Annotated in this window: 77 protein-coding genes, 5 tRNA genes and 3 pseudogenes; 65 read left to right on the top strand and 20 right to left on the bottom strand. The window is 72.2% G+C overall.

All coding sequences use genetic code 11. From position 1 onward, the window contains the following. A partial coding sequence (locus WA762_RS25515; protein WP_443080670.1) for a sensor histidine kinase occupies window positions 1–3,063 on the bottom strand: 3,063 nt, incomplete at its 3' end. Between the two features lie 581 nt (window positions 3,064–3,644). On the opposite strand from WA762_RS25515, the gene WA762_RS25510 reads away from it, so the two are divergent. The 13 genes from WA762_RS25510 to WA762_RS25450 all read left to right on the top strand — a co-directional run bounded on the left by WA762_RS25510 (window position 3,645) and on the right by WA762_RS25450 (window position 12,020). Beyond that, window positions 3,645–3,833, top strand: coding sequence for a hypothetical protein (locus WA762_RS25510; RefSeq protein ID WP_335938693.1), 189 nt, complete (start codon window positions 3,645–3,647; stop codon window positions 3,831–3,833). Between the two features lie 224 nt (window positions 3,834–4,057). After that, window positions 4,058–4,834, top strand: coding sequence for a fumarylacetoacetate hydrolase family protein (locus tag WA762_RS25505; RefSeq protein ID WP_335938692.1), 777 nt, complete (start codon window positions 4,058–4,060; stop codon window positions 4,832–4,834). Then, entirely contained in the window at window positions 4,827–6,302 is a 1,476-nt protein-coding gene (gltX, locus tag WA762_RS25500; RefSeq protein ID WP_335938690.1) for a glutamate--tRNA ligase, read from the top strand. Before WA762_RS25505 ends, gltX begins: the two co-directional genes overlap by 8 nt. A 355-nt stretch (window positions 6,303–6,657) precedes the next feature. Beyond that, window positions 6,658–7,671, top strand: coding sequence for a hypothetical protein (locus tag WA762_RS25495; RefSeq protein WP_335938689.1), 1,014 nt, complete (start codon window positions 6,658–6,660; stop codon window positions 7,669–7,671). Between the two features lie 493 nt (window positions 7,672–8,164). Next, window positions 8,165–8,464 carry a hypothetical protein gene (locus WA762_RS25490; protein ID WP_335938688.1) on the top strand — a complete coding sequence of 100 codons (300 nt, stop codon included), beginning with the start codon at window positions 8,165–8,167 and terminating at the stop codon, window positions 8,462–8,464. Window positions 8,465–8,472: 8 nt separating this feature from the next. Next, window positions 8,473–10,098 carry an alpha/beta hydrolase gene (locus tag WA762_RS25485; RefSeq protein WP_335938687.1) on the top strand — a complete coding sequence of 542 codons (1,626 nt, stop codon included), beginning with the start codon at window positions 8,473–8,475 and terminating at the stop codon, window positions 10,096–10,098. Continuing rightward, window positions 10,098–10,640 carry a hypothetical protein gene (locus WA762_RS25480; RefSeq protein WP_335938686.1) on the top strand — a complete coding sequence of 181 codons (543 nt, stop codon included), beginning with the start codon at window positions 10,098–10,100 and terminating at the stop codon, window positions 10,638–10,640. Before WA762_RS25485 ends, WA762_RS25480 begins: the two co-directional genes overlap by 1 nt. A 100-nt stretch (window positions 10,641–10,740) precedes the next feature. Continuing rightward, window positions 10,741–11,460 (top strand): HAD family hydrolase, encoded by a 720-nt coding sequence (locus WA762_RS25475; RefSeq protein ID WP_335938685.1) that lies wholly within the window; start codon window positions 10,741–10,743, stop codon window positions 11,458–11,460. Window positions 11,461–11,547: 87 nt separating this feature from the next. Next, window positions 11,548–11,619, top strand: a tRNA-Gln gene (locus WA762_RS25470). 19 nt (window positions 11,620–11,638) lie between these two features. Next, window positions 11,639–11,711 (top strand) — tRNA-Glu (locus WA762_RS25465). Window positions 11,712–11,771: 60 nt separating this feature from the next. Further along, a tRNA-Glu gene (locus tag WA762_RS25460) sits at window positions 11,772–11,844 on the top strand. Between the two features lie 12 nt (window positions 11,845–11,856). Beyond that, window positions 11,857–11,928: transfer RNA gene (locus WA762_RS25455), tRNA-Gln, on the top strand. A 19-nt stretch (window positions 11,929–11,947) separates the two neighbouring features. After that, window positions 11,948–12,020: transfer RNA gene (locus tag WA762_RS25450), tRNA-Glu, on the top strand. A 375-nt stretch (window positions 12,021–12,395) separates the two neighbouring features. Here the strand turns inward: WA762_RS25450 and ndgR are convergent. Continuing rightward, complete coding sequence (ndgR, locus tag WA762_RS25445; protein ID WP_073784801.1) at window positions 12,396–13,112, bottom strand: IclR family transcriptional regulator NdgR; 717 nt, start codon at window positions 13,110–13,112, stop codon at window positions 12,396–12,398. A 175-nt stretch (window positions 13,113–13,287) separates the two neighbouring features. On the opposite strand from ndgR, the gene leuC reads away from it, so the two are divergent. The 4 genes from leuC to WA762_RS25425 all read left to right on the top strand — a co-directional run bounded on the left by leuC (window position 13,288) and on the right by WA762_RS25425 (window position 16,407). After that, a complete protein-coding gene (leuC, locus tag WA762_RS25440; RefSeq protein WP_335938684.1) occupies window positions 13,288–14,712 on the top strand; it encodes a 3-isopropylmalate dehydratase large subunit in 1,425 nt (474 codons plus the stop codon). Window positions 14,713–14,717: 5 nt separating this feature from the next. Next, a complete protein-coding gene (leuD, locus tag WA762_RS25435) occupies window positions 14,718–15,311 on the top strand; it encodes a 3-isopropylmalate dehydratase small subunit (RefSeq protein WP_335938683.1) in 594 nt (197 codons plus the stop codon). A 104-nt stretch (window positions 15,312–15,415) separates the two neighbouring features. Beyond that, window positions 15,416–15,643, top strand: coding sequence for an SCO5555 family protein (locus tag WA762_RS25430; protein WP_335938682.1), 228 nt, complete (start codon window positions 15,416–15,418; stop codon window positions 15,641–15,643). Between the two features lie 143 nt (window positions 15,644–15,786). Continuing rightward, window positions 15,787–16,407, top strand: coding sequence for an HU family DNA-binding protein (locus WA762_RS25425; RefSeq protein ID WP_335938681.1), 621 nt, complete (start codon window positions 15,787–15,789; stop codon window positions 16,405–16,407). A gap of 269 nt (window positions 16,408–16,676) precedes the next feature. Here the strand turns inward: WA762_RS25425 and WA762_RS25420 are convergent, their stop codons facing one another. Then, window positions 16,677–16,880 (bottom strand): hypothetical protein, encoded by a 204-nt coding sequence (locus WA762_RS25420; protein ID WP_335938680.1) that lies wholly within the window; start codon window positions 16,878–16,880, stop codon window positions 16,677–16,679. Window positions 16,881–17,055: 175 nt separating this feature from the next. Next, entirely contained in the window at window positions 17,056–17,730 is a 675-nt protein-coding gene (cofC, locus tag WA762_RS25415) for a 2-phospho-L-lactate guanylyltransferase (protein WP_335938703.1), read from the bottom strand. A 180-nt stretch (window positions 17,731–17,910) separates the two neighbouring features. Here cofC and WA762_RS25410 point away from each other — a divergent pair, with 180 nt between their 5' ends. The 3 genes from WA762_RS25410 to WA762_RS25400 all read left to right on the top strand — a co-directional run bounded on the left by WA762_RS25410 (window position 17,911) and on the right by WA762_RS25400 (window position 21,019). Further along, window positions 17,911–18,663: a lysophospholipid acyltransferase family protein gene (locus tag WA762_RS25410; RefSeq protein WP_335938679.1), complete on the top strand. Its 753-nt coding sequence runs from the start codon at window positions 17,911–17,913 to the stop codon at window positions 18,661–18,663. After that, window positions 18,660–19,670: an NAD(P)H-dependent glycerol-3-phosphate dehydrogenase gene (locus WA762_RS25405; RefSeq protein ID WP_335938678.1), complete on the top strand. Its 1,011-nt coding sequence runs from the start codon at window positions 18,660–18,662 to the stop codon at window positions 19,668–19,670. The genes WA762_RS25410 and WA762_RS25405 overlap by 4 nt, the downstream gene beginning before the upstream one ends. A 191-nt stretch (window positions 19,671–19,861) precedes the next feature. Further along, window positions 19,862–21,019: a D-alanine--D-alanine ligase family protein gene (locus WA762_RS25400; protein ID WP_335938677.1), complete on the top strand. Its 1,158-nt coding sequence runs from the start codon at window positions 19,862–19,864 to the stop codon at window positions 21,017–21,019. A 199-nt stretch (window positions 21,020–21,218) separates the two neighbouring features. On the opposite strand, the gene WA762_RS25395 is transcribed toward WA762_RS25400, so the two are convergent. Together WA762_RS25395 and WA762_RS25390 are read right to left on the bottom strand one after the other, a co-directional pair. Further along, the gene (locus tag WA762_RS25395) at window positions 21,219–21,701 is read right to left on the bottom strand and encodes a DUF3515 domain-containing protein (protein ID WP_335938676.1); all 483 of its coding nucleotides are present in this window, start codon (window positions 21,699–21,701) and stop codon (window positions 21,219–21,221) included. A gap of 20 nt (window positions 21,702–21,721) precedes the next feature. Continuing rightward, window positions 21,722–21,955 carry an Lrp/AsnC family transcriptional regulator gene (locus WA762_RS25390; RefSeq protein ID WP_335938675.1) on the bottom strand — a complete coding sequence of 78 codons (234 nt, stop codon included), beginning with the start codon at window positions 21,953–21,955 and terminating at the stop codon, window positions 21,722–21,724. Between the two features lie 332 nt (window positions 21,956–22,287). On the opposite strand from WA762_RS25390, the gene WA762_RS25385 reads away from it, so the two are divergent. Continuing rightward, the gene (locus tag WA762_RS25385) at window positions 22,288–23,259 is read left to right on the top strand and encodes a thiamine-phosphate kinase (RefSeq protein WP_335938674.1); all 972 of its coding nucleotides are present in this window, start codon (window positions 22,288–22,290) and stop codon (window positions 23,257–23,259) included. A 184-nt stretch (window positions 23,260–23,443) separates the two neighbouring features. Further along, window positions 23,444–24,274: a bifunctional hydroxymethylpyrimidine kinase/phosphomethylpyrimidine kinase gene (gene thiD / locus WA762_RS25380; RefSeq protein WP_335938673.1), complete on the top strand. Its 831-nt coding sequence runs from the start codon at window positions 23,444–23,446 to the stop codon at window positions 24,272–24,274. Window positions 24,275–24,579: 305 nt separating this feature from the next. Here the strand turns inward: thiD and rpmB are convergent, their stop codons facing one another. Continuing rightward, a complete protein-coding gene (rpmB, locus tag WA762_RS25375) occupies window positions 24,580–24,765 on the bottom strand; it encodes a 50S ribosomal protein L28 (RefSeq protein ID WP_030928661.1) in 186 nt (61 codons plus the stop codon). Between the two features lie 257 nt (window positions 24,766–25,022). On the opposite strand from rpmB, the gene WA762_RS25370 reads away from it, so the two are divergent. From WA762_RS25370 to mutM, 9 genes are all read left to right on the top strand, one after another. After that, on the top strand, window positions 25,023–26,648 hold the full coding sequence (locus tag WA762_RS25370; RefSeq protein ID WP_335938672.1) for a DAK2 domain-containing protein: 1,626 nt from the start codon (window positions 25,023–25,025) through the stop codon (window positions 26,646–26,648). Between the two features lie 137 nt (window positions 26,649–26,785). Then, window positions 26,786–29,050 (top strand): ATP-dependent DNA helicase RecG, encoded by a 2,265-nt coding sequence (gene recG, locus WA762_RS25365; protein WP_335938671.1) that lies wholly within the window; start codon window positions 26,786–26,788, stop codon window positions 29,048–29,050. Between the two features lie 148 nt (window positions 29,051–29,198). Continuing rightward, window positions 29,199–29,786, top strand: a complete 588-nt coding sequence (rsmD, locus tag WA762_RS25360) for a 16S rRNA (guanine(966)-N(2))-methyltransferase RsmD (protein WP_335938670.1) — start codon at window positions 29,199–29,201, stop codon at window positions 29,784–29,786. A gap of 26 nt (window positions 29,787–29,812) precedes the next feature. Further along, a complete protein-coding gene (gene coaD, locus WA762_RS25355; protein ID WP_335938701.1) occupies window positions 29,813–30,295 on the top strand; it encodes a pantetheine-phosphate adenylyltransferase in 483 nt (160 codons plus the stop codon). 95 nt (window positions 30,296–30,390) lie between these two features. Continuing rightward, entirely contained in the window at window positions 30,391–31,476 is a 1,086-nt protein-coding gene (locus tag WA762_RS25350) for a cell division initiation protein (protein ID WP_335938669.1), read from the top strand. 255 nt (window positions 31,477–31,731) lie between these two features. Next, window positions 31,732–32,346: a YceD family protein gene (locus tag WA762_RS25345; RefSeq protein WP_335938668.1), complete on the top strand. Its 615-nt coding sequence runs from the start codon at window positions 31,732–31,734 to the stop codon at window positions 32,344–32,346. Between the two features lie 2 nt (window positions 32,347–32,348). Next, the gene (gene rpmF, locus WA762_RS25340) at window positions 32,349–32,522 is read left to right on the top strand and encodes a 50S ribosomal protein L32 (protein WP_003965982.1); all 174 of its coding nucleotides are present in this window, start codon (window positions 32,349–32,351) and stop codon (window positions 32,520–32,522) included. Window positions 32,523–32,541: 19 nt separating this feature from the next. Beyond that, a complete protein-coding gene (gene rnc, locus WA762_RS25335) occupies window positions 32,542–33,360 on the top strand; it encodes a ribonuclease III (RefSeq protein WP_335938625.1) in 819 nt (272 codons plus the stop codon). A 143-nt stretch (window positions 33,361–33,503) separates the two neighbouring features. Beyond that, window positions 33,504–34,361, top strand: a complete 858-nt coding sequence (gene mutM / locus WA762_RS25330) for a bifunctional DNA-formamidopyrimidine glycosylase/DNA-(apurinic or apyrimidinic site) lyase (RefSeq protein ID WP_335938624.1) — start codon at window positions 33,504–33,506, stop codon at window positions 34,359–34,361. Here the strand turns inward: mutM and WA762_RS25325 are convergent. Beyond that, window positions 34,355–34,643: pseudogene (locus tag WA762_RS25325) on the bottom strand (CAP domain-containing protein); the annotation flags it as partial. The gene mutM and the pseudogene WA762_RS25325 sit on opposite strands and share 7 nt — an antisense overlap. A 241-nt stretch (window positions 34,644–34,884) precedes the next feature. On the opposite strand from WA762_RS25325, the gene WA762_RS25320 reads away from it, so the two are divergent. The 4 genes from WA762_RS25320 to WA762_RS25305 all read left to right on the top strand — a co-directional run bounded on the left by WA762_RS25320 (window position 34,885) and on the right by WA762_RS25305 (window position 41,440). Next, a complete protein-coding gene (locus WA762_RS25320; protein ID WP_335938623.1) occupies window positions 34,885–35,166 on the top strand; it encodes an acylphosphatase in 282 nt (93 codons plus the stop codon). Between the two features lie 438 nt (window positions 35,167–35,604). Next, the gene (locus tag WA762_RS25315; RefSeq protein WP_073784849.1) at window positions 35,605–35,817 is read left to right on the top strand and encodes a hypothetical protein; all 213 of its coding nucleotides are present in this window, start codon (window positions 35,605–35,607) and stop codon (window positions 35,815–35,817) included. A gap of 353 nt (window positions 35,818–36,170) precedes the next feature. Next, the gene (smc, locus tag WA762_RS25310) at window positions 36,171–39,764 is read left to right on the top strand and encodes a chromosome segregation protein SMC (RefSeq protein WP_335938622.1); all 3,594 of its coding nucleotides are present in this window, start codon (window positions 36,171–36,173) and stop codon (window positions 39,762–39,764) included. Window positions 39,765–40,021: 257 nt separating this feature from the next. Next, the gene (locus WA762_RS25305; protein ID WP_335938621.1) at window positions 40,022–41,440 is read left to right on the top strand and encodes a sugar porter family MFS transporter; all 1,419 of its coding nucleotides are present in this window, start codon (window positions 40,022–40,024) and stop codon (window positions 41,438–41,440) included. A gap of 26 nt (window positions 41,441–41,466) precedes the next feature. Here the strand turns inward: WA762_RS25305 and WA762_RS25300 are convergent, their stop codons facing one another. Further along, window positions 41,467–42,432 (bottom strand): LLM class flavin-dependent oxidoreductase, encoded by a 966-nt coding sequence (locus WA762_RS25300; RefSeq protein ID WP_335938620.1) that lies wholly within the window; start codon window positions 42,430–42,432, stop codon window positions 41,467–41,469. 283 nt (window positions 42,433–42,715) lie between these two features. Here WA762_RS25300 and ftsY point away from each other — a divergent pair, with 283 nt between their 5' ends. Continuing rightward, the gene (gene ftsY, locus WA762_RS25295; RefSeq protein ID WP_335938619.1) at window positions 42,716–43,927 is read left to right on the top strand and encodes a signal recognition particle-docking protein FtsY; all 1,212 of its coding nucleotides are present in this window, start codon (window positions 42,716–42,718) and stop codon (window positions 43,925–43,927) included. 231 nt (window positions 43,928–44,158) lie between these two features. Here ftsY and WA762_RS25290 read toward each other — a convergent pair whose 3' ends face one another. Further along, window positions 44,159–44,818, bottom strand: coding sequence for a bifunctional DNA primase/polymerase (locus WA762_RS25290; RefSeq protein WP_335938618.1), 660 nt, complete (start codon window positions 44,816–44,818; stop codon window positions 44,159–44,161). 444 nt (window positions 44,819–45,262) lie between these two features. On the opposite strand from WA762_RS25290, the gene nsdA reads away from it, so the two are divergent. The 6 genes from nsdA to ftsH all read left to right on the top strand — a co-directional run bounded on the left by nsdA (window position 45,263) and on the right by ftsH (window position 55,485). After that, window positions 45,263–46,738 carry a transcriptional repressor NsdA gene (nsdA, locus tag WA762_RS25285; RefSeq protein ID WP_335938617.1) on the top strand — a complete coding sequence of 492 codons (1,476 nt, stop codon included), beginning with the start codon at window positions 45,263–45,265 and terminating at the stop codon, window positions 46,736–46,738. A gap of 413 nt (window positions 46,739–47,151) precedes the next feature. Continuing rightward, window positions 47,152–48,510: an ammonium transporter gene (locus WA762_RS25280; protein ID WP_335938616.1), complete on the top strand. Its 1,359-nt coding sequence runs from the start codon at window positions 47,152–47,154 to the stop codon at window positions 48,508–48,510. Then, a complete protein-coding gene (locus WA762_RS25275) occupies window positions 48,507–48,845 on the top strand; it encodes a P-II family nitrogen regulator (protein ID WP_335938615.1) in 339 nt (112 codons plus the stop codon). The genes WA762_RS25280 and WA762_RS25275 overlap by 4 nt, the downstream gene beginning before the upstream one ends. A gap of 294 nt (window positions 48,846–49,139) precedes the next feature. Beyond that, entirely contained in the window at window positions 49,140–51,629 is a 2,490-nt protein-coding gene (locus WA762_RS25270; RefSeq protein WP_335938614.1) for a [protein-PII] uridylyltransferase, read from the top strand. Window positions 51,630–51,829: 200 nt separating this feature from the next. Continuing rightward, window positions 51,830–53,377, top strand: a complete 1,548-nt coding sequence (gene ffh, locus WA762_RS25265) for a signal recognition particle protein (RefSeq protein ID WP_335938613.1) — start codon at window positions 51,830–51,832, stop codon at window positions 53,375–53,377. A 191-nt stretch (window positions 53,378–53,568) separates the two neighbouring features. Next, window positions 53,569–55,485, top strand: a complete 1,917-nt coding sequence (ftsH, locus tag WA762_RS25260) for an ATP-dependent zinc metalloprotease FtsH (protein WP_335938612.1) — start codon at window positions 53,569–53,571, stop codon at window positions 55,483–55,485. Window positions 55,486–55,796: 311 nt separating this feature from the next. On the opposite strand, the gene WA762_RS25255 is transcribed toward ftsH, so the two are convergent. Next, window positions 55,797–56,714, bottom strand: coding sequence for a class I SAM-dependent methyltransferase (locus tag WA762_RS25255; RefSeq protein ID WP_443080669.1), 918 nt, complete (start codon window positions 56,712–56,714; stop codon window positions 55,797–55,799). A gap of 588 nt (window positions 56,715–57,302) precedes the next feature. Here WA762_RS25255 and WA762_RS25250 point away from each other — a divergent pair. The 17 genes from WA762_RS25250 (at window position 57,303) to WA762_RS25170 (ending at window position 70,829) form a co-directional block, all read left to right on the top strand. Next, window positions 57,303–57,896 (top strand): hypothetical protein, encoded by a 594-nt coding sequence (locus WA762_RS25250; protein WP_030928573.1) that lies wholly within the window; start codon window positions 57,303–57,305, stop codon window positions 57,894–57,896. A gap of 157 nt (window positions 57,897–58,053) precedes the next feature. Beyond that, entirely contained in the window at window positions 58,054–58,491 is a 438-nt protein-coding gene (gene rpsP / locus WA762_RS25245; protein WP_335938610.1) for a 30S ribosomal protein S16, read from the top strand. A gap of 2 nt (window positions 58,492–58,493) precedes the next feature. Further along, window positions 58,494–58,733: an RNA-binding protein gene (locus WA762_RS25240; RefSeq protein ID WP_005311361.1), complete on the top strand. Its 240-nt coding sequence runs from the start codon at window positions 58,494–58,496 to the stop codon at window positions 58,731–58,733. A 101-nt stretch (window positions 58,734–58,834) separates the two neighbouring features. Then, window positions 58,835–59,437 carry a ribosome maturation factor RimM gene (gene rimM / locus WA762_RS25235; RefSeq protein ID WP_335938604.1) on the top strand — a complete coding sequence of 201 codons (603 nt, stop codon included), beginning with the start codon at window positions 58,835–58,837 and terminating at the stop codon, window positions 59,435–59,437. Continuing rightward, the gene (trmD, locus tag WA762_RS25230) at window positions 59,437–60,258 is read left to right on the top strand and encodes a tRNA (guanosine(37)-N1)-methyltransferase TrmD (RefSeq protein WP_335938602.1); all 822 of its coding nucleotides are present in this window, start codon (window positions 59,437–59,439) and stop codon (window positions 60,256–60,258) included. The genes rimM and trmD overlap by 1 nt, the downstream gene beginning before the upstream one ends. 156 nt (window positions 60,259–60,414) lie before the next feature. After that, the gene (gene rplS, locus WA762_RS25225) at window positions 60,415–60,765 is read left to right on the top strand and encodes a 50S ribosomal protein L19 (RefSeq protein ID WP_335938600.1); all 351 of its coding nucleotides are present in this window, start codon (window positions 60,415–60,417) and stop codon (window positions 60,763–60,765) included. A gap of 45 nt (window positions 60,766–60,810) precedes the next feature. Continuing rightward, window positions 60,811–61,581, top strand: coding sequence for a signal peptidase I (gene lepB, locus WA762_RS25220; protein ID WP_335938598.1), 771 nt, complete (start codon window positions 60,811–60,813; stop codon window positions 61,579–61,581). Beyond that, on the top strand, window positions 61,574–62,629 hold the full coding sequence (gene lepB / locus WA762_RS25215) for a signal peptidase I (RefSeq protein ID WP_335938596.1): 1,056 nt from the start codon (window positions 61,574–61,576) through the stop codon (window positions 62,627–62,629). Before lepB (WA762_RS25220) ends, lepB (WA762_RS25215) begins: the two co-directional genes overlap by 8 nt. Continuing rightward, the gene (lepB, locus tag WA762_RS25210; protein WP_335938699.1) at window positions 62,532–63,431 is read left to right on the top strand and encodes a signal peptidase I; all 900 of its coding nucleotides are present in this window, start codon (window positions 62,532–62,534) and stop codon (window positions 63,429–63,431) included. The genes lepB (WA762_RS25215) and lepB (WA762_RS25210) overlap by 98 nt, the downstream gene beginning before the upstream one ends. Before the next feature lie 51 nt (window positions 63,432–63,482). Further along, window positions 63,483–64,229, top strand: a complete 747-nt coding sequence (gene lepB / locus WA762_RS25205) for a signal peptidase I (RefSeq protein ID WP_335938594.1) — start codon at window positions 63,483–63,485, stop codon at window positions 64,227–64,229. After that, entirely contained in the window at window positions 64,219–64,707 is a 489-nt protein-coding gene (locus WA762_RS25200) for an NUDIX hydrolase (RefSeq protein ID WP_335938592.1), read from the top strand. Before lepB (WA762_RS25205) ends, WA762_RS25200 begins: the two co-directional genes overlap by 11 nt. A 64-nt stretch (window positions 64,708–64,771) precedes the next feature. Then, entirely contained in the window at window positions 64,772–65,080 is a 309-nt protein-coding gene (locus WA762_RS25195; RefSeq protein WP_004924843.1) for a DUF2469 domain-containing protein, read from the top strand. A 391-nt stretch (window positions 65,081–65,471) separates the two neighbouring features. Next, a complete protein-coding gene (locus WA762_RS25190) occupies window positions 65,472–65,828 on the top strand; it encodes a YraN family protein (RefSeq protein ID WP_335938591.1) in 357 nt (118 codons plus the stop codon). Then, entirely contained in the window at window positions 65,828–67,453 is a 1,626-nt protein-coding gene (locus tag WA762_RS25185; protein WP_335938590.1) for a YifB family Mg chelatase-like AAA ATPase, read from the top strand. The genes WA762_RS25190 and WA762_RS25185 overlap by 1 nt, the downstream gene beginning before the upstream one ends. A gap of 371 nt (window positions 67,454–67,824) precedes the next feature. Next, on the top strand, window positions 67,825–69,060 hold the full coding sequence (dprA, locus tag WA762_RS25180) for a DNA-processing protein DprA (protein WP_443080668.1): 1,236 nt from the start codon (window positions 67,825–67,827) through the stop codon (window positions 69,058–69,060). A 248-nt stretch (window positions 69,061–69,308) separates the two neighbouring features. Beyond that, a complete protein-coding gene (gene whiG, locus WA762_RS25175) occupies window positions 69,309–70,145 on the top strand; it encodes an RNA polymerase sigma factor WhiG (protein ID WP_335938588.1) in 837 nt (278 codons plus the stop codon). A gap of 117 nt (window positions 70,146–70,262) precedes the next feature. Further along, the gene (locus WA762_RS25170) at window positions 70,263–70,829 is read left to right on the top strand and encodes a TetR/AcrR family transcriptional regulator (protein ID WP_335938697.1); all 567 of its coding nucleotides are present in this window, start codon (window positions 70,263–70,265) and stop codon (window positions 70,827–70,829) included. Window positions 70,830–71,181: 352 nt separating this feature from the next. Here the strand turns inward: WA762_RS25170 and WA762_RS25165 are convergent. Beyond that, window positions 71,182–71,592: pseudogene (locus WA762_RS25165) on the bottom strand (peptidoglycan DD-metalloendopeptidase family protein); the annotation flags it as partial. A 763-nt stretch (window positions 71,593–72,355) separates the two neighbouring features. Between WA762_RS25165 and rpsB the strand changes: the two are divergent. From rpsB to WA762_RS25140, 5 genes are all read left to right on the top strand, one after another. Continuing rightward, window positions 72,356–73,231, top strand: a complete 876-nt coding sequence (gene rpsB / locus WA762_RS25160; protein ID WP_335938587.1) for a 30S ribosomal protein S2 — start codon at window positions 72,356–72,358, stop codon at window positions 73,229–73,231. Between the two features lie 97 nt (window positions 73,232–73,328). Further along, complete coding sequence (tsf, locus tag WA762_RS25155; RefSeq protein ID WP_335938586.1) at window positions 73,329–74,183, top strand: translation elongation factor Ts; 855 nt, start codon at window positions 73,329–73,331, stop codon at window positions 74,181–74,183. A gap of 160 nt (window positions 74,184–74,343) precedes the next feature. Then, the gene (gene pyrH / locus WA762_RS25150) at window positions 74,344–75,120 is read left to right on the top strand and encodes a UMP kinase (RefSeq protein ID WP_335938585.1); all 777 of its coding nucleotides are present in this window, start codon (window positions 74,344–74,346) and stop codon (window positions 75,118–75,120) included. A gap of 197 nt (window positions 75,121–75,317) precedes the next feature. Continuing rightward, window positions 75,318–75,875, top strand: coding sequence for a ribosome recycling factor (gene frr, locus WA762_RS25145; RefSeq protein WP_335938695.1), 558 nt, complete (start codon window positions 75,318–75,320; stop codon window positions 75,873–75,875). Beyond that, window positions 75,875–76,960 carry a phosphatidate cytidylyltransferase gene (locus WA762_RS25140; RefSeq protein ID WP_335938584.1) on the top strand — a complete coding sequence of 362 codons (1,086 nt, stop codon included), beginning with the start codon at window positions 75,875–75,877 and terminating at the stop codon, window positions 76,958–76,960. Before frr ends, WA762_RS25140 begins: the two co-directional genes overlap by 1 nt. Window positions 76,961–77,210: 250 nt before the next feature. Here the strand turns inward: WA762_RS25140 and WA762_RS25135 are convergent, their stop codons facing one another. The 8 genes and pseudogenes from WA762_RS25135 to WA762_RS25100 form a co-directional block, all read right to left on the bottom strand. Then, window positions 77,211–77,399, bottom strand: coding sequence for a hypothetical protein (locus WA762_RS25135; RefSeq protein WP_335938583.1), 189 nt, complete (start codon window positions 77,397–77,399; stop codon window positions 77,211–77,213). 279 nt (window positions 77,400–77,678) lie between these two features. Continuing rightward, window positions 77,679–78,920 (bottom strand): tyrosine-type recombinase/integrase, encoded by a 1,242-nt coding sequence (locus WA762_RS25130; protein WP_335938582.1) that lies wholly within the window; start codon window positions 78,918–78,920, stop codon window positions 77,679–77,681. 76 nt (window positions 78,921–78,996) lie between these two features. Next, the gene (locus WA762_RS25125; RefSeq protein ID WP_335938581.1) at window positions 78,997–79,230 is read right to left on the bottom strand and encodes a helix-turn-helix transcriptional regulator; all 234 of its coding nucleotides are present in this window, start codon (window positions 79,228–79,230) and stop codon (window positions 78,997–78,999) included. Between the two features lie 446 nt (window positions 79,231–79,676). Then, window positions 79,677–81,152, bottom strand: a complete 1,476-nt coding sequence (locus WA762_RS25120) for an ATP-binding protein (RefSeq protein WP_335938694.1) — start codon at window positions 81,150–81,152, stop codon at window positions 79,677–79,679. A 2-nt stretch (window positions 81,153–81,154) separates the two neighbouring features. Continuing rightward, window positions 81,155–82,014: pseudogene (locus tag WA762_RS25115) on the bottom strand (bifunctional DNA primase/polymerase). An 86-nt stretch (window positions 82,015–82,100) separates the two neighbouring features. Next, window positions 82,101–82,343, bottom strand: coding sequence for a hypothetical protein (locus tag WA762_RS25110; RefSeq protein WP_335938580.1), 243 nt, complete (start codon window positions 82,341–82,343; stop codon window positions 82,101–82,103). Further along, the gene (locus tag WA762_RS25105; RefSeq protein ID WP_335938579.1) at window positions 82,340–83,023 is read right to left on the bottom strand and encodes a hypothetical protein; all 684 of its coding nucleotides are present in this window, start codon (window positions 83,021–83,023) and stop codon (window positions 82,340–82,342) included. The genes WA762_RS25110 and WA762_RS25105 overlap by 4 nt, the downstream gene beginning before the upstream one ends. Window positions 83,024–83,100: 77 nt before the next feature. After that, complete coding sequence (locus WA762_RS25100) at window positions 83,101–83,253, bottom strand: hypothetical protein (RefSeq protein WP_335938578.1); 153 nt, start codon at window positions 83,251–83,253, stop codon at window positions 83,101–83,103. 119 nt (window positions 83,254–83,372) lie between these two features. On the opposite strand from WA762_RS25100, the gene WA762_RS25095 reads away from it, so the two are divergent. Then, on the top strand, window positions 83,373–83,633 hold a 261-nt coding region (locus WA762_RS25095; RefSeq protein WP_335938577.1), incomplete at its 3' end, for a hypothetical protein.

The raw sequence follows: 83,633 nt of genomic DNA, 5'->3' as shown, positions 1-83,633 counted from the left end.
CCCCGTGCCCGCCGGGTCCTGCGACGGTCCGTCCAGCGGCGACGGGAGCTGCGGGGCGGGGGCGGAGAAGTCGGGGCGGGCGAACTCGGCGGTGGCGCCGGGACCCTGCCGGTCGTCGTCCATGGCCGGCCGCGGCGCGAGCTGCGGACCGGTCGGCAGCTGGAACTGGCCGGTGGTCTCGTGCTCCTCGTGGCCGCGCGGGGCGTCCAGCGGAGTGTGCCCGGGACCGGACTGCCGGTCGGAGCCCCAGCCGGCCGCCTGCGGGCGCTGCGGCAGGGGGTTGCCGCCGGGCAGCTCGGCACGCGGACCGCCGATCGGGGGCAGCTGACGGCCGGGCGCCGGCGCGCCGCCGTCCTGGCCGCCCGGGGCCTGCTGCGGCCTCGGGGCCTGCGGCGGCTGCCACGCGGCGAGGTCGTTCGGCCCGCCCTGCGGGTTCTGCCGGCCCTGCGCGTCCCGGCGCGGACCCTGACGGTTCTGGCTGAACAGGTCGGAGCCGCCCGGCTCCGGATGCCCGGAGCCGCCGCCCTGGCCGCGTGCGCCGAGCCGGGCGCCGTTGCCGAAGGCGCCGGCCAGGCCGCCGCCCTTGCGCTGCGGCGGACGCGAGGCGTCCTGGGCGCCGCCCACCGGACCGGTCGCCGGGAACGCGGCGTTCTGCCCGTCGGACCGGCCCTGCTCGGGCGTCCGGGGAGCGCCGTTGTCCCGCGTGGGAAGGGCCGCCCGCGGACCGGAGCCCGCACCGCCCTGGCCCGCTTCGAGCCGTCCCGCCGGAGCCGCCGGGGCGCCGCCGGTGACGGGCCGGGGGCCTCCGGCCGGACCCGCGCCCGCGCCCAGCTGACCGCCGGGCGCCGCGGGCTGCTGCCCCGGTCCCTGACCGGGAGCCGGGCGGCTGCCGCCGTGCGCGACCTCGACCGGCAGCATGACCAGCGCGGTCGTGCCGCCGGAGTCGGACGGGCGCAGCTGGATCCGGATGCCGTGACGCAGCGACAGGCGGCCGACCACGAACAGACCCATGCGGCGGGAGACGGAGACGTCCACGGTGGGCGGCGAGGCCAGCCGCTCGTTGATCGCGGCGAGGTCCTCGGGGGAGAGGCCGATGCCGGTGTCGTGGATCTCGACCAGCACCCGGCCGTCGGGCAGCGCGTGACCGGTGACCCGCACCTTCGTCTGCGGGGAGGAGAACGACGTGGCGTTCTCCAGCAGCTCGGCGAGCAGGTGCACGAGGTCGTTGACGACCCGGCCCGCGACCTCGGTGGCGGGCACCGCCGCCAGCTCGATGCGCTCGTACTGCTCCACCTCGGAGGCGGCGGCACGGAGCACGTCGACCAGCGGGACCGGACGCGTCCACCGGCGGCCCGGCTCCTCGCCCGCGAGGACGAGGAGGTTCTCGCCGTTGCGGCGCATGCGGGTCGCGAGGTGGTCGAGCTTGAAGAGCGAGGAGAGCTGGTCCGGGTCGGCCTCGCGCGACTCCAGTTCGGAGATCAGCGAGAGCTGACGCTGGATGAGGCCCTGGCTGCGGCGCGAGAGGTTGGTGAACATCGCGTTGACGTTGCCCCGGAGCAGCGCCTGCTCGGCGGCGAGCCGGACCGCCTCGCGGTGCACGTCGTCGAAGGCCGCGGCCACCTGGCCGATCTCGTCCCGGGAGTGCACGCCGACGGACTCGACCGAGGTGTCGACGTCCTGCGGGTCGGCCTCGGAGAGCTGCTTGACGAGCTCGGGGAGGCGTTCCTGGGCGACCCGGGTCGCGGTGTCCTGGAGCCGCCGCAGCGAACGGATCATCGACCGGGCGACGACGAACGCGCCGACCAGCGAGACACCGAGCACCAGCAGGATGAGCGCACCGCTGATGATCGCTTCGCGCTTCGACTCATCGCGGAGCTCGCGGGCCTTGCTCTCCATGTCGCTGAGGAGGGTGGCCTCGATGGTCGTCATGGCCTGGATCTTGGTGGAGCTCTGGTCGTACCAGTCCATGTACGAGCGCGGCGCCGTGCCGGTCAGGCCCGAGGGGCTGTCCAGCACCTTCTTTGCGTAGGTGTTGGCGGCCTTGATCTCCGGGTTGCCGTTGTCCAGGGTGGCGGTGAGCTCCTCGGCGTTGTGGCCGGAGGCCGAGTAGACCGCCGCGAAGGCACGGCGTGCCGCGGTCTCCTTGCGGAGCGCCGCACGGCCGAACTGCTGGTCGTTCTGGTCCATGTGCGCCGGCTTGCCGCCGCTCGGCAGGGCCGCGGCGATGACCGCTCGCTGGACCGAGGCGTACTCCTTGGCGGAGGAGAAGGCGGCCAGCGCCCGGGTCCGCTTGATCATCTCCGAGTTGCTGGTCGCCTGGGCCATGTCCTGCGAGAGGCTCAGCAACGACGTGATCAGCTGGCTGTACTGGTCGATGGTCTGGAGGGACGGCGTGCCCTTGGCGTACGCCGTCTTGCGGATGTCGCGGATCTCGCCCAGCTGGGTGGCGATCTGGTTGACGCTGGAGTAGATGCCCTCCAGGGCCTCGTCGCCGGAGGGGTCGCCGATCGAGGTGGTGGCGTCGAGGAAGGCGGTCTGAGCCCGGTCGGTCTTCTGACGGGGCACGCTGACCTTGTAGTTGTCCGGCTTCACTCCATTGGAGAGCGGGCCGGCCGAACTGTCGCGCTCCGCCTGGAGCGCCTGGGCGAGCGTGGTCGCCTGCATCGTCAGCTTGGTGAGCAGCTGCATGTGGTCCAGCTGCTGCATGTCGGTCATGGACTCGTTGATCCGCAGACCGCCCAGCGTGGTCGCCGCGACCACGGGAAGCGCGAGCAGGGAGACCAGACGCGTGCTGATGCGCCAGTTGCGCAGGGCCATGCGCGAACCCGCGCCGACGGGCTCCGGGGACTTGGCCGGCGCGGCCGTCTCGGCGTCGCCGTCCACCGGGGCGCCGGGGCGCCGGTCGTCGCCGTCACCGGCCTTGACCGGTCCGACGCCCTGGGCGTGCTGGGGCGAGGAGCCGCGGTCGGTCCCGCCGTGCGGCTCCTGCTCCGCCGCGGCTTCCCCTCGGGCCTTGCGGGCTTGGGGAGACCCCGTGCCATCCCTCTTGAAACGTCCCTGCACTAGCGTCGCAACCTCTGGACCAGGCGCCCCTCCGCGCGAGGCGGCGGGACGGTGTCGGCGTCGTGGGGCGATGTGCCCGCCCCTAGTCGGTCGTGAGTGACCGGCGCTCTCCCCCTTTCCGCCGCCACCCGGCGCTGCTTGCGCCCCTGCGCGCCGGCCTTTGAAAAACCCGCGGCGGTGCGTGGAATTCCAGCACAGTGCCGGATCTCCAACAAGGGCCCGGTGCCCGGCCCCGGTCCGGGTGACAGCTTGTGACGAGGGGGTGACAAGCGGTGGGGCCGTTCAGGGACAAAACGGAATATCGATCATCAATGGTCGGGTGGTGCGCGGTGTCCCAGTCGCCATGATCAGGAGCGGAATATCTGATTCAGGTAAGAAATGTTCCTTATGTCCGAAGTAACGGTACGCCCGAAAAGTCCTGATTATCCGCACGGAGGTGAGCAAACTCACATGATGATCGTCGCCTCATCCGGGCTTTCCAAGGGAATCGGATGTTTAGCCTGACGTTTTACAGGGATGGCATATCCGACAACCGGCGCCCCTCCAGCGCGGCGCCCGCACCGACAGGGTCCCAACGACAGATGAAGACGACGAAGACACTCCGCAAGGTCGCCAACCCCCGCCGCACCACGCTGGCGCACCTCGAGGACGCCGGCCGGCTCCGCGTCCCGGCGCGCCCGGAGCACCCCGTCGCGCTGCCCTCCCAGACGGCCAACCCCCGTCGCACCATCCTCATGAAGGCCCCGGTCCAAGCCGCGCCGGCCGAATAGTCCGGCGAGCGGTCCGGACACGACCGCCGGACCGCCGGAACGCGACCGCCGGATCGCGACGGCCGCGCGATCGGAACGCGACCGCCCGACCGGACGAGTCGGACACGGCCGTCGGCCGACGGGACCGCGGCCGACGAGCGACGGGCGCGGCCGTCCCCCTCGCCCCGCGTTAGCCTGGAGCGTCAGTCTTCAGTCAGCCAGCAAGTGAGGGGCGACAGCATCCCGTGCGCATCGCCAGGTTCTCCATCGACGGCAATGTCGCCTTCGGCGCCGTCGAGGGCGAGGGTCCCGAGGGGCTCGTCCTCGACATCATCAAGGGCATCCCGTACGCCGATTTCGAGCTCTCGGGCACCAAGGTCCCGCTGAGCAAGGTCCGCCTCCTCCCGCCGGTGCTCCCCAACAAGGTCGTGGCCATCGGCCGCAACTACGCGGAACACGCCAAGGAGCTCGGCAACGAGGTCCCGGAGATCCCCGTCGCCTTCTTCAAGCCCACCACCTCGGTGATCGGCTCCGGCGACGCCATCGAGTACCCCTCCTTCTCGAACGAGCTGCACCACGAGGCCGAACTGGCCGTGGTCATCGGCCGCATGTGCCGCGAAGTGCCGCGCGAACGCGTGAAGGACGTCGTCTTCGGCTACACCTGCGCCAACGACGTCACCGCCCGTGACGTCCAGAAGCGGGAGAAGCAGTGGGCCCGCGCCAAGGGCTTCGACACCTCCTGTCCGCTCGGCCCCTGGGTGGAGACCGACCTCGACCCCGGTGACCTGGCCATCCAGGCCACGGTCAACGGCGAGCAACGTCAACTGGGCCGCACGAGCGACATGATCCGCTCGATCGAGGACCTGGTCGTCCACATCACGGAAGCGATGACACTGCTCCCCGGCGACGTGATCCTCACCGGCACCCCCGCAGGGGTCGGACCCCTCCATGTCGGCGACGAGGTCGCCGTCACCATCGAAGGCATCGGCACTCTCACCAACAAGGTGATCAAGCGTGGCTAACGCACCTGTACGTGTACGTTTCTGTCCCTCCCCGACCGGCAACCCCCACGTGGGCCTGGTCCGCACGGCCCTGTTCAACTGGGCCTTCGCCCGGCACCACGGCGGCACCCTGGTCTTCCGCATCGAGGACACCGACGCGGCCCGCGACTCCGAGGAGTCGTACAACCAGCTCCTGGACTCGATGCGCTGGCTCGGCTTCGACTGGGACGAGGGTCCCGAGGTCGGCGGCCCGCACGCCCCGTACCGCCAGTCGCAGCGGATGGACATCTACAAGGACGTCGCCGAGAAGCTCCTCGCGGGCGGCTACGCGTACCACTGCTACTGCACCACCGAGGAGCTCGACGCCCGCCGCGACGCCGCCCGCGCCGCCGGGAAGCCGTCGGGCTACGACGGCCACTGCCGCGAGCTCACGGCCGAGCAGACCGCCGCGTACGAGAACGAGGGCCGCACCTCCATCGTCCGCTTCCGGATGCCCGACGAGGCGCTCACCTTCGACGACCTGGTCCGCGGCGAGCTGACCTTCCAGCCGGAGAACGTGCCGGACTACGGCATCGTCCGCGCCAACGGCGCCCCGCTCTACACGCTGGTCAACCCGGTCGACGACGCGCTGATGGAGATCACCCACGTGCTGCGCGGCGAGGACCTGCTCTCCTCCACCCCGCGCCAGATCGCCCTCTACAAGGCGCTCATCGAGCTGGGCATCGCCAAGGACGTCCCCGCCTTCGGCCACCTCCCGTACGTCATGGGAGAGGGCAACAAGAAGCTCTCCAAGCGCGACCCGCAGGCTTCCCTCAACCTCTACCGCGAGCGCGGCTTCGTGCCGGAGGGCCTGCTCAACTACCTGTCGCTGCTGGGCTGGTCCATCTCCGAGGACCGCGACATCTTCTCCGTCGAGGAGATGGTGGCCGCCTTCGACATCAAGGACGTCAACGCCAACCCGGCGCGCTTCGACCTGAAGAAGTGCGAGCACATCAACGCCGAGCACATCCGCAGGATGGACGTGAAGGCGTTCACCGAGGCGTGCGGCCCCTGGCTGAAGGCCCCGTACGCCCCCTGGGCCCCGGAGGCGTTCGACGCGGAGCGGTTCGCCGTGATCGCCCCGCACGCGCAGACCCGGGTCACCGTCCTCTCCGACATCACGGCCAACGTCGACTTCCTCTTCCTGGACGCGCCGGTGGAGGACGAGGCGTCCTGGAACAAGGCGATGAAGGAGGGCTCCGACGCCCTGCTCGTCACCGCCCGCGCGAAGCTGATCGACGCCGAGTGGAACGCGGACGCCCTGAAGAACGCCATCCTCGCCGCCGGCGAGGAGCACGGCCTCAAGCTCGGCAAGGCCCAGGCCCCGGTCCGCGTCGCCGTCACCGGCCGCACCGTCGGTCTGCCGCTCTTCGAGTCCCTGGAGATCCTGGGCCGCGAGAAGACCATCGCCCGCGTCGACGCGGCGCTGGCGAAGCTGGCGGCCGCGTAGCGGTCCGGCGTCATACGGTTCGTCTCACACGATGGGGCGGCCGCTCCCGACGGGGCGGCCGCCCCATCGTGGTTCCGCCGCCGTCCGGGAGCCTTCCGGCCTGCGGCGGCCGGGGCCGACTTCGGGGCGGGGCCGGTGGCGGGGGCGCGGTGCGGGCCGCACCGGAGGCCCGGCGCTCCCCGGGCACAGGAGTTCCGAACTGGCGCGCGGTCCGGCGCGTGGCGGATGATCACCAGGACGCGGTCGCGCCCGCGGAACGCGCCCAGGACCGGCACGCCGTGCCGGGCGCCGGGCCCGGGCGGCCGTCGTGGCCCACGACCGACACACGACCGCATCCGCAGATCCGGGGGAACGCATGACACGGCTGAGACTGTCCTTGTACGTCGGGGGACTGCTCCTCGCGCTGGTCGCCGGGGGCCTGGCCTGGACCGCCCGGTTCCGAGACGCGGACGGCGACGACCTCGCGGACCGCTGCCAGGGCGCCCTCGCGGTCGACGAGGCGCGGGAGTTCTTCGACGGCGCAGGGCTGAGGGCGCGCGGCCACACCGGCGAGTGGGTCGGACACGACGCCCAGTGGTGCTCGGTCCGGGCCGACCACGAGGGCGGCGGGCCGACGCTCAAACTCCGAATATGGCCTCGGGCGGCCTACCGGGCGAGCGGGCCCGCCGCGTCCGCCTCGGCGACGCCGATCGGGTACGGCTGGACCGGGTCCTTCGTCAGCGGCCATTCACCCGGTGCCGCCGTACTGGTCGACTGTCGGCCGATGGCGGGCGCCGGCCTCCTCGTCGAGGCCGAGACGAGCGCGAAGTCGGCGGATCTCACCCCTCGGCAGATGCTCCAGCTGGCACGGGTCGCGACCGAGACGGCACGCCGTGCGGCCGACCGCGCCAAGTGCGAGGGCGCCCTCGGCGAACGCCCGGAAACCGTCGACCGTACGGGCTGGACGACAAGGCCCGTCGACAGGGCGACGGGCACCTGCCACGACGTGCTGACCCAGCGTGAAGCCGCCCGGTCGCACGTGACCGATGTCAGCGAGAAGCCCGCGGGACGAGCGCTGACGGAGCAATGCGCGATGAATCGGGGTGAGTCGAGACTGTTCCACATGACCGCCTACTACGGGCCGTCGGCGGAGGAGGAGATGCATCTCGACGGCAAGTACCCGGGAACGGCGCAGGGCGCGCACACCCGCACCCTCGCCTGCGGGGGCGCCATCGGGACCGCCTACTTCAAGCTGGAGCGCACCGAGAACGCGGGGACGGCGGGCGAGACCGCCGGGACGCGTGATCCGGTCGACTCCGCCACGCTGGACCGGATTCTGACGTCGTACGCCACCGCCTCCGGCAAGCGGCACGGCTGCCCCGCCCCCTGACGGCCTCCACCGGACCGCGTACGACGATTCACGCTGTCGGCCGTAGCCGGTCGACGCTGCCGCGCGGTCGCTCCCGGGGCAACCCCTGGACGCGGTGGGGGACATCGCACCGGCCACGCCAGAGCCGACACTCGCAGCCGCGCCCGACAGCGCGCTGCACCTGCACCTGCGCCAGAGCGATGAACCGGCTGCCGTCCTCCGCCGCCACCCGGGCCGGATTCGCCGGCCTGCTGAGTGCGATCAAGGCTGTGCCGGGCGCCGGGCGCCCGGGCGCGGACGAGCGGCGAGGAGCCGGCCGAACACCCGAAAGGGGCATCCACCGGTTCGTTCCGGTGGGCCACGTCGTTGCACCCATGGACCGGGAGGCGGAGTTCAGCCAGGGGAGGGTATGCGATCCAGTCGAATTCCAGCGTTCGCTTCCGGGAACTCTCCGCACGGCTAGGCTCAGTTGCCGCAGCCCGACAGGGGTGCGTGACGCAGGGATGAAAGGCACATGGCAGAGGATCTCAATGTCTCCGCGACCGATTTATACGCCTCGGCAGGTGCGGCGGACATGCTCGCGAAAAATTTGCAGGACCCTTTACGGAAGGCGATCGACGACACGGCCGCAGCCGCTGCCTCGTTCCGGGCGTGGGATGGAAAGGGCCGTATCGAAGCCGTCAGCACCGGTTGGGGAGAGGCTCTGACCACACTGAAGGACCGCCTTGCGGAACACGCGAACGGTCTGCGACTGGTGGCGGACGGCCACAGCATCAATGACGCGGATGTCGGCGACTGCTTCAAGGGCTGGTGAGTTCCCCGATGCCCGAACGCTTCGCACAGCTCCTCCGTCAGGACTTCTCGGATTTGGAGGCGGCCTCCGGCTCATGGCGAAAGCTGGCCGAACGCCTCGGCGAGACCCATGTCGGCAGCGGGAAGCGGGTTTCCGGACCACTGCACAAGGCGAGCTGGTCGGGAGTCGCCGCCCACTACGGCTTCGGCGCGCTCGAAGCCACTGAGAGCAAACTGAAGACCGCACAGACGAATGCGATACTCATTCGAACGATCCTGGAGACGCTCAGCACCCGCATGCAAGCTGCCCAGCGCAAACTGCGTCATGCGGTGGCGGATGCCGAGACGGCCGGTCATGTCGTCACCGAGGACGGCCGGGTCGAACCGAAGCAAGTGGTCGATGCCAAGTACCACAACGACCCGGACTACCAGGACGTGCAGCGGCAGGCGAACTCCGGACTCGGAGGCTATCGGGCCCGTATCGACGAGGCGTTGCAAGAAGCGGAACGAGCCGGCAACGACGCGACCGAACTCCTTCACCAAATCGATCCGTTCGACCTCGACAAGCAGTACGGCGGCGCCAACGCGGCCGAGGACGCCGTACGGGTTGCGGCCTTCGCCGGGCTCGCCGGGAAGGGCGTCCCGGACGGGAAGGACCCGCAGCGCGCCGCCGACTGGTGGGCGCGCCTCACCCCCGACCAGCGCGCCTTCTACCTGGCGGCCTTCCCGGAGCGGATCGGCGCACTGGACGGTCTTCCGACCGCCACCCGCGACTCGGCGAACCGAGCGGCCCTGGACATGCGGCTCAACGACTACGCGCTGCGCGAGGGCGACCTGGGCTTCCACGAGCGCTACGGCCTCCGCTCGCTCAGCGCCCTCAAGGAGCGCCTCGACGCGGCGGACGCGGCGCCGGCGCACAAACAGCTGTACCTGCTCGGATTCGACACCTCGAAGGACGGCCGCGCGATCGTGGCCGTCGGCAACCCGGACACGGCCCGGCATACCGCGGTTCAGGTTCCCGGAACGAGCAACCAGCTGGACAACGTGGGGGACCAGATCAAGAGGGCGGCCAAGCTGCAAGGAGCCGCCGGCCGATGGAGCGCGAACGGGCCGGAGGACGTCGCAGTCGTCTCGTGGCTCGATTACGACGCCCCTGAGGCGAACTTCGATTCGCCCAGCGAAGTGGAACTGAATCTGGGGATCGCGACTCAAGGCCGCGCTCAGGACGGGGCGGAAGCCCTGCGGGACTTCACCCATGGTCTGAGGGCGGCCCACCAGGGTGAGCGGAGCCATCTCACGGTCCTGGCCCACAGCTATGGCTCCACGGCGGCCGGTGCCGCCGACGCGGGAGGATCAGGACTGGACGCCGACGACATGGTCGTGCTCGGCAGCCCGGGACTGACGGTCGACCGTGCCAGTCAACTTCACGTGAATCCCAGGCACTTGTTCGTGGGCGCTGCAGAGAACGACGTAGTCTCCAACTTGTTCTCCGACGCCACGCTCGGCGTGGACCCCAAGAGACAGGAGTTCGGGGCGGAGCGTATGTATGTGGACACCAGGGACCACGGTGGCTACTGGAACGACGGCAGCAAGAGCCTGGAGAACCAGGGCCGCATCATCGCGGGATTCGCACCGCAGGGTGAAGGAACAGGTTGATGGCGCTGGGTGCGAACGCATGCCCGACGGCGTGGCGCTGGAGCGCCGCCGCGCTGGCCCTGACCATGCTGCTGGGAGGCTGCATGTCCGACGACGGTGTGAACGATCCGCTGCCGCGCATGAGCAGGGAGAAGGCAGAGGAATGGGCCAAGCACTGGACCGACTCCATGGTGCGGACCGCGCGCGCCCGGATCGATCCGAAGACGGCCCGCCGCACGGCGGACTTCACCGACTGCATCGGCCGGAACGGTGAATCCGCCGAGGACGGCAGATTCACGCTGAGCTACTCCGTCCGCGGCACCCTGCCCCGCTCCGAGCAAGCCCGAGCCGTCACGGACATCAAGGACACCCTCAAGGCCAAGGGCTTCGAGATCCAGAGTTTCGGAATCAATCAGGACCGCGAACCGGTAAACGTACTGGACGCCGAGCACCCGAAGGATCGCCAGTTCGTCTCCGTGGGGTCCGTGAGCGAGAACCTCCTGGTCTTCATCGTCAGCACTCCTTGCCTCCTGCCGCCGGGCGTCGAGCAGCAGAAGTTCTGAACCGGCACCCGGCTGCCCCGCACCCCCGACCTGTTCCGGCCGGGCCCCGGCATCGGGAAGTCCGGGACGGCGGGACCCTGCCCGGGTTAAGTTCGGTGGCATGGTCATCCGAGCCGTGCTCTGGGACATCGACGACACGATCTTCGACTACAGCGGCGCCGACCGCGCCGGGATGCGCGCGCTGCTCGAACAGGAGGGCCTGCCCGACGGATACGGCTCCGTCGAGCAGGCCCTGGCCGCGTGGCGGACGCTCACCGCCGTGCACTGGGCGCGGTTCGCGGCCGGGGAGACGGACTTTCCGGGGCAGCGCCGGGACCGGGTGCGGGAGTTCCTCTCGCGGGCCCTGGACGACGCCGAGGCCGACGAGTGGTTCGGCCGGCATGTGACCCACTACGAGGCCGCCTGGGCGCTCTTCCCGGATGTGCTGCCCGTCCTGGACCGGCTGGCCGGCGGGTTCCGGCACGCGGTGCTGTCGAACTCCAGCCTCCAGCACCAGGACCGCAAGCTGCGCGCGCTCGGCGTGCGGGACCGGTTCGAGGCCGTGGTGTGCGCCGTGGAGCTGGGCGTCTCCAAGCCCGAGGCCGGCGCCTTCCACGCCGCGTGCGAGGCGCTGGCGCTGGAGCCGGGCGAGGTCGCGTACGTGGGCGACGAGCCGGACATCGACGCCGGCGGCGCGATCGCCGCGGGGCTCGCGGGGATCTGGCTGGACCGGCGGGAGCGTGGCGGGCGGCCCGAGCTGGTCCGCATCAGCGGGCTCGATCAGCTGCCCGGACTGCTCGCGGGCAATACCCGTTTTGGAGCGCCGGACACCTTCGGGTAATGTTCTTCCTGCGCCGCCCGAGCGGGACGAAAGATCCGAACGGGAGGCGTGAACGGAACAAAGACCCCGCAAGGGGTTGCGTTCCGGTGGGCTATGGTGTAATTGGCAACACTACGGTTTCTGGTACCGTCATTCTAGGTTCGAGTCCTGGTAGCCCAGCGCAGAAATGCAAGAGCAAGCCCCCGTTGTGTAGCGGCCTAGCACGCTGCCCTCTCACGGCAGTAGCGCCGGTTCGAATCCGGTCGGGGGTACAGATCCTTCCCGCGAGATCGTCTGGGTCGCACCCGCGATATCGATGCAGGATCGCTAGGGCCCCCGTTGTGTAGCGGCCTAGCACGCTGCCCTCTCACGGCAGTAGCGCCGGTTCGAATCCGGTCGGGGGTACTTGTAAGACTGTGGGCTATGGTGTAATTGGCAACACTACGGTTTCTGGTACCGTCATTCTAGGTTCGAGTCCTGGTAGCCCAGCGCAGAAATGCAAGAGCAAGCCCCCGTTGTGTAGCGGCCTAGCACGCTGCCCTCTCACGGCAGTAGCGCCGGTTCGAATCCGGTCGGGGGTACAAGAGCAGGACAGACAAGGGTCCTTCACTTCGGTGGAGGGCCCTTCTGCTTGTGTGCGGGGTCACTTGTGCGCGGGCCGGCTGAGCCGGATCGGTCGAAGCCGGGCCGTCCGTGTGCCTTGGGCGCGTTCCCGGGCGATGTCTGTCGCCTCGTCATGCTCGGGCGCAGTGCGGGGACTTGAAGGCGCCCGCGGGGCGTGACGTCGGTACGCGGGGGCGTGGAGCCCGGTCGGGCGAGGGCGGGGCCTTCGCCGGTACGCGACGGGGTGTGCGCCGACGCGTGAGAGGGCCGCCACGACGCTGGGGCGGCCGGGGGAGGAGCCGCGCGGGAGAAGCGCGCGACGGGAGAGCGGGGGAGGGGAAGGGGGCGGGGCGTCAGCCGTTGCGGCGCAGGGCCTCGCTGAGCCGGGCCGCCGAGTCGATGACCGCCTGGGCGTGCATCCGGCCCGGGTGCCGGGTCAGCCGCTCGATGGGTCCGGAGACCGAGACGGCGGCGACCACGCGGTTGGAAGGGCCGCGCACCGGGGCCGAGACCGAGGCCACACCCGGCTCGCGCTCGCCGATCGACTGGGCCCAGCCCCTGCGTCGTACGCCCGAGAGCGCCGTCGCCGTGAAACGGGCGCCCTGGAGGCCGCGGTGCAGGCGCTCCGGCTCCTCCCAGGCCAGCAGGATCTGGGCCGACGAGCCGGCCTTCATGGTGAGCGTGGAGCCGACCGGCACGGTGTCCCGCAGTCCGGACAGCCGCTCCGCCGCCGCGACGCAGATGCGCATGTCGCCCTGGCGGCGGTAGAGCTGCGCGCTCTCGCCCGTGATGTCCCGCAGATGTGTGAGCACCGGTCCGGCCGTCGCCAGCAGGCGGTCCTCGCCCGCCGCCGCCGCGAGCTCGGCCAGCCGGGGGCCGAGGATGAAACGGCCCTGCATGTCCCTGGCCACCAGACGGTGGTGTTCCAGTGCCACGGCCAGTCGATGGGCCGTGGGCCGTGCGAGCCCGGTCGCCGCGACCAGCCCGGCGAGGGTGGCCGGACCGGACTCCAGCGCGCTCAATACCAGAGCCGCCTTGTCGAGTACGCCGACGCCGCTAGAGTTGTCCATACGACGATACTCCCGTCTCACTCTGTGAAACGCAAGTTCAATTTTCCGGGGAAGTTGCCAACCTGGAGGGGTGGCCGCACAACGGCCCCGCAGCCGCCGCCCCGCTCGGGGGTCCGGACGGCGGCGCACCACATCTCTAGTTGGGCCGGCGAAGACGCCGGCCGGAGGGAAAGCGATGGGTAGGACACTCGCGGAGAAGGTCTGGGACGACCACGTCGTCCGGCGCGCCGAAGGCGAGCCCGACCTCCTCTACATCGATCTGCACCTGCTGCACGAGGTCACCAGCCCTCAGGCGTTCGACGGTCTCCGCCAGGCCGGCCGGCCGGTGCGGCGCCTCGATCTCACCATCGCCACCGAGGACCACAACACCCCGACCCTCGACATCGACAAGCCGATCGCCGACCCGGTCTCCCGCGCCCAGCTGGAGACCCTGCGCAAGAACTGCGCCGAGTTCGGCGTGCGGCTGCACCCGCTGGGCGACGTCGAACAGGGCGTGGTGCACGTGGTCGGCCCGCAGCTCGGCCTGACCCAGCCCGGCACCACGGTCGTCTGCGGCGACTCCCACACGTCCACGCACGGCGCCTTCGGCGCGCTGGCCTTCGGAATCGGCACCAGCCAGGTCGAGCACGTCCTGGCCACCCAGACGCTGCCGATGGTCCGCCCGAAGACCATGGCGATCACCGTCGACGGCGAACTGCCCGACGGCGTCACCGCCAAGGACCTGATCCTCGCGATCATCGCCCGGATCGGCACCGGCGGCGGCCAGGGCTACGTCATCGAATACCGCGGCTCGGCCATCGAGAAGCTCTCGATGGAGGCCCGGATGACCATCTGCAACATGTCGATCGAGGCCGGTGCCCGGGCGGGCATGATCGCCCCCGACGAGACCACCTTCGCCTATCTCAAGGGCCGCGACCACGCCCCGCGGGGCGAGGACTGGGACGCCGCCGTGGCGTACTGGAAGACGCTGCGCACCGACGACGACGCGGTCTTCGACGCCGAGGTCGTCATCGACGCCGCCGAACTCGCGCCGTTCGTCACCTGGGGCACCAACCCCGGCCAGGGCGCGCCGCTGTCCGCCAGCGTCCCCGATCCCGCTTCGTACGAGGACGCCTCGGAGCGGCTCGCCGCCGAAAAGGCCCTGGAGTACATGGGGTTGACCGCCGGGCAGCCGCTGCGCGACATCAACGTGGACACCGTGTTCGTAGGCTCCTGCACCAACGGCCGGATCGAGGACCTGCGCGGCGCCGCCGCCGTCCTGGACGGCCGCAAAGTCGCCGACGGCGTACGGATGCTGGTCGTCCCGGGCTCCGTCCGCGTCGCCCTGCAGGCCGTCGAGGAGGGCCTGGACAAGGTCTTCACCGCCGCGGGCGCCGAATGGCGGCACGCCGGCTGCTCGATGTGCCTGGGCATGAACCCCGACCAGCTGGCCCCCGGCGAGCGCTCCGCCTCCACCTCGAACCGCAACTTCGAGGGCCGCCAGGGCAAGGGCGGCCGCACCCACCTGGTCTCCCCGCAGGTGGCCGCCGCCACCGCCGTGCTGGGCCACCTGGCCTCGCCGGCCGACCTGTCCGAAGCCCGCACGCCCGCCGGAGTCTGAGAACCATGGAAGCTTTCACCACGCACACCGGCCGGGCCGTCCCGCTGCGCCGCGGCAACGTCGACACCGACCAGATCATCCCCGCCCACTGGCTGAAGAAGGTCACCCGCGACGGCTTCGAGGACGGTCTCTTCGAGGCATGGCGCAAGGACGAGGACTTCGTCCTCAACCGCCCCGAGCGCCAGGGCGCGACGGTGCTGGTGGCCGGCCCCGACTTCGGCACCGGGTCGTCCCGCGAGCACGCCGTCTGGGCGCTGCAGAACTACGGCTTCAAGGCCGTCGTCTCTTCCCGGTTCGCCGACATCTTCCGTGGGAACTCGCTGAAGAACGGCCTGTTGACCGTCGTGCTCGACCAGGCGGTCGTCGACGAGCTGTGGGCGCTGACCGAGGCCGACCCGACGGCCGAGATCACCGTCGACCTGGAGGCCCGCCAGGTCCGCGCGAACGGCATCACGGCGGACTTCGAACTCGACGAGAACGCCCGCTGGCGGCTGCTGAACGGGCTGGACGACATCAGCCTCACCCTTCAGAACGAAGCGGACATCGCGGCCTACGAGGCCGCCAGGCCGACCTTCAAGCCACGTACGATCAACGCCTGAGCAGCATGTTTCCACCACTGCGCCCCCTGCCGCCCGGCAGGGGGCGCAGTCGCTTGTTGAGACCCCGTCGGGCGACAACTCGCCCCAGATGGCACAATCGGTGCATGGGACGCGACAGCCAACTCAAGCTTTACGGCCAAGTCGCCGACCGATTGAAGGAAGCGCACACAAGAGTGCGCGCACTGCAAGTCCCGGAGGGCGTACGGATGGCGCTGTCCCGGAAGCTGTTGGTCATCACGGCCGCGGCTAAGCACGATCTCCCGGATGCGGCAAGGCGTCTGGACCGGTTGATGAAGGACCTCGATGAGGGCCGATTCCCCGAAGGTGAGTGACTCTGCCGGACAACGCAGCGGTCGACTTCGTTGCGGCACTAGGGTGATTAGCCCGTTTCGTGTTTGATTTGCGGTATATATCTGCCTAACGTGCGAAAACGCTTGAACACTTTCGTTCTGGCAATGTCTCCGAAGGGGAAGACGTGAACAAGGCGCAGCTCGTAGAAGCGATTGCCGACAAGCTCGGCGGCCGTCAGCAGGCCGCGGACGCCGTCGACGCGGTGCTCGACGCGATCGTCCGTGCGGTCGTCGCGGGGGACCGGGTCTCGGTCACCGGCTTCGGCTCGTTCGAGAAGGTCGATCGTCCGGCCCGCTACGCCCGCAACCCGCAGACGGGTGAGCGGGTGCGGGTCAAGAAGACCTCGGTGCCGCGCTTCCGCGCGGGGCAGGGCTTCAAGGACCTGGTGAGCGGCTCGAAGAAGCTCCCGAAGCACGACGTGGCGGTCAAGAAGGCCCCCAAGGGCAGCCTGTCGGGCGGCGCTTCCACCCGTACGACGGCCAAGGCGGCCGCGAAGAAGGCCACCGCGAAGAAGGCCGTGGCGAAGAAGACCACCGCGGCCGCGAAGAAGACGGCGGCCGCGAAGAAGACCACCGCGGCGGCCAAGAAGACGACGGCCGCGAAGAAGACCACCGCGGCGGCCAAGAAGACCACGGCCGCGAAGAAGACCGCGCCGGCCAAGAAGGTCACGGCGAAGAAGGCGCCCGCGAAGAAGACCACGGCGCGGAAGACCACGGCGAAGAAGGCCACCGCTCGGAAGAAGTGAGGCCGGGCAGCTCAGGGCCGCCCACACGCGCCGGGCCGGGTTCCTCTCGGGGGAGCCCGGCCCGCGGGCTGTCGAGGGACCGGCATGCCGGTGCGGCGGAAGGAGGGGGACGTACGAGGCCGTCACGCCGGGGACGCGGAGGCGGGCGTGCGGGGGCGTCGCGCCGAAGCGGCGGGCACGGGGCGTACGAGGCCGTCGGCCGGAGGGCACGGGCCGCGGGCCGCACCGAGGGCAGCGCCGCCGCCGGGGCCCGCGTCACGCGGAGTCGTTCAGAACGTCTGCAGGGTCACCAGGGTGATCCGGAGCGCCGCGCCCTCGCCGTCCCCCTCGATCCGCACCCGCTGCCCGGGGCGCAGCAGCCGCAGACCGCCCGCGTCGAAGGCCCGGGCGTCGAACCCGACCGGGGTGCCGTCGTCGAGCAGCACACTGCCGGTGCGGGTCTCGGGGTCGTACGTGTACGCGGTCGCCTGCATGCACGGCAGCCTAGTGCCCCTCCCGGCGAGGTCCGACCCGTCGCGCCGCCCCGGTGCGCGCGGGCGTCGCTCCGGGGGCGCCGCCGGGGTCTCCCGCGGCCGCCGAGATCCGTCACGTCCTGCGGCGTCCGCCCCTCCGGGCCCGGCACGCCCGCCGGCGCTTCCCGTTCCCGCGCTACCCGCGCCACCGGTCAGCCGGGGCCGCCCCGGCGGACCAGCCCCGGGCCGTGTGCGGTCCCACGCCCAGGCCCAGCGCCGCGTACAGGTCCTCACCGGTGTCCACGTCCTGGCGGACCGAATCGATGCCGGTCAGAGTGATTTCGACGGCTCCGGAGTCCAGGTGCCGGGACCGGGAGGGGCCGCCGAAAAGCGGGCACAATTCCACTCCGGGCGCGGCCGACAGAAATGTCGTTCCGATTCCCGCCGCATCGGTCACGAATGCGCGGGGAAAAGCGGCGGAGAATTCCAGCACCCGGGACAATTCCGCGGGGCGCAGGGCGGGCAAGTCCGCGTTGAGCGCGGCCAGGGCCGCCTCCGGCCGCCGGGCCCGCACCGTCCGCGCGCCGTGCGCCAGGGCGGCGTTGAGCCCCTCGTCCGGTTCGTCGGGCACCACTCCGGCGCCGAGCGCCGCGAGCGCCGGCCCGGCCTCCGGGTCGTCCGTGACGACCACCACATCCCGCACCGCCGGGCAGGACAGGGCAGCGGCCACCGTGTCCCGGGCGAACGCCAGGGCCAGTCGCGGACGCAGAGCTTCGCCGGTCACGGGCGTGAGCCTGCTCTTGGCCCGCGCCAAGGGCTTCAACGGGACGACCAGGGTCCAGGGACCGGTCGGGTCGGTGTTCGTGGCGATCTCCCCCTCGCTGCGCGTCGCCGCCTATTCTCGCCTGCCGGTGCGAGAACCCGGAGGGGCGGACCGGAAAGCGGGGCGTACGGTGTTCTCGACAGAGCAGGGGCCTGGGGTGAGACTTGACCCTCAGTAGCCAGGCAGAGTTCAGGTCCTCAGTTCAGGCCCTTAGAGGAAGGTGTCCGCGTGTCCCGCCGCAGAATCGGCTTCTGGTACCGCCTGGCGGCGGTCATCGCAAAACCGCCGCTGGTGGTTCTGTTCAAGCGTGACTGGCGGGGAATGGAGCACATTCCGGCCGACGGCGGATTCATCACCGCGGTCAATCACAACTCGTATCTGGACCCGCTCTCCTACGCCCATTACCAGTACAACACCGGACGCGTGCCGCGCTTCCTGGCCAAGGCCGGCCTCTTCAAGGCCCCCTTCGTCGGGATGATGCTGCGCGGCACCGGGCAGATCCCCGTCTACCGCGAGACGACCAACGCGCTGGACGCCTTCCGCGCCGCCGTGGACGCCATCGAGCGGGGCGAGTGCGTCGCGTTCTACCCGGAGGGCACCCTCACCCGGGACCCCGACATGTGGCCGATGGCCGGCAAGACCGGCGCGGCCCGGGTCGCGTTGATGACGAAGGTCCCGGTCGTCCCGGTCGCCCAGTGGGGCGCCAACCTGGCGATGCCGCCGTACGCCAAGGAGAAGAAGCTGCGGCTCTTCCCCCGCAAGACCCTCCGGGTGCAGGCCGGGCCGCCCGTCGACCTCTCCCGGTTCTACGACCGGCAGCCGACGCCCGAGGTCCTGCGCGAGGCGACCGAGGTCATCATGGCCGCGGTGACCGAGCAGCTGGAGCTGGTGCGCGGGGAGAAGGCCCCCGCGGAACCGTACGACCACCGCACGGCCCGTGCGGAACAGCGCCGCAAGGCCGAAGGAAAGGGACCCAAGTGACGCACCCCGCAAAGGCGGCCGTCTTCGGAACCGGCTCATGGGGTACGGCCTTCGGCATGGTCCTCGCGGACGCCGGCTGCGAGGTGACCCTCTGGGGCCGCCGCGCCGAGGTCGCCCAGGCGATCAACACCACCCGCACCAACCCCGACTACCTGCCCGGGATCGAACTTCCCGCGTCGGTCCGCGCCACCACCGACGCCGTCGAGGCGCTGGACGGGGCCGACTTCGCCGTGCTCGTCGTGCCCTCGCAGACCCTGCGCGCCAATCTCGCGGACTGGACCGGGCACCTGGGCTCCGACACCGTCCTCGTCTCGCTGATGAAGGGCGTCGAGGTCGGCACCGCGAAGCGGATGAGCGAGGTGATCGAGGACGTGACCAAGGTCTCGGCGGACCGCATCGCCGTCGTCACCGGCCCCAACCTCGCCAGGGAGGTCGCCGAACGCCGCCCGACCACGGCGGTCGTCGCCTGCCGGGACGAGGCCGTGGCCCGCCGCCTCCAGGCCGCCTGCCACACCACGTACTTCCGCCCGTACACCAACACCGACGTGGTCGGCTGCGAACTCGGCGGCGCGGTCAAGAACGTCATCGGTCTCGCCGTCGGCATCGCGGACGGCATGGGGCTCGGCGACAACGCCAAGGGCTCGCTGATCACCCGGGGCCTGGCCGAGACGACCCGGCTCGGCCTCGCGATGGGCGCCGACCCCCTGACCTTCTCCGGGCTCGCGGGCCTCGGGGACCTGGTGGCGACCTGCTCCTCGCCGCTCTCGCGCAACCACACCTTCGGCACCAACCTGGGCCGGGGCATGACCCTCCAGGAGACGATCGCGGTCACCAAGCAGACCGCCGAAGGCGTCAAGTCCTGCGAATCGGTGCTCGATCTGGCGCGCAGGTACGACGTCGACATGCCGATCACCGAGACGGTCGTCGACATCGTCCACGGCGGCAAGCCGCCGATGGTCGCGCTGGCCGAGCTGATGTCGCGCAGCGCGAAGCCCGAGCGGCGCTGACACCGGCGGCCCGGCGGCCCGGCGGGGTCCGGGGCCGGAGCCCGGCCGGCGCCGCCGCGTCGGCCGCGGGAGCGGCGGGCCGAACGGCCGATCCCGGGGCGTGCAGTGCGGTGAACGGCGGCCGCCGGCACCGCTCCGGCGGCCCCGGCCGCGCTGACGCCCGGGATACCAGCAGGTACGCTCAACGCGATATGAGCAGCGAGAACCTCCCCCAGAGCCCGGAGCGGCAGCTCCGCAAGCCGCGCGTGGCCGTCGTGTTCGGCGGCCGCAGCTCCGAACACGGCATCTCGGTCGTCACGGCCGGTGCCGTTCTGAACGCCATCGACCGGACCAAGTACGACGTCCTGCCGATCGGCATCACGGCGGACGGCCGTTGGGCGCTCACCGCCGACGAGCCCGAGCGCATGGCCATCACGGACCGGAAGATGCCGGACGTGGCCGAACTGGCCGAGTCCACCGAGGGCGGCGTGGTGCTCTCCGTCGACCCCGGCAGCCGCGAAGTGGTGTACAGCGAGCCCGGCTCGGTGCCCAAGGCGCTGGGCGAGGTCGACGTCGTCTTCCCGGTGCTGCACGGCCCGTACGGCGAGGACGGCACCCTCCAGGGGCTCCTGGAGCTCTCCGGCGTGCCGTACGTCGGCGCCGGGGTGCTCGCCTCGGCGGTCGGCCAGGACAAGGAGTACATGAAGCGGGTCTTCACCTCGTTCGGGCTGCCGGTCGGCCCGTACCTGGTGGTGCGCCCCCGCGAATGGGAAGCGGACCCGTCCGCCGTCCGCAAGCGCATCGTGGACTTCGCCGGGGACCACGGCTGGCCGCTCTTCGTGAAGCCCTCCCGGGCCGGTTCGTCCATCGGCATCACCAAGGTCGACGACCTGTCCGGTCTCGACGAGGCGATCGAGGAGGCCCGCCGCCACGACCCGAAGTTCCTGGTCGAGGCGCTGCTGCGGGGCCGCGAGATCGAGTGCGGGGTGCTGGAGTTCGAGGACGGGCCGCGTGCCAGCGTGCCCGCCGAGATCCCGCCGGTCACCTCGCACGACTTCTACGACTTCGAGGCCAAGTACATCGACTCGGCCGCCGGGATCGTGCCCGCCCCGCTCACCGAGGAGCAGACCGCCGAGGTGCGGCGGCTGGCGATCGAGGCCTTCGACGCCGTGTCCTGCGAGGGTCTGGTGCGCGCCGACTTCTTCCTCACCGAGGACGGCGAGTTCGTGATCAACGAGATCAACACCCTGCCCGGCTTCACCCCGATCTCCATGTACCCGCGGATGTGGCAGGAGACCGGTGTGAGTTACCCGGAGCTGGTGGACCGGCTGATCCAGGCCGCGCTGAACCGGCCGACCGGCCTGCGCTGAGACGACGGACGGGGCGCGCGGGCGCGACGTTCCCGCGGGGCGTGCGCCCGCGCCCCGCGCCCCGGATGCCCGACCGAGTCCTGACTCCCGGCCCGGATTCCGCGTCCTGTGTCCGGGGCCCGCGCGTCCGGCGGTCCGTACCGGGGCGTCGTCCGCGCGCCCGGCACCACCACCGGCCTTCGCCGCGGGCTTCCGGGCGTTACAGGCTTTCGGGCACCGTCTTCCGGATGGCCGGGGCGAACGCCGCCAGCGGCGTCACGTCATGGGCGTACTTCTCCGGGAGGTACAGCTCGACGTACGCCTTGCGGTAGGTCGTCGTGAAACGCGAGGCGCCGTCGGCCGCCTGCTCCAGCATCCAGGCGACGTCGTCCGCCTCGATCCCCTTCGCCATGGGGTCGTCCATCTTCGCGGGCCGGGGGACGCCGCAGCGCAGTACGATCGCCCCGTCCCCCCACTCGGCGATCAGTTCGGACTTCGTCCCGGTGTCGCGGTCGAGTCCGGCGACGGACTTCGGCAGCTCCTCGTGCAGCGCGCGGCAGTACCCCGCAGCCTTCGCGTCCGGGGTGGGAACCGCGACCGGCGGTGCGGAGTCCGTCGAGGAACAGCCGACCGCGGTCAGCAGCAGCGCGGCCACGGACGGGCCGAGGAGCACGGGACGGCGGAACCGGCGGCAGTTTGTCACCGGCCCAGCGTAGACGGGGACTACAGATGGACGACCGGGCAGGTCAGGGTTCTGGTGATGCCCTCCACCTGCTGGATCTTGGCCACCACCATGCGGCCGAGCTCGTCGACCGTGTCGGACTGGGCGCGCACGATCACGTCGTAGGGGCCGGTGACGTCCTCGGCCCGCACCACTCCCGGAAGGCTGGAGATGGTCGCGGCGACGGCCGACGCCTTGCCCACCTCGGTCTGAATGAGGATGTACGCCTGTACCACGGAACCTCCAGGACGGCCACGAGGATCATGTGGGGGGGAAGGGGGGACGCAACGGTATCGCGTCGCCGGGCGCCGCGGGGAGACCTGGTGGCCGGTTGCCGCCCACAGCGTGGCGCGGGCGCGGCTCACGTTGACGTATCCCTTGACAGTACCGACAGCGGCGGCGGCCCGCGACCGCGGACGCCGCGGTACATGGGGAGGGGGGCGGGAGCGTGCCGAGGGGAACCGGTGCAGACTGCTCCCTGCGACGGCGGCCGGTCCACGGACCGGGCGCCGGGCCGCAGCGGCCGCCCGGACGAGCGTCCGGCGCGACAGATGAGAGGTGAGACTCGGTGAAGGGAACCGTGGGCGAGTTGGGGGAGTTCGGGCTCATCAGGGAGCTGACGTCCCGGCTCACGACCACACCGGCGGTGCGGCTCGGCCCGGGCGACGACGCCGCGGTCGTCGCCGCCCCCGACCGCAGGGTCGTGGCCAGCACGGACGTCCTGCTGGAGGGACGGCACTTCCGCCGCGACTGGTCGACCGCGTACGACGTCGGCCGCAAGGCCGCCGCACAGAACCTCGCCGACATCGCCGCCATGGGCGCCGTGCCCACCGCGCTGCTCCTCGGACTGGTGGTCCCCGCCGAACTGCCGGTCACCTGGGCCGGGGAGCTGATGGACGGCCTGCGCGACGAGTGCCAGGTGGCCGGCGCGGCCGTGGTCGGCGGCGACGTGGTGCGCGGCGAGACGATCACCGTCGCCATCACCGCGCTCGGCGACCTGCGCGACCACGAACCGGTCACCCGCTCCGGCGCCCGGCCCGGCGACCTGGTGGCCGTGACCGGCTGGCTCGGCTGGTCCGCCGCCGGATACGCCGTGCTCTCCCGGGGCTTCCGTTCGCCCCGCGCCTTCGTCGAGGCCCACCGCCGCCCCGAACCGCCGTACCACGCCGGGCCCGCCGCCGCCGGGCTGGGCGCGACCGCGATGACCGACGTGAGCGACGGGCTGGTCGCGGACCTCGGGCACATCGCCGAGGCCAGCCAGGTCCGGATAGACCTGCGCTCCGGACTCATCGACATCCCCTCGCAGATGGCCGACATCGGCCAGGCCGTCGGCGTCGACCCGCTCCAGTGGGTGCTGACCGGGGGAGAGGACCACGCCATCGTCGCCACGTTCCCGCCGGACGTGAAGCTGCCCGCCCGCTGGAAGGTGATCGGGGAGGTGCTCAACTCCTCGGCACTGCCCGAGGTGACGGTCGACGGGGCGCCGTGGACCAGAAAGGGCGGCTGGGACCACTTCGGGGGCATCGAGGAAGCCCGGTAGCCGGGCGCGCCCCGGCCGTGCCCACCGGCCGGGAGCGCTCGGGCCGTCCGAACGGTACGGGCGGTGCGGGCGGTGCGGGCCGTTCGAACGGTACGGGCGGTGCGGGCGGTGCGGGCCGTTCGAACGGTGCGAGCCGCTTGGGGTCCGGAGCGCCCCGGGGCGGCCGCCCAGTAGATTGCGGCACATGTCCGTGCCTCCCGCGCCGCCCGCCGCGATACCCGCCACCGCCCCCGCCCGTGTGCTCACCGTCGCCGGATCCGATTCCGGCGGCGGCGCGGGCATCCAGGCCGATCTCAAGACGATGCTGGCGTTCGGCGCGCACGGCATGAGCGTGCTGACCGCCGTCACCGCCCAGAACTCGCTGGGCGTGCACGGCGCCTGGGAGCTGCCGGCCGAGGCCGTCACCGCCCAGTACCGCGCCGTGGCCGACGACATCGGTGTGCAGGCGGTGAAGACCGGCATGCTGTCGTCGGCGGCCCTGGTGGAGACCGTGGCCGGACTTCTGGCCGGCACGGACGCGCCCGTCGTCGTCGACCCGGTCGGGGTCTCCAAGCACGGCGACCCGCTGCTGGCCGCCGAGGCGCTCGACTCCGTGCGATCGCGGCTGCTGCCGGTCGCCACGGTCGCCACCCCGAACCTGGACGAGGTGACGCAGCTCACCGGGGTGACCGTCACGGACGAGTCCGGAATGCGGCGGGCCGCCGACGCGGTACTGGACTTCGGGCCGCGCTGGGTCGTCGTCAAGGGCGGGCACCTGCCGGGCGAACCGGCCGACCTGCTGACCGACGGCTCCGAGACGCACTGGCTGCGCGCGCCCAGACACGCCAACCGGCACACCCATGGCACCGGCTGCACGCTCGCCGCCGCGATCGCCTGCGGGCTCGCCGTGGGACAGGACGTGCCCACGGCGGTACGGAACGCCAAGGCGTACATCACCGGGGCGATCGCGGCGGGCTTCCCGCTCGGCGCCGGGATCGGCCCGGTCGACCACGGCTGGCGGACGCGCGACGCCTGAAGGGCCGGCCCGGGCGGGCCCGCCCGGGCCCCGGCAGGCGCCCCCGGCGCGGCAGACGCCCCGAGTCCCGAGCCCGGGCCCCGAGCCCGAGTTCCTGAGCCCCGACTCCGAGCCCGGGCCCCGGCCTCCGGTCCCCGCTCAGGGGACGCGGCACGGTGACGTCACCCACAAGCGCGCCGCCCCGCGATGTCACGCACGGTGTGCGGCCGACCGCCCATGGTGCGCGTGTGTGTGCAACAAAAAGCCGGTCCACCGAGATGGACCGGCTTTTCGGGCAACCGGAAGGCTGCGCTGCGACGGGAACGTCAGCGCGCGACCTTGCCGGCCTTGATGCACGAGGTGCAGACGTTGAGCCGCTTCGGCGTCCGACCGACCACGGCACGCACGCGCTGGATGTTGGGGTTCCAGCGACGAGACGTACGGCGGTGCGAGTGCGAAATGTTGTTGCCGAAGCCCGGCCCCTTGCCGCAGACGTCGCAGTTGGCAGCCACGGGTCACTCCAAAGACTTCAGATGCACTTACGGTGAATTCCGGCGCGCCGGAATCATGTGACTGAAGTGGCGGTACCGGAGGAATGGCCCGATTCGCATCGGGCAACCGAAGCAGCATACAACGGCCGCGTCGGCTGAACGAAACTACCACGGCTTCCGCCGCCTCCGTCCCGCCCTGTCCCCGCCCGGACCGCCTCCCGGGGACTACTCTGCGATGCAGCCGGGCGCCCCCGGCAGATTCCGAGGAGGACCGACAGGTGCCGCAGCCCGCCGACGACATGGACGCCGTCGCGGTGCGTGCCTGGTGCTCGCTGGCCCTGGAGGCGCTGGGCCGGGAACGCGCGGCGATCGACGCGATCAACGTGTACCCGGTCCCCGACGGGGACACCGGCACCAACCTCTATCTGACCGTGGAGTCCGCGGCCCGGGCCGTCGAGGCCGTCTTCGCCGCCCACGAGACCGCGACGACCGTGCCCGCGACCGCCGACGCGATACGGGCCATGGCGCACGGGGCGCTGATCGGCGCCCGGGGGAACTCCGGCACGATCCTGGCCCAGTTGCTGCGCGGCATGGCCGGGGTGCCGGCCGACGGGTACGACGCGCGGCGACTGCGGCGGGCGCTGTCCGCCGCCGCTGCCGCCGCCCGGAAGGCCGTCGCCCACCCCGTCGAGGGCACCGTGCTCACGGTGGCCGACCGGGCCGCCGAGGCCGCCGGACGCACGCCGGACGACGCCGGGACCGGGGCGGTCGCGCGCGCGGCGTACGAGGGCGCGCGAGCGGCCCTGGAGGCGACCCCGGGGCAGCTCGCGGCACTGGGCAGGGCCGGGGTCGTGGACGCCGGCGGCCGGGGACTGGTGACCGTGCTCGGGGCGCTCGTCGAGGCGGTCTCCGGGCGCGCGCCCGAACCGGCGTACGCGGCCGGGCCGGCGGCCCCGCAGCCGCTCGCCGCCCCGGAGCCGGGGGAGTGCGCGGCGGGCGGGCCGGCGTTCGAGGTCGTCTATCTGCTGGAGGCGGACGACGCCGCCGTGGACCGGCTGCGCGCGCGGCTGGACGGGCTCGGCGACTCGCTGGTGGTGGTCGGCGGCGACGGGCTGTGGAACGTCCATGTGCACGTCGACGACGCGGGCGCCGCGGTGGAGGCGGGCGTCGAGGCCGGGCGGCCGTACCGGATCCGGATCACCCACTTCGGCGCGGACCGGGTGCCGCCGCACGTCGAACCCGTGCAGCGCGCCGTGGTCGTGGTGGTCCCCGGCGACGGACTGCGCGGCCTGTGCGAGGAGGCCGGCGCGACCACGGTCCTGGCCCGCCCCGGCGAGCCGCCGGCCAGCGGCGAGATCGTCGCCGCGATCCGCCGGGCGCACGCGCGGGAGGTCGTCCTGCTGCCCAACGACGCCGAGTTGCGGCACACCGCGGCCGCCGCAGCCGAACAGGCCCGCGCGGAGGGGGTCAGGGTCGCCCTGATCCCGACCCGGGCCGCCGTCCAGGGCGTCGCCGCGCTCGCCGTCCACGAACCCGGCCGCAGCTTCGACGAGGACGTGGTGGCGATGACCGCCGCGGCCGGCGCCACCCGCTACGCCGAACTCGCCGTCGCCGAGCGGCAGTCGTGGACCATGGCCGGCATCTGCCAGGCCGGCGACGTGCTGGGGTTGATCGACGGGGACGTCGCGGTCATCGGCCAGGACGTGCCCGGCACCGCGCGCGGGGTGCTCGACCGCATGCTGGCGTCCGGCGGCGAACTGGTCACCCTGGTCCTGGGCGAGGACGTCCCGGACAGCGTGGCCGACGCCCTGGAGGAGCATGTGCGCGAGGGGCACCTCGCGGTCGACACGGTGGTGTACCGGGGCGGCCACCAGCACGCGCCGCTGCTGATCGGCGTGGAGTAGCCGGGCCCCGTACGCCCGCCCGCGGTCCCGTCGGCCGCCGCGCCGCCGCCGTCTTCTCGCCCCGGCGAGCCGCCGGCCGGTGGAACCGGGCGCTCCGGGTGGTGCGCGTCCGGCATCTGTCAGTGGAGTGGTGTGCAATGGATCGCGTGTCTGCGTTCGATGAACCCCTCAGGAAGCTGCTCGGCGGAGCCACCGCGAAGGTGATGGCCGAACACCTCGACCTGCACACGGTCGGTGATCTGCTGCACCACTACCCGCGGCGCTACGAGGAGCGCGGCCGGCTCACGGCGCTGACCGACCTCCCGCTCGACGAGCACGTCACGGTCGTCGCCCAGGTCGCCGACGCCCGCGTGCTGACGTTCAACGGCGGCCGCGGCAGACGGCTCGAAGTGACCCTCACCGACGGGCACGGCCGCCTCCAGCTGGTCTTCTTCGGCCACGGCGTCCACAAGCCGCACAAGGAGCTGCTGCCGGGCCGTCGGGCGATGTTCGCGGGCAAGGTGTCCGTCTTCAACCGGAAGCTGCAGCTGGCCCACCCCACGTACCAGCTGCTGGACGCGCAGGACACGGACGAGGCCGCAGAGGCGGTGGACGCCTTCGCCGGGCGGCTGCTGCCCATTTACCCCGCCTGCAAGCAGATCGACTCGTGGCGGATCGCGAAGGCCGTGGACACCGTGCTGCCCAGCGCCGGGGAGGCCGTCGACCCGCTGCCGCCCGCGCTGCGCGAGGGCCGCGGATTCGTCTCGCTCCCGGAGGCGCTGCGGAAGGTCCACCGCCCGCAGAGCAAGGCGGACATCGCCCAGGCCAGGGATCGGCTGAAGTGGGACGAGGCGTTCGTCCTCCAGGTCGCGCTGGCCCGCCGCCGGTTCGCGGACACCCAGCTCCCGGCCGTGGCGCGCAGGCCCCGCCCCGGCGGGCTGCTCGACGCCTTCGACGCCAAGCTGCCGTTCACCCTCACCGAGGGGCAGCGGAAGGTCTCCGCGGAGATCTTCGACGACCTGGCGACCGAGCACCCCATGCACCGGCTGCTCCAGGGAGAGGTCGGCTCGGGCAAGACCATGGTCGCGCTGCGCGCGATGCTGGGCGTCGTCGACGCGGGCGGGCAGGCCGCCATGCTGGCCCCCACCGAGGTGCTCGCCCAGCAGCACCACCGCTCCATCACCGAGATGATGGGGGAGCTGGCCGAGGGCGGCATGCTCGGGGGCGCCGAGCAGGGCACGAAGGTGGTGCTGCTCACCGGTTCCATGGGCGCCGCCGCCCGCCGCCAGGCCCTGCTGGACCTCGTCACCGGCGAGGCGGGGATCGTGATCGGCACCCACGCCCTGATCGAGGACAAGGTGAAGTTCCACGACCTGGGCCTGGTCGTCGTCGACGAGCAGCACCGCTTCGGGGTGGAGCAGCGCGACGCCCTGCGCTCCAAGGGCAGGCAGCCGCCGCATCTGCTGGTCATGACCGCCACCCCCATCCCCCGGACGGTCGCCATGACCGTCTTCGGGGACCTGGAGACCTCCGTGCTCGACCAGCTGCCGGCCGGCCGTTCGCCGATCGCCAGCCATGTCGTGCCCGCCAAGGACAAGCCGCACTTCCTCGCCCGCGCCTGGGAACGGGTCCGCGAGGAGGTGGCGGCCGGACACCAGGCGTACGTGGTCTGCCCCCGCATCGGGGACGACGCCGACGACGAGGCGGCGGCCGGGAGGACGAGGAAGCCCGGGAAGAAGGCGTCGGGAGACACCGGGGACGCGGGGGACGCCGAGAGCGCCGCCGGGGCCGGGGACGACGGCGAGAAGCGGCCGCCGCTCGCCGTCCTGGACGTCGCGGACCAGCTCGCCAAGGGCCCCCTGGCCGGACTGGGCGTCGAGATCCTGCACGGCAGGATGAACCCCGACGACAAGGACGAGGTGATGCGCCGCTTCGCCGCGGGCCGGGCCGACGTCCTCGTCGCCACCACCGTCATCGAGGTCGGGGTCAACGTCCCCAACGCCACCGCCATGGTGATCATGGACGCCGACCGGTTCGGCGTCTCCCAGCTGCACCAGCTGCGCGGCCGGGTCGGCCGGGGCTCCGCCGCCGGGCTCTGCCTGCTGGTCACCGAGGCCCACGAGGCCAGTCCCGCCCGTGCCCGGCTCTCCGCGGTCGCGGCCACCCTCGACGGCTTCGAACTGTCCCGCATCGACCTCGAACAGCGGCGCGAGGGCGACGTCCTCGGCCAGGCCCAGTCCGGCGTCCGCTCCTCCCTGCGCATGCTCACCGTCATCGACGACGAGGAGGTCATCGCCGCCGCCCGCGAGGAGGCGACGACCGTCGTCGCCGCCGACCCCGAGCTGACGCGCCTGCCCGGGCTGCGGACCGCGCTGGACGCCCTGCTGGACAAGGAGCGCGAGCAGTACCTGGACAAGGGCTGAGCGGAGCGGCGGCCGGCCGGACGAGGCGGGCGCCTCCCCGCGGCGGCGGTCCCGAGGCGGGCGGGCCCGATCCGCCCCGACGCCATATCGTGGACGCACGGCACCGCGCCACCGTGCGGACCACCCACGAACCGAGGATCAGACACCCATGACCCGCGTGATCGCCGGCTCGGCCGGCGGACGCCGCCTGGCCGTCCCGCCCGGCACCGGTACCCGTCCTACCTCCGACCGTGCGCGCGAGGGCCTCTTCTCCACCTGGGAGTCCCTGCGGGGCGGCCTCGGCGGTGCCAGGGTCGCGGACCTGTACGCGGGCTCCGGCGCCATCGGCCTGGAGGCGCTCTCCCGGGGCGCGGCCCACGCCCTGCTCGTCGAGGCCGACGCCAGGGCCGTCCGCGTCGTCCGGGACAACGTCCGCGCGCTCGGCCTGCCCGGCGCCGAGGTCCGCACCGGCAGGGCCGAGCAGATCGCCTCGGGGCCGTCGCCGTCGGCGGAGCCGTATGACATCGTGTTCCTCGACCCGCCGTACGCCGTGACCGACGGAGACCTCGGCGAGATACTGATCACACTCCGTGCTCAGGGGTGGCTCGCGGCAGACGCACTCGTCACCGTGGAACGCAGCACCCGAGGCGGAGAATTCCGCTGGCCCGAGGGATTCGAGCCACTGCGGTCCCGTCGCTACGGCGAGGGCACGCTCTGGTACGGTCGCGCCGCCTCTACGTGCGAAGACGCACGATGACCGCACCGGAGAGCGAGGGAATCACGTTGCGCCGCGCCGTCTGTCCGGGGTCCTTCGACCCCATCACCAACGGACATCTCGACATCATCGCCCGCGCCTCGAAGCTGTACGACGTGGTGTACGTCGCGGTGATGATCAACCAGTCCAAGAAGGGCCTGTTCGCGGTCGAGGAGCGCATCGACCTGATCCGCCAGGTCACCGCGGAGTTCGGCAACGTCCGGGTCGAGGCCTTCCACGGCCTCCTGGTCGACTTCTGCAGGCAGCGCGACATCCCCGCGATCGTGAAGGGCCTGAGGGCCGTCAGCGACTTCGACTACGAGCTGCAGATGGCCCAGATGAACAACGGGCTGTCCGGCGTCGAGACGCTCTTCGTGCCGACCAACCCGGTCTACAGCTTCCTGTCGTCCTCCCTGGTCAAGGAGGTCGCGGCCTGGGGCGGCGACGTCTCCCACCTGCTTCCGCCGGTGGTCCAGGACGCCCTCGCCGAGCGGCTGCGCGAGCGCCACTGAGCTGACGGACCGTCACCAGGTGTCGGGCGGGAGCCGACTGGTCGTACAGTCGTCCCGTCCGTCTCCAATCGGCTGTAGAGAGTGGCGAGCACACGGTGGACGTGCAGAAGAGACTCGACCAGATCGTCGAGGTGGTCGGCAGCGCCCGGTCCATGCCCATGTCGGCTTCGTGCGTGGTCAACCGCGCCGAGCTGCTCGCGATGCTCGAAGAGGTGCGCGAGGCCCTGCCCGGCTCGCTCGCCCAGGCCCAGGAGCTGATCGGCGGGCAGGAGCAACTGGCCGAGCAGGCCCGGCAGGAGGCCGGCCGGATCGTCGAGGCCGCCCACGCCGAGCGCGCCTCGCTGATCTCCGGGACCGAGGTCGCCCGGCAGTCCCAGGCCGAGGCCGACCGGATCCTCGACGAGGCCCGCCGCGAGGCCGCGGAGGTGCGCGCCGAGGCCGACGAGTACGTCGACAGCAAGCTCGCCAACTTCGAGGTCGTCCTCACCAAGACCATCGGCTCCGTCGACCGGGGCCGCGAGAAGCTCCTCGGCCGGGGCCAGGCGTACGACGAGCAGGGGTACGAGGACCCGGACTTCGCGGAGGCCCCCGAGCGCAGCGCCGACCCGGAGACCCTGCGCCGCCGCGCGGACGAGTACGTGGACACCAAGCTCGCCAACTTCGAGGCGGTGCTCGCCAAGACTCTGGAGGCGGTCGGCCGCGGCCGGCAGAAGCTGCACGGCCGGGTCGCCACCGACGAGCTCGGCGCGCACGTCGCGGCCCAGGACGCGGCGGGCAACCCGGTGCACGTCAGCGACGAGGACCACTGGGCGGGCCTCGCGGAGATCGCCACCCCCGAGCCGGGGCCCTCCCACCAGCAGGCCCCGCCGCCCTTCCCGGCCCAGGCCCAGCCGGCCTACGCGGAGGCCTACGGCTACCAGGAGCAGCCGCAGCAGGACCCGTACGCCGTCTACCAGCAGCAGCCGGACCCGTACGCCGCCTACCAGCAGCAGCACCAGCAGGGCTACGACCAGGGCGGGGCCCAGCTGCCGGGCCAGGGGTACGACGGCTGGCCGCAGCAGTCCGCGCAGCCCGGGCCGGAGCACCGGGCGCAGGGCGGGAGCTCCCTCGACGAGACCAGCCTGTTCGACACCAGCATGATCGACCTGGACCAGCTCCACCGCTACGAGCAGGAGCGCTGACGGGCCCGGTACGGCGCGGGGCCCGGGCTCCCGGGCCCCGGAACCGGCTCGCGGGGCGGGCCGGGCCGGGGCGGAACCGCCCGGATTGGGAGCTGGGCGGAGCGTCCAGTATCCTGGCTCTTCGGTCGCGCGTATGTCCGCGATCCCGCCTGCCCGTCTCGGATCGGGAACGGGCAGGCCCCACGACGCGTGACGCTCACGATCCCGAAAGCAGGAAAAGCCCTGAACGCCCACCTCGACCATCGGAACCCCCTCGTGTTCGACACGCACGAGCTGGGCCGGCGGCCCGGTGCGCTCCAGCGGCTGTCCCGCACGGTGGACGCGCCCGGTTCGCCGCCTTTCGGCATCGACGACGTCATCGGCGTGCCGGAGGGCGCGCCCGTGGAGCTGGAGCTCCGCCTCGAATCGGTCATGGAAGGGGTGCTCGTCACAGGCACCGCCCGTGCGTCGGCCGAGGGGGAGTGCGTAAGGTGTCTGGAGCCGCTGCGCCAAGAGGTCGCGGCGGACTTCCAGGAGATGTTCTCGTACCCTGACGCCGACGACCGGGGCCGTGCGATCAAGCCGGAGCCGGGCGACGACGCCGAGGACGACGAGGACAGGCTCTTCGTCGAGGACGGCCTGTTCGACCTCGAACCAGTGCTGCGTGACGCGGTGGTGCTCGCACTGCCGATGCAGCCGGTGTGCCGGGAGTCCTGTGCCGGTCTGTGCTCCGAGTGCGGAGTCAGGCTGGACGAGAACCCCGGTCACCACCACGATGCCGTCGACATTCGCTGGGCGGCACTGCAAGGACTCGCCGACACCGTTCAGGACGGCGAGAAGGACAACATGGGCGGCGCCGAAGCGGGCGTCGACGAGAAGCAGGAGAAGTAGCCGTGGCTGTTCCGAAGCGGAAGATGTCGCGCAGCAACACGCGCCACCGCCGGTCGCAGTGGAAGGCTGCGGTCCCCACCCTGGTTTCGTGCGAGCGTTGCCAGGAGCCGAAGCTGCAGCACATCGCGTGCCCCAGCTGCGGTACGTACAACAAGCGCCAGGTCCTCGAGGTCTGAGCGGCTGGTGAGAGGCTCGATGTCTGAGTTGTCCAACGGCAAGAAGCAGACAGACAACATCAACACAGCCTCGTCCCACACGCTTCTGGAAGGGCGGCTCGGGTATCACCTTGAGTCCGCCCTTCTGGTGCGTGCGCTGACCCATCGCTCGTACGCGTACGAGAACGGCGGTCTGCCCACCAACGAGCGGCTGGAGTTCCTCGGGGACTCGGTGCTCGGCCTGGTGGTCACGGACACGCTGTACCGCACCCACCCCGACCTGCCCGAAGGCCAGCTGGCCAAGCTTCGGGCCGCGGTGGTCAACTCGCGTGCGCTTGCGGAAGTGGGCCGCGGCCTCGAACTCGGCTCCTTCATCCGGCTCGGCCGCGGTGAAGAAGGCACGGGTGGCAGGGACAAGGCGTCCATCCTCGCCGACACCCTCGAAGCGGTGATCGGCGCGGTCTATCTCGACCAGGGCCTCGACGCGGCCTCGGAGCTGGTCCACCGGCTCTTCGACCCGCTGATCGACCGGTCCTCGAACCTCGGCGCCGGCCTGGACTGGAAGACCAGTCTCCAGGAGCTGACCGCGAGCGAGGGACTCGGCGTCCCCGAGTACGTCGTCACGGAGACCGGCCCGGACCACGAGAAGACCTTTACTGCTGCCGCCCGCGTCGGTGGTGTCTCGTACGGCACCGGCACCGGCCGTAGCAAGAAGGAAGCGGAGCAGCAGGCGGCCGAGTCCGCCTGGCGCGAGATCAGCGCCGCCGCGGAAGCGCGGGAGACGGCGGCGAAGGCCGCCGGCGGAGGGGCCGCCGACACCCCTGCCGACCCGTCGTCCACGGACGTCGCTCCGGCCTGACCTCGGGGAACCCCTCGGCCGCCCCCGTGCGCCGAGGGGTTTTCCCTGTCCGGGCCCGGCCCGGATACCCTTGCATCCCCCGCCGTTTTCCCTCCGCCGTCCCCGGGGCATCCGCCCCGGACCCGTTCTCCAGGAGCGACGCCGTGCCCGAACTGCCCGAGGTCGAAGTCGTACGGCGCGGGCTGGAGCGCTGGGTCTCCGGCCGGACGGTCACGGACGTCGAGGTGCTGCACCCGCGCTCGGTCCGCCGCCATCTGGCCGGCGGGGTGGACTTCGCCGCCCGGCTCGGCGGCGCCCGCCTCGGCACGGCCATGCGGCGCGGCAAATACCTCTGGGTACCGCTCGACGACGCGTCCAGCTCCCTGCTGGGCCACCTCGGGATGAGCGGGCAGCTCCTCGTGCAGCCGCAGGACGCCCCCGACGAGAAGCACCTGCGGATACGGATCCGCTTCGACGACGCGCTCGGCACCGAACTGCGCTTCGTCGACCAGCGCACCTTCGGCGGCCTCTCGGTCCACGGCAACACCCCCGACGGGCTGCCCGACACCATCGCGCACATCGCCCGCGACCCCCTGGACCCGGCCTTCGACGACGCCGCGTTCCACACGGCCCTGCGCCTGCGCCGTACGACGGTCAAGCGCGCCCTGCTCGACCAGTCGCTGATCAGCGGCGTCGGCAACATCTACGCGGACGAGGCGCTCTGGCGCACCCGGCTCCACTACGACCGGCCGACCGCGACCCTGACCCGCCCGAGGACGACCGAGCTGCTCGGCCATGTGCGCGAGGTGATGGGCGCGGCGCTGGACCAGGGCGGCACCAGCTTCGACAGCCTCTACGTCGACGTGAACGGCGAGTCCGGCTACTTCGACCGCTCGCTGGACGCCTACGGCCGGGAGGGCGAGCCCTGTCGCCGCTGCGGCACGCCGATCCGCCGCCGGGCGTGGATGAACCGCTCCAGCCACTACTGCCCGCGCTGCCAGCGGCCGCCGCGCGGTCAGTAGCCGAAGTCCTGGGTCCACCAGGGGCCGCCGGGGCCGAAGCGCACGCCGACGCCCAGCGTCCGGAATCCGCAGTCGAGGATGTTCCCGCGGTGTCCCTCGCTGTGCGTCCAGGTGTCCACGACGGCCCGCGCGTCGGTCTGGCCCCGGGCGATGTTCTCACCGGCCAGCCCGCGCACCCCGGCCTGTGAGGCGCGGTCCCAGGGGCTCCGGCCGTCGAGGTCGGTGTGGTCGAAGAAGCCGCGCGGCCATGTCCGCGCTGAAGCCCTGGGCCGGCGAGGTCAGCGGGGCGCCGGTCCGGGGCGTCCGCCCCGTGGTCCTCGACGACGGGAGTCCGGCGGAGCGTCGATGGCGTCCCAACTGCCAAGCCCTTTTGCGGTGCGGACGCCGCCCTCGGCGTCAATGGGCGTCACCCGATGGGGTGAGGTCATGTGCCAGGGGACTGTACGCCATGGCCCGTCGGCCGGGGCGTCCCGCGGCGGCCCCGGAGGTGCTCTGCGGACGGGGGGCCGGTTAGCGTTCGGGCATGGACGAAGACGTACGCCTCACCGCCTGGGTGCGCGGCCGGGTGCAGCGGGTCGGTTTTCGCTGGTTCACCAGGGAGAACGCCCTGGAGATCGGCGGTCTCACCGGGTTCGCCCTCAATCTCGACGACGGCCGGGTGCAGGTGGTCGCCGAGGGCCGCCGGGAGAACTGCCGCCGTCTGCTGGAGTGGCTGCGCTCCGACGACACACCCGGGCACGTGGACGGGGTCACTGAGATATGGGACACGCCGCGCGGGGGATACGAGGGCTTCGCGATCCGCTGACCGGGGCCGGCCCGGGGGCCTTTCCGAAGAACGTGTTCGGTGCGTGTTCGAAAAGCGGCGCGCGGTGACGCGGGGGCGCGCTCATCCGCGCACACATGAAATGACCTGCGGAATGACCGGATGGTTGCCAAGTTTCGGTTCGCATGCCAGGCTGCGGCGGTAAGGATGATCTCCACGCCCCCGAGGGTCCCGCAGAAGAGTCGCGCCGCATGATCGTGAAGCCGCGCGCCCGGGGCCGCTCGCCTCTACGGGGTGTGATCGTGTTGACCGTCAAACTTTTTGGTGAGACGCTGAAATCCCCGCGCACCTGAGCTGTTCGGCAGGGCTGTTTGGCAGCAGAACAGCAGTGATTCGAAAGCACTGCCGAGCGCCGCGGGTGCGAATCCCTCACGACCCACACCGCATCGGTCGGTCACTCAGTGTGGAGGACCATCCATCATGGCAAAGGCGCTTCTCGGTTACGTCGGCGGTTCCGACCCGCGACTCCTCGCCGAGATGCGACGGCTCCAGCAGCGCGTGCAGGACCTCGAATCCGAGCTGGTACGGATTCAGCACGAGAACGACGCGCTCAACGCCGCCGCCCAGCACCAGGAGTCGCTGCTCGACAGCATGGACATCGACGTTCCTCGGGCGGAGCCGGCGCTGACCTGACCGAGAGGCCCTCGGGGCCGGTCGGGCCGTTCGCGTCGCCGTTCGAGACCACTACCAGGATCGTCGCCGGATCATCGAAGATCGCTGCTCTTGATCTGTCAGTCGCGTGACATGTCCTTGATCCAGCCTGTGCCGCCGCACCAGCGAGATCGCACACGCGTCAACGCACAAGATTTCACAAGGGGCGCCCCGGCGTCCCTTTTTCTTTTCCGCGGCCGGGCGACGCCGCCGGCCGCGACGCGGTGCCCGGGAGCCTACGCGGCCGTCCCCCGGACGGAGCCCCTTCCCTTACCGTCTGATGTGCCCTGCGCCTTCATCGGTGAAACCGAGAGTGAAAGGTAGAGTCCGGCGGCGTGCACCTCAAGGCCCTGACCCTGCGTGGTTTCAAATCGTTCGCCTCCGCCACGACGCTGCGGTTCGAACCCGGTATCACGTGTGTCGTCGGCCCCAACGGGTCGGGCAAGTCCAATGTGGTCGACGCTCTTTCCTGGGTGATGGGGGAACAGGGCGCCAAATCCCTGCGCGGCGGCAAGATGGAGGACGTGATCTTCGCCGGCACGACCGGCCGCCCGCCACTGGGACGAGCCGAGGTCTCGCTGACCATCGACAACTCCGACGGCGCGCTGCCCATCGAATACGCCGAGGTGACGATCGTTCGGACCATGTTCCGTGGCGGCGGCAGCGAGTACCAGATCAACGGCGACACCTGCCGGCTCCTGGACATCCAGGAACTCCTCTCGGACTCCGGCATCGGCCGCGAGATGCACGTCATCGTCGGCCAGGGCCAGCTGGACTCCGTGCTCCACGCCGACCCGTCCGGGCGGCGCGCGTTCATCGAGGAGGCTGCGGGCGTGCTCAAGCACCGCAAGCGCAAGGAGAAGGCGCTGCGGAAACTGGACGCGATGGGGGCCAACCTGGCGCGGGTCCAGGACCTGACGGACGAGCTGCGCCGGCAGCTGAAGCCGCTGGGCCGGCAGGCGGCCGTGGCGCGCCGGGCCGCCGTCATCCAGGCCGATCTGCGCGACGCCCGGCTGCGGCTGCTCGCCGACGACCTGGTCGCGCTGCGCGCCGCGCTGCGCAGCGAGCTCGCCGACGAGGCGGCGCTCAAGGAACGCCGGCAGGCCGCGGAGGCGGAGCTCAAGGCGGCCCTGGCGCGCGAGGCGGGGCTGGAGGACGAGGTGCGGCGGCTGGCCCCGCGCCTCCAGCGGGCCCAGCAGACCTGGTACGAGCTGTCGCAGCTGGCCGAACGCGTCCGCGGCACGGTCTCGCTGGCCGACGCCCGGGTGAAGAGCGCCACCGCGCCCGTCGAGGAGGAGCGGCGCGGACGCGACCCGGAGGACCTGGAACGGGAGGCGGCCCGCGTCCGCGAGCAGGAGGCGGAACTGACGGCGGCGCTGGAGGCGGCGGAACACGCGCTGGAGGACACCGCCGCCCACCGCGCCGATCTGGAAAGGGAGTTGGCCGCCGAGGAGCGCAGGCTCAAGGACGCAGCCCGGACCATCGCCGACCATCGCGAGGGGCTCGCCCGGCTCGGCGGGCAGGTCGACGCGGCGCGCGGCCGGGCCGCTTCGGCGCGGGCCGAGATCGACCGGCTGGCCGCCGCGCGCGACGAGGCGCGGGAGCGGGCGGCCGCCGCCCAGGAGGAGTACGAGCAGCTCGAAGCCGAGGTCGGAGGCCTGGACGCGGGCGACGCGCAGCTCGGCGAACGGTACGAGGAGGCCCGGCGGGAGCTCGCCCGGGCGGAGTCGGAGCTCACCGCGGCCCGGGAGGCGGCCACCGCCGTCGAACGGAAGCGGGCGGCCGTCGCGGCCCGCCACGAGGCGCTGGCCCTGGGGCTGCGCCGCAAGGACGGCACCGGCGCGCTGCTCGGCGCGCGGGACCGGCTCTCCGGCCTGCTCGGCCCGGCGGCGGAACTCCTGACCGTGGAGTCCGGCTACGAGGCACCGGTGGCGGCGGCCCTGGGCGCCGCGGCGGACGCGGTCGCGGTGACGGACCCGGCCACGGCGGCGGAGGCGATCCGGCTGCTGCGCAAGGAGGACGCGGGGCGGGCCGCCCTGCTGCTGGGCGACGGACGCGCCGGGGCGTCCGCCGGGGGCCACGCCCCGGCCGGGACCGAGCGGCCCGGCGGCTCCGGCGGCATTGCCGGCGCGCCCGCCGTGGCCGATCTCGTCCACGGCCCCGTCGAACTGGTGGACGCCGTGCGCAGGCTGGTGCGGGACACCGTGGTGGTCGGCACGCTGGAGGACGCCGAGGACCTCGTCGCCGCGCACCCCGGCCTGACGGCCGTGACCGCCGAGGGGGACCTCCTCTCGGCGCACTTCGCGCACGGCGGTTCCGCCGGGGCGCCCAGCCTCCTCGAAGTGCGGGCGTCGGTCGACGAGGCCGCCGCCCAGCTGGAGGAACTGGCCGTGCGGTGCGCGGAGTCGGCAGAGGCCCAGCGGCTGGCGGGGGAGCGGCGCGACGCCCGCGCCCGGGAGGTCGAGGAGCTGGGGGAGCGGCGCCGGGCCGCCGAGCGGGAGAAGTCCGGGGTGGCCCAGCAGCTGGGGCGGCTCGCCGGGCAGGCCCGAGCCGCCGCGGGCGAGGCCGAGCGGACGACCGCCTCCGCCGCGCGCGCCCAGGAGGCCCTGGACCGGGCCGCGGCGGAGGCGGAGGAACTGGCCGAACGCCTGCTCGTCGCCGAGGAGACGCCGGTCGAGGAGGAACCGGACGCCTCCGTGCGCGACCGGCTCGCCGCCGACGGCGCCAACGCCCGGCAGACCGAGATGGAGGCCCGCCTCCAGGTGCGCACCCACGAGGAACGGGTCAAGGGGCTCGCGGGACGCGCGGACTCCCTCGACCGGGCGGCCCGCGCGGAACGCGAGGCCCGGGCGCGGGCCGAGCGGCGGCGCGCCCGGCGGCGGCACGAGGCCGCGGTGGCGTCGGCCGTCGCGTCCGGGGCCCGTCAGCTGCTGGCCCACGTCGAGGTGTCCGTCGTACGGGCCGAGCGGGAGCGGGTCGCGGCCGAGGCGGCGAAGGCGGAGCGGGAGCGCGACCTGGCGGCCGGACGCGACCGGGGCCGCGAGCTGAAGGACGAACTCGACAAGCTCACCGACTCGGTCCACCGGGGCGAGGTGCTCGGCGCCGAGAAGCGGCTGCGGATGGAGCAGTTGGAGGCCAGGGCGCTGGAGGAGCTGGGGGTGGAGCCGGCCGGCCTGGTCGCGGAGTACGGCCCCGACCAGCCCGTGCCGCCCTCGCCCGCCGCGCCCGGCGAGGAGCTGCCGGACGACCCGGACCACCCGCGCAACCGGCCGAGGCCGTTCGTCAGGGCCGAGCAGGAGAAGCGGCTGACGTCGGCCGAACGGGCGTACCAGCAACTCGGAAAGGTGAATCCGCTCGCCCTGGAGGAGTTCGCCGCGCTGGAGGAGCGGCACAAGTTCCTCTCCGAGCAGCTCGAAGACCTGAAGAAGACCCGGGCCCATCTGGTGCAGGTCATCAAGGAGGTCGACGAGCGGGTCGAGCAGGTCTTCACCGAGGCGTACCGGGACACGGCCCGGGAGTTCGAGGGCGTCTTCGCGCGGCTGTTCCCGGGCGGCGAGGGGCGGCTCGTCCTGACCGACCCGGACCACATGCTCACCACCGGGGTGGACGTCGAGGCCCGGCCGCCGGGCAAGAAGGTCAAGCGGCTCTCCCTGCTCTCCGGCGGGGAGCGCTCGCTCACCGCGGTGGCGCTGCTGGTGTCGATCTTCAAGGCCCGGCCCAGCCCGTTCTACGTGATGGACGAGGTCGAGGCGGCCCTCGACGACACCAATCTGCAGCGGCTGATCCGGATCATGGAGGAGCTCCAGGAGAGCTCCCAGCTGATCGTGATCACGCATCAGAAGCGGACGATGGAGGTCGCCGACGCGCTGTACGGCGTCTCGATGCAGGGCGACGGGGTCTCCAAGGTCATCAGCCAGCGGCTGCGCTGAGCCCCGCGCACCCGTCCGGCCGTCGCGGGCTTCGACACTCCGATCCCGGTCCCGCGTCCTCCGCAACGGATGAGGGCCGGTGCGGGGAAGGCGCCTTCGGGAACTGAACGCGAGGACCGTATGGGCTGTTTCTCCCCCTTCATGTGGTGGTAGCCGGAAAGGTGTGACCCACTGGGGTGTGTCCCGTGTGCCGGAGCGCGCCGCGCACACGGGACACGCCCCGCATCCGGCGGCACGGACCGGCGACAGGAGTTCATGTGACCGACACAGCGCAGGGCCCGGTGTCCGGAGCCCGGGCGGCCCAGCCGGACCACCTCGGCCATGTCGTCTTCATCACGGCGGCCGCCGCCATGGGCGGCTTCCTGTTCGGTTACGACAGCTCGGTCATCAACGGCGCCGTGGAGGCGATCCGCAGCCGGTACGCGATCGGCTCCGCGACGCTCGCCCAGGTCATCGCCATCGCCCTGATCGGCTGCGCGATCGGCGCGGCCACGGCGGGGCGGATCGCGGACCGCATCGGCCGCATCCGCTGCATGCAGATCGCCGCCGTGCTCTTCACCGCCAGCGCCGTCGGCTCCGCGCTCCCGTTCGCGCTCTGGGACCTGGCGGTCTGGCGCGTCGTCGGCGGGTTCGCCATCGGCATGGCGTCCGTGATCGGCCCGGCGTACATCGCGGAGGTCTCGCCGCCCGCCTACCGGGGCCGCCTCGGCTCCTTCCAGCAGGCCGCGATCGTCGTCGGCATCGCCATCTCCCAGCTGGTCAACTACGGCATCCTGCAGCTCGCCGGCGGACAGCAGCGCGGCCGGATCGGCGGCCTGGAGGCGTGGCAGTGGATGCTCGGCGTGATGGTGGTCCCCGCCGCCCTGTACGGGCTGCTGTCGCTGGCGATCCCCGAGTCGCCCCGGTTCCTGATCTCGGTCGGCAAGAAGGAACGGGCCCGGAGGATCCTGGCGGAGGTCGAGGGCGGGAACGTCGACCTCGACGCCCGGGTGGCCGAGATCGAGGCCGCCATGCGCCGGGAGCACAAGTCCCGGTTCCGGGACCTGCTCGGCGGCCGCCTCGGCTTCCTGCCGATCGTCTGGACCGGCATCGGCCTCTCGGTCTTCCAGCAACTCGTCGGCATCAACGTGGCGTTCTACTACTCGGCGACGCTGTGGCAGTCCGTCGGCATCGACCCGAGCGACTCGTTCCTCTACTCCTTCACCACGTCGATCATCAACATCATCGGCACCGTGATCGCGATGGTCCTGGTGGACCGGGTGGGACGCAAGCCGCTCGCGCTGACCGGCTCCGCCGGCATGGCCGTCGCCCTCGCCTTCGAGGCATGGGCCTTCTCCGCGCCCCTCGTCGGCGGGAGGCTGCCGCACGCCCAGGGCGTGGTGGCGCTCGTCGCGGCCCATGTGTTCGTGCTCTTCTTCGCCCTGTCGTGGGGCGTCGTCGTCTGGGTCTTCCTCGGCGAGATGTTCCCGAACCGGCTCCGCGCCGCAGCGCTCGGCGTCGCCGCCTCCGCGCAGTGGATGGCCAACTGGCTGATCACCGCGAGCTTCCCCAGCCTGTCCGACTGGAACCTCTCGGGCACGTACATCGTCTACGCGTGCTTCGCCACGCTCTCCATCCCGTTCGTGCTCCGGTTCGTGCGGGAGACCAAGGGCAAGGCGCTGGAGGAGATGGGCTGACCGCCGCTCCTCCCACGGCCGCCCGGTCAGCCCCCGACGGCCTCGCAGAACAGCCGCAGGCTCCGCCACCCCTCCTCGACCGGCATCCCGCCGCACAGCGGATGCAGCACCAGGCTGTCCAGCTTCCCGGCCGCGCCGGCGCACTCCTCCGGGGCGACGACCCGGTAGACGCCCTCGTCCCGCAGCTCCGCCACCGTGCCGGCCGCCGAGCGCACCGCGGACCGGATGCCCGCGGACTGCCAGGAGGCGTAGGTCCGCGCCTCGTGCAGGAAGTACCGGCCGTACTCCGCCCACGTCCGGTCCGGGTCCTCGGACACGTGCAGCAGCGGCGTCTCGGCCGACGGCATCAGGCAGAAGCCCTCCGTCCCGAACTCCGCCCGCCGCTCGTGGTAGTACGCCTCCAGCTCCGGCAGATGCGCGCTGGGGAAGAACGGCAGCCCGAATCGGGCCGCCCGCCGCGCCGCCGCCCGCGAGCTCCCGCCCACCAGCAGCGGCGGATGCGGCCGGGTGTACGGGCGCGGCGTGACCCGGACCGTACGGCCCCGGTACGGGAACGGCTCCCCGGTCCACGCCCGCACCAGGGTCTCCAGCAGTTCGTCCTGGAGCCGGCCGCGCGCACCCCAGTCGACGCCGGCCCGCGCGTACTCCTCCGGCCGGTAGCCCAGCCCCGCCACCGTCACCAGCCGGCCCGCGCTCAGCAGGTCCAGCACGGCGATGTCCTCGGCCAGCCGCAGCGGGTCGTGCAGCGGTCCTATCACCGCCGAGACGGTCACCGCGATGCGGCGGGTGGCGCCGAGGACCGCGCCGGCGAAGACGAAGGGGGAGGGCAGCCAGGAGTTCTCGGCGCCGTGGTGCTCCTCGGTCTGCACGGTGTCGACGCCGTGCCCGTCGGCGTACGCGGCCATCTCCAGGGCGGCGCGGTAGCGGGCCGAGTGGGACTCGGGGGTGGCGTCGGGATCGACGAGATTGAACCGGACCACTGTGAAGGCCATGACGCGTGTCCCCTTCGTCGGTCGGACGCGGCGGGGGCCGGAGACTATCTGACGCAGCGTCAGAAGGGTAGGGGCGCGTCGCCCCCGTCGGCGGGGAGGAGGCTCCGGATTCGGCCGGCGCGCTCGGCGGCGGGGACGGGTGTTCCGGGCCGCGGGTCTCCGCGCGCGCCGGATCGTACCTTCGCGGACAAGGCCTCGAAAAAGTGCATAACGGCCAAGTGGGGGTGTGGGGGATGCTTCGGGGCGGCCCGCACGGCCGGGCGTGGCCGATACTGGGTGGGTTATGGAATTCGTCATCCTTGCTGTAGTCATCGCCCTGGTCGCGGTCGGCGTGATCAGCGGGCTCGTGGTCAGCGGCCGCAAGAAGAAGCAGCTGCCCCCGGCGCCGCCGAGCACGCCGACCATCACTCCCCCCGCCGAGCCCCGAGTCGGCGAGGAAGCCGAGGAGCCGCTCGAGGAACCGCGCCGCACCATCGAGGAGGTCGCGCCCCCCTCGGCCGAGGCCCCGGTGGCGGAGGCCCCCGAGACCGTCGAGCCGGAGGCGGTCGCCGTCCCGGCCATCGAAGTGCCCGAGCCCACCGCCGGCCGGCTGGTCCGGCTGCGCGCCCGGCTCGCCCGTTCGCAGAACTCCCTCGGCAAGGGACTGCTCACGCTCCTGTCCCGCGACAACCTCGACGAGGACACCTGGGAGGAGGTCGAGGACACCCTCCTCACCGCCGACGTGGGCGTCACCCCCACCCAGGAGCTGGTGGAGCGGCTGCGCGAACGCGTCCGCGTGCTCGGCACCCGCACCCCGGAAGGGCTGCGCGCCCTGCTGCGCGAGGAGCTCCTCGCCCTGATCGGCACCGACACGGACCGCGCGGTCAGGACCGAGGGCGGCCTCGACACCCCCGGCGTGGTGATGGTCGTCGGCGTCAACGGGACCGGCAAGACCACCACCACCGGCAAGCTGGCCCGGGTGCTCGTCGCGGACGGACGCAGCGTCGTGCTCGGCGCGGCCGACACCTTCCGCGCCGCCGCCGCCGACCAGCTCCAGACCTGGGGCGAGCGCGTCGGCGCCCGCACCGTGCGCGGACCCGAGGGCGGCGACCCGGCGTCGATCGCCTTCGACGCGGTCAAGGAGGGCATCGCCGAGGGCGCCGACGTCGTCCTCATCGACACCGCCGGCCGGCTGCACACCAAGACCGGACTCATGGACGAGCTCGGCAAGGTCAAGCGGGTCGTCGAGAAGCACGGGCCGCTCGACGAGATCCTGCTCGTCCTCGACGCGACGACCGGGCAGAACGGTCTGGTGCAGGCCCGGGTGTTCGCGGAGGTCGTCGACATCACCGGCATCGTGCTGACGAAGCTGGACGGCACGGCCAAGGGCGGCATCGTCGTCGCCGTGCAGCGCGAACTGGGCGTGCCGGTGAAGCTGGTCGGCCTCGGCGAGGGGCCGGACGACCTGGCGCCGTTCGAGCCGGAGGCGTTCGTGGACGCCCTGATCGGGGACTGACGCCCCGACCGCCCCGCCGATCCCCCACGAGAAGAGCCCGGCCGCCGATACGTCGGCGGCCGGGCTCTTTTGCGCTCTGCGCGTGCTTCTCGGTTCCACGCGTGATCCCCGACTCGGTTCCACGCGTCCTTCCCGGCCCGGGCTTCTGGCGCTGCGGGGCTCCTGGCGCGGCGGTCCGGGCCGGTTCCCGGCGGCGGGGCCGGGGCCGACACCGGCCGGTCGCGCGGCCGCTCAGCCGCAGAGGGGCGCGCGGTGGCAGCTGTAGGCCAGCGTGCCCAGCAGCAGCCTGGCCGGCGGCGGCGCGGCCGCCGTGTCCAGCACCGGCGGGCGCAGCCACCGGACGGGACCGAGACCGCCCTCGTCGGACGGCGGGGCCGTGACGTGGTGGCCCGGCCCCAGCGCCCGCAGATCGAGGTCCGCGTCGTCCCAGCCCATCCGGTACAGCAGGCGCGGAAGCTCGGCGGCGGCGCCCGGGGCCACGAAGAACCGCGCCCGCCCCGACGGCGTCAGCACGACCGGGCCCAGCGGCAGCCCCATCCGCTCCATGCGTGCCAGGGCCCGGCGCCCCGCGGCCTCGGCGACGTCCAGCACATCGAATCCGCGCCCCACCGGCAGCAGCACCGAGGCGCCCGGCACCCGGGCCCATGCCTCCGCCGCCGCGTCGAACGAGGCGCCCGGCGGGACCTCCGGCGCGAAGTCCAGCGGATGGGCGCCGGGGGAGGGGCACCGGTCCTTCCCGCACGAGCAGCCGCCGGCCACGACCCGCGCCCCGGGCACGACCGCCCAGCCCCACAGTCCGGTGTACTCGGCCACTGCCGTGCTCTCGGCCGCACGGCCGCGACGCCGTGAGCCGGCACGCATCTCACGGATGCCGCCGATCGTGAAGCCCATGCCCCCTCCAACGGGTCCGACTCGTCGGTGGTTACGACACGGAGTGAAGCCGTAACGCTGTGTTGTCAAGGTGATCCGTAGTGCGCCGGTGCACGCCGGGTGGTACTTCGTAATTCGCGCGCCCCTTTTGTGCTTCGCTGCAACCACAATTGATCGACCGTGTGTCAAGTGAATCGCGCTTTGCGGCAATGGCGTTCACCTGAAGGGGTGGCGAATGGTGGCGTTTCCGAAGGCGCCCTCGCGGACGTGGTGATCGTAGGATTACCGTCGGTACACGAACCGTGGAAGTATGTGCGTCCATGGGTATGCCGGAGGCAACCCGTTTCCCTGTTCGATCGTGCGCAACCTCCGTATGGGCGGCGTCGGTTCAGGGCATTCTGATAGTGGTTCGCGCGACAGCGTTCGTCGGGATCGCGACGGTTTCAGCGGGATGGGGGCGTTCCAGTGAGTGGCAGCGGCGCAGGCGATTCGAATGCCGGTAAGCGCCCCAACGAGCAATTGGGCTCGTGGTTCGTGCGCAGCGGTTGGTCGAAGGGCGAGCTGGCGCGGCAGGTCAATCGGCGGGCGCGGCAGATGGGCGCGCACCACATCAGCACCGACACCTCCCGGGTGCGGCGCTGGCTCGACGGCGAGCAGCCGCGCGAGCCGATTCCGCGCATCCTGTCCGAGCTGTTCTCGGAGCGGTTCGGCTCGGTCGTGGCGGTCGAGGACCTCGGGCTGCGCTCCGCGCGTCAGTCGCCGTCGGTGTCCGGGGTCGACCTGCCCTGGGCGGGCCCGCAGACCGTCGCCCTGCTCAGCGAGTTCTCCCGCAGCGATCTGATGCTCGCCCGGCGGGGTTTCCTCGGCTCCTCGCTTGCCCTCGCCGCGGGCCCCGCCCTCGTCGAACCCATGCAGCGCTGGCTGGTGCCCGTGCCCGCGGCCGGGCCGGTGGAGCCGGAGTCGCCCGCCGCCGCCCGCCGTCCCTCCAGGCTCTCCGGCCCGGAGCTCGACCTGCTGGAGTCGACCACGACGATGTTCCGCCAGTGGGACGCGCAGTGCGGCGGCGGGCTGCGCCGCAAGGCCGTCGTCGGCCAGCTCCACGAGGTCACCGACCTCCTCCAGGAGCCGCAGCCGGAGGCCACGGCCAAGCGGCTCTTCCGCTGCGCGGCCGAGCTGGCCGAGCTGGCCGGCTGGATGAGCTACGACGTCGGTCTCCAGCCCACGGCCCAGAAGTACTTCGTTCTGGCGCTCCACGCGTCGAAAGAGGCCGGCGACAAACCGCTCGGTTCGTATGTTCTGTCCAGCATGAGCAGGCAGATGATCCACCTGGGGCGGCCCGACGACGCCCTCGAACTCATCCACCTCGCCCAGTACGGCAGCCGGGACTGCGCCACCTCGCGCACCCAGGCCATGCTGTACGCGATGGAGGCCCGCGCCTACGCCAACATGGGCCAGGCCGGCAAGTGCAAGCGGGCCGTCCGGATGGCCGAGGACACCTTCCTCGACGCCGGGGAGGACGGCGAGCCGGAGCCCGACTGGATCCGCTTCTTCTCGGAGGCCGAGCTCAACGGCGAGAACTCCCACTCGTTCCGCGACCTCGCCTATGTCGCGGGCCGCCGCCCCACGTACGCCGCGCTCGCCGAGCCGCGCATGCGGCGGGCGGTCGAGCTCTTCAGCGAGGACGACGAGCACCACCGGTCCTACGCGCTCAATCTGATCGGCCTCGCCACCGTCCACCTCCTCAAGCGCGAGCCCGAGCAGTCCACGGTGCTGGTCGAGCAGGCGCTGCGGATCGCCAAGAAGATCCGCTCCGAGCGCGTCAACACCCGGCTCCGCAAGACCGTCGACGCCGCCGCCCGGGACTTCGGGGACGTCCCCGAAGTCGCCGGTCTCACCGACCTCCTCACCGAGCAGCTGCCGGAAACCGCCGACGCGGTCTGAGAGGCGGCGCCCCGGCCCCGGCCACGACCGGCCGTCCCGAGCACAACGACTTCGGCTCCCCCATCGCCAGGTCGCCGGGCGGTCGGCGTGGCCGGTTCGCGTTCCGGCCCCGGTACGGAAGAGTCATGGGGGCGCGTCCGGGCGGGACCGCACGGCCCCGCCCCGGGCGTCGGTTCCGCCCGCCCCGGCCCGGACGGCGGGCGGAGCCGACGCCCGGGGTTCATCGGGACGTAACACGCCGGACCGCTTCGTCACCGCCGTGAAACACCGTGCGGCACCGGTGGAAACCGCGCCGGGCGAGTCTCGTGCCCACAACGGTCGGATGCCCTTCCGGCGGACCGCGCGCCTCCCCCTGACCCGGCGCGCGGTTCCGCCCGTGCCGCCCCGGCCGCACCGACGACGAGGAGACGCCGATGCCCCCAGGTCTCACGACGCTTGCCGCGGACGCCCCGGCCCTGTCCGCGGCCGACACCGGGTTCATGCTCATCTGTTCGGCCCTGGTGATGCTGATGACCCCGGCCCTGGCCTTCTTCTACGGCGGAATGGTCCGGGTGAAGAGCACCCTCAACATGCTGATGATGAGCTTCATCAGCCTGGGCATCGTGACGATCCTGTGGGTGCTCTACGGGTTCGGCCTCGCCTTCGGCAAGGACGTCGGCTCCGTCATCGGCTGGACCTCGGACTACGCGGGCCTGAGCGGGATCGGCCTCGACCAGCTCTGGGACGGCCACACGATCCCCGTCTACGTCTTCGCCGTCTTCCAGCTGATGTTCGCGGTCATCACCCCCGCGCTGATCAGCGGCGCCCTGGCCGACCGGGTGAAGTTCACCTCCTGGGCCCTGTTCGTCGTGCTGTGGGTCACGGTCGTCTACTTCCCGGTCGCCCACTGGGTCTGGGGCGCGGGCGGCTGGCTCTACGAGCGGGGCGTCATCGACTTCGCGGGCGGCACGGCCGTCCACATCGACGCGGGCGCCGCGGCGCTCGGCGTGATCCTCGTCATCGGCAGACGCGTCGGCTTCCGGAAGGACCCGATGCGGCCGCACAGCCTGCCCCTGGTCATGCTCGGCGCCGGACTGCTCTGGTTCGGCTGGTTCGGCTTCAACGCGGGCTCCTGGCTGGGCAACGACGACGGCGTGAGCGCGGTCATGTTCGTCAACACGCAGGTCGCCACCGCCGCCGCGATGCTCGCCTGGCTCGGATACGAGAAGCTCCGCCACGGCTCCTTCACCACCCTCGGCGCGGCCTCCGGCGCGGTCGCGGGCCTGGTCGCCATCACCCCGTCCGGCGGCGCGGTCAGCCCGCTCGGCGCGATCGCGGTCGGCGCCGTCGCCGGGGTCCTGTGCGCCATGGCCGTGGGCCTGAAGTACCGGTTCGGCTACGACGACTCGCTGGACGTCGTGGGCGTCCACCTGGTCGGCGGCGTCGTCGGCTCCCTGCTGGTCGGCCTCTTCGCCACCGGCGGCGTCCAGTCCCGCGCCAAGGGCCTGTTCTACGGCGGCGGCCTCGACCAGCTCGGCAAGCAGGCCGTCGGCGTCTTCGCCGTCCTCGCGTACTCCCTGCTCGTCTCCGCCCTCCTGGCCCTCCTGCTGGACCGGACGATCGGGATGCGGGTGGACGAGGACACCGAGGTCTCCGGCATCGACCGGGCGGAGCACGCCGAGACCGCGTACGACTTCGGCGGGACCGGAGGCGGAACGGCGCCGCGCGTCGCGGCCACGGCCGCGGGATCCGGCTCCACGGCAGTACGGCACACCAGGAAGGTGCACGCATGAAGCTCATCACCGCCGTCGTGAAACCGCACCGGTTCGACGAGGTCAAGGAGGCCCTCCAGGACCTCGGCGTCCACGGCCTCACCGTCACCGAGGCCAGCGGCTACGGACGGCAGCACGGCCACACCGAGGTCTACCGGGGCGCCGAGTACACCGTCGACCTCGTCCCCAAGGTCCGCGTCGAGGTGCTCGTCGAGGACGCGGACGCCGAGCGGGTCATCGACGCCGTGGTGAAGGCCGCCCGGACCGGCAAGATCGGCGACGGAAAGGTCTGGATGGCGCCGGTCGACACCGCGATCCGGGTGCGGACCGGCGAGCGCGGGCCGGACGCGCTCTGACGAGGGTGTTCCGTGCCGCGGGACCGTCCGGGCGGGCCCGGGCGGGTCGCACGCGGGCCGGTCGCCGTCGGGCGTACATGGCCGGTCGCCGTACAACGGGCCCGGCGTGCACGGGCCGGTCGCCGCGCACGGTTCGGTCGTCCTACGCGGACCGGTCGTCCTACGCGGGCCGGTGCCGGCCCGCTTCCGCCGTTCTCCGCCGTCCCCATGAGGCCACCGCCCCGCACACCCCGGGGCGTCCGCCGGTCCGCCCGCCGGACCGTTCCGCCGGGCCCCGCGACGAAAGGCAGCCGGATGACGCACACCGGAGCGACCACCGGACCCGAGGCCCCGGAACCGGGCGGCTACGCGGCGGCCCGGCTGCGCCTCCTCCAGGGGACGGAGCGATCCGGGGCGGCGCGCCGCGCCGCCCTCGCCTCGCTCACCGACGACTGGCTCGGCGCCCTGTTCGCCACCGCCGCCGGGCGGGCCGGCGTCGGCGGCGCCGCCCTCGTCGCCGTCGGCGGCTACGGGCGCGGCGAACTCTCCCCGCGCAGCGACCTCGACCTGCTGCTCCTGCACGACGGCGGGGCCGGCGCGCCGGCCGTCGCCGCCCTGGCCGACCACCTCTGGTATCCGGTCTGGGACCTCGGCATCGCGCTCGACCACTCCGTACGCACCCCCGCCGAGGCCCGCCGGGCGGCCCGCGACGACCTCAAGGTCCAGCTCGGACTGCTCGACGCCCGGCCGGTCGCCGGGGACCCCGGCCTCGCCGCCGCGCTGCGCCGGGCGGTCCTCGCCGACTGGCGCGACCGGGCCCCCGCGCGCCTCCCCGCCCTCGCCGGACTCTGCCGCGACCGCGCCGAACGCCACGGCGAGCTGCGCTTCCTCCTCGAACCCGACCTCAAGGAGGCCCGCGGCGGGCTGCGCGACGCCACCGCCCTGCGGGCCGTCGCCGCCTCCTGGGTCGCCGACGCCCCGCGCGAGGGCCTCGACCGGGCCCGCGACGTCCTCCTCGACACCCGCGACGCCCTCCACCTCGCCACCGGCCGCGCCACCGACCGCCTGGATCTCCAGGAACAGGACCAGGTCGCCGACGCCCTCGGCCTCCCCGACGCCGACGCCCTGCTCCGGCGGGTCTACGAGGCCGCCCGCACGGTCTCGTACGCCGCCGAGGTCACCTGGCGCGAGGTCGACCGCGTCCTGCGCGCCCGCACCGCGCGCCCCCGGCGCCTCGGCAGGGGCGGCGGCGGTCTCCTCGGCCGGGCGGAGGCCCGGAGCGGCGGGCCCGCCGCCCCCGGACGCACCCCGCTCGCGGACGGCGTGGTCGAGGCCGACGGCGAGGCCGTGCTCGCCCTGACCGCCCGCCCCGAACACGATCCGGTGCTCCCGCTGCGCGCCGCCGCCGCGGCAGCCCAGTCCGGGCTGCCGCTCTCCCGCCACGCCGTGCGCCGCCTCGCCGCCGCCTGCGGACCGCTGCCCGTTCCCTGGCCCGCCGAGGCCCGCGAGGAACTCGTCACCCTGCTCGGCGCGGGCGAGGCCGCCGTCCCCGTCTGGGAGGCGCTGGACGCCGAAGGGCTGATCACCCGGCTGCTCCCGTACTGGGAACGCGTCCGGTGCCGGCCGCAGCGCAATCCCGTCCACACCTGGACCGTCGACCGTCACCTGGTGGAGACGGCGGTCCGGGCCTCGTCCCTCACCCGGCGCGTCGCCCGGCCCGACCTGCTGCTCGTCGCCGCGCTCCTGCACGACCTCGGCAAGGGCCTCCCCGGCGACCACTCCGCCGCCGGGGAGACCCTGGCCCGGAACACCGCCATCCGGTTCGGCTTCGCCCCGCACGACGCGGACGTGATCGCCGCCCTCGTCCGCCACCACCTGCTGCTGGTGGAGACCGCGACCCGGCGCGACCTCGACGACCCCGCGACCGTCCGGTCCGTCGCCGAGGCCGTCGCCGCCCCCGGCGCCCTGGAGCTGCTGCACGCCCTCACCGAGGCCGACGCCCTCGCCACCGGCCCGGCCGCCTGGTCCGCCTGGCGCGCCTCCCTCGTCGACGACCTCGTCGGACGCGTCGCCGCCGTGCTGACCGGCCGGGCGCCGGAGGAACCGGAACCCGCCGGGCCCGGCGCCGGACCGGAGGAGCTGGCCGACGAGGCCCTGCGCACCGGCGGACCCGTTCTCGCCCTGCGCACCCGGGCCGCGGTCCCCGCCCCGGACGACGCGCCGGAACCGGTCGGCGTCGAACTCCTCATCGCCCTGCCCGACCGCCCCGGGGTGCTCCCCGCCGTCGCGGGCGTCCTCGCCCTGCACCGGCTCACCGTGCGCGCCGCCGAACTGCGCGCCCCGGAGCCCCCGGCCGGGACCGCCGACGGGCTGCTCCTGCTGCGCTGGCGGGTCGCCGCCGCGTACGGCCCCCTGCCCCAGGCGACCAGGCTCCGCGCCGATCTCGTACGGGCGCTGGACGGCTCCCTGGACGTCGCCGCCCGTCTGGCCGAGCGCGAGGCGGCCCGGCCGCGGCGGCGCGGGGCGCAGGCCCCGCCGCCCAGGGCGACCGCCGTCCCGGCCGCCTCGCACCGGGCGACGGTGATCGAGGTGCGCGCGCAGGACGCCCCCGGGCTGCTGTACCGGATCGGCCGGGCCCTCGAACGGAGCGCGGTACGGGTGCGCAGCGCCCATGTCTCGACCCTGGGGGCGAACGCGGTGGACGCCTTCTACGTCACCCGGGCGGACGGCGCCGCGCTGCCGGACGCGGACGCGGCGGCCCTGGCGGAGGCGGTGGAGCGGGAGCTGGGGGACGCGCCGGAGTGAGGGGAAACGGCGCCGGGCCGGGCGGGCCGGGCGTACGGGCCGCGCCGTGCCCGCTCCCGGCGCGCGCGGCCTTCGCTCCCCGGCGCGGGCTCCGGCGCACGGGGCGGGGCGATGACGACCGGCGCGGGTGGTGGCCCGCTCGGGCCGGTTACCCTAGGGAGGATCCGTACCGCCCCCGACCCCGAGGACCGACGAGCGCCGTGTTCGATACTCTCTCCGACCGCCTTGCCGCGACTTTCAAGAGCCTCCGGGGCAAGGGCCGCCTGTCCGAGGCGGACATCGACGCCACGGCTCGCGAGATCCGTATCGCCCTGCTCGAAGCGGACGTCGCCCTTCCGGTCGTCCGGGCGTTCATCGCCAACGTCAAGGAGCGGGCGCGCGGCGCCGAGGTCTCCCAGGCGCTGAACCCGGCCCAGCAGGTCGTCAAGATCGTCAACGAGGAGCTCGTCTCCATCCTCGGCGGCGAGACCCGGCGGCTGCGGTTCGCCAAGAACCCGCCGACCGTGATCATGCTCGCGGGTCTCCAGGGCGCCGGCAAGACCACCCTGGCCGGAAAGCTCGGCCGCTGGCTCAAGGGCCAGGGCCACTCCCCGCTGCTCGTCGCCTGCGACCTCCAGCGCCCCAACGCCGTCAACCAGCTCAGCGTCGTCGCCGACCGCGCCGGTGTCGCGGTGTACGCGCCCGAGCCGGGCAACGGTGTGGGCGACCCGGTCCAGGTCGCCAAGGACTCGATCGAGCACGCCAGGTCCAAGCAGTACGACGTCGTGATCGTCGACACCGCCGGCCGCCTCGGCATCGACCAGGAGCTGATGCAGCAGGCCGCGGACATCCGCGACGCCGTCAGCCCCGACGAGATCCTCTTCGTCGTCGACGCGATGATCGGTCAGGACGCGGTCAACACCGCCGAGGCGTTCCGCGACGGCGTGGGCTTCGACGGCGTGGTGCTCTCCAAGCTCGACGGCGACGCCCGCGGCGGTGCGGCCCTGTCGATCGCCCACGTCACGGGCAAGCAGATCATGTTCGCGTCGAACGGTGAGAAGCTCGACGACTTCGACGCCTTCCACCCCGACCGCATGGCGTCCCGCATCCTCGACATGGGTGACCTGCTCACCCTGATCGAGCAGGCGGAGAAGACCTTCAGCCAGGAAGAGGCCGCCAAGATGGCCTCCAAGCTGGCGTCCAAGAAGGGGCAGGACTTCACGCTCGACGACTTCCTGGCCCAGATGGAGCAGGTCCGGAAGATGGGCTCCATCTCCAAGCTGCTCGGGATGCTCCCCGGCATGGGCCAGATCAAGGAGCAGATCAACAACATCGACGAGCGCGACGTGGACCGCACCGCCGCGATCATCAAGTCGATGACCCCGAAGGAGCGGGCCGAGCCGACCATCATCAACGGCTCGCGCCGGGCGCGCATCGCCAAGGGTTCCGGCGTCGAGGTCAGCGCGGTGAAGAACCTCGTGGAGCGGTTCTTCGACGCGCGCAAGATGATGTCGAAGATGGCACAGGGCGGCGGGATGCCCGGTATGCCGGGGATGCCCGGCATGGGTGGTGGCCCCGGCCGTCAGAAGAAGCAGGTCAAGCAGGCCAAGGGCAAGCGCAAGAGCGGCAACCCGATGAAGCGCAAGGCCGAGGAGCAGGCGGCGGCCGCCCGCCGCGCCCAGGCCGCGCAGGGCGGCGTGCCCGGCCTGCCGGCCCCGGACGAGAAGGGCTTCGAGCTGCCGGACGAGTTCAAGAAGTTCATGGGCTGACCGCCCGGAGCATACGCATGAGGGGCGCCCCGCCGACGGGGCGCCCCTCATGCGTTTCCGGCTCCCTCCGGCGTACCCGCTCGTGCCGGGGCGCACATCCCCCTGTGGGCCCAGTGGACGGGCTCACGAGGGGCTTTAGCCTGGTTCCTCATCTAATGTCACATTTAACGGCTGACGGCAGAGGAGCACGTGTGACCAGCCCCGTACCTCCCCGCGATCGCACCGACCAGCCGTGGCGCTCCGAGGGCGCACCACCGCCCCCGCCGCAGGGCCGGAAGCTGCCGGGCGGCTGGGGCAGGCTGCTGCTGACCGCGCTCATCGTCTTTCTGATCGCCAATCTGGCGCTGTCGTTCTTCAACGGGCCGGAGGAACGGACGATCTCGTACACGGAGTTCAGCCGGCAGGTCACCTCGGGCAACGTCGCCAAGATCTACTCCAAGGGCGACTCCATCGAGGGCCAGCTCAAGAAGGAGGCGAAGGTCCCGGGTACCGACCACACGTACACCAGGTTCGTCACCCAGCGCCCCGCCTTCGCGGACGACAACCTCTGGGCGGAGCTGGTCAAGGACAACGTCACGGTCACCGCGGAACCCGTCGTCCAGCAGCGCAGCTTCCTGGCCAACCTGCTGATCTCGCTGGCCCCGATGCTGCTGCTCGTCCTGCTCTGGGTGCTCGTCGCCCGGCGGATGGCCAGGGGCCTGGGCGGGGGCGGGCTCGGCGGCCTGGGGCGCAAGGCCCCGCCCAAGCCCGTCGCGCTGGAGGAGGGCAGGCGCACCACCTTCGAGGACGTGGCCGGGATCGACGAGGTCGAGGGCGAGCTCAGCGACGTCGTCGACTTTCTGAAGAACCCGGAGGCGTACCGGAGGATGGGCGCCCGGATGCCCGGGGGCGTGCTCCTCGCCGGACCGCCCGGCACCGGCAAGACACTGCTGGCCCGGGCCCTCGCGGGCGAGGCCGGAGTGCCGTTCTTCTCGGCGTCGGCCTCCGAGTTCATCGAGATGATCGTCGGGGTCGGCGCGAGCCGGGTGCGGGAGCTCTTCGCCGAGGCGCGCAAGGTCGCCCCCGCGATCGTCTTCATCGACGAGATCGACACCATCGGCCGCGCCCGCGGCGGCGGCTCCGGCATGGGCGGCCACGACGAGCGCGAGCAGACGCTGAACCAGATCCTCACCGAGATGGACGGCTTCTCCGGCTCCGAGGGCGTCGTCGTCCTCGCCGCCACCAACCGCGCGGACGTCCTCGACCCCGCCCTGACCCGTCCCGGCCGCTTCGACCGGATCGTCCAGGTCAGCCCGCCCGACCGGAGGGGCCGGGAGGCGATCCTGGAGATCCACACCCGCCGGATCCCGCTCGCCGACGACGTGAACCTGACCGACGTGGCCGCCACCACCCCCGGCATGACCGGCGCCGACCTCGCCAATCTCGCCAACGAGGCCGCGCTCCTCGCCGTCAAGCGCGGCCGGCCCGCGGTGCACCGGTCCGACATCTCGGAGGCTCTGGAGAAGATCCAGCTCGGCGCCGAACGCTCACTGGTCATGTCGGAGGAGGAACGCCGCAGGACCGCGTACCACGAGAGCGGGCACGCCCTGCTCGGCATGGTCCAGCCGGGCGCCGACCCGGTCCGCAAGGTCACCATCGTGCCGCGCGGCCGGGCCCTCGGCGTCACCCTGTCGACGCCGGACGCCGACAAGTACGCGTACACCGAGGACTACCTGCGCGGCCGGATCATCGGCGCGCTCGGCGGGATGGCCGCCGAACAGGTCGTCTTCGGCGTGGTCACCACCGGTGCCGAGAGCGACCTGGAACAGGTCACCGGGCTGGCCCGCGGCATGGTCGGCCGCTGGGGCATGAGCCCCGCGGTGGGCAGGCTGACGGCGATCCCGGGCGACGCCCAGCAGGCGTACGGACTGTCCGCCGCCCCCGCGACGCTGGACGCCGTGGACGCCGAGATGCGGCGCATCGTCGACGAGTGCTACGAGGCGGCCTGCCGGCTGCTGCGCGAGAACCGGGACCGGCTGGACGCGCTCGCCGAGGCGCTGCTGGCGAAGGAGACGCTGGACGAGGCCGAGGCGTACCGGGTGGCCGGCATCCCCCGGCTGGGCAAGTGACGGGACGGACCGGACCCGGGCCGTTCGCCCGGTCCGCGCCACGCGCCCGGCCCCCGAGGTGCGCCCGGCCCCGGGCCGTGCGCCGGTCCCGCGATGCGTCCGGCCCCCGCGCGATGCGTCCGGCCCCCGCGATGCGCCCAGTCCCGGCGATGAGCCCGGATCCGGCCGTGCACCGGGCCCGGCCGTGCATCCGGCCCCGTGGCGGTAGGGGCCGCGCCGCCCGGACGGGCCCGTGGCACGACGCGCCGACGGGACGACCGCGGGAGCGCCCGCACCCCGGGCGGGAGCAGACGGCGCACGCGAGATCGGGATCAGACGGTGCACACCAGGTAGCGGAAGACGTTCGGCATCCAGACGCTGCCGTCCCGGCGCCGGTGCGGTCGCAGCGCCCGGGCCACCTCCGTCTCCGCCCGGCGCCGGTCCCTCGCCCGCGCCGTGGTCTCGAAGAGCCGCGTCGACAGCAGCCCCCGGACCGCGCTCTCCAGGTCCGCGTACCCGAACGGGCACGCCACGCGCCCGGAGCCGTCCGGGCTCAGCCCGGCCCGGAACGCCACCTCCTCCAGGTCGTCCCGGCGCGACGGACGCCAGCCCCCGGCACGCGACGCCCGGCCGCCGCCGGAGCCCCGGCCCGCCGCCCGCAGCACCGATGCCGCCGCACACCGCTCCGGCGGTCCCCAGCCCGTCAGCACCACCTGACCGCCCCGGGCGGCCAGCGGCACCGAGGCACGCAGCGCCGCCACGAGCCGCTCGTCGTCGCCGTCCGAGCCGCCGATCGGCGTGAACGCCGTGATCAGGTCGTACGGCGTGCCGTCCGCCGGGGCCGCCTGCGACGGGTCGCCGTCCAGCAGGCGGTACGCCGCGCCTCCGCGGCCGGGCCCGGCGCCGCCCACCGGGCCGGGGAGCAACCGGGACCGGGCGAGCTCCAGCCGGTCCGGGTCGGTCTCCACGCCGGTGACGCGGGCCCCGCGCCCGGCGGCGATCAGCAGCGCGAGACCGGCGCCGCAGCCCAGCGAGAGCAGCCGGGTGCCCCGCCCCACTTCTAGCCGCTCGTACACCGCCTCGTACAGCGGCGCGAGCATGCGTTCCTGGAGCTCCGCCCAGTCCCGGGCGCGGCCGCCGGGGGCCGCGCCCGTCCGATCCGCATGGTCCGTGCGCCGGGGATGGTCCGTGTGCCCTACGTGCTTCGTGTGGTCCGCGCGGCCGTGGTGCCGGACGAGCGTTGATGCCATGGAATCGCCCCAATCCGCCGAGAGGTCGGTCCTGTCCGATCGGCCGTTCCGAAGGTCCGGTCCGATCGGTCGTGCCCGCACGGATCCGCTCCCCGCGTGGATCCGCCCACCCCGCCGCGTCCGCGCCGCCCCTTCACAGGCCGGGGAGGCCGCGCACCGTGTCACGGGCCGGGAATCGCGCGTCGTGCCCGCGTCCCGGGGCCGTCTCCCCGCCGACGTCGCCGGGGGACCGCCGCCCCGTCGGGCACGCGGACGTCACCGGGCGGGCGTGGCGCTCGCCTGCCGCCCGCTCCTCACCCAGTCTCACCCGACACGCCGGGCCGGGCACCTCGAACGCGTCGCACCCCGGCGCCGCACCCGATTCGGAGACCGCCCGCGGGGCCGCGTACGGTGGCCGTCTACACATCCGTCTACACGTCCCGGCGTAGCAGACGCTACGTACCACCTTGGCGTGAGCTGTGAGAGTTCTCCGCAGATCTGCGCACCCGCCCTCGTCAGGACGCATCAACGGCAACTGACTGGTACGTGCAAATTATTTGGGATGGCCCGGAATCGGAACACCAGGGCTCCCGCGCTCGTTGTCACGACGTGAGCACGACACCACCTGTACTTGCCGCAGAGCTGGCGCAGGCGTGGGCCGACATTCAGCGGTACCACCCCGAGCTGCCGGATCTAGCCGCTCCCGAGTCCCTGATCGGAGAGTCCTCGTCCGCCTGTGGCGCCGAACTCTCATTCGAGCGACTGCTGCATGAGGCAGTCCATGGCATCGCCGCCGCGCGAGGCGTCCGCGACACCTCGCGGGCCGGCCGCTACCACAACCGGAGATTCCTCGCGATCGCCGAGGAGCTGGGTCTCGACCACGCCGAGGAGCCCCACCCGAGCAGTGGCTTCTCGCTGGTCACCCTCAATCCCGAGGCCAAGCGCCGGTACCGTCCGACGATCGAGCGGCTGCAGCGCGCCCTCAAGGCGCACACCGTCGCCACCGCCGCCGACACCAAGCGTTCGTTCCGCGGGCCCGCCGCCCGGCACGGCTCCTCCGGAGGGGGCGTCCGGGTCAAGGCCGTCTGCGACTGCGGACGCAACGTGCGGGTCGTCCCGTCCGTGCTGGCCCAGGCGCCGATCGTCTGCGGCGGATGCGGAAAGCCGTTCCGCATCCCGGAAGCGGCGGTCGCGGTGGGGTGACCACAAGCGGTGTGGCACAATGGGCAGCTGTACTCGACAGTCGCACAGGACCCCTCTCTCCTCCGGCTGACGCGTCCATCGGGCACCCGAGTACCGCAACCCCACGTGGCATCTTCGTCGTGCCCAACCACGTCATAGACCAGGAGACACCACTTCCGTGGCAGTCAAGATCAAGCTGAAGCGTCTGGGCAAGATCCGTTCGCCTCACTACCGCATCGTCGTCGCCGACTCCCGTACCCGCCGTGACGGCCGGGCCATCGAGGAGATCGGTCTGTACCACCCGGTGCAGAACCCCTCGCGCATCGAGGTCGACTCGGAGCGCGCGCGCTACTGGCTGTCCGTCGGCGCCCAGCCGACCGAGCCGGTTCTCGCGATCCTGAAGCTCACCGGCGACTGGCAGGCCCACAAGGGTCTTCCGGCCCCCGCGCCGCTGCTGCAGCCGGAGCCCAAGGCCGTCAAGCGCGCCCTGTTCGAGAGCCTCGGCGACGGCGAGGAGGCCAAGGGCGAGGCCATCACGCAGAAGGCCAAGAAGTCCGACAAGAAGGCGGACGAGGCTGCTGACGCGGCTGCGGCCGCCGAGTCGACCGAGGCCTGAGCATGCTCGAGGAGGCTCTCGAGCACCTCGTGAAGGGCATCGTCGACAACCCCGACGACGTGCAGGTCGCCTCGCGTAACCTGCGCCGCGGTCGCGTGCTGGAGGTCCGGGTCCACCCGGACGACCTCGGCAAGGTGATCGGCCGCAACGGCCGCACCGCTCGCGCGCTGCGTACCGTCGTGGGCGCCATCGGCGGCCGCGGTATCCGCGTCGACCTCGTCGATGTGGACCAGGTTCGCTGAGAGAGTTGAACACCGGCACGGGCCGGGGAGGGCCATGCGCCCGCCCCGGCCCGTTGTCGTGGACCGGGCCGTACGGACAGGATGGACAGGAGAGACACACGGTGCAGTTGGTAGTCGCACGGATCGGCCGTGCCCATGGCATCAAGGGCGAGGTCACCGTCGAGGTGCGCACGGACGAGCCGGAACTGAGGCTCGCGCCCGGAGCGGTGCTCGGCACCGATCCGGCCGGCGCCGGACCGCTGACGATCGAGACCGGACGGGTGCACAGCGGACGGCTGCTGCTGCGCTTCGAGGGCGTCCACGACCGTACGGCCGCCGAGGCCCTGCGCAACACGCTGCTGATCGCCGAGGTCGACCCGGCGGAACTCCCCGAGGACCCCGACGAGTTCTACGACCACCAGCTCATCGACCTCGACGTGGTCCTCGCCGACGGCACCGAGGTCGGCCGGATCACCGAGATCTCGCACCTGCCGTCCCAGGACCTGTTCATCGTGGAGCGACCGGACGGGAGCGAGGTGATGATCCCGTTCGTCGAGGAGATCGTCACCTCGATCGACCTGGAGGAGCAGCGCGCGGTGATCGTGCCGCCGCCCGGGCTGATCGACGAGAGCGAGGCCGTGATCGCCTCCTCGCGCGACGCGGAGGCGACGGACGACCGTCCGGGCGACGGGACTCCGGCGCCCGGCTCGGGAGAGGGCGCCTGATGCGTCTCGACGTCGTCACGATCTTTCCGGAGTACCTCGATCCGCTGAACGTCTCGCTGGTCGGCAAGGCCCGCGCCCGCGGCCGGCTCGACGTGCACGTCCACGACCTGCGGGACTGGACGTACGACCGGCACAACACGGTCGACGACACCCCGTACGGCGGCGGCCCCGGCATGGTCATGAAGACCGAGCCCTGGGGCGACGCGCTGGACGACGTCCTCGCGAGCGGTTACGAGGCGGGGGCGCACGCACCGGTGCTCGTCGTGCCCACGCCCAGCGGCCGTCCGTTCACCCAGAAGCTCGCCGTGGAGCTCTCCGAACGCCCCTGGCTGATCTTCACCCCGGCCCGCTACGAGGGCATCGACCGCCGGGTGATGGACGAGTACGCGACCCGTGTGCCGGTCGTCGAGGTGTCCATCGGGGACTACGTCCTGGCCGGCGGTGAGGCCGCGGTGCTGGTGATCACGGAGGCGGTGGCCCGGCTGCTGCCCGGAGTGCTCGGCAACGCCGAGTCGCACCGCGACGACTCCTTCGCCCCCGGCGCGATGGCCGACCTGCTGGAGGGCCCCGTCTACACCAAGCCGCCCGAGTGGCGGGGCCGGGGCATCCCGGACGTCCTGCTCAGCGGCCACCACGGGAAGATCGCGCGGTGGCGCCGGGACGAGGCCTTCCGCCGCACCGCGCTCAACCGGCCCGACCTCATCGAGCGCTGCGAGGCGAGCGGCTTCGACAAGAAGGACCGCGAGATCCTCTCCATCCTCGGTTGGTCCCCGGAGCCCGGGGGCCGATTTTGGCGCAGGCCCGAGGCCGTGGAAGAATAGGCCGCTGCTGTGCGTCCGGCGTGCGCCCCTGCCACAGGGGGAGCGGCCGTCCCTCGTACGCGGGGGGCGACCCAGACGTCCGCCCGGCGCGCGCGGCAACCCATCCTCTCTACCTCCCGTCGATGACCTGTGGCATCGGCGAAGAAAGCAGCCACCATGTCTTCCCTGCTCGATGGCGTCAACGCCGCGTCGCTGCGTACCGACATCCCGGCGTTCCGACCCGGCGACACCGTCAACGTCCACGTGCGCGTGATCGAGGGCAACCGCTCCCGTATCCAGCAGTTCAAGGGCGTCGTCATCCGCCGCCAGGGCTCCGGCGTCAGCGAGACCTTCACGGTCCGCAAGGTCTCCTTCAGCGTCGGCGTCGAGCGCACCTTCCCGGTGCACAGCCCGATCTTCGAGAAGATCGAGCTCGTCACCCGCGGTGACGTCCGTCGCGCCAAGCTGTACTACCTCCGTGAGCTGCGCGGCAAGGCCGCGAAGATCAAGGAGAAGCGCGACAACTGAGCTGACTCCCAGGTCCACAGGACGGCCGGTTAAGCTCTGGCCCCGATGGACACGGAAGCCAAGCCTTCGGAGCGCGACCGCTCCTCCGCACCCGCAGCAGGGCCGGAGGAGGGGTCGCGCTCTTCGCGTACGCTCCTCCGGCCGTTCGTCTCCTCGCCCTGGCGGCGGGCCGCGGCGATCGGAGCCGTCTGCTCCGTCTTCGTGCTGCTGCTGAGCGCTTTCGTGGTGCGTCCCTACCTGATTCCCAGCGGCTCGATGGAACCCACGCTGCACGTGGGGGACCGGGTGCTGGTGAACAAGCTGGCGTATCGTTTCGGCTCCGCGCCGCGCCGCGGTGACGTGGTGGTCTTCGACGGCACCGGGTCCTTCGTGCGCGAAGCGCCGCCGGAGAATCCGGTGACCGGTCTGCTGCGCGGGGCGGCGGCCTCCCTGGGGCTCGCGGAGCCCGCCGAGACCGACTACGTGAAACGGGTGGTGGGCGTGGGCGGGGACCGCGTGGTCTGCTGCGACCGGCGCGGGCGGATCGAGGTGAACGGCGCCCCCCTCGCGGAGGACTACCTGTACCCGGGGGACGAGCCGTCCCGGGCGCGCTTCGACATCGTCGTCCCCGACGGCACGCTGTGGGTGATGGGCGACCACCGGTCCCGCTCCCGCGACTCGCGCGATCACCTGGGAGAACCCGGCGGCGGCATGGTCCCGGTCGACATGGTGGTCGGCCGGGTGGACCGGATCGGCTGGCCGCCGGGCCGGGCGGGCTCGCTGCGGGACAGCGGGGCCTTCGACGGCGTGCGCGCGCCGGGCGGAGCCCATGGGTGACCGCGGCCGGCGTCCGGCCGACGACGGACCGGAGGCCCCGCGTCCGGCCGGCTCCCCGCCGGCGACCAGGGCGGAGCGCCGGAGACGGGCCCGCAGGGTGGAGCGGCGGCGGCGCGGGGCGGCCCTGCGGGAGATACCCCTCCTCGTCGTCGTGGCGCTGCTGATCGCGCTCGTCCTCAAGACCTTCCTGGTGCAGGCGTTCGTCATCCCCTCGGGATCGATGGAGCAGACCATCCGGATCGGCGACCGGGTGCTGGTGGACAAGCTGACCCCCTGGTTCGGTTCCCGCCCCGAGCGCGGCGACGTGGTCGTCTTCAAGGACCCGGGCGGCTGGCTGCGGCGGGAGGACGCCGGCGGGGACGACGCGCCGGCCGTCGTCGCGCGGGCGAAGGACGTGCTGACGTTCGTCGGGCTGCTGCCGTCCGACGACGAACGGGACCTGATCAAACGGGTGGTCGCGGTCGGCGGCGACACGGTGAGGTGCTGCGACGAACGCGGCCGGATCACCGTCGACGGCGTCCCGCTCGACGAGCCCTACCGGTACCCGGGCGATCCGCCCTCCCTCATCAAATTCGAGGTAAAGGTTCCGGCCGGGCGGATCTTCGTGCTGGGCGACCACCGCTCGGATTCCGCCGATTCCCGCTACCACCTGGACGAGCCGGAGCGCGGAACGGTCTCCGAGAACGACGTCGTGGGACGGGCCGTGGTCATCGCCTGGCCCTTCTCCCACTGGCGGAAACTGGAGAAACCGGCGACATTCGACTCGATACCTGACGCGCGCGCCGGGACCGCCCCGGCGTCGGGCCCGTCGAATAGTGTGTCGTCCAGGGATCCCGACGGAATGATCCCTCTCCCGACCCCTGCGGAACTCCCGCTCGTTATGGGAGTGGTGGGCCTGCGCCGGCTGGGGCGTGGGCGGTGGCACGGAGTAAGGAGTGGATGTGGGGGACTTGGCGGTCGGCGCACGATCCGGACACGAACCCGAGGACCGGCCGGACAAGCCGGAGAACGTCGAGTCCGCCGGGGCGGCGGGTCACGCGGGGAGTGACGGCGACACCCCGCGCGGCCCGGCGCAGCAGAAGCCGCGCTCCTTCTGGAAGGAGCTGCCCCTGCTCATCGGCATCGCGCTGGTGCTCGCGCTGCTGATCAAGACGTTCCTGGTGCAGGCGTTCTCGATTCCCTCGGACTCGATGCAGAACACGCTCCAGCGGGGCGACCGGGTGCTGGTGGACAAGCTGACCCCGTGGTTCGGCGCGGAGCCGAAGCGCGGCGAGGTCGTGGTCTTCCACGACCCGGGCGGCTGGCTGGAAGGCACCCCGGCCCCCGAGCCGAACGTGGCGCAGAAGTTCCTCAGCTTCATCGGCCTGATGCCGTCCGCCGAGGAGAAGGACCTGATCAAGCGGGTCATCGCGGTCGGCGGCGACACGGTCGAATGCAAGAAGGACGGCCCGGTCGTGGTCAACGGCAAGGCGCTGGACGACAAGTCCTTCATCTTCCCGGGGAACACCCCCTGCAACGACGAGCCGTTCGGCCCGATCACGGTTCCCAAGGGCCGGATCTGGGTGATGGGCGACCACCGCCAGAACTCCCTGGACTCCCGCTACCACCAGGAGTTGCCGGGCGGCGGCACGGTCTCCAACGACGAGGTCGTGGGGCGGGCCATCGTCGTGGCCTGGCCGATCAACCGCTGGGCCACCCTGCCCGTGCCCGACACCTTCGACCAGCCCGGGATCAACACCCCGCTGAGCGCGGCGATGGGCGCGGCTCCCGGGGCGATCGGGCTGGCCGGCGCGGTGCCCCTCGTGCTGTGGCGCCGCCGGAGGCTGACCCGCGGGCGTACCGCCGGGTAGGGTGCCGACTCGGATCAGCGATTGTCGATCTTCCGATGCGGGGGCGCTGGGATGAGCGGAACAGGACGCACGGGCGGCGGCCGCGGCCGGCTCGGCAGCACGCTGTCGGGGCTGGCCGTGGCCGTCGGCTGCGTGCTCTTCCTCGGCGGCTTCGCCTGGGGCGCCGTGGTGTACAAGCCGTACACCGTGCCGACCGATTCCATGACGCCGACGGTGCACGTGGGTGACCGGGTGCTCGCCCAGCGGATCGACGGCGACGAGGTCCGCCGGGGCGACGTGGTGGTCTTCACCGACTCGGCATGGGGCGGCGCGCCCATGGTGAAGCGGGTCGTCGGAATCGGCGGCGACCGGGTCGCCTGCTGCGACAAGGGCCGGCTCACCATCGACGGCAAGGCCGTTGAAGAACCGTATCTGCGGAAGGGCGGGCCCGCCTCGGCGGTCGGTTTCACGGCCGAGGTGCCCCGGGGGCGTCTGTTCCTGCTCGGCGACGAGCGCACGTCCTCCCTGGACTCCCGGGGCCACCTGGACGATCAGGGGCACGGCTCGGTGCCGAGCGGCGCGGTGCAGGCCCGGGTGGACGCCATCGCCTGGCCGATGAACGGCATGGTCGGGCGGCCGGACACGTTCGCCGCCCTGCCCGGCGGGGTCTCGTCGCCCGGGCCGCTGCGGCTCCAGCTGGCCGCCGTGGTGGCGGGCGCGGCGCTCATCGTCGCCGGCTCCGCGTACGGTCCGGTCGCGGCCTGGTCGGCGAGGGCGGCAAGGAAGCGGAAGGAAGGCACGGCGAGCGGTGCGCACTGAGAAGCGGAAGGTCGCCCGGGTGGTGCTCCTCGACCCCGACGACCGCATACTCCTGATCCACGGATACGAACCGGAGGATCCCGCCTCCACCTGGTGGTTCACTCCGGGCGGCGGACTGGAGGGCGACGAGACCCGGGAGGAGGCCGCGCTGCGCGAGCTCGCGGAGGAGACCGGCATCACCGATGTCCGGCTGGGCCCGCTGCTCTGGCAGCGGATGTGCTCGTTCCCCTTCGACGGGCGCCGCTGGGAGCAGGACGAGTGGTACTACCTGGCCCGTACGACGCAGACCGCCACGGACACCCGTGGGCTGACCGGGCTGGAACAGCGCAGCGTCGCGGGGCTGAGATGGTGGACTTCCGCCGAACTGTCGGCGTCGCGTGAGACGGTGTACCCGACCAGGCTCGCCGGGCTGCTGCGCACGCTGCTCGACGAGGGTCCTCCGCGTACGCCGCTGGTCCTGTCCCCCGAATCCGTCTGATCGCCCGGGGGAGCGGGTCCCTGGCGCACAATGGGGGGACGCACGGCTGAAGGGGAACATGCCAATGAGCGCCGAGGACCTCGAGAAGTACGAGACCGAGATGGAGCTGAAGCTCTACCGGGAGTACCGAGACGTCGTCGGTCTGTTCAAATTCGTGATCGAGACCGAACGGCGCTTCTACCTCACCAACGACTACGAGATGCAGGTGCACTCGGTCCAGGGCGAGGTGTTCTTCGAGGTGACGATGGCGGACGCCTGGGTCTGGGACATGTACCGGCCCGCCCGCTTCGTCAAGCAGGTACGGGTGCTGACATTCAAGGACGTCAACATCGAGGAGCTCAACAAGAGCGATCTCGAACTCCCGGGCGGCTGAGCCCGCTGCGCCCGCTGTCTTCGGGAGCGGGCCGATGGCGGGGCGGTGGCTCCGGGCTTCCGGTACCGCCCGGCAGGCGTGTCCGCCCTCGGACACCGTCTTCGGACACCGCCCTCGGGCAGTGCCCGATGAGCTCCGCCCGCTCCGATTCCCGCTCGTGGTGACGCACCTTCGCGGTGATCAACTCTGCACGGCGCCCTTCGGGGTGGCGCCCTCGCGGCGGTTCCCTCGCGGGGCCGCCGCACTCCTTGTACGGGGCTGATTCGTACGGATTGTCCGGGGCTGATTCCCACGGACGGGTGGCCGGGATATCCACAATCCCGGAGTTGTCCACCAAGATCCACAAGCCGGGGCCGATCGCGTCAGAGTCGGTCCCGGAGGTGGTGCCGAGATGAACGCGCGGGAAGCACTCGGGCGGTACGGCGAGGAAGTGGCGGCGCGGCTGCTGACCGACGCCGGCATGTCCGTACTGGAACGGAACTGGCGCTGTCGCGCCGGTGAGATCGACATCGTGGCGGTCGACGGCGACGTACTCGTGCTCTGCGAGGTGAAGACGCGCAGAGAGGGCGCCTTCGAGCATCCGATGGCCGCCGTCACCCCGGTCAAGGCGGAGCGGCTGCGCCGGCTGGCGGCCGTGTGGCTGCACCGGCGCGGCGGGCCGCCCGGCGGGGTCCGGATCGATCTGGTCGGGGTGCTGCTGCCGCGGCGCGGGGCGCCCGTCGCCGAGCATGTGCGGGGGGCGGCCTGATGGGGTTCGCGCGGGCGTGCTCGGTGGCACTCGTGGGTGTCGAGGGCGTGGTGGTGGAGGTCCAGGCGGACCTGGAGGCGGGGGTGGCCGCGTTCACCCTGGTGGGGCTGCCGGACAAGAGCCTGATCGAGAGCCGGGACCGGGTGAGGGCCGCGGTGGTGAACTCCGGGGCGGAGTGGCCGCAGAAGAAGCTCACGGTCGGGCTGTCGCCCGCCTCCGTGCCCAAGGGCGGCTCCGGATTCGATCTGGCCGTCGCCTGCTCGGTGCTGGGCGCGGCGGAACGGATCGATCCGGCGTCCATCGCCGATGTCGTGATGATCGGGGAGCTGGGGCTGGACGGCCGGGTGCGGCCGGTGCGCGGGGTGCTCCCCGCCGTGCTCGCGGCGGCCGAGGCCGGATATCGCCAGGTCGTCGTGCCCGAGCAGACCGCGGGTGAAGCGGCGCTGGTGCCCGGCGTCTCGGTTCTCGGGGTGCGGAGCCTGCGGCAGCTGATCGCGGTGCTCTGCGACGAGCCGGTGCCGGACGAGCCGAAGGACGAGGGCGAGGGGCGTCCGGACACGATGCTGGCCGGGCTTCTGGTGCCCGGCGCGGGGAGCGGCACCGGCCTCGTCCGCCGCACCGGCCGGGGCGACGGCGGCGCGGCCGATCTCGCGGACGTCGCGGGCCAGGAGCTGCCCCGCAAGGCCCTGGAGGTCGCCGCCGCGGGCGGCCATCACCTGATGCTGTCCGGCCCGCCGGGCGCGGGCAAGACGATGCTGGCCGAGCGTCTCGCGGGCATCCTGCCGGAGCTGACCCAGCGGGAGGCCCTGGAGGTCACCGCCGTGCACTCGGTGGCCGGACTCCTGCCCCCGGGGGAGCCGCTGATCACCCGGGCGCCGTACTGCGCGCCGCACCATTCCGCGACGATGCAGTCGCTGGTCGGCGGGGGCAACGGGGTGCCGCGGCCCGGGGCGGTCTCCCTGGCTCATCGCGGAATCCTCTTTCTGGACGAGGCCCCCGAATTCTCCGTGCGGGCGCTGGACTCGTTGCGCCAGCCGCTGGAGTCCGGGCATGTGGTGGTGGCACGGAGCGCCGGGGTGGTGCGGCTGCCCGCGCGCTTCCTGCTGGTCCTGGCCGCCAACCCCTGCCCGTGCGGGCGGCACTCGCTCGACGGCGCCGGTTGCGAGTGCCCGCCCTCCGCGGTCCGCCGCTATCAGGCCAGGCTCTCCGGCCCGCTGCTGGACCGGGTGGACCTGAGGGTGTCCGTCGGGCGGGTCGGGCGCGAGGACCTGATGGGACAGGGCGGCCGGGGAGAGTCGACGGCCGCCGTCGCCGCCCGGGTCCGCGCGGCCCGGACCCGGGCGGCGGAGCGCCTGGCGGGCACCGGCTGGACGACCAACAGCGAGGTCCCCGGCCATGAGCTGCGCACCCGGCTGGTCGCGGCGCCGGGCGCGCTCCTGGAGGCGGAACACGACATGGAACGCGGACTGCTCACCGCCCGGGGCCTGGACCGGGTCCTCCGGGTGGCGTGGACGGTCGCCGATCTGCGGGGCGCCGACCGCCCGGACGCCGGCGACGTCGCGATGGCGCTGGAGCTGCGGACCGGGATCCCGCGCGGCGCCCCGGTGAAGGCCGGCGCGTCATGACGCCGGAGCCGGATCGCCCCCGCTCGGAGCGGGCACGGCGGCGCCCGGACGGGGCGCCGGAGCAGGGCACGGCGCAGACGCGCGGCCGGGGAAGCGGCGCGGAAGCCGCAACGGGCCCGGAGCCGGGGTGCCGACCGCCGGGACGCCTGCGGCACTCCGCCGGAACGAGGACGGGTCCGGCTGCGGGAGCGGGGAGCGGGACGGAAGCGGGGACCGACACGGGGACCGGGAGAGGGACGGATGCGGGGACCGACTCAGGGACCGGGAGAGGAACGGCTGCGGGGGCAGGGACGAGGACCGAGCAAGGCGGGGGAGCGGTGGGAGAGGCAGGAGCGGCGGGCCGCCCCGGGAGAGCGGCCGGGCCCGGGCGCATGGGCGGAACCGGGCGTGCGGGCGGAACCGGGGGCGCGGCCGGGCCCGGGGACGGTGCGCCCGGCGGGCCGGGAGCGACGGTGGACGACCGGGAACGACTGGCCCGGGCCGCGCTCACCCGCGTCCTGGAGCCGGGGGACGAGCGGGGCGGCCGATGGCTGCGCGAGTACGGGGCAGTCGAGCTGCTGCGGAGGATCACGGCCCGGGACGGCGGCGCGGAGCGGCTGGGCGGCATGACCGCCAAGCGCCTCGCCGGATACCGGCTGCGGGCCGAGCGGATCGACCCCGAACGCGACCTGGCGACGGTCGCCGCGCTCGGTGGGCGGTTCGTCTGCCCCGGTGAGCTGGAGTGGCCCCGTCAGCTCGACGACCTGGGCGACGCCAGACCGACCGGCCTCTGGGTGCGCGGGCCGCGCGATCTGCGGCTCTGGGCGCTGCGCTCGGTCGCCGTCGTGGGCGCCCGGGCCTGCACGCCGTACGGCTCCCACATGGCGGCGAGTCTCGGCACGGGGCTCGCGGAGCTGGGGTGGGTGGTCGTCTCGGGAGCGGCGTTCGGGGTGGACGGGGCGGCGCACCGGGGCGCGCTCGCCGTCGGCGGGGCCACGATGGCGGTCCTCGCCTGCGGAGTGGACGTCCCGTATCCCCGGGGACACGCCGAACTGATCGGACGCATCGCGGAACAGGGACTCGTCATCGGTGAACTGCCGCCGTCCGATCATCCGACCCGTAGCAGATTCGTTCTACGGAACCGGGTCATCGCCGCGTTGACGCGGGGCACCGTCGTGGTCGAGGCCGAGCACCGCAGCGGCTCCCTCGTCACCGCGCGCGGCGCGCAGCGACTCGGACGCTTCACGATGGGCGTGCCGGGCCCGGCCACCAGCGGTCTGTCGGCGGGAGTCCACGAACTCCTGCGCGGCGAGGGCGTCCTGGTCACCAACGCGGCGGAAGTCGTCGAACTGGTGGGGCGCATCGGCGAACTCGCCCCCGTCGCCCAGGGCCCCGTCCACCCCCGGGATCTGCTGGACGCCGACTCCGCGCGGGTCCTCGACGCGCTGCCGTACCGCGGCGTCGTCACCGGCCGTGACATCGCCCGCGTCGCCGGAACGAGTGCCGACGAGGCACTCGGCAGGCTGTACGAACTGCACTCACTGGGGTTCGTCGAACGACATGGCGAGGGATGGCAGTTGACGCGAAGGCCGACATGCAATGGCGACGCGCGGCGGGGTGGTACTTGACCTGGGGCATTCGGGTGAAAAGGTGAAGTCGATGACCTCGTCCGGCCCTTCGATGACACGTCCGGGGCCGGTGCGCGCGGCGATGGTCCCGGACCGCGGCCCTGCCCGATCGGCCGGAATCGTACGGCTGCGATCCGTCCTCCTGCGCGGACCGCGACGCCGTAATCACGCTACGCTCACAAGGACTCCGCATCAGACGCAAGTCCCCCGGCCCCAGAACTTCACGGCAGAACGGCTCAAGGCACCACATGCCCCAGCACACCTCCGGGTCTGACCGCGCGGCAGTACCACCGGCTGCGCGTGGCACTGTGCGCCCTCCCGCCCCCTCCTCCCTCGACGAGTTGTGGCGCTCGTACAAGTCCACGGGCGACGAGCGGCTGCGGGAGCAGCTGATCCTGCACTACTCGCCGTTGGTGAAGTACGTCGCGGGCCGGGTGAGCGTCGGCCTGCCCTCCAACGTCGAGCAGGCCGACTTCGTCTCCTCGGGGGTGTTCGGGCTGATCGACGCGATCGAGAAGTTCGACATCGACCGCGCCATCAAGTTCGAGACGTACGCGATCACCCGGATCCGGGGCGCCATGATCGACGAGCTCCGGGCGCTGGACTGGATCCCCCGCTCGGTGCGTCAGAAGGCGCGGGCCGTGGAACGCGCCTACGCCACGCTGGAGGCGCAGCTGCGGCGCACCCCCTCCGAGCCGGAGGTCGCCGCCGAGATGGACATCACCCTGGAGGAACTGCACTCGGTTTTCAGCCAGTTGTCCCTGGCGAACGTGGTCGCGCTGGAAGAGCTGCTGCACGTGGGCGGCGAGGGCGGCGACCGACTGAGCCTGATGGACACGCTGGAGGACACCACCGCTGACGATCCCGTCGAGGTCGCCGAGGACCGCGAGCTCAGAAGGCTGCTCGCCCGGGCGATCAACACGCTGCCGGAGCGCGAGAAGACGGTCGTCACGCTCTACTACTACGAGGGCCTGACCCTCGCCGAGATCGGCAACGTGCTCGGTGTCACCGAGAGCCGGGTCAGTCAGATCCACACCAAATCGGTGCTCCAGCTGCGCGCGAAACTGGCCGACGCCGGGCGTTGAGAGCGCCGCCGGCCCATGTCGTCCAGGGCCGCTTCGGCCATGGATCGGGGACGTACGGACCCGCTCGAACACCGGTCGCCGTAAAGTGGACGTGTGCCCAGGATTCGAGCGGCCTCGGTGGCCGAGCACCGGACCATGCAGCGCGGCGCCCTCCTGGACGCCGCCCGCTCCCTGCTGTCCGAGGGCGGTACGGAGGCGCTGACCTTCCCCGCCCTCGCCGAACGCACGGGCCTCGCCAGGTCTTCCGTGTACGAGTACTTCCGCTCCCGGGCGGCCGTCGTCGAAGAGCTGTGCGCCGTGGACTTCCCCGTCTGGGCGGCCGAGGTCGAGAACGCGATGGAGCAGGCGACCACGCCCGAGGCGAAGATCGAGGCGTATGTGCGCCGGCAGCTCGACCTGGTCAAGGACCGCCGTCACCGGGCGGTCGTCGCGATCTCGGCCAGCGAGCTGGACGCGGGGGCGCGCGAGAAGATCCGGGCCGCGCACGGCGGGCTGATCGCCATGATCGTGGAGGCCCTCGGCGAACTCGGCCACGAGCAGCCCCGGCTGGCGGCGATGCTGGTGCAGGGCTCCGTGGACGCCGCGGTGCGGCGGATCGAGCTCGGCGTGGCGGAGGAGCCTGACGTGATCGCGGACACCGCGGTCGCCATGGTCCTGCGCGGCGTACGGGGCACACGGGACTGACGCCCCGCCCGCCACCGGACCGTTCCGTGCCGGACCGTTCCCTTCCGGCTCGCCTTCCGGCTCGCTCGGCGCCAGGCCGCTCGGCACCGGAGCGCTCGGTGCCGCGCCGCGCGGCGGCGGTCCGCCGGGCGCCGTGTCGCGTGACCTCCCGCCGCGTGGCGGCGGGCAGTACGCCGGGGGCGGCGAGTCCGTCCCCGGTCCCCTCGGCCGTCACGCCGGGTTCCGGGACGCCGAAGACCGGCAGCAGGCGGGACGGCCCACGTCGCAGCAGTTCCGGCGGCAGCAGCGACAGCGGGTCCAGATACGCGTCGCCGCGCCGCAGCCCCCAGTGCAGGCAGCCCGGCGCGCAGTGGAACGGCCCCGCCTCCACCACCCCCACGACCTGACCGGCCGTCACCCGCGCACCCTCGGCGAGCAGCGCGCGCACCGGTTCGTAGGTGGTCCGCAACGGGGGATCGCCGGAGCCGTCCACCTCGATCGACATCACTCCGCGCCCCGCCACCCGGCCCGCGAAGGAGACCCGCCCCGGGGCCGCCGCGAGCACCGCCGCGCCCGGCGCCGCGGCGAGGTCCACGCCGCGATGGCCGCGCGCGTAGGCGTCGGCGGGCGGCTCCCAGCCCCGCCGGATCGCGGGACGCCCGGGGAGCGGCCAGGACCGATCCCCGCCCGGCCGCGAGGCCGGGGCCGTGAAGAGGCCGGGGCCGGGAAAAGGGACCGACCCGGGTGCCGGCGCGGGGACGCGTGGGGGCTCGGGAGCGGCCATGGCCGCCGCGGTCCGCCCGGCGCGGCCGGCCGAGGGGACGGAGGCCCGGGACGCCGCCGAGGCCCGGGCTGTCGAAGCGGCCCGGACCTCCATGGCGCTTCGGGACGCCTTCGCCCCCCGGAGGACAGGGGAAACGGGGGCCGTCGCGGAAGCCGGGGCCGTGGCGGGGGAAGCGGACGTCACGGCAGCCGGGGGCGCGGGGGCCACCGGGGCCCCGGCGTACGGCAGCGCGACGAGGGCCGCCGCGACCACCGCGACCGCCATGGCCGGCGCGCGGCGCGGCAGCCGCGCACCGAGGGACGCGGCGAGGCGCCGCGCGCGGCCGGGCGCACCGGGAGACGCGGCCGGGCGCGTACCGGAGGGCGCACCGGGAGACGCGGCCGGGGACGTGCCGGGAGGCTCGCCCGGGGGCCTGGGAGGCAGCGCGCCGCAGAGCCTGCGGAAAGACGGGCGGAGGCGGGTGGGCGGGGCGGTGACGGGACGCATGGCACCACCGTCCCGCGCCGTCCCGGTCCGCGGGGATCATGAGCCGGATCTGTGGACTACCGGCCGGTTGTGGACAGCGCCGTCACCCGGCACCCGACCCGTCCCGTACACTTCCTATGGCGACCCGGGCCACCGGGTCGACTTCGCACGCCCCGCCACCTCCCTCTCAGCGGACGGTGGCCGCGCTCCTCGGTCCCTCGTGGCACGGCGCGTCGGGGCGTCAGGCGCGACCGCAATCCTGCGGCCGCGACAACCGAGCACCTCAAGGAGTACGGCCATGGCCGTCGTCACGATGCGGGAGCTGCTGGAGAGCGGCGTCCACTTCGGTCACCAGACCCGTCGCTGGAACCCGAAGATGAAGCGCTTCATCTTCACCGAGCGCAACGGCATCTACATCATCGACCTGCTCCAGTCGCTGTCGTACATCGACCGCGCCTACGAGTTCGTCAAGGAGACCGTCGCCCACGGCGGCTCCATCATGTTCGTCGGTACCAAGAAGCAGGCCCAGGAGGCCATCGCCGAGCAGGCGACGCGCGTCGGCATGCCGTACGTCAACCAGCGCTGGCTCGGCGGCATGCTCACCAACTTCTCCACCGTCTACAAGCGCCTCCAGCGCCTGAAGGAGCTGGAGCAGATCGACTTCGAGGACGTGGCCGCCTCCGGCCTCACCAAGAAGGAGCTCCTGGTCCTCTCCCGCGAGAAGGCCAAGCTGGAGAAGACCCTCGGTGGTATCCGCGAGATGCAGAAGGTGCCGAGCGCCGTCTGGATCGTCGACACCAAGAAGGAGCACATCGCCGTCGGCGAGGCTCGCAAGCTGAACATCCCGGTCGTCGCGATCCTCGACACCAACTGCGACCCCGACGAGGTCGACTACAAGATTCCGGGCAACGACGACGCGATCCGCTCCGTCACCCTGCTCACCCGCGTGATCGCCGACGCCGTCGCCGAGGGCCTCATCGCCCGTTCCGGCGCCGCCACCGGTGACTCGAAGCCGGGCGAGAAGGCCGCCGGCGAGCCGCTCGCCGAGTGGGAGCGCGACCTGCTCGAGGGCGACAAGAAGGCCGACGCCGAGGTGCAGTCCTCCGCCGAGACCGAGAAGGCCGCCGACGCCGAGAAGGCCGAGGCCCCGGCCGCGGACGCCGAGCAGGCCTGACACCCGTCACGGCTGATGACGGCGGGGGCCGGTGCCACGAGCACCGCCCCCGCCGTCCACCCGTAGATCTTTCAGACTTCGAGAGAGAAACAGACTCATGGCGAACTACACCGCCGCCGACGTCAAGAAGCTCCGTGAGCTCACCGGCGCCGGCATGATGGACTGCAAGAAGGCCCTCGACGAGGCCGACGGCAACGTCGACAAGGCCATCGAGGCGCTCCGCATCAAGGGCCAGAAGGGCGTCGCCAAGCGCGAGGGCCGTTCCGCCGAGAACGGCGCCGTCGTCTCCCTGATCTCCGAGGACAAGACCTCCGGCGTCCTGCTCGAGCTGAAGTGCGAGACGGACTTCGTCGCCAAGGGCGAGAAGTTCCAGAGCGTCGCCAACGCCCTCGCCGCGCACGTCGCCGCGACCTCCCCGGCCGACCTGGACGCGCTGCTCGCCTCCGAGATCGAGGCCGGCAAGACCGTCCAGGCGTACGTCGACGAGGCCAACGCCAACCTCGGCGAGAAGATCGTCCTGGACCGCTTCGCGCAGTTCACCGGCGGTTACGTGGCCGCGTACATGCACCGCACCATGCCCGACCTCCCGCCGCAGGTCGGCGTGCTCGTCGAGCTGGACAAGGGTTCCGCCTCGGACGAGGCCGTGGCCCAGGCCGCCAAGGACGTCGCGCAGCACATCGCCGCCTTCGCCCCGAAGTACCTGAGCCGCGACGAGGTTCCGGCCGAGACGGTCGAGAACGAGCGTCGCGTCGCCGAGGCCACCTCCCGCGAGGAGGGCAAGCCCGAGGCCGCCCTCCCGAAGATCGTCGAGGGGCGGGTCAACGGCTTCTTCAAGGAGGTCGTCGCCCTGGAGCAGGCGTTCGCCAAGGACAACAAGAAGTCGGTCCAGAAGGTTCTGGACGAGGCCGGTGTCGCCCTGAAGCGCTTCTCGCGCATCAAGGTCGGCATCTGAGTCCGTCCGCGAACAACGGTGGGCCCCGCACGGGGCCCGGTGCAGTCGTCGGCCGCACCCATGCCGTACGACCGCAGATCTGACGAGGAGGCCATTGCCGCTGAGGGACACCAGACCCGCCGGCAATGGCCTTCTTGGTATGTGCACGAGGAGAATCTCCATGAACAAGGACGCGGACGCCGCCAAAGGCGACCACAAGCGCGATGACGGCAAGGTTCCCGGACGCTTCATGCTGAAGCTGTCCGGAGAGGCGTTCGCCGGCGGCGGGGGACTCGGAGTCGACCCCGACGTCGTCCACGCCATCGCCCGGGAAATCGCGGCGGTCGTCCGTGACGGCGCACAGATCGCGGTCGTGATCGGCGGCGGGAACTTCTTCCGCGGCGCCGAACTCCAGCAGCGCGGCATGGACCGGGCCCGGTCCGACTACATGGGCATGCTCGGCACCGTCATGAACTGCCTGGCGCTCCAGGACTTCCTGGAGAAGGAGGGCATCGACTCCCGCGTCCAGACCGCCATCACCATGGGCCAGGTCGCCGAGCCCTACATCCCGCTGCGCGCCGTGCGCCACCTGGAGAAGGGCCGCGTCGTGATCTTCGGCGCGGGCATGGGCATGCCGTACTTCTCCACCGACACCACGGCCGCCCAGCGCGCCCTGGAGATCGACGCCCAGGCCCTGCTGATGGGCAAGAACGGGGTGGACGGCGTCTACGACTCCGACCCGAAGACCAACCCCGACGCGGTGAAGTTCGACGCGCTCGAGTACGGCGAGGTGCTCGCCCGCGATCTCAAGGTCGCCGACGCCACCGCCATCACGCTCTGCCGTGACAACGAGCTGCCGATCCTCGTCTTCGAGCTGACGGCCACCGGCAATATCGCCCGCGCCGTCAAGGGTGAGAAGATCGGCACGCTCGTGAGTGACCAGGACACCCGGGCCTGAGCACCGGGGACCCGCTCCGGGCACCGGGACCTTCCCGGAGCCGCGGGGAGGGTCCGGGACCTGCGGGGGACACCCCGGTACGGTCCCCCCGAAGGATGGACAACGGCCTGCCGGTCGGACACCGTGCAGGTGAGGACGCGACGCAGACCCGCGGGCCCGAGCACTCCGGGCCCACTCAAGACACGCAGGAGCACGTGGTGATCGAAGAAACCCTCCTCGAGGCCGAGGAGAAGATGGAGAAGGCCGTCGTCGTCGCGAAAGAGGACTTCGCCGCGATCCGGACCGGCCGTGCCCACCCGGCGATGTTCAACAAGATCGTCGCCGACTACTACGGCGCGCTGACCCCGATCAACCAGCTCGCCTCCTTCTCGGTGCCCGAGCCCCGCATGGCCGTCGTGACGCCGTTCGACAAGAGCGCGCTGCGCAACATCGAGCAGGCCATCCGCGACTCGGACCTCGGCGTCAACCCGAGCAACGACGGCAACATCATCCGGGTGACCTTCCCGGAGCTCACCGAGGAGCGCCGCCGCGACTACATCAAGGTCGCGAGGACCAAGGCCGAGGACTCCCGGATCTCCATCCGGGCAGTGCGCCGCAAGGCCAAGGAGGCGCTCGACAAGCTGGTCAAGGACAAGGAGACCGGCGAGGACGAGGTGCGCAGGGCCGAGAAGGAGCTCGACGACACCACCGCGAAGTACGTCGCACAGGTCGACGAGCTGCTCAAGCACAAGGAAGCCGAGCTGCTCGAAGTCTGATGAACGACTCTTCCTGGGGCGCCCCGCCGGCAGCCGGCGCATGGGCCGCGCCCGAGATGCGGGCTGCCCCGGCGGGTCCCGCGCACGATGTGCATGAAGCCCAGCAGACTCGGCCCATGCCCATCGTGCCGGACGCCCCTGACGCAGGTGGAGACGCTGACGACCATGACGACCGGGAGCGGAGGGGCGCACGCCCGAACAGCGGCCCTCCGTTCCGTGACGAGAAGCCGCAGGAGCCCATGCCCACCGCACCACCGACCCCGCAGAAGAAACGTGCGGGCCGCGATCTGCGAGCCGCGATAGGGGTCGGCGTGGGGCTGGGCGCCGTCATCGTCGCCTCGCTCTTCGTCGTGAAGGCCGTCTTCGTCGGGGTGATCGTCCTCGCCGTCGTCGTGGGCCTGTGGGAGCTCACCTCCCGGCTCTCCGAGCGCAAGGGCATCGAGGCGCCGCTGGTGCCGCTCGCGGTCGGCGGCGCGGCGATGGTGGTGGCCGGGTACCTGAAGGGGGCCGAGGGTGCCTGGGCGGCCGTGGCGCTGACCGCGCTCGCGGTCCTCGTCTGGCGGATGACCCGGCCCCCGGAGGGGTACCTCAAGGACGTCACGGCCGGCGTGTTCGCCGCGTTCTACGTGCCCTTCCTGGCCACCTTCGTCGCCATGCTGCTGACCGCGGAGGACGGGCCGCAGCGGGTGCTCACCTTCCTGCTGCTGACCGTGGTCAGCGACACCGGGGCGTACGCCGTCGGCTGGCGCTTCGGGAAGCACAAGCTCGCGCCGCGCATCAGCCCCGGCAAGACCCGCGAGGGCCTGTTCGGGGCCGTGGCCTTCGCGATGGCCGCGGGCGCCCTGTGCATGGAGTTCCTGATCGACGGCGGCTCCTGGTGGCAGGGGCTGCTGCTGGGACTCGCGGTCGCGGCCAGCGCCACCCTCGGCGATCTGGGCGAGTCGATGATCAAGCGGGACCTCGGCATCAAGGACATGGGCACGCTGCTGCCCGGTCACGGCGGGATCATGGACCGGCTGGACTCGCTGCTGCCCACCGCGCCGGTGGTGTGGCTGCTGCTGGTGCTGTTCGTCGGCTCCGGCTGAGCGCTCGGGGACGGACCGCCGTCCCCGAGCCGGGCGTTCTCCGAGGAGGGCCCGCCGCCCACAGGACGTTCGTCCACGGGGCGGCGGGCCCTCCTCGCCGCGTCTGCGACACTGGATGAACCATGCCTAAGCCCGGAGGGCTGGTATGCACGCGAGGCGGTAAGGCTCCTCACCTGCGATTTTTTCGTGCGTGAGGGGCCTCACCGGATCGTGGGGCCGTCGTGGGGCCGTCTTGAGACAAGACGGCCGGTCAGACCTTCGCGGTACGTTGTGCCAACTTCTCGTAGACAACGAGGAACGGCGCCACATACCCCGAAGCTTCAGCTGGCGACGCGTGCCCCGTCATGATCAGTGCCGCGCCCGAGATGAGAGCACCGGCATAGATCAACCCCGTAACCCACGGGGCAGAGGGCTGGCTATGCGGCTTGCGTTCTTCCATACTGGTGATGCTCCTATCCTGAGCTGGATAAAAGGGGCTGGCGGCCACCCGTGGCCTAGGAAACGACGGGTGGCCACCCCAAAGGGGTGCGACACGCAGAGCGGATTCGCCTTCAAAGTGTCCCCCAGATGACGCCGCGTCGTCAATCCGCATCATCTAAGGCAAGAGCCCGCTTCTCCCATGGCTTTCAAGTCGAGACTCCGAATCGTATTGCGAAACGCAATGCAATACCGGTGTTTCCCCTTTGAATCTAAAGAGGAGTGGATGGGGTATAAGTGGCTACTGCCTTGTCGGGTTGGACCTGAGTACTGAGTCCATCGCTAGTCGAGTGCGCTCTTGACTCGACGGCATAAGGTGCGCGTACACCCGCAGCGTCAGCGCGGGGTCTGTGTGCCCCAGGTACTGACTCACGGCCTTGATGCTCTCTCCAGCGTCCAGTAGCACCGAGGCGTAGAAGTGCCTCAGTGCATGCATGCCGTGCTCGCGCGCCGACTCGTGCTTGCCATCCGGCCCGGCATCCGGGATAAGGCCAGCGACTGCGAGCGCAGGTTTCCACTCCTGGATGTTGAAGTTGCTGCGCCACACGACCCCGCTCGCGGTGTTCGTGAACAGGAGCCGGGCCGACACCTTCGGGCCGTCCGGCTTCCGCCACGGCAACGTGATCTCAACGGGCTTGTAGGCGTCCATGTGGATACGCAGGGCCTCAGCCACCGACGGTGGCAGCGGCACATCCCGCTCCTTGTCGCACTTCGGCGGGGCGAACACGGCTTTGCCCCGGATGAGCTTCACCTGCCGGACCGTCCGCAGGATGCCGCCCTCGAAGTCGAGCGCGTCCTCAGCGAGACCCACGATCTCCCCCTGCCGGAGTCCGCACCCGGCCCCGACGTCGACCATGGCCCGGTACCGCTCGGGGAGCGCCGCGCGAACAGCGCGTACTTGGGCGGGCAACCACGGCAGGATGCGGCGCCGCTCGACTGCCGGCGGGCGGACGGACTTCGCGGAGCAGGGATTCCGGGGCAAGAGGCCGTCGTCCACGGCCGCGCTCAGCACGGCTCGTACGTCGCCGTAGATGTTGCGCGCATACGCGTCGCTCACAGCGGGATTCGCTTTCAGAGCGCTAACGAGTCCGCGGATGTGCTCGGGGCGGAACGAGTCGAGCGGGCGGGTGCCGAGGACGGGGAATGCGTGCAGCCGCAGCCGCTGTTCCGTGACGATCTGGCTGGACACGTCAGCGCTGTGGTCCTTGAGCCATTTTTCGGCGTAGCCCTTGAAGGTGATCCGGGCCGCGCGCGGGTCGATGTACTGACCGCGCGACATGTCAGACGCGATGTCCGTGAGCCACTTCTCAGCGAGACGCTTCTGACGGTCGGGGAAGCTCTTGGACTTCTCGGTTCCGTCGGGGCCGATGTAGCGGGCGCGGTAGCGGAGCCCGGAGCCGTAGCGGTCGCTCTTGACTCGGCATGGCTTCCCGTCGGGCCCGGCCTGGGTTTTGTACCAGCGGTCTTGGATGTGGCCAGCCAAGGTGGTGCTCCTGTTGGGGATGCGGCAGGGGCGCGACCGGTAGCGGTCGCGCCCCTGTAGGTGGTTGTAATGCGGGTCAGGCTGCTTCGTGTTCGGTCAGGGTGTGGATCCAGGCGTGTACGGCGGTGGGGTCGTATCGGAGGTGTTTGCCGATGCGGAAGCCGGGCGGGCCGGTGCGTTTCTTGCGCCAGGCGTAGACGGTTTCGAGCGGGACGGAGAGGAGGGCGGCGATGTCTTCGGGCGTGAGGTAGCGGTCGGGGAGTCCGCCACGAAGGGTGGCTCGGGGGTCGGGGGCTGCTGTCGCGGCCACTGCGGCTCCTTGGGAGTGAGAGAGCTGTTGCTTGGTGCCGAACTGCGCCTGTCCTAAGTGCGGATTTCTGCGTCATTGCGTCATCAGCGTCATGCAGGCTTCTGACCTGGGGTTTTGTGTGACGCAGGGGTGTGAGGGCGCGTCATCGGCGCGTCATGGGTCGCGTCATGGCATGACGCGGATGACGCAGGATGACGCAGAGGTCGCTGTCTGCGTCATGCTCGTGTCCGCAGGTCAGGGGCTGTTTTCCCGTCTGCATGACGCAGATGACGCAGGGTCTTCCCTCTTAGGACAAAAGAGGGGGTGTCTGTTGTAGTGGCGGTGCGCCTTACGCCGTGAAGGGGGAGCCGCTGCGCGGCGCGACCACCGGGCGGCGTTCCGCCGAACAGCAAGAAGAGCACGCCGCGACGGGTGCTCTTCTTGCTTGTCCAGGCGCGCGGTGCGGGTTAGAACGCTCCCGTCTGCTGGTGCGGGGGCGGGGTAGGTTGGCGAATCATTTCGAGGTAGCGGCCCTCGCTGGTGCGGCCGGTGTCGATGAGCACGTCGCGGGCGGCCAGGGTGGGCTGGAGACGTTTGAGGCGGTCGGAGAGGACTTTCCCGGTGGTCGGCCAGCCCTTGGGGAGGGGGCGTAGTTCGTCGCCGCTGTAGAGGCGGCTGAGGAGGTGCAGCCACTGGGTGGAGGTCATGCGCTGTTCGCCGCCGGGTTCGATGGTGTCGGCGTGCTGGAGGACGGTTTGCGCGAGGAGGTCGCCTTCGATGACGTCGTCGTTGAGGTCGTCCAGCCGTGCCCGGTAGGCGGGAAGGGCTCCGAGGCCGGTGGCGGCGTCGAGTTGGGCGCACAGGTGCGCGAAGTCTGCCATGCGCAGATCGGTGGGGGTCTCTGCCTCGGCAGCGCGGACCTTGACTGTGAGGTCGAGCAGGGAGCCGAGGGCGACGGGCAGGACCTCTTCGTACTCCGCCCATAGCTCGGCTTCGGTCCGCCGGACCCGGGGCCGCTCCAGGCGTAGCGGGAGGAGGCGTTCGGCGAGGTCGGGCCGGATGACTCCGACGTCGATGCCGGTCAGGAGCAGGGGGCGGCGGTAGCGGGAGCGGAAGACGTCGCCGTCGGTGAACAGGGCGCGCTTGACGTTCTCGGCTCCGGTGACGATGCAGCACATGGCGTCGGAGAGGTCCGGCGTCATGTGGGAGAGGTTGTCCAGGGCGGTGACCCACCCGGCGGCCACGGCCGCGATCAGGTTCTCCTCGTCCTTCGGGGCGCGGCGCAGGTCGCCGCTCATGCCCTCGATGATCCGCACGAGCATCCGCCCGCCGGTGGACTTGCCCGCGCCCTGTGGCCCGGTGAGGAACGGGGCCGGGACGGGGACGGACGGCCCGAGGCAGCCGATCAGCCAGGCGATGGCCAGGCACTCGGTCTCCGCGCCCGCGAAGTTGCACAGCCTCAGCAGCAGGTCGATGCCCTTGCCGTCCGTGTCCTTGGCCGGCAGGGGTAGTTCCCCGGTGAGCTGGGTGCGCCGCCAGCACACCTCGCGGGGGTCGGGGACGGCGATGTCCCAGCCGGTGGGGTGGATGCGGACGGACTGTCCGTCGCTGCGGCCCAGGTCGAGCCACGTCGCTCCGTCGAATCCGGGGGCGACGCGGATGTGGACGGCCTGGGTGTCCTCGGTCAGCGCGAGCGCTTCGATCAGATCCAGGGCTTCCTTGAGCGCGGTGCCGCTGAACGTGCCGTGCCCGTCCTTGTAGAGGCCGACCATGAGTTCCTGGCGGTGGCTGCCCGTCGTGCCCTGAGACCGGATCGGACGCGCCACGGGGTGCCCGTTCTTCTGCGCGTACACGGTCCCGTCGGCGGTGCGGAAGTACCGGAAGTGCGCCTGCGCGTAGTCAGTGATGACCTCGCGCGCCGGGTTCTTCTCGTCGTCAGACACGGTCACAGCCCCAACCGAGTACGGGCGTTGGCCCACGCGTCGGTGCAGTGCCGATCGGACTCGCCCTTGGCCTGAGCGGCGGCGAACAGCCGCCCGATGTGGGTGTCGGTCAGGCAGCCGCACCGGCCGTGAGCGGACAGCACCGCGAGGAACGTCCGGTAGACAGTCGCGTGAACCGCGCTGCGGGCCTCGGTGATGCGCTGCTCAGCCATCGCGATGCCACGCTCCAGGTAGACGGGCGTGCGGTGGCGGCAATCCCCACCACCGGCCGGCGCGGACACCACCACGGCGCGCGGTGCGGGCTGGACCGGTGCGGCTCCTTGACGATCAGCGCGCGTACAACGTCCGGCAGCACGGTCATGGTGCCGGTACCGGGGCCAAGCCACCGGGCGTACTGCATGCGGGACTTGATGTCGATGCCGTCACGGACCGCGTTCGCGGACTGCATCGCACCCCGGTAGATCCAGTGCTCCCCGCGGGTGGTGGGTACGGTCCGGGTGGCGGGCAGGGTCTGGCGGGCCCAGGCGATGGCGTCGGCGTTGTCGAGGTCGACGACGGTGAGCCGGGCGCCGCCGGGGTGGTAGGCGACCGCGTGCGCCTCCCGCCATGCCTCAGCCCACGCAAGGGACCGGAGGACGACAGGATCGGTGGTGGCGGCGGCCCAGCCATGGCAGGGGCGCGGGCACTGGCAGGGGCCCGGGACCTTCATGTTCGGGCGCCCGCCGCACGCGGTCCCGGTGCAGGCGGGGCAGTTGCCGACGGGGCGCTTGCCCGCCCGGAGGGGCAGGACGGGCACGCCCGCCGCTGCCAGGGTGAGGGCGGACCGGCGATGGTCTCGCCGGATCGGGGTGGGTTGAGTCATGCTGGATGCCTCCAGTTCCTCTGTTGAGTTGTGCTGGATGAGGGCGGCCCCGGTTCATTGGCGTGAGATGGGAGCCGCCCTCGGCGTTACTGGTCGTGGTTGGGCAGGTGGTGCAGGATCTCGGCGCGTTCGCGTTCGCCCTGTTCTCGGGCGGTGTGCAGGGCGGTGAGGTCGGTGGTGGCTTCGAGGGCGGTGCGGACTTCCTCGGTCAATTCGGTGGGGCTCATGGCCTCGGCTTGCACGGTGTGCCGCATGTGCTCGCCCCGCCGGTCGGTGGCTTTCTGCGGGGCGGACGGGAGCCGGTAGCGGGCAATCTGGTCCGGTGTCACGGCAAGCCGGGTAAAGGTGGGCGGAGCGGGGCCCCGAAGCCGTCGATGAACGCGGAGATGTCCGCGGCTGCTGAGTCGAGGATGGACAGGCCGCTGGGGTCGTGGTCGCCCAGGTGCAGGACGGTGGTGGCAGTGTCCCGCCAGGAGATGCGTTGGGCGGCTTCGTACTTGACGGTCACGGAGTCGAAGCCGCCGGAGCTATAGGTGTCCACGCCGTACTCGCGGGCGATGCGGGCGACCATGGGCACCATGCCAGCGGCTTCGACCCACAGCTCAACGGCAACGGGCTGGCCGTCGTCGAGTGCGTGGGTGTAGTGCTCAGCCGTGCGGCGCACCGAGCGCCAGAACTGTGCGGGGCTGTCCCAGCCACCGGCGGGCATGGAGGTTCCGCCGTCGTCGCGGATGGCGTTCATCGGGACCATGCGGGCGCGGCGGGCGCGGTTGAGGGTTTCCAGCAGGCGGGCGTATGCCTGCTCGGTCTTGTCGTACCCGTGTGCGCCGACCAGTCGGTAGAAGACCTGTCGGGCGGTCATGGGCAGGAAGGCGTGGTTCTCGTCCAGGACGTGGCGCACCTGGTCGACGAGGGCGAGTACGTGGGGTCGGGGCGCCCAGTCGGCGAAGCCGCGGACGCGGGTGCGCTTGTAGGTGCGGCCCGAAACGGTGCCGCCGGGTGCTGGCATTGGCAGTCTCCCAACGAGGTCAGAGTCATGCCACGGCTTGCCGTGACTAGAAGGGCGGTTCGTTGCTGGCCCACGGGTCAGCAGTCGCAGTTGTCGGTCTTCTGGAGGCAGTCCCAGCAGCTGGGGCAGTCGCAGCCGCATGCGCACTGGTCGTGTTCGGGACCGGCGCCGTGGCAGTAGCAGCTGGACTCGCCGCACGGCATCGACTTGGACTCAGGGATGTAGGGCATCGGGTTCCTCGGCAGTGGGTGAACGGGCCGCCGGTTGGCGGCTCCTCGGCCCGTCCCCGACCGCAGTGGGCCGGGGACGGACCGGGGGGCCGTCAGGGGGTGGGAGTTGGGTGGATGACGTGCCAGCGGTTCGGGTTCTGTTCGTCCTGGACGACCCGCACCCCTGCCCCTTCCGGGGTGTTGTCGCCGGGCTGTTGCTGTTGTTGTTGCTGGCTTTGTTGTTCGTTCTGACCTGCGGAAACAACAGCAACATCCGGGCCCTGGGAACCGGGCGAAGAGGGGCCGGGAGAGGGGTGCTGCGGGCGGTCTGGGAGGTCCCCTGTGCGGACCCCGGTGGAGACCCCCGGGCGGGCCCCTTCCCCGCGCGCCCGGACACCCTT

This window comes from Streptomyces tyrfis, assembly GCF_037034285.1.
GTDB lineage: Bacteria > Actinomycetota > Actinomycetes > Streptomycetales > Streptomycetaceae > Streptomyces.
This window is presented reverse-complemented; position numbering and strand designations above follow the sequence as displayed.

Coding starts and splice junctions, on each gene's coding strand:
- WA762_RS25510 (WP_335938693.1), top strand. CDS start 3,645: ATGAAGACGACGAAGACACTCCGCAAGGTCGCCAACCCCCGCCGCACC.
- WA762_RS25495 (WP_335938689.1), top strand. CDS start 6,658: ATGACACGGCTGAGACTGTCCTTGTACGTCGGGGGACTGCTCCTCGCG.
- WA762_RS25490 (WP_335938688.1), top strand. CDS start 8,165: ATGGCAGAGGATCTCAATGTCTCCGCGACCGATTTATACGCCTCGGCA.
- WA762_RS25485 (WP_335938687.1), top strand. CDS start 8,473: ATGCCCGAACGCTTCGCACAGCTCCTCCGTCAGGACTTCTCGGATTTG.
- WA762_RS25480 (WP_335938686.1), top strand. CDS start 10,098: ATGGCGCTGGGTGCGAACGCATGCCCGACGGCGTGGCGCTGGAGCGCC.
- WA762_RS25475 (WP_335938685.1), top strand. CDS start 10,741: ATGGTCATCCGAGCCGTGCTCTGGGACATCGACGACACGATCTTCGAC.
- ndgR (WP_073784801.1), bottom strand. CDS start 13,112: ATGGACAACTCTAGCGGCGTCGGCGTACTCGACAAGGCGGCTCTGGTA.
- leuC (WP_335938684.1), top strand. CDS start 13,288: ATGGGTAGGACACTCGCGGAGAAGGTCTGGGACGACCACGTCGTCCGG.
- leuD (WP_335938683.1), top strand. CDS start 14,718: ATGGAAGCTTTCACCACGCACACCGGCCGGGCCGTCCCGCTGCGCCGC.
- WA762_RS25430 (WP_335938682.1), top strand. CDS start 15,416: ATGGGACGCGACAGCCAACTCAAGCTTTACGGCCAAGTCGCCGACCGA.
- WA762_RS25420 (WP_335938680.1), bottom strand. CDS start 16,880: ATGCAGGCGACCGCGTACACGTACGACCCCGAGACCCGCACCGGCAGT.
- WA762_RS25400 (WP_335938677.1), top strand. CDS start 19,862: ATGAGCAGCGAGAACCTCCCCCAGAGCCCGGAGCGGCAGCTCCGCAAG.
- thiD (WP_335938673.1), top strand. CDS start 23,444: ATGTCCGTGCCTCCCGCGCCGCCCGCCGCGATACCCGCCACCGCCCCC.
- recG (WP_335938671.1), top strand. CDS start 26,786: ATGGATCGCGTGTCTGCGTTCGATGAACCCCTCAGGAAGCTGCTCGGC.
- rsmD (WP_335938670.1), top strand. CDS start 29,199: ATGACCCGCGTGATCGCCGGCTCGGCCGGCGGACGCCGCCTGGCCGTC.
- rnc (WP_335938625.1), top strand. CDS start 32,542: ATGTCTGAGTTGTCCAACGGCAAGAAGCAGACAGACAACATCAACACA.
- WA762_RS25320 (WP_335938623.1), top strand. CDS start 34,885: ATGGACGAAGACGTACGCCTCACCGCCTGGGTGCGCGGCCGGGTGCAG.
- WA762_RS25315 (WP_073784849.1), top strand. CDS start 35,605: ATGGCAAAGGCGCTTCTCGGTTACGTCGGCGGTTCCGACCCGCGACTC.
- WA762_RS25300 (WP_335938620.1), bottom strand. CDS start 42,432: ATGGCCTTCACAGTGGTCCGGTTCAATCTCGTCGATCCCGACGCCACC.
- ftsY (WP_335938619.1), top strand. CDS start 42,716: ATGGAATTCGTCATCCTTGCTGTAGTCATCGCCCTGGTCGCGGTCGGC.
- WA762_RS25290 (WP_335938618.1), bottom strand. CDS start 44,818: ATGGGCTTCACGATCGGCGGCATCCGTGAGATGCGTGCCGGCTCACGG.
- WA762_RS25280 (WP_335938616.1), top strand. CDS start 47,152: ATGCCCCCAGGTCTCACGACGCTTGCCGCGGACGCCCCGGCCCTGTCC.
- WA762_RS25275 (WP_335938615.1), top strand. CDS start 48,507: ATGAAGCTCATCACCGCCGTCGTGAAACCGCACCGGTTCGACGAGGTC.
- WA762_RS25270 (WP_335938614.1), top strand. CDS start 49,140: ATGACGCACACCGGAGCGACCACCGGACCCGAGGCCCCGGAACCGGGC.
- WA762_RS25255 (WP_443080669.1), bottom strand. CDS start 56,714: ATGGCATCAACGCTCGTCCGGCACCACGGCCGCGCGGACCACACGAAG.
- WA762_RS25240 (WP_005311361.1), top strand. CDS start 58,494: ATGCTCGAGGAGGCTCTCGAGCACCTCGTGAAGGGCATCGTCGACAAC.
- trmD (WP_335938602.1), top strand. CDS start 59,437: ATGCGTCTCGACGTCGTCACGATCTTTCCGGAGTACCTCGATCCGCTG.
- rplS (WP_335938600.1), top strand. CDS start 60,415: ATGTCTTCCCTGCTCGATGGCGTCAACGCCGCGTCGCTGCGTACCGAC.
- lepB (WP_335938598.1), top strand. CDS start 60,811: ATGGACACGGAAGCCAAGCCTTCGGAGCGCGACCGCTCCTCCGCACCC.
- lepB (WP_335938596.1), top strand. CDS start 61,574: ATGGGTGACCGCGGCCGGCGTCCGGCCGACGACGGACCGGAGGCCCCG.
- lepB (WP_335938594.1), top strand. CDS start 63,483: ATGAGCGGAACAGGACGCACGGGCGGCGGCCGCGGCCGGCTCGGCAGC.
- WA762_RS25195 (WP_004924843.1), top strand. CDS start 64,772: ATGAGCGCCGAGGACCTCGAGAAGTACGAGACCGAGATGGAGCTGAAG.
- WA762_RS25190 (WP_335938591.1), top strand. CDS start 65,472: ATGAACGCGCGGGAAGCACTCGGGCGGTACGGCGAGGAAGTGGCGGCG.
- WA762_RS25185 (WP_335938590.1), top strand. CDS start 65,828: ATGGGGTTCGCGCGGGCGTGCTCGGTGGCACTCGTGGGTGTCGAGGGC.
- dprA (WP_443080668.1), top strand. CDS start 67,825: ATGGGCGGAACCGGGCGTGCGGGCGGAACCGGGGGCGCGGCCGGGCCC.
- whiG (WP_335938588.1), top strand. CDS start 69,309: ATGCCCCAGCACACCTCCGGGTCTGACCGCGCGGCAGTACCACCGGCT.
- rpsB (WP_335938587.1), top strand. CDS start 72,356: ATGGCCGTCGTCACGATGCGGGAGCTGCTGGAGAGCGGCGTCCACTTC.
- tsf (WP_335938586.1), top strand. CDS start 73,329: ATGGCGAACTACACCGCCGCCGACGTCAAGAAGCTCCGTGAGCTCACC.
- pyrH (WP_335938585.1), top strand. CDS start 74,344: ATGAACAAGGACGCGGACGCCGCCAAAGGCGACCACAAGCGCGATGAC.
- WA762_RS25140 (WP_335938584.1), top strand. CDS start 75,875: ATGAACGACTCTTCCTGGGGCGCCCCGCCGGCAGCCGGCGCATGGGCC.
- WA762_RS25135 (WP_335938583.1), bottom strand. CDS start 77,399: ATGGAAGAACGCAAGCCGCATAGCCAGCCCTCTGCCCCGTGGGTTACG.
- WA762_RS25105 (WP_335938579.1), bottom strand. CDS start 83,023: ATGCCAGCACCCGGCGGCACCGTTTCGGGCCGCACCTACAAGCGCACC.
- WA762_RS25100 (WP_335938578.1), bottom strand. CDS start 83,253: ATGCCCTACATCCCTGAGTCCAAGTCGATGCCGTGCGGCGAGTCCAGC.